Here is a 113,782-nt window from a genome sequence, read left to right as displayed (position 1 = left end):
ATGCGCATCTTGAAGCCGATCCGCTGCGCAAGGCGTCCAACGCGATAGGCAAGCGCATTGCCGAAGCGATGGGCGATGCAGAGCCACCATCGGCGGAAAATGTTGTGAAACTCAGAGGATGAAAAATTCTCAAATGCCCCAGAACCGGAACACTCAAAAGGTTCAAAAGGTCTGACAGACCCGCAGGGATAGGAGGCATCCGACAAGCCGGTTAGCACCACCGGCTTCCCTGCGGCCCTCAGGTGCATCGCGCGAAAGGTGCAGCGATGAACGTACGCGTTCCGTTTTGGAGTAACCAGGGGCGGTGGCCTGTCCAGATTCCCGGCTATGTGTTTGCAGCTCGGGCTGTCTTGGAAGTGGGCCCGGTGGCTTTTGGCGATCTATGGACAGGCACAGAGCCTCTCGCGGCCGAGCCGTTCAACTTTCGCAGAATCCCCTTGCTTGGTGGAAAGGTCTTACGCCAGTCGCAATCGCAAGTGACGCCATCGGACAAAGAGCGGATTAACATGCTGCTGCGGCAGCACAGGCCAGAGATGGGCCGCCCCCTGCGCGAGTATGGCCCTTACGGTCCTAAGCCTCTGATTTTCTCTGATGACGAGTGGGAGGCCGGCTTGGATCTGGCCGAAGATGTGGACATGGACCTGACGGCCATGCATCGGCACTTCAATACCGTGGTTTCCATCATAGTGGAAGCATGCGCGAACGGTTCTCTCCTTGCTGCTTTGCGCCCCAGGCCCGGCGGCAGGATGAGCGACCCGCTGCCCGTTGATGCATGGCATACTGAGAAGGCGGCGGCGGTTCGTGAGGGGCGAAATGCACCCTGACCCGCAAAAGGCGTTTTCAAACTCCGTTGGCGGGGACGCCTTTCATTACCTCTATTTCGGCAGGAAAAGTTTCGACGCCCTTTTGCGTTCGCTGGAGAATGCGGCAAAGCCAGATGTCGATAGAACAACAAAGAAGGATGTTAACCCGGAAAAATTGATGGAATGGGCTAAGCCGCTGTTCGATTCAGTGGAAAACAATCAACAGCCAGTATTCACCCAGAAGAAATTTGAAGCCATGGCACGAGCGGAGTTCCCCGACCTCTCGATTCCACAACTCAGAAAAAAAATTTGGGCCAAGAGGCCGCCCGTGTTCCCGCGCAGGGCGCGAAAGGGTTCATAGCACTTTTTCCGCCAGGCTCCCGCCAATCATCCGCCACTCATCCGCCAGCCTTACGCCATCTTACTCCACCTGCCGCCACCAAGTTGGCGGCGTAAATAGACGGCAATAATACCGACCGGCATGCTCTCCCCGTGTCCAGCAATTGCGCTGGCGCCCTTGCAAAGTCGCAGGGCAATACTGAGAGAGACAAACAACGCCATGCTAGACACCCCCACGCATCGCCCGAAAATGCGAACCAAGGAAGCCGCCAGCTATTGCGGTTCCACCGAATCGACGTTCAACAAGCTGCGTCTTTATGGCAGCGGTCCGATCTACATATCTATCGGCAGAACAGTCGTCTATGACCCGGACGACCTCGACAGATGGCTGAATGCCAATCGCCGCAAATCCACGTCTGTAGCGGCGTGAGGTGCGATCATGAACAGTCACGACAAAGCCGCCGGCCTGGCAGGGCTCGGCGGCTCGGTAGATAGGAATGCTGTTGCGGCCTCTTTCTACCAAATTCACTCCGAAACGGCAATTGCAATTGATGATGGTTCATACGCCATCGCCGTGATTGCAGCACGCTTTCGGGTTCCGCCAGCAACCGCATTCGAAGTCTGCCGATTGGCAGGATTGGGGGTGCGTTAATGGCGCCTCGCCCTCAACTCCCAGCCCTAACAGCAGAGCGCGCAAGGGCCCTGCTGATCTACAATCCGGAAACCGGCGCGCTGAATTGGCGGGTCGCCCGCCCCGGTACTTTCAGCGGTGCGCTAGACGGCACGCGGACGAGTGAAGGCTATACCCAGGTCGAGATCGACTATCGCCTCTACAAAGCTCACCGCGTTATCTGGCTGATCATGACTGGTAAGTGGCCGACCCATCAGGTCGACCATAAGAACGGTATGCGTGCCGATAACCGATGGAAGAATCTGCGAGAGGCGACGCCGCTCCAGAACGCTCGCAACCGCCGTCCAGGTAAGCGAAACAGCAGTGGCAGGGTCGGCGTTACGCAGACGGCTAGTGGTCGCTGGCAAGCCTTCATCGGTCTTGACTTACAAAACCGCGTACTAGGGACCTTTGGCAGCTTTGACGAAGCGGCAGCTGCACGAACCGCGACAGAACAACACCATTACGGTGAGTTTTCGGCAGAGAGGAGCGGCGCGACATGAGCCGCGAATTCTCAAAAATCAGCCCGAAGGTGTGGCGCTCAAAACGGTTTCGCGCACTACCCTCTGATGATGCTCGCTTTCTGTTGCTGTTCTTCCTGACCAGTGAACATCAGACCAGCGCGGGCTGCTTCAGAATGCCGGACGCGTATGCGGCGGCGGATCTGGGTTGGCCGATTGAACGCATGCAGACGGCTCGTCAAGATCTTATCGAGGGCGACTTGCTCGCCTTCGACCCCGATACAGACGAGTACTTCGTCATTGGCTGGTTTGGCCACAACAAGCCAATGAACGTCAGCCATCAGAAATCCATCGTTCGCGTAGTCTCTGACATCGAAAGTGATGCCGTGCGCGAAATAGCCGAAGCCGAACTGCAACCGGCCCTGATCCCAAGCACCGTGGAAACCATCAACGGTTCAAGGCTTGGGAACTCGTCCTACATGACCAGGAGAGCCTCATGACCCCACACAGTCCCGACACTGTGTCGAGACCCTGTCGACATAAGGAGACTGAGACGGAGACAGTTACACGAGACGGAGAAGAGACTGGAACCGAGAATTCTACAGAAAAGAAGACTTTTACTGAGACCGTCAAAACCGCGAACGAAGGCGTTCCCTCATCGTCGGCAAGAGGCTTTGGAGGGAAAGGACGAAAGCCATCGAGGGCAGCGTGGGCCAAGGCGGAAACCGCTGTAGTAACGCCATACAAGCCGACGCAACGGGAACTTGCATCACAGGCCGCCTACGCTAAGCGCCGCGAGAGCAAGCGTCCGGTTCCGCAAATAAAAGTCTCGATGAGCGAAGATGGCGGCAGCCGCATCGCATCGCTCGCGGTAGACCACCCTGACCCGGCACTAGGCTATGAGCTTTTGGCCGAAGCCGTAGGGGCCGATAACGGCACCTTCCTTGCCGGCACTCTCGATTCACTGGCCAAGGTTGCTCAGGTCGGCTCCGTACGTGAGGGTGAAATGAACTATGCACTCTCCATGGTATGCGGGCTCCGACCGAAGGACCAGATCGAAGCGACTCTTGGTGTCCAGATGGCCGCCATTCACATGGCCACGATGAATGCCGCTATGTGCATGGGACAAGCCAAGACGTGGGAATTGAAGGATCGCAAGAACGGGCATTAAACCGCCTCGCCCGTACATATGTGGCCCAGGTTGAGGCTCTGAAGCGCTATCGCAGCAAGGGAGAGCAGCGCGTGATTGTCGAGCGCGTGAACGTTGAAAAGGGCGGACAAGCCATCGTCGGCAACGTCGCCCATGGGGGCGGGGTAGGTGAAGAAAAATGATCGATAACCCCATGAACCGCGCACCGCGTTGTCAGGCTCGCAGCAAGCGCAGCGGGGTTGGCTGCAAAGCGCCTGCAAAGCGGGGGCACCGGGTTTGCCGATTTCATGGTGCTGGCGGCGGAGCACCCAAAGCGCCGGCCACGGCCAATATCGACACGGACGATTCACTTGCGAGGCTATCGCACAGCGCAAAGAGATTGCGGCTCTGATTGCGGATGCGCGGCGAGCTGCGGCCGCGGTGATATAAGCATGAACCGACTTCGCCAATCCGCCAGTGAGGTTATCGCCTTGCCTTCCGCCATCCTGCCGCCTGAGCATCGGCCTCAGAACAAAACCAGCGCTCCCCACTCACTTGGCTGATACGGGTTTGCGAATAGTATTTCTGCCCGGGTACGTGATAGATGCGCTCGCCTTTGGCCGAGATGTTGCCCTTGATGCTGCAGCCACCAAGAAGGCCGAAGCCGGTCGATTGCTCGCTGACGCTCTCGACCTTGCCGGCGTTGGCATCCCGCCAGTCCCATGGTTGATCGAAGTGGCCCTGCCAAACTCCGCGATGCGCGGCCTTGGCGGCCCGTTGTTCGGCGGCAAATGCGCCGTTCGAATAGCGAGGCCAATCTAGAGCGAGGCCTTGTTCGACGAGCCATTTCTGAACGCTTCGGCCGTCGGCGCGATTGCAGTTCCCGACGAGACGCCCGTACTGATCACGATCGACAAAGCTGCAATGCAGCGGTCGCGAAGCTGCCAGGAACTTGTCTAAGGGCTTGCGCAGCGCGGCGTCCGCATGGGTAGTCAAAGCCCTTGGCGTCGTCGTAGTGCTGACGGCTCTCGGGCGCGTCGATGCCATTGAAACGAATCCTTTGGCCTGCAATCTCTACTGTGTCGCCATCGATCACGGAGGCGCGGCCTTTCATGGGGCCGGGCAATGGTTCTGTCCAGTTTGTTATCGTGCTTTGGAGGCCAGAGGTGCTCTGTTGGCCGGCGGTGCTCTGGATCGCGAATTGGGTGACTGCGGCGGCAAGCGTGCCGACGCCGAGGAAGATCAGCCCCAAGAGCGGTCGCGGCAGCCGCCGTGACGCTCTGCCGGCGCGCCTTCGCCAGCGGTTAGCCTGATTGGCGCCTTGATAACGGTGGCCTTTGCCCACGCCCGCTCTCCCCGAAGAGAGAATGCCGCCATTCTGTGCGAGAGTCCAGAAGCTGCCCTAGTGGTGAAAGTCTGACACTTGGTACCGGTGGACGGCAAGAATCGTCCCTTCCATGCCCTTCCTTCTGGGCAGCGCTACGACAATCCGTGACCCTTCTGCGACGTTCTCATTGGGGCCGACGGACGACCGGATCAAGCGGGAAATCGGCCATTGGCTCACCCGACTTGGATGCTTGGCAAACCCGTTTTCTAAGTCCAGCCTGATAGACTTTTGAAATGGGCGTCAATACAATCCGTTGCCCTGCTTTCTGTGAAAGCAAATGCAAATGCCCGAAGTACGCGCCCAACGCCGTCTTGCAGCCATCTTGGCTGCCGACGTGGTGGGCTACAGTCGACTTCTGGACATGGACGAGCAAGGAACGTTGGCCGCATTAAGGGGGCGGCGGAAGGAGATCCTCGAGCCACTGGTCCGCGACCGCCAAGGCCGTGTCGTAAAAGTGATGGGTGATGGCGTTCTTGTCGAGTTCGCAAGCGCGGTAAACGCCGTGTCATGCGCCGTCGACCTCCAGAGGCGGATGGCGGCCGCGAACGAAGGTTTGGCTGTCGACCGGCAAATCAACCTGCATATCGGCATCAATCTGGGCGATGTCGTTGTCGAGGACGGCGATCTGTTCGGCGACGGCGTCGTTGTCGCCGTGCGACTTCAGGCAATGGCCGGGGCAGGAGATATCTGTATCTCCGGCAGCGTTTATGACCAAGTCAAGCGGAAGCTTGATTGCGGCTTCGACGAACTTGGTCCGCAAGCGATAAAGAACGTCGCCGAACCGGTGTCCGTCTACCGGATTCGGTTGTCGGCCGCGTCGGAAGATGGCGGGCCGGCGGAGAAAGCGCCGCTCCCGCTTCCCGCCAAGCCCTCCATAGCCGTCCTTCCCTTTACGAACATGAGCAACGATCCGGAGCAGGAAGCTTTTGTCGACGGCCTCACCGAAGACCTGATCACGGACCTCTCGAGGACGAGCGAGCTGTTCGTCATCGCCAGCAACTCGGCATTTGCATACAAGGGCAGGCACGTGGATGTGCGTCGCATCGCGCGCGAACTGGGAGTGCGCCATCTCCTTGAAGGTAGTGCACGGCGGGCCGCCGGACGGGTGCGTATCAACGCTCAACTGATCGACGCGATCGCGGGCGACCACCTTTGGGCCGAAAGATTCGACCGGAGCCTTGAAGACATATTCGCCGTCCAGGACGAGGTGACCGGCAAGATTGTCGAGGCCCTGGTGGGCCGCCTGATCGCCGCGCCAGTGCGCAACAGACCGAGCAATCTGGAGGCCTATGATCTCTGTGTGCGTGCGCGTGGCCTGGGCCTGCAAACGGCGATCACCGCGAAAGAAGCCATTTTCCTGCTGAATCGGGCAATCGCGCTCGATCCGGAATATGCGGAGGCGCACCGGTGGCTGGCACTCAATCTCTGGCTGGGCTGGGAGTTCTGGGACGAACCGATGGATCCCAACCGGGCGAGGGCGCTTGCCGAAGCACAGCAGGCGGTCGAACTCGACCCGAACGACGCCGGAAACCGATGGGTATTGGGCGTCATATTGGGCCATGAGGGTCGCTGGGCGGAATCAGATGCCGAATTCGACGCTGCCCACAAGCTGGATCCCAATCACGCCGACGCCTGGGCGATGCAGGCTGAACTGACGACAGAAAAGGGCCGGCCAGCCGAGGCCATAGAGCAGGTGCGCAGGGCGCTCCGGCTCAACCCTCACCCGCCCGGTTGGTATTACTGGATGCTGGGCCAGGCCCAATATGCCATCGGCGACTACGAATCCGCGGTTCAAACGCTGCGCAGGCCTGAAACTTATCGCACGACTTCACGACGCCTGCTTGCGGCAAGCCTTGCGCAACTTGGCCGATTGGAGGAAGCGCGCTGGGAAGCAAAAATGTTCATGATAAGCAATCCGCACTTCACAATCCGGCATTGGTCGGCTTCGCAGCCTTTCCCGGCCGAGGACGTGCGGCGGCATATCGTGGAGGGCTATCGCCTGGCGGGGCTTCCGGAATGACTCGCGTTGGATATACCCCAGGCCTGCTGTCGACAGGCGCCCCAAGGCTGCCGCAGCGGCAAAATTTGGTCTTCTGCCGGAACGAAATTCGCCATATCGTGCGTTTGTTCCCATCGCTGTGTGCTTGACATGGCCAACGGAGACTTGCGGCATCGGATCGCGCGACGCGAGGATCTCGCGGCCATCACTGCGCTTATGGATGCGGCGATCGCCGAACTCCAAAAGCCCTTTCTTGACGACGCCCAGATCCGATCCAGCCGTGCAATCATGGGGCTGGACACGCAGCTTGTCGATGACGGCACCTATTTCGTCGTGGAACACGACGGCGTCCTGGCAGGTTGTGGGGGCTGGAGCCGGCGCGCGACCATGTATGGTGGGGATCAGTCGCCCGGGCGTAATTCGGCGCTGCTTGACCCCGCCAACGACGCGGCGCGGGTCAGAGCCATGTATACCCATCCGGCCTTTGTCAGACGCGGTGTCGGTCGTCTGATCCTTTCGCTTTGTGAAAACGCAGCCAAGGCCGAGGGCTTTGCTCGTGTCGAGTTGGCAGCCACAATGGCAGGTGAGCCACTGTATCGAGCCTGCGGCTATCATCCCGCCGAGAAATTCGTCGATGACCGTGGCGGCGCTCCGGTGCCGATCCTGATGATGAGCAAGACGCTCTGAGCAGAGCTCAAAGGGGTCGCCCGCTGCTGGTAATTGCTCTCGTCCAGGTCAGAAGACGCTGGAGATTCAACCAAGCCATTTCGAACTACAACAACAACTCCAAAGTTCGCCTGAACTTCCGCTCCCCGTCGAGTCGGACCTTCGTGGCGGTATTCGCGGTCGTCCGGAGATGGCGCTAGCTTCACATTCCGGTAGTCAGCTCAGACGGCAAGATTCCACCCAACCTTGCCGTTCCGAGGGGTGCTAAGCGTCAGGCTTTCACCACTAGCCGGTCGGCAACGGATCAACGCTAGGCAACGGGTCAGCCTCTCGACGGTCTCAATGATGGCTTTGGCCAGCGCTTCACCCTCATGAATCGGCTCGGGACCATAGAGCAGCAGGACAGCTTCTTCGCTCGGCAGCACGCCGGCGGGGCAGGTCTGTTCGATAGCCATGCGCACCAGCTTGAGGGCTGCCCACGCGTTGCAGATGTTATCTTGGCCGTTCATCCTTCCTCGCTGGGATCGACTGTCTCAGCGTCAACTGTGAAGGCGACTGTTCCATCAAAGTTTAACGACGGAGAAAGCGCACTGGAAAGCACGTGCGGTAACAGTTGATTCAACCATTGCTGGTATTTAGAGGAGTGTGGAAGCGGCTCCGACAGTGAGGCGGGGGAGCTGATTGCCGGAGCCGCCTGCGCAATCCCGGTTGGGTTTGACCGCGCTGTCCTATTCTGGGACAGCGCGGTCAACGATCCGTTAATATCGGAACTAATCAATGAAGCGAGCCGACGGCTTCCAGACAGCTGCTTGGCCGGTGAGCTAGTGATGACTGTGGGTCTCGCGATCGAGGGCGCGGCGGGCTTCGGCCAAATTCTCGATCAGAACCTCTAGCAGGATTTCGCTTTCCGGGAGGATATGTCCGCACCGGCGCTCATGCTCTACAACTCTGTCTTGGAATGACACCGCCTTCTCATAGCGAGTGACGAGGTTGGAATAAAGCTGGTGCATCGTGCTTCTCCCTGATTAGGCGAAAGCACGTTGCTCGCTCTCAAGCGCTCAATTGCCGGAAGGTATGGGCGACCGGGAAACCTTACTCTCTTTAACGGCAAAGCGCCAGAATAAGCCCGCTGTGGCGCGAGGTGCCAACCGCCGGTTGCTAGACCTCACGCAGCCGGCGCGCGTAGGATTTCTGCGCACTGGGCACACCACCCCCGCCCACCCCCTCGTGCCTGGTGAACGACTAGGACCCTCGCCCGCCGTGCCGAAAGGTGCGGCGGGCTTTTTGTTTCCCGTATGGAACAACGCCGCGCATCTAATCGCACCAAACCAAGTGTCCGGATCTGGTCAAAGACGGGCCAAAAATCTGCCGTCGGTGGCGGAACGCGACACATGACCAAAGCAGACGTATCAAAACCAACAGCCGCCACCATCAGCTTTACGTCAGGCTCTCAGTCCTTCTTGAACTCGAATATCTCGATGACGTTGCCCGACGGGTCTTCGAGCAAGATGGCGCGTCCGGCACCACCGTCGCTGATTTCGCCGCGGAATCTTGCATCAGCCCGGCGCAACCGCTCAATGAGGACATCGATCTCGTTCGTAACGATCATAAATCGATTCCACCCGCCCGGCTTCGGATCGCCGCCCGCCTGACCACCGCTCCCCGCACCGGGGGCGCTGAGATACAGCGTCAAGTCGCCGCGCAGCAGCGCGGCGAACTTGCCCGGATTGTGCTTGTCGATCTTGAAAGCGAGATTGTCTCGATAGAACGCGACCGCCTCGTTAACGTCCGCAACGATGTATCGGACGGATGCCATTCAACCTTCTCCTCTGTCTTGTGGCCACAACGGTCAACTCGTGCAAAAGGTTTCCTGTCGGTGGCGAAGGATTGAGGGTTTTTGGACGTTTATGACACCCCTATACGACCGAGATTGGGTCGTTAGCTGAATGGCTACTTTTGCCAACTGGATGCTCGAAAGCTTCCGATCTGCTTACGGCCCCAACTGGAACAGCCGAATCGACAGGGGATGATGGCGCAGAATGCTCGGAGAAGCCGGCCAGAATAGCCGGGAGAGACGACTCGCCCGTCCAGTGAGCAGCTTTCCAGCCCGCATTTTCTGCCGCGGCGACGTTCGCAAGAGTATCATCAACGAGCAAGATTTCGTTCGGAACGCGGCCCATGCGCAGGCCGATCTTCTGGAAGAAATGCCCTTCGGGTTTTCGGCAGCCCATCTCTGCGGGTTAGAAGATCCCGTCAACGTGCTCGGCGAGCCCAAGAACCTGCAATCAGGTAGATGGCTCTCATATGCTCCTGGTTCGTCGCCAGGGTCGACGTCGCGTTCTGCGGGACAAGACCGCGCACGCTGGGGCGCGGTATCGGATGGTCTGAATTCATCCCAACCGTTACTGGAGACGCCCAGCGGTCCGGGTGACGGAATTTTTTGATCGCCTGCAACGTTTATATTCATTCGGCTGCATTCCGTTTCGCGCGGTCAGAACCCGCGAACCCGAGATGACCGCCGACTGGCAATCGTCTTTGGGAGGGACGTGACATGCCCTTGCGTTTCAACAGTACAGCAACAATTTTCGCTCTTTTCCTATCTTCAACCTTGATCCCCGCCGCGGCTCAAATGAGCGCGAAAGGAAAAACAAGCGGGAAGGATTTCGACAACGCTGCCGCCGAGCAGGCCAAGCGATATCTCGAGGAAGGCCGCGAGACATTCCGCTTCGACACCTTCGGCAGCGAGGATTTTTGGGGCGGCAAGCTTAAGCTGCATGAAGCGGTCGCGGGCGAAAAGCTGGGCGGTAAGGGGCCTGGCCTCAGCCCCGAGAAGGCTCTTGAGCTCGGCCTGAAGGTCGATGTGAACGCCATTCCCACGGATGTGGCCGAGGCGCTCAACAAAGGCGAGGTCGATCTCGCGGACCCGGCCAGCACGCTCGTCCTACTCAGGGCCAACGCCGTTGTCGGTGTGACCGGCTTTTTTGCCGAGGATGGAAAGACGCTGACCTCGGTCGGCATACAATGTGCCGTGTGCCATTCGACGGTCGACGATGCATATGCGCCGGGCATCGGGCATAGGCTGGACGGCTGGCCCAACCGCGACCTCAATATCGGAGCGATCGTCGCGTTGGCGCCTGATCTCACAGCGTTCACCGAAATGCTGCAAATATCCGAAGCCGAGGTGAAGAAGGCGGTGGAAGCATGGGGCCCTGGCAAATTCGATGCCGAACTGAACCTCGACGGCAAGGCATTCCGGCCGGACGGCAAGACGGCCGCCACGCTCAATCCGCCGGCATTCGGATTGGCCGGCGTGAACAACCACACATGGACCGGAGCCTGGGGCACGGTGAGCTACTGGAACGCGTATGTCGGCAATCTCGAAATGCACGGGAAAGGCGTGTTTTACGATCCGCGCCTTGATGACGCCGAGAAGTATCCGGTCGCAGCACGAACGAAGCAGGGCCACAAGCAGGACAAGCAGGACCGGATTACAGCCAAGTTGCCAGCGCTCCATTTCTATCAGCTCTCGCTGCCGACACCGAAACCGCCGGAGGGCGCCTTCGACAGCGCGGCCGCGGAAAAAGGTGAGGCACTTTTCAACGATAAGGCCAAATGCGGCACTTGCCACGTCCCGCCGCTCTTCACGGAACCGGGCTGGAACCTGCATACGGCCGACGAGATAGGGATTGACGACTTCCAGGCGATGCGGTCCCCAGACGAGCGTTACCGGACGGCATCGCTGCGAGCCCTTTGGGACATCGAGAAGATCCACAAAGGCGGCTTTTACCACGACGGGCGGTTCGCCACCCTCAATGATGTTGTCAAGCATTATGACGGCCATCTTCGCCTTGATCTGACCGATCAGGAAAAGAGTGATCTGATCGAGTACCTCAAATCGATCTGATCCGGCATTCGACGGCGCCAGCGCTTCTTTTGAGTTTGGATAGGGAGGAAAGGTCATGAAAGAAGATCGAAGTGCGCCAAATTGCGGGTCGGCACAAGGTGAGCCAAGCCAAGCGCTGTCTCGCCGGAATTTTCTGAGGGTGTCGATAACCGGCGCGGCGATTGCCGGTGCAGGTGGACTCGCTTCCTGTATGACGGGCCAGCCTACGCCTCGAGGCGCGGGAACGACGCCGAAGCCTGTTGCGCTTTATCAGGATTCTCCAAACAAGGGTCGCCGCTGCGGCGGCTGCAAGCATTTCCTTAAGCCGAACGCATGCGAGATTGTCGCTGGTGAGATCAGCCCGGACGGCTGGTGCCGTTTCTACGAACCGCTGCCAGCCTGAACCTTGCTTGGACACATTCGGTGCCGGTATTGCGACTACTCGGTATCAGCACCGGCCGGACTGCAGCGGGCTTGCGGGGGATAGGCCCAGTCAACAGTTAGTGGCTGCTAATGTTCCAGACAACCGTTGGGACGGTAAGCGACTGGCATGACCGGAAATGATGCTGGTCAGAGAAATCGGTCGAGCCGCCAGCGTAATCCCGCCTCTACCAAACATGTGAGCATCCCCTAATTTACTCCTCATGAGTCTCCTTTGGTCTCCCCCGGTCTACGTGAAGGCGAAACGTCCGGGCATTCGCCATGGGGTCAGCCACGTCGAGGGAGCCGCCGAGGAACTCATGGCGTGGGACACAAAGGGGCCGAGGTGGACGAAAGCGGTCCAATCATGCGTTGACGCGTTCGAGGGCAGAGTGTCCCCCCAAGAGGTCCGTGAAGCCTTTGAGGCGGCGGCCAAGGAGGCGAGCGTGTATCTCTCGCCTGAGTAGGAGGTGCCATGGCAACTCTTTGGTTCGTCCCTCCGGTGTTCGTGAAGTCTGAAACGAACGGTGTCAGGCATGGCTGCAACAATGCGAGGGCAGCCCTTAAGCAGCTCAAAAGGTGGACCCGGAGAGGGCCTTGCTGGCACAAGGCGTGGACCCTCTGCCTCGGCATGAAGCAACTTCTCAGCGAAATGGCCGCTTTGGCAGATCCAGGCTTTTGGGTCGCGTTGGCGGTTGTTCTGATTCCCTACGCCATCGGCGTCGCACTGCTTGTCTGGGTGGCTGGTTGAGGGTTGGTTGTGTTGTTCCCCGACAGCCGCGCTTTCCCTTCCCGGCGCCGTTGGACCGGCTCTTGGTCAAAATTTTACATTAGAAACTTGGAACATAAGTGAGGCAGAGAACATTGTTGGCGCCATGGACAAGAACGATGGCGACAATCTTCCTGAGGGGTTTCGGGGCAACCTGCCCGAGGATCCAGTGATCCTAGCCGATATCAAGAAAAGAATTTCAAGAGAGATCGACGGTAAAATTGGGCCGGACGGTTTGGCGGTCACGAAGGCCGGGCGGGATCGCAATCTGGTTGAGGAATAAGAAGCTGACGCCGCCCTCGACAGCCAACCGTCCGTGGTTCCGTTTTTCCTGGTTCTGTATGTGCTCTCAATGTTGGGCTTGGTAGGGTACGCCATCGCACGTTGGTACTTTCTATGGCGTGCTTGAGTTTCCTTCTCTCATTTAACTTACAGGCAGCAGCGCCCTGAGGGAGCTGATTTCCTTCATGGTCGACCTCGCCATGGAACAAGCCACGCTGCCTCACGGTGGCGGGCTATCTACCTTGCAGGTCGCTAGTCAGAACTCTAACGCGGCCCATCTCGTCCAACTGCCCTGCATCGTTTTTTTTAGATGCCATTTCACGGACGGCATCCAAGCCGAAGTCTTCGATCGCTTCGGTCGATGTCACGACGAGGACACGCTCTGTTCCATCAAAGGCTTCAAGCAACAACTCGAACCGCTCAGTGATTCCCTCTTCGCCAGTAAAAACCAGACCCATATGCCCTCTCCCTGACCAAATAGGAGGGTCTACTGTTCTACCGGCAGCGGCTGGTGCTCCGGCTCGGCATGATGAAGCACCTGGCCAAGATCGCGCTTGTCGAAGTCCTGTCCATAAACGGGGCAATGCTCGAAATGCTCCGCCTCGGGCTTGATTGGCTGGTCGTGGTCCTCGCCTCGAAATCCCGTGCCTTCGTTGTTGGTCCGATATCTCATTTCCGCTCCCGCAATACCCTCGCGGCTTCTATCAGGGCTTCACGATCGTTGCCGTTGGCTTCGATGAGTTCGCGGACCTGCTCGTCGTCACGCCATTCTCGCGAGCGAAATATTCCAATTCGTAATCTTCGTCGGCGGACACGCGATTGGGATCGCGAAAGTCTCGCTTGCTCTTATCGTCGGCCATGTCGCCGCTCTCCCGATGAGTTTCGAATCGGTGGCAACGTCGGAAACGGGATTTTGTTGCTGCAGCCCTGCGGAATCACGTTCCGTTCACTGGCTGATGTAAGCCGGCCGCCTAGAATCGAACGGGTGCGTAAAATTGTAAGTACCGGCGCCGGCCGGCTCGAATTCATTCCGCCGATGATGCCTACCTTGGTTGCCAAGCCGCCCCAGGGCGACGCGTGGTCCCACGAGGTCAAGTTCGACGGCTACCGCTCGCAAATTATCATCGAGGACGGTGGCGTTCGCATTTTGGAGATGACGCGCCGACATTTGCCGTCGAGCGTTCGTAGTAATGGGTCCAGTCGCCATAACGGCGTCCGACGCCGGCCGCGCTAACCGCGCGTCCTAGCTTTCGGTTCGGCCGGCAGGTGGAACTTCGAAATATTGAAGGCGCCGACTGCATCGATCCGATGAATCGCACCCCGCTGCTCGTTACGTTACAAACCGCGCCGCGAAGGTATGAGACGGTCTGCAAAGACTGGGTGAACCACCCCGGAACGGCCGCCAAACCAACCAGCAATCGCGCCAAGCACAAGGGAGACGAATGCCAGAAGCGCGCCGGTCGATGCGACCGAAGCAGCGGTATCTGCGGCTTCCGCCGCTTGTTGCTTCGCCTGCTCGACGGCTTGGTGATATTGTTGTTCCATCTGCGCCACCTGCTGCGTGGCTTGTTCGAGAGGGATGCCGCGCGCCGTCGCCAGTGCTTGTGCCGCGTTTTGACGCGCTGCGTTCGCATCCCCCTCGTTGCCCATGATGAGAGCGCGCATCGCGTTAATGGCCGCATTGTTAAGGGCTTCCGGATCTGTTCCGGTCGAGCGCACCTGAGCTTCAATAGCTTGGAGAGGATTGGCCTCTGCGACAATCGGGGCCGCAGTCTGCGCTGCAGTCTCGCTCAAGCCGCCGACGGCACTTGCGATGCCACTGAAAGCTCCGCCAACAATCATGCCGACGGTGCTGGTGAGGAAATATAAGACCAGCAAGGTTGTGAGTGCCCACGTTGTCAGACCATGGAAGGCGCCCGTGGTCGGGAGCGTCTTGCCGGACATCCGAGCAGCGATGTAGCCGCCAACAAACGCAGCAACAATGCCGGACAGGACATACCAGATACCAGCTACAATCGAGAAGGTCGATGCCTCGGGATTGTCACCGGTCCCGGGATCGAGCGTGGCGATGCCGATACCCGCACCCAGCAAAGTCAGCAGGACTTGGACCACGAGAGCGACGACCACCCCGGCGAAAATGGCGCCCCAGCTAACTTTGTTCAGCAAGATCGTGTGAGCGTCATCACTGGCGGTCGAGGATGCCAAATTTTCCCCTTGGTCGGAGTTGGAAATTGCGGCGCTCATCATTGTTCTCCTTGAATGTCGCGGCGAGTTACTGGGGGACCAGCGCTTCGAATGATTTGCCTCGGCTTGCTGGTGACTGCATCGAAAGGGTCACTCCTAAACGCGCGCCTCGTCGAACTGGAGGGCGGCGGCGGAGATGGCCGAGGTGGTTACGGCATCGCCCAAACCCTTTTCGCCAAACGTTGCTAGGAGCCGGTGGCGCGCGCGGCTCAAGCGGCTCTTGATCGTTCCGATGGCGCAGCCGCATATGCTTGCCGCATCGTCGTAACTGGTCCCGAGAACGCCTATCAAAACAATAACCTGGCGCTGATCGTCGGGCAAAGCTTCGATGGCCCGCGCCATCTCCTGGCTGCGTAGCGACCATTCCTGGCTCGCCGCGATCGCTGGCCGGCTCGAAGCGCAATCGAGCAGACCGGGTCCCTCGCGATTCGCCATTTTGATGCGCGTATAGAAAGTGTTGCGCATTATGGTGAAAAGCCAGGATTTCATATTGGTCCCGGGCTGGAAGCGGTTGATGTTTGCGATACCTTTCATCAGCGTCTCCTGGACCAGGTCGTCGGCATCGTAGGCATCCCTAGAGAGCGTGCGGGCGAAGGCCCGCAAGGCAGGGATGAGGGTCACAAACTCGCTCCGCTCTGTTGGCATGTTTATCTCCGAGTTCGAATAAGCTTGGTCGGTCTGATAAGCCCACGCTAACCCGTCGAAAGAAGGTCGGTTCCACATTGGCGTCGCGGTTTTGGAATTACTTACGTGCAGACTAACAAATGCTAATTTTCCGGCATCGTGCGGGTCGGGACGACAGCTTCGAATCTTATTGGCGGTCGTCTTCGCGAGCGAGACGACACGCCCTCATCAAGCATTTAGCTGTCCGTTGAGGGTTACCTCCGTTCCGCACATTCGGACCTGATGGGCGCGGCGCGTGGGACGAAACGGAGCCCCGGACCGACAAAGGGGATTGGCCAGCAAACCGCAATCGCTTAAAAAGGGGTTGGTCTGATCATCGGTGTTTCCTCGCCCGATGAGCGACCATAAGCACCAGAAGGAGAAGGCTGTGCCACAACGCGACCAACCACCTCCCTGGGGCGTCGGTGCCCCCGGCATATTGTGACTGGCACTTTCACAGCGCTGATCCTGGCTCTCGAGCGCCGAGACCACATCAGCGAGGAAGAGAAGAGGTTATTGGAGCAGCTGCCGTTCCGAATCCGGACGTTTGCTGCTGGCGAGAAACTTGTGATGGAGAGCTCCCGTCCAACCGAAAGCTGTCTTGTCCTGAACGGCTTTGCGGCCCGCCAGCAATACGTCTCGGAGGGCAAGCGCCAACTTACGGCAGTTCATATAGCGGGCGACTTCGTTGACCTGCACTCGATGCTGCTAAAGGTCATGGACCACAGCGTCGTGTCGCTTGGGGATTGCATCGCTGCGTTCGTGCCCCATACCAGTCTCCAAGCCATAATCGCTGCGTCGCCACATCTCGGTCGTCTGCTGTGGCTCTCTACTGTGATAGATGCCGCCATAGAGCGGAACTGGGTCACCTGCCTCGGCCGCCGGCCGTCCAATACTCACCTTGCTCACTTGATCTGCGAGCTCTACGCACGTCTGGAAACTGTGGGGCTTGTCCGTGGCCAAAGCTTCCAACTACCCGTTACGCAGTCCGACATTGCCGATATCGTTGGTTTATCAGTCGTACACGTTAACCGGATGATCCAGGAGTTGCGCGCATCTGGGCTGATCAGATGGGATCGCAAAATGGTGACCGTTCTCGATATCGATCGCCTTCGCGAGTTGGCGGATTTTGACCCGACTTACTTGAACTTGATACGAGAGCCTCGGTAATGGTGAGAGCAGTTTTCGCCACGACCACTAGATCGATTGCTTTTAGCTTCGCATAGCTGAACAGCGGCTTCCGCAACATGTGACCAGGCGCTGCCGATCGCCGAGAAGCCGATGGGCCGACGCACCAGTGGTTGCGGACACACGCTTGGGAGACCCCGGAGGAACTGTCTGATGGGCAGGCCCGCTTGCGTTTCACATAGATCTCAGGAATATAATCCTCTCCGTTGCGGCGAGCCCTTTAACGGAGATCGCCATGCCTCCGCTGCACCCTTGGCAGGAGGCCCTTGGTTCCCGGCTCGCTTTGCCAGCGTCCCTTGGTCCCATGTCGGCCAAGGCGCGAGCTGCGCGAAGCTGACCGACGATTTCTAAATTTCAAACTGAGACACCGCCCGTTGCTATAGCGTGGTAATCGCGGCCATTACCCCCTATTGGGGAGGGTAATTCCGGGACTGGTGAGCGCCATGCTATAGAGGTCAATGCGTAGTGTCTCAGTGGACGCGCGGGTAGCCGCGCTTTTGATCAGCGACTTTACCGGGAGCGATGACGTCGATCCTGACTTGCTGGAATGGATCGTGCGCAAGTAGCTCGTGGTCGTGTCAACTCGCTCACCAGATGAGCCATTTCAGTCTCCCGCTTAGATAAGCGGTAGCACCTGAGTTGATGAACATTAGTGAGTCATTTCGCGACGGAACTATAGCCGGATGGTTGCGTTACCCCCCGCTAGTGTGGACTCTGCAAGTGACTGACGAGCAGGACAGAACACCCAGCGCATCTGACAACGCTGTCGTCCGGCGCTTGGTCAGAGAGGCGAATATAACCGAAGAGCAGGCTCGCGACCTTATCGCTCTTCTGGGGTCCGACTGGCCGTCACTTATGCGGGAAGCCCGATTCCTAACTCGAAAACGCTAGTCTGGTCTGTCAAACACATAATAACCTAGAGATATGCCTCGCCAACATTTGCGGTCGACGTTCGGAACAGGCGCCTATCCAAGTTTGCAAGAATGGCCGGCGCCGCTTTGGAGGGCGGGGTAGATTGTTTGAATAGGGCGCCAGCCGGGCGGGTTGGGGTCCGCCGCCTTTGGATAGTACCGAGCTTGTGTCAGCAGGCGGTCGACAACGCTCCGGCCTTTGCATCGTCACCGTCTTGCACAGAGCCATCGTTTTCATCTGCCGGGCTTTCTAACCCGGACGTTCCAATCTCTGAACGACGCGAAGATGACGGTGACGGCGCACTGCCATCATGCGCCGTGTCACCACCGTGACACGCTCGATCTGGTAAAGCTGCGCGATCGGTTCGGCCCTGATGCGCCATCGCGAGGCAAAGGACGGGCGCTAGAATGAAGGCCCTAATAAACTTGGAACATAAGGCGGCAGAAAACATTGTTGGCGCCATGGACAAGAACGATGGCGACAATCTTCCTGAATGGTTTGCGAGCCGCCTGCCCGAGGATCCGGTGATCCGTGCAGATATTCGGACAAGGATTTCGAGAGAGACCGATGGGAAAAATGGGCTCTCCGGTATGGTGCTCACTAAAGGCGGGCGGGACGACAATCTGGTCGAAAAAAAGGAAGAAGCCAACGCCGCCCTCGACAACCAACCGTCCGGGGTTCCTTGGCTCCTAGTCCTGTGTCTGCTCTCAATGTTGGCCTGGGCAGGGTACGCGCTGGCCGGTTCGTATTTTCTATAGCGCCCGCTCACCGACCCCTTCGCCTACCATGTACCGGATCGCCCGTTCGGTTCCCGGAACTAGGTTGCCTGAGGGGGCACGGGGCTTTTGCGCGCGAGCCAGTTATCCGATCAGGCGCTCACAAATTTCTACCAAACATTCCGGCCCTGCTGAGGAACCTCCAGGCACCACGAGAGTTCGTTTCTCTGCCACTCACGCAGGCCTGTGCCATGGAAGAACTCGACAAAGCGCGGCAGCAGGCCATGGCCCGCCTTATCCGTCAGTGGATCACAACGGATACGAACCGCCACCACCTTCGCCACTTGCTGAACATGCCGGTAGACCAGGACATCCCCCGGAGCATCGATCATTGCTCGACGAGTTGGACCGCAAACTAAACGAGTGGATCGAGGCTGAAGCGATCCTGGTGCGCTCGATCGTGCTGGCCGCACCTGCCTCCGCAGGGCGGGTGGCGCGGCTTTGCAAAGCGCACATGATTTCGTCACGAGAGATGCCGATGTCGCCAAGGACGCCATCGGGTAAACGGCTCAACTGGTCCGTTGCCGATAACAGAGCCTTTCGCTCGGCGTGGAGGCGTAACCACCTGCGAAATGGACCAACCGCGACAGCATGAATTGCAACCATGATCAGATCGTCCCTTCACTGATCTGAATTGACCGGTACGGAACGGCGCGGCTGGCACTCCGGGCAAGAGCGCCAGCCGTCCGCGAAGCAGGTTACGCGTAGTGGTCGATGGACCGGTTTTGCTGTGGCGTGCCCGCACGGCGGGCGGTGGCTGGCCCCGGGCCACGCATATAATAAAGCTCCGGCCGGTAGCGCCGCGCGGCGAATTTGCGAAACGCCGCAGCAAGTTTTGTGAAGGGAGCCAAGAATTTCATGACCGTTCCCTTTCCCTTCGCCTGCTTGAACACGAGCCGGCGGGCCTGGATGTTGCAAACAAGCATATGCCAGTCGGACCAGGCTCGGCTGTGGGAATTCCCACACCGGGGAAAACATTGGAAAAATCCGCTCCCAGTTTTGCTTTCCGGAAAGCGGGGCCTGCGGCCATCAAATTTCCTTGGATAGGGAGTAAGATGAAGTACACCTGATTGAACAAGAGGCTGTTGTGACAGGCTCTCCGGCCTTCATCTCAAGACTTTGCGATGCCGACCTCGCCGCGCTGACCAAACGGTGGCACGAGCGCAGCTATCGACACAACGAGCTGATCATTTCCCACGGCGACACTGGTCGCGAAGTCTACTTCCTGCTGGAAGGACGGGCTCGCGTGACACTGGTTTCAGCGGACGGCAGGGAGATAGCGTATCGCGATGTCGAACCGGGTGACATTTTCGGGGAGCTCGGAGGCATTGACGGGATTGCACGCTCTGCTAGCGTCGTCGCGCTGGAGGCAACCCGCGCTGCACGGCTGTCCGGCACAGCATTCCGGGATATCGTGATGACCCATCCGACTTTCGCCTGGATGCTGCTTGAGCATCTGTCTGCCCAGCTCCGGCGCATGACCGAGCGGGTATTCGAATACAGCACTCTGGTCGTGCGAAAACGGCTGATCGTCGAACTCCTGCATCGGGCGGAGAAAGCCGCACCCGTGGACGGCGAGGTGTCCATAAGCCCGGCACCGACGCACTCCGAGCTGGCGGGAACGATGAGCACGCACAGGGAGGCGGTCTCGCGCGAAATGAGCGACCTCGCCAAGAGAGGGCTGATCGAAAAGCACGGCAGCCGGTTGTTGCTGCATGACGTCTCGGCACTACGGGCGCTGGTCGACAAGAAGGAATAACGGAAGGCTGTCGCTGCGGCGGGGGGGGCGATACCGCACATTTCATGCGACAGGCCTGACGCGTACCCGCGGACCTGCTGTGCCAACCAAAAACAGACCGCAACCCGTTCCGGGGATGAATCGGTGAGCGACTTGCGAAGCTCAAATTTCAAGACCTTTGCCTTAAACCACTCGGCCACCGGGCAAAGCATTTTTTTAGGTCGAGAAAGCGTCTGGCGGTGCCCCGGCGGTGCCCAGAGAGCCTGCAAGGGAAGATGGCCCCGAAGGGCTGGAGGTTAACTAGTTAAAAACACTGTGGAACATTTGGTGGAGCCAATCGGAATCGAACCGACGACCTCTTGAATGCCATTCAAGCGCTCTCCCAACTGAGCTATGGCCCCACTCCGGCAGTCAACCGGCGCCGTTGCCGGCGAAGAGATCCGGCGCGGGTTGAGACCGCGCCGTTAGTGCAGGCGGCTTCTAACCCCGCCTTCCGTCAATATCAAGCCTTTAAGAGCCGCTTTTTATCAAGAACCCGCGAAAGTCGGCGGGCGCTGTGCGAGAGGCCGGATCAGACTTCGTCGTCGTCGTCGCCGACGCCGATCATGTCGGCGACATCGTCGTCCTCTTCCTCTTCGTCGGCGAGGAAGGTATCGTCGTCGTCGCCGAGGTCCACATCGTCCTCGTCATCGCCGAGATCGGGAAGATCGTCGGGCTTCGCATCCTCGTCCGCCTCTTCGAGCGAGACGACCTCGACGCCCTCTTCCTCCTCGGCGTCGACTTCCTTCTCGGCAACTTCCTCTTCCTCCTCAAGGGCGGCAATCTTGCCTTCCTCGAAATAAGAGCGGGGATAGTTCTTGCCGGTATAGGGCGAGACGATCGGATCCTTGTTCAGATCGTAGAATTTTTGACCCGTCTCGGGGTCGATGCGTTTGGTGCCAAGTTCGGGTTTTGCCACAGCAAGCCTCGTCGATGAAAGTTTGGTCCCCATAACCACAGTTTACGGCGCTGTCAAAGCCTAAAGCCAGCGTCACAAATCCCCGCGTTGAGCGACCTCTTGCAAGGGGATGACCATTTCCGCCCGCCGTGATACGAGACCGCGCAAACCAGAAGAAAAAGGCCGGCCACCGGCGTTTTTCACCCAAGGAAAACCCATGTCGCATACTGCCGCCCCGAAACCGGCCACCGCCCGCAAATCGCCAGCGCTTTCAGGCACAGCACGGGTGCCCGGCGACAAGTCGATCTCGCACCGCTCGTTGATGTTCGGCGGCCTCGCCTCCGGCGAAACCCGCATCACCGGCCTGCTGGAAGGCGAGGACGTGATGCGCACGGGCGCCGCTATGAAGGCAATGGGCGCGCATATAGAGAAGCGCGGCGCTGAATGGGTGATCCGCGGCACCGGCAACGGCGCGCTGCTGCAGCCGGAAGGCCCGCTCGATTTCGGCAACGCCGGCACCGGTTCGCGCCTCACCATGGGCCTGGTCGGCACCTACGATATGGAGACGACCTTCATCGGCGACGCCTCGCTGTCCGGCCGGCCGATGGGCCGCGTGCTCGAGCCGCTGCGCCAGATGGGCGTGCAGGTGCTGAAGGCGACGCCCGGCGACCGCATGCCGATCACGCTGCGCGGCCCCAAACACGCCGCGCCGATCACCTACCGCGTGCCGATGGCCTCGGCCCAGGTGAAGTCGGCGGTGCTGCTCGCCGGGCTGAACACGCCCGGCATCACCACCGTCATCGAGCCGGTGATGACGCGCGACCATACCGAAAAGATGCTGCAGGGATTCGGCGCCAATCTGTCGGTCGAGACCGACGAGCGCGGCGTGCGCCACATCTTCATCGAGGGCCAGGGCAAGCTCACCGGCCAGACAATCGCTGTGCCGGGCGACCCGTCATCGGCCGGATTCCCGCTGGTGGCGGCGCTGATCGTGCCGGGCTCGGACATTACAATCGAAAACGTGCTGATGAACCCGACCCGCACCGGTCTTTTGTTGACGCTACAGGAAATGGGCGCCCGGATCGACGTTCTCGAGCCGCGCAATGAAGGCGGCGAGGATGTCGCCGATCTGCGCGTGCGCTATTCCGAGCTGAAGGGCGTCACCGTGCCGCCCGAACGGGCGCCGACGATGATCGATGAATATCCGGTGCTTGCTGTCGCGGCGAGCTTTGCCGAGGGCGAGACGCTGATGCAGGGACTGGAAGAGCTGCGGGTGAAGGAATCGGACCGGCTGTCGGCGGTCGCCGAAGGGCTGAAGCTCAACGGCGTCGACTGTACCGAGGGCGAAGCCACACTGGCCGTGCGTGGAAAACCCGGCGGCAAGGGGCTTGGCCAACATCCGAACGGAAAGAGCACCATCGTCCAGACCCATCTCGACCACCGCATTGCCATGAGCTTTCTGGTCATGGGACTGGCAACGGAAAAGCCTGTCACCATCGACGACCAGGCGATGATCGCGACCAGCTTTCCGGAGTTCATGGGGCTTATGAAGGGGCTGGGGGCGGAGATCGAGTGACAGTTGATGGCAATCAATAGCCTTGGAGCGTGGGACCAAATTGGAACGGCGGCGGGACAGCGCCCCCCTCTGTCCTGCCGGACATCTCCCCCACAAGGGGGGAGATTGGCGACTTGGCCGCTCCGCTCAATCCTGCAACTTAGACAATTGGCGAAAGCCGCGATGACGGCCGATCTCCCCCCAAGTGGGGGAGATGTCCGGCAGGACAGAGGGGGGCGAGAAGGATCGCCACGCCTGTCTGGATCATTGCAATTTTCGGTTACGGTGGGCGGCGAATGACTTCGACCTTCACCATCGCCATCGACGGGCCGGCAGGCGCCGGCAAGGGAACACTTGCCCGGCGTCTGGCCGACCATTACCGGCTGAACCTGCTCGACACCGGCCTCACCTATCGCGCGGTGGCCCATGCGCTGCTTCGGCTCGGCCTGCCGCTCGACAATGTCTCGGCCGCCGAGACCGCTGCCCGGCAGGTCGACCTGGCCAAGCTCGACCGGTCGGTGCTGACGGCGCATGCGGTCGGCGAAGCGGCTTCGAAAGTGGCTGTCATCCCTTCGGTGCGGCGCATACTGGTCGAAAAGCAGCGCGAATTCGCCAAGGCGCCGCCGGGCGCCGTGCTCGACGGCCGCGACATTGGCACCGTGGTCTGTCCCGACGCCGACATAAAACTCTATGTGACGGCGAGCGCCGAGGTGCGGGCACAACGCAGGCTGGCCGAGATCGAGAGCATCGGCGGCACCGCCGATTTCGACGATATCCTCGCCGATATCCTGCGCCGCGACGAGCGCGACATGGGTCGCGCCGACTCGCCGCTGAAGCCGGCCGCCGACGCGCACTTGCTCGACACGTCGGAAATGGCTATAGAAGCCGCGTTCCTGGCGGCCAAGGCGATCATCGACGACGTTCTGGCCAAGAGAAACAAAGCCTGAGCCGGGTTTCCTGCCGTTGCCGATTGCCGGCGGCGAAAAGATACCCATATCGGGCACGAACCAGCCTGCCAGCATTCTTCATGCGCCGGAATTGCCGCTTAGGCGGCCAAGGGCTTTTTTGAGGCCCGGAACGCCGGCAGGCCAACGCAACGCTAACCCACGGCGCCCGCCCCGCTTGAGATGCGGGGCATTCCAGGAGAAACTATGTCAGTTGCAAATCCCACTCGCGATGATTTCGCGAGCCTGCTCGAAGAATCTTTTTCCGCCGGCCATTCCGGCGAAGGCCAAGTCGTCAAGGGCACGATCACTGCGATCGAAAAGGACATGGCAATCATCGACGTCGGCCTCAAGGTCGAAGGTCGCGTGCCGCTGAAGGAATTCGGCGTCAAGGGCAAGGATTCGACGCTTAAGGTCGGCGACACGGTCGAGGTCTATGTCGAGCGCATCGAGAACGCGCTTGGCGAAGCGATGCTTTCGCGTGAGAAGGCCCGCCGCGAAGAGAGCTGGGTCCGTCTCGAAGAGAAGTTCACCAAGGGCGAGCGCGTCGAAGGCGTCATCTTCAACCAGGTCAAGGGCGGCTTCACCGTCGATCTCGACGGCGCCGTGGCCTTCCTGCCGCGCAGCCAGGTCGACATCCGTCCGATCCGCGACGTCTCGCCGCTGATGCACAATCCGCAGCCTTTCGAGATCCTCAAGATGGATCGCCGCCGCGGCAACATCGTGGTGTCGCGCCGCACCGTGCTCGAGGAGAGCCGCGCCGAACAGCGTTCGGAAATCGTGCAGAACCTCGAAGAGGGCCAGGTGGTCGAAGGCGTCGTCAAGAACATCACCGACTATGGTGCGTTCGTCGACCTCGGCGGCATCGACGGCCTGTTGCATGTCACCGATATGGCATGGCGCCGCGTCAACCATCCGACCGAAATCCTCAACATCGGCCAGACGGTCAAGGTGCAGATCATCCGCATCAACCAGGAAACCCACCGCATCTCGCTCGGCATGAAGCAGCTCGAGAGCGATCCGTGGTCCGAGATCGGAACGAAATTCCCGATCGGCAAGAAGATCAAGGGCACCGTCACCAACATCACCGACTACGGCGCGTTCGTCGAGCTGGAGCCGGGTATCGAGGGTCTTATCCACGTTTCGGAAATGTCGTGGACGAAGAAGAACGTGCATCCCGGCAAGATCCTGTCGACGACGCAGGAAGTCGACGTGGTGGTGCTCGAGGTCGATCCGGCCAAGCGCCGCATCTCGCTCGGCCTCAAGCAGACGCTCGAGAACCCGTGGCAGGCTTTCGCCAGCAGCCATCCGGTCGGCAGCCAGGTCGAGGGCGAGGTCAAGAACAAGACCGAGTTCGGCCTGTTCATCGGCCTCGAAGGCGATGTCGACGGCATGGTCCATCTTTCCGACCTCGACTGGACCCGTCCGGGCGAGCAGGTGATCGAGGAGTACAATCGCGGCGACATCGTCAAGGCGCAGGTGCTCGACGTCGACATCGACAAGGAGCGCATCTCGCTCGGCATCAAGCAGCTGGCCAAGGACACGGCCGGCGAGGCGGCGACTTCGGGCGAACTGCGCAAGAACGCGGTCGTCACCTGCGAGGTCACCGGCGTCAAGGATGGCGGCCTGGAAGTGCGGCTGGTCGACAGCGGCATCGAGACCTTCATCAAGCGCTCCGACCTCAGCCGTGACCGCGACGAGCAGCGCCCCGAGCGCTTCACGGTCGGCCAGAAGGTCGACGCCCGCGTCATCGCCTTCGACAAGAAGACCCGCAAGTTGCAGGTCTCAATCAAGGCGCTGGAGATCGCCGAAGAGAAGGAAGCGGTTGCCCAATACGGCTCGACCGACTCCGGCGCTTCGCTGGGCGACATCCTGGGTGCCGCGCTGAAGAAGCAGGGCAGCTAACTCTACAACGCCACGCCTCGCGCGCGGCCTGTAAACAAACCCCGCCGGATCGCTCCGGCGGGGTTTTTGTTTTGACCGTGGTCATAGTCATAGGGATCGGACCCAAAAACCTGTCCTCGGGCCTGACCCATGAGTGGGAACCGATTGTGGGTCCGCTCTAAAACAAAGAGATAAATCAGGCCCTGCCGTAAAGCGGCACCAGCGTGCCGCTCATCGCCAGATTGGCCGGCGAAGCGAGGTAGGCAATGGCCTCCGCCGCCGCTTCGAGGCTAACCCATTTGCCGAAATCGGCGGCCGGCATGTCAGCCCGGGTGGCCGGCGTGTCGAGGGTCGAAGGCGCGACCGCGTTGACCAGAATGCCTTTGCCCTTGAGTTCTTCCGCCATCGCCACCGTCATTGCCGCGACCGCCGCCTTGCTGGCGGCATAGGCGACCATGCCGGAACCGCGCCGCAGGTCGAGCCCGGCGCGCGCCGTGACATTGACGATGCGGCCCGACACGGAAGATTCCAGCATCGAGCGGATCGCCGCGCGGCAGCACAGGAAGGTGGTGCGGGCGTTGGTGTCCATCATTTCGGCAAAGGACGCGGGCTCGATCTTCTCGACCGGCGCGGCGGTGAAGCCGCCGGCCAGATGGATCGATGCCCACAAATCGGTAACGCTGGCGTAGAACGCATCGACCTTGGCGGGGTCGGCGAGATCGACATTGTGCGCCAGCCTGACGCGCTCATGTGCCGGGAAAGGAAAATGCGCGGGCGCGGCGGCATGGGCGTTCGGCACATGGCAGATCGCGCCCTGCTCCAGCAGTTTGCCGACAACCGCGCCACCGAGCGCTCCGGTGCCGCCGGTCACCACAACATGCCTGCCGTCCAGTGTATCCGTCATCTTCGCTCCAGTCACTCTTATGCCACGCACCGCCGCCGAAGGTCGCGCCTTTCGCGCGATCACTCAACAGAAATCTCGATGACGCAGCGTCGTTTGCGAGCGTCAAGCCGGCGGCCATCCGACGCGGATCGCATCCCCAGGCAGACGCTGGCCACAGCACTCAATCGACGGTGATCTCGATGACATACGGCAGTCCGGTCGCCCGCGCGCGCTTGAGTGCGTCTGCCAGATGACCGATGCCGGCGAGCCGCTCGGCGGCGATGCCATAGGCTTCGGCCAGCTTGCAGAAATCCGGCGGTGCCGGCGAGACGCCGACTGGCTCCACGCCGACATCAAGCATCGAGGTTTCGATTTCGCGATAGCCGAGATTGTTCCAGACGACGAAGATCACCGGCGCCGCAGCGTCGAGCGCGGCGCCAAGCTCCGGCAGCGTGAACTGGAAACCACCGTCACCGGTGAGACAGACGACCGGCCCATCAGGCACGGCAAGGGCCGCGCCGATCGCCGCCGGCGGACCATAGCCCAGCGCGCCGAAGCCGGTGGCGGCGTTGAACCAGCCGCCCGGACGGTCGTGATCGTAATAGAGGTTGGCGGCATAGACCGGCTGGGTCGAATCGCCGACGATGATCGAGCCTGGCAATGCATCGCGGATCTTCTCGACGGCGCGGGTTTGCGCCTGGAGGGCCGGGGCCATTTCGGCAAAGGCTGATTGCCTTGTCGCAGCGGCGCGAGTCTGACCGTCGCCCGCTGGCGGCTGGCCCGTACCAATCGCGACAAGCAGCGCCTCGAGTGCCGCGCCGCAATCGGCCTGGATCGAAATCCGGGCGGGCCGGCGGGCAAGCTGGTCGGCGCCGATGTCGATGCGGATCAGATTGGACGGCAGGACAAAGCCACCGTCGCCATATCCGTCGTAGTCGGTCGGGCCGAATTCGGTGCCGGCGGCAATGACCAGATCGGCCTCGGCCATCAATGCACGCACCGCCTTCAGACTGGGGCTGGCCGGCACGCCGAGCGGATGGCGGTGCAGCAGGCCGCGGGCATTGGCCGTCTGGACAACCGGCGCTCCCAGGCTTTCGGCAAGGCGCTGTAACGGCGCTTCGGCTCTCTTGGCGCCGCCGCCGGCAAGGATCAGCGGGCGGCGGGCAGCCGCGCAAAGTTTTGCCGCCTCTGCTATCGCCGCCGGATCCGGCTCGGGCGGCGCGACATTCGTCAGCAAGGCGGCGATGCCGTTGGCCGGCTTGACCATGACATCGGTCGGGATCTCGATATGGACCGGGCCCGGACGCGACGACGAAAACAGGGCGAAAGCGCGGGCAAGAACGCCCGGCAGTTCGTCGGCGTCGGTGACACGGTGCGAAAACAGCGCGACCTTTTCCATCATGCCGCGCTGGTCGGGCAGTTCGTGCAGATGGCCAAGGCCCTTGCCCAGTGTCGGCGTGGCGTTGACGCCCGAGATCACCAACATCGGAACCGAATCGGCACGCGCCTGGCCCATGGCGGTGATGGTGTTTGTCAGCCCCGGCCCGGTGATGACGAAGGCGATGCCGGGCCTGCCGCCGGCGCGCGCATAGCCGTCGGCCATGAACCCGGCGCCCTGTTCATGACGCGGGGTGACGTGGCGAATCTTCGAGCGCGCCAAGCCGCGATAGAGTTCGACTGTATGCACACCCGGAATGCCGAAGACCGTGTCGACATCATGGGCTTCGAGCAAAGTGATGAGCGCTTCGCCGACTGTCGTCATTGCCTGAGCACCGGACGTGTGAGGCAGGTCGGTCCGCCCTCGCAGGCGATGCACAGCGCGTCCGCCTCGAAGGTTGAAACCCTGCAGCCGGCGGCCGCCATGGCCGCCGCCGTCTTCGGGAAGCCGGCAACGGCGATCACCTCGCGCGGCGCGGTCGGCAGCACATTGAGGCTGAGGCCGTTGGAGGCGAAGAATTCCCCGGCGTCGCCTTCGACCAGGCGAATGCCTCGCGCCCGCAGCATCTGGTAGAAGGCAGCCGGCAAAAGCGGCGCATAGACCAGCGCCAGATCGTCGGCGAGCGGACTGATCACCGACATCAGATGCAGGCAGGCGTCCTCGCCATGCCAGAGCGGCAGGTCGTAGCCATAGACCTGGATACCCTTGGGGGTGAGCAGGTTGGCGAGTTGCTGGATGCCGTCCTGATTGGTGCGCACGGCGCGGCCGACGGCCAGGGTCCGTGAATCCACCCAGACGCAATCGCCGCCCTCGACCTGTCCGGGAGGCTCGATGCGGCCGAGGATAGGCACGCCCATGCGCTTGTAGGCAGCCTCGTGCAGGCCGGGCTCGGCCCGGCGCAGCGCCTTGCCCATGGCAAGGATGATGGCGCCGTGGTCGGTCATCAACGAAGGATCATGCGTGAAGACCGAATCGGCAAGCCCGTCATCGGCGTCGGTCAGCCATTCGATCCCGGCGCCGGATGCCAGAACCAGCGTCGTCAGCGCCTCATGCTGGGCGGCGGCCTTTTGCGGATCGAACCCCGCGCCATAGTGCCATTCCGATGCTTTGGCGCGGGCCATGGCGCTTGCGGCGGACCGCATCAGCACGCGCTGCAGGGGCCCGGCCATGGACTGCGACCCGTATGCTTTACCCACCAAGTGCTCCTGAACCATCCCATCCAGCCAATAGCCACTCAGCGAGCAGTGATCAATGGTCCAAAAAGCATGGTTGACGGAGGCAAGCGGAACGGTACATCTTGAGAATGAGAAGTCTGTCCAGTGATGGTAATGGGTAAAAAATTCCAGCAGCGACGGGTCCGGCCACTTCGTGAGGCACCGCAAAGGTGATAGCACAAGGCACCGCCCCCGCCCTGAAGTACACGGCGCAGAACGACGCCGCCGAAGCCATCCATGTCGAGAACCTGCATAAACGATTCGGCGAACTGCATGTGCTGAAAGGCGTTTCGCTGTCGGCGCGCGACGGCGAGGTCATCGCCATCATTGGCGGCAGCGGCTCGGGAAAATCGACCCTGCTGCGCTGCATCAATTGCCTAGAGAACCCGACCAGCGGGATCGTTCGCGTCAATGGCGAGGAGATCCGGATGAAGGCCGACAGTCACGGCCACACCGTTCCCGCCGACCGCAAGCAGATCGAGCGCATCCGCTCCAAGCTCGGCATGGTCTTCCAGAATTTCAATCTGTGGAGCCACATGACGCTGATCGAGAACGTCATCGAGGTTCCGGTGCATGTTCTGGGCGTCAAGCGCGATGTGGCCATCGCCGAGGCGGAAAAGCTGCTTGCCCGCGTCGGCCTGGCCGAAAAGCGCGATGTCTATCCGGCCTATCTGTCAGGCGGCCAGCAGCAGCGTGCGGCCATCGCCCGGGCGCTGGCCATCAATCCGCGCGTCATGCTGTTCGACGAGCCGACCTCGGCGCTCGACCCGGAACTGATCGGCGAGGTGCTGAAGGTGATCGGCGACCTGGCGCGCGAAGGCCGCACCATGGTGCTGGTCACCCATGAGATGAAGTTCGCCCGCGAGGTCGCGACGCATGTCGTCTACCTCTACAACGGGCTGGTCGAGGAAGAAGGGCCGCCGGAGCAGATCTTCGGCGCACCGAAATCCGAAAGGCTGAAGCAATTCATCCGCAACATCGGTTAAGCCGAGGCGGACGAAAAACGGGAACAACAACAAACTGGGAGTTTTTGGCATGAAGACCGTTCTGAAAACATTTGCCGCAGCACTTCTGCTCGGCGTCGCCGCGATGAGCATGGCAAAGGCCGAGCCGGTCAAGATCGGCGTCGCTGCCGAACCCTATCCGCCGTTCACCTCGCCGGATGCTTCCGGCAAATGGGTTGGCTGGGAGATCGAATTCATCGACGCGGTCTGCGCCGAGCAGAAACTCGATTGCGTCATCACCCCCGTCGCCTGGGACGGAATCATCCCGGCGCTGACGACCAAGAAGATCGACGTCATCGCCAGTTCCATGTCGATCACCGACGAGCGCAAGAAGACGATCGACTTCTCCGACAAATATTACAACACCCCGACAGCCATTATCGGACCGAAGGACCAGAAGTTCGGCGCTGCCCCGGAAGATCTCAAGGGCAAGATCATCGGCGTGCAAGTTTCGACCGTGCATGCCGACTACGTCAAGAAGCACTTCACCGAAGCCGCGGAAATCAAGGAATATCAGACCCAGGACGAAGCCAATCAGGATCTTGCCGCCGGCCGTGTCGATGCCGTGCAGGCCGATTCCATCGCGCTCGATGCCTTCCTGAAATCGGATCAGGGCAAGCAATGCTGCGATCTGAAGGGCACGGTCGCGCCGGATCTGGCGATCCTCGGGCCCGGCGTCGGCGCCGGTGTCCGCAAGGAGGACACCGAGTTGAAGGAGAAGATCAACGCCGGCATCAAGGCGATCCGCGCCAACGGCAAATATGACGAGATTTCGAAGAAATACTTCGATTTCGACATCTATGGCGCCGACCCACAGTCGAACTGACGGCGTGCATCCCCGAGCGAACAACCACGCGGCGCAGACAGCGCGCCGTGTGGCTTCGTCGAACTCTACCTATGCAAGCTTTCCGCTGACGGCATCGCCGGTGGTTTTGGCGCCAGCAATTCGGGGGCGACGCTGATCGACGCATTTCTTCCGGCCTCTGTGGCCCGCATCATCGAACTGCTTTCGCCGACGCCACCCGGCTGGGGCGGAACGCTTCTGGTCGGACTGCTCCACTCGGTCGAGATCGCTGCCGGTGCGTTCGGTCTCGGCCTCGTCATCGGCATTTGCGGTGCGTATGGCAAGCTCTATAGCGGGCCTGTGGTGCGCGATCTGCTGGCAGTCTATACGACGATCGTCCGCGCCGTGCCGGAGTTGGTGCTGATCCTGCTGCTCTATTATGCCGGCACCGATTTGATCAACCAGTTGCTGACGGCAATGGGATATCAGCGCATCGATATCAGCGGGCTGGTGGCCGGCATTGCCGTGCTCGGCTTCGTCCAGGGCGCTTATTCGACCGAGGTGATGCGCGGCGCGATCCTTGCCATCCCGCAGGGACAGATCGAAGCCGCGCGCGCCTATGGCATGTCTCCCAGCCTGCTGCTGCGACGCATCACGCTGCCGGCGATGCTGCCTTTCGCCATACCGGGCCTTGCCAATCTCTGGCTGATCGCCACCAAGGACACCGCCCTGCTGGCGGTCGTCGGCTTCTTCGAACTGACATTGGCGACGCGGCAAGCGGCGGGCGTGACCAAAGCCTATCTTACCTTCTTCCTCGCAGCGGGCGTGATCTATCTTCTGTTGACGCTGGTCTCCAATCTGATCATCGGCCGCATCGAGGTCTGGGCTCGGCGCGGCATGCGCTCGCTCAAGGAGGCGCGTTGATGGCTGTCGAAGCGACCATCGTCAACGTAGCCGCCCGCGCGTCGCTGTGGTTGCAGCCGCACCGAATCGTGCTGATTGTAACTGGACTGGCGCTGGTTTTCGCGGCCGCTTTTTTCATGCGCTGGGACTGGCTGCCGCAATATTACGAAATGGCGCTTGTCGGCCTCTGGCGTACGCTCTGGATCCTCGCCGTCACCTGCACACTGGGCTTCCTGCTCGCCGTGCCGCTCGGGCTGGCGCAGGCTGCCGGCCCGTTCTGGCTCGCGGCGCCTGCAAGGGCCTTCTGCACCGTCATCAGAGGAACGCCGCTGCTGCTGCAGCTCTGGCTGCTCTATTATGGGCTCGGCTCGCTGTTTCCGCAGTACCCATGGGTACGCGAGTCCTGGATGTGGCCGTATCTCAGGCAGGCCTGGCCCTACGGCGTCCTGGCGCTGACCTTGTCCTTCGCCGGTTACGAGGGGGAAGTCATGCGGGGTGCCTTTGCCGGGGTGCCGAAAGGGCAGTTGGAAGCGGCGCGCGCCTTCGGCATGAGCCGCTGGAAGATCCTGCGGCGGGTCTGGCTGCCACAAGCCTTCTACCGGGCGCTGCCGACGCTGACCGGCGAAACCGTGCTGCAACTGAAATCGACGCCGCTGGTGGCGACCATCAGCGTGATCGACATATTCGCCGTCTCGTCAAAGGTGCGGCAGAGCACTTTCCTCACCTATGAACCCTTGCTGCTCCTGGCGTTGATCTATATGGCGATCACCGGCATCCTGGTCTTCGCACTCGGCAAGATCGAGGCGCGGATCCCGAACAAGATTGGTTAGTGAGGCGCGAATAGGAGTAGCGAATAGCGAATAGTTCGCTGGTTTCCTCTACTCCCTATTCGCTACTCGCTAGAGCTTCATGGCAGCTAAAGATGCAACTCAGTCTCGACCAGGCGACAGGGCTGTGCCGGATGGCGGCGCTCGGCGCCGGCGCCAATGAGGAAGCGGCGCAGTCGCTTGCAGCCTCCGTCGTGGCGGCCGAGGCAGAAGGTCTGTCGACGGTCGGACTGTCGCATTTCATCGACTATCTCGAAGCGCTGGAGGCCGGCCGCATCGATGGCAAGGCCGAGCCGGTCATCACCAGGCCGGCTTTGGCGATCTATCTCTCCGACGCGCGCGGCGGTCTGGCGCATACCGGCTTCGACCGCACCATCGACGATCTCGCCAAGGCGGCGCGCCTGTTCGGCGTTGCCATCTTTTCGCAGAAGAACGCCTATACATGCGGCGCGCTCGGCTATTTCACCGGACGGCTGGCCGCGCAGGGGCTGGTGTCCTTCGCCGCGACCAATGGACCGGCCGTGCTTGCCGGCTCCGGCTCGGTCAAGCCGGTCTATTGCACCAACCCGATGTCCTTCGCCGCGCCCGCCGCCGACGGAGCGCCGCTGGTGATCGACCAGTCGTCGAGCGCCACCGCCTTTGTCAACATCCGCAAGGCGGCCGAGGACGGCAAGAGAATTCCAGAAGGCTGGGCACTGGACGCGAGCGGCAACCCGACCACCGATCCCGCCGCCGCCATGAAAGGCGCGATGCTTGCCTTCGGCGGCCAGCGCGGCGCCAACATCGCACTGATGGTCGAAGTGCTGGCGGCGGGCCTGTCGGGCGCCAACTGGTCGCTCGATGCGCCATGGTTCAGTGGCGGACCGGACAGTCCCGGAACCGGCCTCTTCGTGCTGGCCGTGGAACCCAAGCTGCTCGATCCAAATTTCGAGAAGCGCATGAAAGATCAACTCGACCGGTTGCGCCGCCGCTACGGCGTGCATGTCCCCGGCCGTGCCCGGGCCGAAGCGGCGGAGAAGGCAGCGGCACGGGGCATAACGGCTCCGAAAGCCGTGGTGCAGCGCATCTCCCAATTCGCCGCCCGGTATTCTTCCTGAAGACGGCCACACCTTTCGGATCGTCGACAGCGGGCGTACTTGCCGTTACGCCCAGGCTGCCTCGTCGAACCACGTTTCGGAAACAGCCGGAAACCCTCGCGTCGGCTGGGTTTTTCCGCGCTCTCCCGCATCTGACCAGTAACATGCATTTCCCGGTCAACTTTTGTTCATTTGACTTTGGCTGGGGTGGCGGCTGTTTGCGCGGAGCAGCAGAAGAGGAACCCCAATGGCCGCAAGCACCCACAATCCCAGCACCAATCTTGTCGTTCCGGCCCTTGGCAGCCTCTATGCGGCGCTGAACACTACCTCTGAAACCATCCTGCGCGCCGTGGCCGGCATCTTCCTCACCATCCATGGCTCTGGCAAGATCATCGACCCGCTTGGCGCCGCCGAGATGGTCGAAGGCCTCGGCTTCTATCCTGGCGCGTTCTGGTCGGTGCTGCTGGCCTGCACCGAGTTCTTCGGCGGCATTTTCATCGCCATCGGTCTCTTGACCCGCCCGGCCGCGTTCGCCGGAATGTTCGTGCTTCTGGTCACCGTCTGGTTCCACTGGGTCACCCTGGGCGAGGGCTTTTCGGGTGCCGAAAAATCGCTGCTGTGGGGGGCGATCCTGTTCTTCTTCGTGATCCGCGGCGGCAACCGCCAATCGGTCGACGCGCGTATCGGCAAGGCGTTCTGAACCAGCCGACACCGCGGCAAACGGCGACAAAGGATCGCCCTTTGCCTTCGGCGCGAAACGGATTATGAACGGCTTCAGCCAAGCCCAGTAGATCTGGAAAGCGCGCCGGAGCCAGCCATGACCGAAATCCTGCAGACCCCAAAGCTCGTCGTCGTGTTCGGCGGCTCCGGCTTTGTCGGCCGCCATGTGGTGCGGGCGCTGGCCCGGCGCGGCTATCGCATCAGGGTCGCCTGCCGCCGGCCCGATCTCGCCGGCCATCTGCAACCGCTCGGCAATGTCGGCCAGATCCAGCCGGTGCAGGCCAATATTCGCGTGCGCTGGTCGGTCGCCCGCGCCGTGCAGGGCGCCGACCATGTCGTCAATTTGGTAGCCATCCTGCATGAAAGCGGCCGGCAGAAGTTCACGCCCGTCCACGAGTTCGGCGCACGCGCGATCGCCGAAGCGGCGCGCGCCGTCGGCGCCGGGCTCACCCATATCTCAGCGCTGGGCGCCGATCTGAACGCGCAATCCGAGTATGCGCGCACCAAGGCGCTCGGTGAAAAAGCGGTCCTGGAGACGATCGAGGATGCGGTCATCTTGCGGCCCTCGATCAATTTCGGCCCGGAGGACAGCTTCTTCAACCGCTTCGCCAGCATGGCGCGCTATTCGCCGGTCCTGCCTCTGATCGGCGGCGGGCGGACCAAATTCCAGCCGGTCTATGTCGGCGATGTCGCCGAAGCGGTGGCGCGCTCGGTCGACGGCAAAGTCCAGGGTGGCCGGATCTATGAACTTGGCGGACCGCAGGTGCTCACCTTCAAGCAATGCATGCAGGAAATGCTTGCCATGATCGATCGCAAGCGGTTCCTGGTGTCGGTGCCGTGGTGGGTGGCGAACATGCAGGCATCGATCCTCGGGCTTTTGCCCAATCCGCTGCTGACCAAGGATCAGGTCCTGCAGCTGCGCGGGGACAACATCGTCTCGGAAGCGGCCATCAGGGAAAACCGGACGCTCGCCGGTCTCGATATCCAGCCACAGTCGATCGGCAGCATCCTGCCGAGCTATCTCTGGCGCTACCGGCCCGCCGGCCAGTTCCAGCGCAAGACGGCGGAATAGCCAATCAGGCAGTTCAAAGGCGCCGCGTGACCTGCATCGGCAAGCCGCCCTGCGGTTGCGTCGTCAGTTTCTGCACCGGCCATGGTTTGGTCTCGGCGGTGGTATCGAAGCGGAAGCGCGACAGCATGATCGCAAGAGCGATGATCGCCTCCTGCATGGCAAAGCTGGCGCCGATGCAGACGCGAGGACCGGCGCCGAACGGCAAATACTGAAAACGGTCGATCTTCTCGCGATTTCCCGGATGGAAACGTTCGGGCATGAAGGCGTCGGGCCGGTCCCATAGCTTGCGATGGCGGTGGACGACCCAGGGCATGACCAGCACCGCAGCACGCCTCGGTATGTAGAGGCCGTTCCAGGTTTCAGGCTCGATCGGCTCGCGGTTGATCGACGGCGCCGGCGGATAAAGCCTGAGCCCCTCCTCGAAGGCGGCGCGGGTGAACGGCATGGCGTCGAGCCACTTTGTCGGGTCGGGCTCGCGCGCCAGCACCGCGTCGATCTCGCGCTCGACCTTTTCGCGCTCCCAAGGCGCTTCAGCCAGGCAATAGAGTGTCCAGCCAAGCGCACGCGCCGTGGTCTCGTGACCGGCGCCGATGAAGGTGATGATGTTGTCCTCGACCTCGGCGCGCGTCAGCCCGTCCGGTCCCTCCGCCTTGAGCAAAAGCGTGAGGAAATCCTGCGGCACCTTGTCCGGATCGTGCTTGACCCGCTCTTCGCGCATCTTGACAGTGTCGGTGACGATCTTGCGGAAATAGGCCATGGTTTTGCGGCCGCGGATGCGGGTCAGGCGCGGCAGCCAGTCTGGCGCCCGCAACAGGTCGAGCGGATCGACGCGGCCCATGGTTTCGAACAGCCGGTCGATCTCCTTGGCGAAGCTGCCCGGCTCACCCGATATCTCACCGGAAAACAGTGTCTCGGCCAGGATGTCAAAGGTAAGCAGCGTCATGTCGTGGGCGATGTCCGACGTGCCGCCGCCCTCGTAGCGGGTGACGAACTCCCGCGTACGCCTCAGCATCGGCTCGGCAAAACCGAAGATGTGGCGCGGCGTGAACACCGGCGCCATCGCCTTGCGTGAACGCCGCCAGACCTCACCCTCGGCGGTCAGCAGGCCGTCGCGCAGGATCGGCCGCAGGATCATCTGGCGCACCGTCGCCATCTTGTAGTTTTTGGCATTGTCGACCAGCACGTGGCGAATGAGGCCGGGATCGTTGGCGATGACCAGCGGCCCGCCGATGCCGGTCACCGAAATCCAAGGCTGGTTGTAGGTCGGCTCGCCCCACAGTTCGAGCGGATTGCGATAGACGATGCGGATCATCTCCAGCGTCGAAGGCGGCGACGTGCGCGGCTTCGGCGCCGGCGGGACAAAGGGGGCGGGCTGACTGTCCATGGCGTGCTCCGCTGGTGAACTCAATGTAGTGGCTGGCAAGCCAAGCGTCCATGTTGCTGAACGGCAAGGGCGAAGCTCCCGCTCTCCGGAAATGTCACCGGGGCACGGCAGAGTAGATGATCGTCGGGAACAGGTCGGCCCGCTCTTGTGCGGCCGCTCTGTTCCCAAAACCGGTTCCACTTTTTGGGTCCGATGCCGTGGTCCGCCAGGCGTGCTCTTCTTCCATTCGGAAATGCTTGCAAACCTTGGAAAAACCGCCTTTTGCACCTATATCTGGGCCATCAAGGACGCGCGATTCGGAGCCGATTTTTTGCGCTGGATGTGCGGCATCAATCAGACAGGTTTTCATGAGCGATCAGATCGACAACGCCAACGGCGCTGAGGCCGAGTACGGCGCCGATTCTATCAAGGTTTTGAAGGGCTTGGACGCCGTCCGCAAGCGGCCCGGCATGTATATCGGCGATACCGACGACGGCTCGGGCCTGCATCACATGGTCTATGAGGTCGTCGACAACGCCATCGACGAGGCGCTGGCCGGCCATGCCGACCTGGTCACGGTGACGCTCAACCCCGACGGTTCGGTGACGGTCATCGACAATGGCCGCGGCATTCCGACCGATATCCACACGGGCGAAGGCATTTCGGCGGCCGAAGTGATCATGACGCAGCTGCATGCCGGCGGCAAGTTCGACCAGAACTCCTACAAGGTGTCTGGTGGCCTCCACGGCGTCGGCGTCTCCGTCGTCAACGCGCTGTCGGCCTGGCTGAAGCTGAAAATCCGCCGCAACGGCCAGATCTACGAGATGAGCTTCTCGCATGGCAATGCCGACGGACCGCTGAGGGTCACCGGCAGCTATGAGCAGCGCAAGGTTGCCGGCACCTATGAGGGGCGCAGCGGCAGCGAGATCACCTTCTTTCCGTCGACCGAGACCTTCACCATGGTCGAGTTCGACCTCGGCACGCTGGAGCACCGGCTGCGCGAACTCGCCTTCCTGAATTCCGGCGTGCGCATCATTTTGACAGATGCCCGCCATGCCGACGTCGTGCGCCATGAGCTGCACTACGATGGCGGACTCGAGGAGTTCGTCAGATATCTCGACCGCGTCAAGAAGCCACTGATCGACAAGCCGATTGCCATCAAGGCCGAGCGCGACGGTATCACCGTCGAAGTCGCCATGTGGTGGAACGACAGCTACCACGAGAACGTGCTGGCCTTCACCAACAACATTCCGCAGCGGGACGGCGGCACGCATCTTGCCGGTTTCCGCGGCGCGCTGACGCGCCAGATTACCGGCTATGGCGAATCCACGGGCCTCACCAAAAAGGAGAAGGTGGCGCTGATCGGCGACGATTGCCGCGAAGGGCTGACGGCCGTGCTGTCGGTCAAGGTTCCCGACCCGAAATTCTCCTCGCAGACCAAGGACAAGCTGGTCTCGTCCGAAGTCCGCCCGGTGGTGGAAGGGCTCGTCAACGAGGCCCTCGGCACCTGGCTCGAAGAGCACCCGACCGAGGGCAAGGTGGTCATCGAGAAGGTCATCCAGGCGGCAGCGGCGCGCGAAGCCGCGCGCAAGGCGCGCGACATCACCCGCAAGAGCTCGCTCGGCGTCACTTCGCTGCCCGGCAAGCTGGCCGACTGCCAGGAACGCGACCCGGCGAAGTCCGAAATCTTCATCGTCGAGGGCGACAGCGCCGGCGGCTCGGCCAAGGGCGGCCGTTCGCGCCAGAACCAGGCCATTCTTCCGCTGCGCGGCAAGATCCTCAACGTCGAGCGGGCCCGATTCGACCGTATGCTCGGCTCCGACATGATCGGCACGCTGATCACCGCGCTCGGCACCTCGATCGGCAAGGACGAGTTCAACGCAGACAAATTGCGCTACCACAAGATCATCCTGATGACCGACGCCGACGTCGACGGCGCCCACATCCGCACCTTGCTGCTGACCTTCTTCTTCCGGCAGATGCCGGAGCTGATCGAGCGCGGGCATCTCTACATCGCCCAGCCGCCGCTCTACAAAGTGACGCGCGGCAAGAGCTCGCAATACATCAAGGACGAAAGCGCCTTCGAGGAATTCCTGATCGGCTCAGGACTGGAAGAGGCGTCGCTTGCGCTCAGCACCGGCGAGGTGCGGGCCGGGCAGGACCTGCGCAGCGCCATCGACGATGCGCTGGCAGTGCGCCAGCTCATCAACGGGCTGCACACCCGCTATAACAGAGGCGTGGTCGAGCAGGCGGCGATCGCCGGCGCGCTCAATCCGGACGTCTTCGTCGATCTCGGCCGGGCCAACGCTATGGCCGAGCGTGTCGCCCGGCGCCTCGACATCATCGCCGAGGACACCGAACGCGGCTGGACCGGCCGCATGTCGACCTCAAACGAAGGGGTTGGCGGCTATGTGTTCGAGCGCACGGTGCGCAGCGTCAAGGAGTTCGCGCATCTCGATCTCGCGCTGATCAATTCGGCCGACGCCCGCCAACTCGACCGCTATGCGCCGCGCCTCGCAGAAGTCTATGGCGAGCCGCCGGTGCTGCGCCGCAAGGATGTATCCGAAACCATCTCGGGACCGCTGGCGCTGCTCAATGCCGTGTTTGCCACCGGCCGCAAGGGCCTGACCATGCAGCGCTACAAGGGCCTCGGCGAAATGAACGCCGAGCAGCTCTGGGAGACCACGCTCGACCCGAATGTGCGCTCGCTTTTACAAGTCAAGGTCAATGACGCCACCGATGCGGACAGTCTGTTCTCGCGGCTGATGGGCGACGAAGTCGAGCCCAGGCGCGAGTTCATCCAAGAAAACGCGCTGTCGGTCGCCAACCTGGATATTTAAAGCCCAAGCAGCTGCTCAGCTTCGGACACTTAAGGTATTGGTAGGCCCAGGCCCATCAACGATCCCTGCTGCGTCGCAACAAAGGATCATGAGGGCCGGTCGGAACGGAAGAGCATCCAAGGCATTGTAATCGATCACAATCGCCGCAGGAGGCACTCATGGGACGTGGCATTTTGCTCTGGCTTCTCGGAGTCCCGATTCCGATCATTATTCTCATCATGCTTTTCGCACGTTAGGGGGCCGACATGCAGTCAACCCTAACGACTGTCGACGTTTCCGCACCGACGGAATCCTCTTCTACCGCTGTCAGCTGGGGGCCAATCGTGGCCGGCGCCTTTGCTGCCTCGACGCTAACATTGATCCTGATGCTGCTCGGCTCCGGGCTCGGGCTGACGATGGTTTCGCCGTGGTCCGGCTTGAGCACCTCAGTCACAACTTTCGCGGCCTCCACGGCTGCGTGGCTGATCATCGTGCAGTGGCTGTCGTCGGCCGTAGGCGGTTATCTTGCCGGGCGCCTACGCACCAAATGGGTCGGCGTCCACACCGATGAGGTCTTTTTCCGCGATACCGCACACGGCTTCCTCGCCTGGGCGCTTGCAACGTTGCTCGTCGCCGGTGTGCTCGGCTCGGCGCTCTCCGCAGCTGTCGGAACCGGCGTCCACGCCGCTTCGACAGTCGCGTCGGGCGCGGCAATGGGCGCTTCGGCAGGTGCTACTGCAAACGCCGGAGGCGCCGCGACCGACAACGCAACGTCGTACTTCGTCGATGCGTTGTTCCGCCCGGCCGATGCGGCCAGGCTTGCTGCCGCCAACCCGGAGAGCGATGCAGCGGCGACGGCGCAGGCCTCGCGCATTTTGATCGCGAGCGCAGCAGCAGGCGAAGTGTCAGCCGACGACAAGACCTATCTGTCGCAGTTGGTAGCCGCCCGCACCGGGCTGTCGGAACCCGATGCCAGGGCCCGTGTCGATGCAGTGCTTGCCAGGGTCGAAGAGGCGAAGGTCCAGGCCCAGCAGGCTGCCGATACGGCCAGGAAAGCCGGTGCTACCTTCGCGCTGCTTGGCGCGCTGTCCCTGGTCGTCGGCGCTTTCATCGCAAGCGCCGCGGCAGCACTTGGGGGCCGGCAGCGCGACGACGAGGAGGCGGTCTTCCTGACCAACCGTTGATCGGTGCTTGAGGGGCTCTATCGACGCCGAGACTTTCCCCGGCATCGACCGGTTTTGACGACGTCATCGCCATGAACTGCACGCCGGTTCGCCCAAACGAGCGTGCCCTATCTTCCGGCAGAAGTCGTCGGTGCCGGCTGGCTTGGCTCCAGTTTGCGGCCGAGATCGACGGCGTCACGCAACACGCCGATATGCGAGCGCGGCGGGGTACCGGCGGCAGGCTGCTGGTCCTCCACACCGAATCCAGGATTTTTTGCCCAGGTGCGGGTGTCACACCGTTACCGTTACCTGTCTTTGGCTCAACCTATTCAGGTTGGGCTGAGCGTCCCCCGATACGCCACGATCAGGCCGATCAACGGCATCGAAATTTCCACATCGAAGCAGAATTGCCCGTCCCGTTCCGTTTCGAAGCTCGATCCTTTGGGAAGGAGGAAGCCGGGCATTGGAATACCCAGCAGCGACCATCGTCTCGGAACCAAGGTCAGACGATCGCCGTCCACCACCAGAGCCAACGCGAAGGACGCGATCCCAAACCGTTCCACCAGAAGATGCTGGTCCCTCCCAGTGCCGGCCGACTGAATCGAAGAAAAACACTTGCCGTCGAAACTACGGATCCAGTGTTCAGAGCGGTTCTCGGGCGAAAGTGTCACCGTGACCGGCACCCGTGGCGCAGCTTTCGGGAAGCCGACAAGCGCCGCCACGAAAGCGGCCGCCGGGCGGCGACCGCGTCGTACCTCCGCGAAGCCCGTCCATTGGCGGGTGGCGGTGCTGCCATGCAGATCCTGAAGGCGCGGAGCAAGTGAGAAGAAGGCGGATCCGAGAATCCCGCAGTACAGGGGCGCAACGATCTCGTGTTCCCGAAACCCGGTGAATATCTTCCGGCTTTGGAACAGCGCCTCATAGTCTGCAAGCTCAAGGGCGCGAACCCCGGACCGTGCTCCGGCCTCCGGACGAGTGCCCGCCAGCAATTTACGGAGGATCGCTTCGATGGCCATCGATGGGATGTATGGCCCGTCATCCCCTTCGGCCAAAAGATGCCAGCTCCGTTCGGCGTCCTGCCCATCCGTGGTGCCGTACGCGCTGACGAACATACCGCCGCGATGCTCGCCAAAACGCATTCGGTTGAGCACCGCGTAGAAGAGACGCGAGAAGGGTTCCAGCGACGAGAGCCTGAACCTCGCGCGCGCCTTCGCCAGGAGGTTGAGTGTCCGGTGCAAGATTTCCGGGACTGGCCCGGCTCCCATCCAGATATCGGTCATTGAGGGATGCTCGGGCGGGATGACCTGCAAGTCCGGCACGTCCACCAGCGAGAAACGGATGTTCCGGAGCGGCAGCCGGCCCGGCACCGCGATGGTGAAGCGCATGCTTTCAGCCAGAGCGATGCCATGCGATTGCACCCCATGTCGTCGCAGCTTCACCGGAGCGCCGGCATAGCCCACCACCGCACGCATGACGTTGAGGCCGATTCCGGCATAGGGCGAAGGGGCGATGCCGCCTTTCACAGAGACGATGTCCATCGTCTTCGCCATCTCGCGCAGGACGGCGGCGGTCAGCACAGGAAAGCTGCTGATGCCCGATAGAATGAATATGCCTGCGTCCTTTGCTTGCGCGTCGAACTGAGGCACGCCGAACACAAAGTCGGCGGCGTCGGCAAAGTCGAGATAGTCGATGCTAGCGTCGATGCAGGCCGAAATCACACGATAGCGATTGGTCCCATAATCTTGGAACGGCCCGGACGCGTCGACGACCAGATTGGGCCGTTGCGCGCGCAGGCCGGCCACAATTTCTACGCGATCAAGCGCAAGCGACCGAACCCGGGCCTGCCCTCTGTAACGCGCGCAGAACGCGTCGGCACGAGAGAAGTCGCGGCCGCAGATGATGAGTTCAATCTCCGGTATGTCGGATAGAAGTTCCGCCAGGCGCCCGCCGAAAACGCCGTATCCGCCCAGGATCAGGATTCGCATGCGTGCTGCCAAACGTTTCCGCTTTTCAGCGACAGAACCGTCGCAATTTTCGATTTGCGGTGAGGCAATTTTCGAAAGCCGCTTGACATTGATCGCACCAACTTATCGAGGTTATTGAGAACTCTTTTCGGTTTTTTGTGAGACTGCGCACCGGATATTTGCGGTATTGGCATGCTCCGGCGCGCTATCCGCTTTATACTTCGGGTCGTTCCAGTTTGCGGCGGAGATCGACGGCGTCACGCAGCACGCCGATATGCGAGCGCGGCGGGGTGCCGGCGGCTGCCGCGACCTCGACGCCGGTCGCCTTCAGCGACCAGTAGAGCCTGTGCGTGAAGATGCGGCCAAGCGAACTGCGCAGTTCGACCTGAATGTTCTCCACGCCGGGGCCGAAATTTTCCGCCATCGGTCCTGAGATCGGGTCGCCGGTCAGCCAGCCATTGCCCCTGTCGAAGATATTGGTCCAGCGCGTCGCGGCAAACACCGCACCGTGATGCACCGCCCGCTGCGGCTTGCCCGAACGGCTGCGCCCTTCCTGATAGAGGACGGTTCCACCGGCCGCCGTCTCGGCGATCGGCGGACATGCCGAGAACAGCCGCTCAGCGACGCCGCGCCTGAATTCGGCGAGATTGAAGGTCACCAGAAATTCGCTGTGGGTCAGCGGACTGCCGAGCGTGACGAAATCGCTGATCTTCCAAGGCAATGGATGATCGGCGTCGCCGGCGCGGAGGTGGCGGTAGAGCTCCCATTGGGCGCGCCGGAATCCGGCAAAATCATCCAATTTGTCGGGCCACGCAGAACCATCTGACTTGAGCGTAGCCTTGTCGACGGCGCGGATCGCTTTCAGTCTCGCCTTGTCGCGGGCGGCTTCCAGCTTTCGGGGCCTGAAATCGGCCCATAATATCTGCAGCAGATCGTAGGCGATAATCGATCCCAAGCTGTGCGAGACCAGCACGATGCGGTCGTAGCCGTCGTCCAGCATGAGGCGCCTCAACAGTGTCAGGCCACGGTCGCGGACAAGCGCGCGCTTCTCGACCGTTGCCGCTTCAGCCCGCACATAGGCGGCCACATCACCGAAATAAGGAAGACCAAACCGGTCCACCGCCCAGACGACGAACGAGGCCAGGATCGTGGCGAGCATGCCCGTGATCCAGGAAATATACCCTTGCAGGGCCGACGTCGCGAGCACGAACGCCGCGACCAAGACTGTTATGACTGCCAGAAGCGTAACGACATAGAGCCCGCGGGCGTCGCGCGGAATGTCGGCGGGCTTGCGCCAGAGCAGATTTGTCACCCAGGCCGCAAGCCGGCCCCGCGTCGTGCCTTGCGTGATGTCGGCCCAGTAAAGCTCGTAGAAATCAGTGCGGCGGCCATCGACATCGTAAGGGGTGGTGATCCGGCGAAGCTCGTGCGAATTCGTCCGGCTGTCGGGCGTGATCCAGCTCCGGTTGATCTTCGAGCCGGCGGGACCGCCCGGATCGGCGACTTGGGCATAAAACGGCGCGCGGGCGGGGTCATGACTCCAAACAGCCTGAACAAATTCCCTCAGCGTGCCCATCGGCCGTTGTTCTCCCATGCCATGCACGATCACCACTGCCTGGCTGAGCTTGCGCGGCGCCTTTCCGGGGGCCGGCAGGCTGGCCTTCGTGGGCGAGCCGGTCTTGGTCGGCGAAGCGACAGGCTGGGGGCCAGACACCGGTGCCTCCGTTGGTGACAAATCCGTCCATCGGAACAGAACTTGCCCATCGTAGTGCTGAATCCAAAGCAAGTACAAAAAGCGTCGCAGATATCTGTCGCAAATCGGCGACTTTTTGCGCGTGGGTTTTGCGACAGGAATTTGTTGAAGAGTTCAACGCTGGCGATTTTGTCGCGAAACCCAGGACTGTGACTTCCGACCCCGTTTGTCGCGCCGCCATGAAGCATCGGCAAGCCGGCGTTGCCGACAGCCGCCTGATCCGCTACTCCGTCCTCCCGGGCGGCACGTCGTTCAATCCCGCAAGTCAGGCATAGCGCCTGCTTCACAGCCACTACGAAAGAGAACACATATGCCTCATAACCCCACCCCAGCCAGCCACGCGGCTTCAAGCGCGCCGCGCATCCGCGACTGGTCGCTGTCCTGGCAGATCGGGGCGGTCGGCCTGGGAACCGTATTTCTGGCATTGGCGTCTTACATCGAAGTGCCTATGGTTCCGGTGCCCGTGACCATGCAGACCTTTGCGGTCACCCTGATCGGCGCGGTCTATGGCTGGAGACTCGGCGCGGCCACGATCGTTGCATGGTTGGTCGAAGGCGCGATCGGGTTGCCGGTTCTATCTGGGGGCGCTGCCGGTGCGCATCACTTTGTCGGCCCGACCGCCGGATACCTCTTTGCCTTCCCCGTGGTCGGCGCGCTCACGGGATGGTTGGCGGAGCGCGGCTGGAACGGCAACCGCCCCTGGCTGGCGTTCGTCTCCATGCTCCTGGGCAACGCGCTTTGCCTCGTGCTGGGCGCAGCATGGCTTTCCGTCGCCATTGGCATCGAACAGGCAGTTGTCCACGGCGTCACGCCGTTCCTGATCGGCGGGGCGCTCAAGTCGGCATTGGCCGCGGTGACGCTCAAGCTCATGACCCGCGCGCAAAAATGACCGTCCGGCTGCGGCCGCACCATCTCCTTTGCCTGCTGACTTACGGAGGCAAGGGTTACAGCGCTGCGTTCGTCGCCAATTTCGACGCGATCGCGGCTCGGCTCTCCGCAGGCGAACACATCCGGATCGTCTCCGGGCCTGACGATATTTGCGCGCCCCTGCTCGGTGAGGCGGAGCCGCACTGCCTTCGCGACAGCGTGACGGAGCGCGACCGTCAGGCGGCGGCCAGTGTTGGTACGCTTCTGGGGTACTCGATTGCCGAGGACATGGAACTTCAGCTCCATCCCTCGCTTCTGCGAACTATGCGCGATGCGTTCTCTTCGGGCCGTACCCGGGGTGCTTGCGGCGGGTGCGAGTGGTTTGACCTTTGCAGTTCAATCGCCGATTCAGACTATGGAACGGTGGCGCTCCGGTGAAAGGCAACGCTCGCAGTTGGACGATTCCGGAAGCTCACGCCGTCTGCCAGACGGCTTTGGCCGCCTGCCGGTCGGTAGACGGTCGGGCGTGAAATCGAAAACAGCTCTGCAAGATCGCTGATTGTTGCCGCTCGGAAAGCTTCGGCCTCTTGGGCGGAACCGGGTTTCTGTTTCGAGCAACTAGCGATGTATCGGGGTCGCCAACCCGGATCAGTGATCCATGGCCTTGACGATCTCTTCGGTCATCTTCTTGGCGTCGCCGAGCAGCATCATGGTGCCGTCCTTGTAGAACAGCGTGTTGTCAATGCCGGCATAGCCGGAGCCGAGCGAGCGCTTGACGAACAGGCAGGTGCGGGCCTTGTCGACGTCGAGGATCGGCATGCCGTAGATCGGTGAACTCTTGTCGTCGCGGGCGGACGGATTGGTGACGTCGTTGGCGCCGATGACATAGGCGACATCGGCCTGCGCGAATTCGGAGTTGATGTCCTCGAGTTCGAACACCTCGTCATAGGGCACGTTGGCTTCGGCCAGGAGCACGTTCATGTGGCCGGGCATGCGGCCGGCGACCGGATGAATGGCGTACTTCACGTCGACGCCATTGGCCTTGAGCTTGTCGGCCATCTCGCGCAGCGCGTGCTGCGCCTGGGCGACCGCCATGCCGTAACCAGGCACGATGATGACCTTCTGCGCGTTCATCATCAGATAGGCGGCATCGTCGGCCGAGCCCTGCTTGACCGTGCGCTCGATGCCGTCGTCGGCAGTGGCGGACGTCTCGCCGCCGAAGCCGCCGAGGATGACCGAGATGAACGACCGGTTCATGCCCTTGCACATGATGTAGGACAGGATCGCGCCGGACGAGCCGACCAGCGCGCCGGTGATGATCAGCGCCAGATTGCCAAGCGTGAAGCCGAGTGCCGCAGCCGCCCAGCCCGAATAGGAATTCAGCATCGAGACGACCACCGGCATGTCGGCGCCGCCGATCGGGATGATAAGCAGGACGCCAAGGACAAGCGATGCCGCCACGATCAACCAGAACACCAACTTGGACTCGGTGGTGACGAGCAGCACGATCAGCACGATCAGTCCGATGCCGAGGGCGGCGTTGATGAAATGACGGCCGCCGATCATGATCGGCTTGCCCGACATGCGGCCGTCGAGCTTGAGGAAGGCGATGACCGAGCCGGTGAAGGTGATGGCGCCGATGGCGACGCCGAGGCTCATCTCGATCAGCGCCTGGGCGTGGATGTCGGCGACCGTGCCGATGTCAAAACTTTCCGGCGCATAGACGGCGGCAGCCGCCACCATGACGGCGGCAAGGCCAACCAGCGAATGGAAGGCGGCGACCAGCTGCGGCATCGAGGTCATGGCGATGCGCCGTGCGGTGACCGCGCCGACCGAGCCGCCGATCAAAAGACCGAGCACGATGAGGCCGAAGCCTCCCGCCGAAGGGGTCGCCAGCGCCAGCGTGGTGGCAATGGCGATGCCCATGCCGATCATGCCGTACATGTTTCCCTGGCGGCTCGTGGTCGGGTGCGACAGGCCGCGCAATGCCAGGATGAACAGGATGCCGGAGACCAGATAGAGGAAGGAGGCGAAGTTGGCGTTCATGGCGCTCTACTTGTCCTTCTTCTTGTACATCGCCAGCATGCGCTGGGTGACGAGAAAGCCGCCGAAGATGTTGACCGAGACCAGCATCAGCGCGACGAAACCGAAGCCGGTGGCGATGCCGGACGCCGAGATGCCGACGGCAAGCAGCGCGCCGACGACGATGACCGAGGAAATGGCGTTGGTGACGGCCATCAGCGGCGTGTGCAGCGCCGGCGTCACCGACCAGACGACGTAATAGCCGACAAAGATCGCCAGCACGAAAATGGCGAAGCGGAAGACGAACGGATCGATTGCCCCGCCGGACAGCGCGTGCGCGGCGTCGCCTGGAGCTGTGGCCAGATCCTGCACAGCGAGCCGGACGGCGGCGGTAGCCTGGTCGAGCTGGTCGAGGGCTTTCTGCAAGGTCTGGTCCATCACGCGATCCCTTTCGACTTATTAGCGGGCGATTTGGGTGCGGCAGCTTTCTTGGATGCGGCAGCTTTCTTTGGCAGGGCTGGATTTTTTGCAGCGGCGGGCTTCGCAGGCTCAGCCGAGGCGATCATCACCGCCGGCTTGCCGGCGAAGCCCGGATGCACGACCTGGCCACCATCGGTCAGCATCGTCGCCTTGACCAATTCGTCGTCGCGGTTGATGGCAAGCGTCTTCGCGGTCTTGTCGACCAGCGTCTCGAGGAACGCAAAGAGGTTCCTGGCATAGAGCAGCGAGGCGGAGGCAGCGACGCGGCCCGGCACGTTGAGATGGCCGACGATTTTCACGCCGTTGGCCGTGGTCACCACCTGCCCGGGCACGGCGCCCTCGACATTGCCGCCGCGCTCGACCGCCAAGTCGACGATCACCGAGCCCGGCTTCATCGAGGCGACCATCGCGGCCGAAACGAGCTTCGGCGCCGGACGGCCGGGAATCAGCGCCGTGGTGATGACGATGTCCTGCTTGGCGATGTGCTCGGCAGTCAGCGCGGCTTGCTTGGCCTGGTATTCCCTAGACATTTCCTTGGCGTAGCCGCCAGCCGTTTCGGCCGCCTTGAACTCCTCATCCTCGACCGCCAAGAACTTTGCGCCGAGCGAGGCGACCTGTTCCTTGGCGGCGGGACGCACGTCGGTGGCGGTGACCACGGCACCGAGACGACGCGCAGTAGCGATCGCCTGCAGGCCGGCGACGCCGACGCCCATGACGAAAGCTTTCGCCGCCGGCACCGTGCCCGCCGCCGTCATCATCATCGGCAGCGCCCGGTCATATTCGGCAGCCGCGTCGATCACCGCCTGGTAGCCGGCGAGGTTGGCCTGGCTGGACAGGACGTCCATCGATTGGGCGCGCGTGATGCGCGGCATGAACTCCATCGAGAAGGCGGTGACGCCGGCCCTTGCCAGAGCATCGACCGCAGCATCGTTGCCATAGGGATCGATGATGGCGATAACGGCGGTGCCCGGGCGATAGGCCTTCAGCTCCGTCTCATCAGGCCGGCGCACCTTCAGCACCACATCGGCTTTGGCGACATCGCCGGCCTTACCGATCACAGCGCCGGCCTTGGCGAACTCCTCGTCGGGAATGCGCGATGCCGTGCCGGCGCCGCTTTCCACGATGACGTCGAAGCCCAGCCCCGCCAGCCGCTTCACAGTGTCGGGCGAGGCAGCAACACGCGGCTCGTTCGCATCGAGCTCACGAGGGATGAAAACCGTCTGTCCCACCGCATGATCCTTTCGGCTGGAACCTGTCTGCGCAGGACGCCGGCCGAACTTCCGGCGATGTCGCGGGCAAGGGATTTTGAAGAATTTACCGGAGAATGAAAGCGCCGACGGCGAGGATCAGAACGAACAGGACAAAGGCAGAGAAGAAGCCGCCCGCAAAGAAGCCGAAAGCCATTGCCAGAAGCACGGCGGCGCAAAACAGCGATCCGTATTTGGCGAGCATGAGAAAACCGGCATAGGTGCGGTCGTGCTCGGTATAGTCCATCTTCGCGCCTAGTTCGACAGGACCGGTCGGCGAGTGATCAGCCATAGGAATACCCCTTCGAAGACATCTTTCAGGCACATAGCGAAAAGCCAGGGCAAGGGCAATGGCGCTATTGCCGCATCGCTGGAGACAACAGCCTCAAAAGAAAATTGGAGCCGCCAGATGCAGGATGTCGTTTCGGAGGCGCTCGCGGCTGCCGCCTCGCACTTGCTTTCCGGCTAACGCGCCGCCGCGCCTGCCGGCATTTTCAGCCGGCGAGCTGCGGAAACAGCCCAAGCAGGCCGACGACGATCAGGTAGAGCGCGACGATGTAGTTGAGGAGTCGCGGCATCACCAGGATCAGCACGCCGGCAATCAGCGAGATCAACGGAGTGAGTGCGAGCGTGGGAATGGTCATGTCGGGTTCCTTCGGTAGAATTTCCGCCGAAGCGACGCAGATTGACGTCGTCCGCGCACCACCGGCGCGCCTCCCAGAACGCCGAAGCGGCCTGAAAGCTCCAGCCGCGCTCTAAATTTGCCAATTGTCAGGCGGCTTCGCGGTAGTATTTGGCGGTCGGCAGAATGGTCAGCGGCGCGAGTTCACCGGCACCAGGTGTCTCAAACAGCATGCGCTGCTCCATCGGCGTCGACCGAAAGAATGGGAAACGCTGGAGTACCCGCTCCAAATTGATCTCGTAGTTCGCGTCATAGAGCACCACGGGAACGGTGAATGGAGGATAGTCTCTCGGTTGCCCCACTTGCACGGCACCGAAAGTCCGCTGGTAGAAAGCCGTGTGTTCCTTGCGGATCACGCCGAGACAGGCCGTCACCTGGAAGTGGACGCTGGCAATTAGTGCTAGCCGCAACGTAACGTAAGGCAGGGCACGATGCATCGATATGAAGTCCGGGTCGGCTGCCAGAAGCGTCGGATTGACGAAGGATTCGCCGCGAAGCAGCCGCGGATGAAGCAGATCGCCAAATCTGGTCATTGCGGGCGCGTAAGGTTCGCTCGGTGTCAGATGATGAAGACGGAGCGTACACACGAGGGAATTGTCGACGAAGACACCAAAGCGATAACAGTTCGGCGTGTCGTCGAGCGCATCCATCATCATCTGGTCGCTGGATTCAGGCAGAAAGCCGTTCAGCCGGTAAGCCTTGTAGCGAAGCCGGTAAATCGCCTCCATGTCTTCACCGCTTTCGCAGCGCCTGTATTCCACGCGCTCAAGAAGGGTCGAAACATTGCGCGAGAAGGAAGACATCCCGCTGAGGTCGGTCGGTCGGTCATCCACATGAACAACCCCATCGGATACCGCCACAATACAATTCCCTTCTGCCATCTTCCCTGAAAACCTATCGTGTGCGGTCGTGGCATAAAAGATGGAAATCCAATCGAAGTCGTTTACCTAATATTAACCTTAACTTGCCGCCGCGGCACGTCTGGTCAAGTTGGTCGAAAATGAAGCGCGGAAATCAGCTAAGCGCACGTTTGCCCGCCGGCTTTTTATCGATGGCGAATGGCCAGACCGTGGTAGCCATCGTTCCGATGCCGGACGCTGTCAGCGCTGAACCAAACAAAAAGCCCTGGACCATATCCGGTTTGATAGAATGCGTCAGAATGTTGAGCTGCTCGTATGTCTCAACGCCCTCGATAGTCACGTTGAGACCGAGAACCCTGATCAGTTCGACTACGCCCTTCAACAGCGCGAGCGAACTCGGGTTGTGGGTGACGTCCATCAGGAACGAGCGGTCAATCTTGACCTTGTCGAGCGGCAGCTTGTGGAGATAGCTCAAGCTCGAATAGCCTGTGCCGAAGTCGTCTAGCGCAATGCGCACGCCAAGCCGTTTCAGCTCCTCGATATACTGACGCGTCAGCGATTTGTCGTCGAGAAGCGCGGTCTCGGTGACCTCGATTTCCAAGCGGCCAGCGGAGAGGCCGGAGTTGGCGAGCGCATCACGGACTTTCTGGACGATGCCACTGCTGCGGAAATCCTTGGCCGAAAGGTTGACCGAGACGCTGGTCGGGTCGGGCCATTTGACGCATTCGGCACATGCCGCCTGCAGGACAAATGTGCTGATCTCGGAAATGATGCCCATTTCTTCGGCCAGCGGAATGAAGATGCTGGGCGAGATCGGTCCGAGATCGGGGTGATCCCAACGACACAGCGCCTCGCAACTGGCTATGCGCATCGTGCTCATCGCGACGATCGGCTGATAGACCACCCGCAGCGCCTTGCTTTCCACTGCGGTGCGCAGATCCGCCTTCATCAGCTGACGATCGCGAAATGCCGCATCCATCGAGGCCTGGAACAACCGCCAAGTGTTCTTGCCGAGTTCCTTGGCCTTGTAGAGCGCGAGGTCCGCCTTGACGATCATGGCGTCGACATCGGTGTCCCTGACCCGCGAAAGCACCGCGCCACCGCTGGCCTGGATGCGCAGCCCATGGCCGGCGACGTCGACCTCGCCCTGCAGTTCATCGAAAATCCCGTCGATTTGGCTGGTCAGGTGGCTCTCATCCTCAACGCGATCGAAAAAGATCATGAACTCGTCGCCGCCGAAACGGCTGACGGTGACGCCTGGTCCGGCGATCGCTGCCAGCCGCTCCGCGACGGCGTAGATCAATCCGTCGCCGACCGGGTGGCCAAGCGTGTCGTTGACGTTCTTGAAGTCGTCGAGGTCGAGCACGGCGAGCCCGCAGAGACGCTCGAGATCGCCGGATGCCATCGCCTCTCCGATCAACTCCTGGAAATAGGCGCGGTTGGGCAGGCCGGTGAGGCTGTCGTAGCGCGCCATGAAGCGGATCTTGCTTTCTGCCTCGACGCGGGCCGTCACATCCTCGAATGTGATGACGCCCAGTTGCTGGCTGCCCTCACGCGCCGAGAACTCATAGTGCTGCCCATTCGCTAGCGAGACGAGAACCTTGCGGTCGCGGCCCTCGCGCAGGGCGCGCGTAAGCTGGGCTTCGATGTAGCGGCAGTCCTTCGGCGCCAACATGCCGCCGGCAACGCCGCGCATCAGCAGGCCGTGGATCGATCGCCCGAGCAGCGCGTCGGGCGACTTGAGCGACATCAGGTGCGCCGCTTCGGCATTGGCCACCACCACCCGGCCATCAGGGCCGAGCATGACAAGCCCGTGCGACATGGTGTTCAGCGCCCGATTGAAGCGCTGGGCGAGGCGGTTCGCCTTCTTCTCTTCGCTGATTGCTGTAAACAGCACCTTTCGCACAAGATGCGCCATCTTGTTGATGGTGAACATGAAGGGGATGACGAAGAGGCCCAAAATGACATTGTACACGTCGCCCTTCAGCATCAGGCCGACCGCAATCGGCGCGACCACGGACACGGACAGGATGGCGACCATCTTTCGGGAGCCGAAATTGCGGCCGGCGATGGTGATGGTGCTTGCCAACACCAGCGACACCGCCGCAATCTCGCCAAACAGGTCCGGAACCACGTAGAGGCATACGAACGCGAAAAGTCCGACCGCGGACCCATGAATCGTCCCGGCAACAATGTAGTAGCGTTCCCAGGCAAGCGCGGATTCGTAGGTGACGATGGTGTCGGGACTGACCCTCCGGATCGCAAGATAACGGCCGATACTAGCGGCAACCATCAGGATGGCGAGCGCGAGATAGATTGCCGCAGACGTTTTCCAATACACGAGCAGGGCCATAGCGCCTTGCGTGAAGGCGCCAACGAGCAAGATGCCCGCGTCGCGAAACAGCGAGCGAACGAAGCCAACGTATACGTCCTCGGATATGTCGTCGGGTCGATCTATGTTCATGACCTTGCGGTGTCGCGCGAACCGCAGTCATGTCATAACCGCATTAAGAAAGGTTTAGAGGGGCCATCTCGGGGCCTGCGTCAAGCCTGTTGAGCTTCTTCAGATAAGGCATTCACTCGGCGGCCTGGAGTTTCGGCCGAGCCGGTGTCTTCGCCAGGCGATCGAGCAGCCTCAGGCGCTCGCCGGCCGCCTTTTCGGCGCTGGCCCGCCTGACGTGACCATAGCCGCGAATGAGTGCCGGCACCGAGGCAAGCGCTGCCGCGGCCTCGACCTTGCCTGGCGCCAGCGCGCCGGCGACAAGCTCCAGGTCGGCCTCGTACTGCACAAGAAGCTGCCGTTCCATACGCCTTTCGGAGCTGTAGCCGAACACATCAAACACCGTGCCGCGCAAGCCTTTCATCGCTGCCAGCAGGCGGAACCCCTTCATCATCCAGGGACCGAAGCTCGACTTCCTCGGCTTGCCGTCCTTGCCGCGCCTGGCCAAGATCGGCGGGGCGAGATGGAATTCGAGTTTGTCGTAGCTCTGGAACTGCTTGCCCAGTTCAGCGGCAAAGGAGCCATCGGTGTAGAGCCTTGCCACCTCGTATTCGTCCTTGATCGCCATCAGCTTGAACAGGTTCCTCGCGGCGGCCTCGGTCACATCAGTCGAACCGGGCGCCACGCTGGCTTCGGCCTTGCGCAGCGCAGCCACTCTGTCGGCATAGCGCTTGCCATAGGCGGCGTTCTGATAGGCGGTGAGGAAGGCGACGCGGCGGGTGATGACGTCATCGAGCGTTTCGGCGACAGCGGTGTTCTGTGCAGCCGTGCCCGGCTGGACGACGAGGGCGCGCACGAAATCCGGCTGGTGGGCGGCGCGGCGGCCCCAGCGGAAGGCTGAGACGTTCATCGCCACCGACTGCCCGTTGAGCTCGATCGCCTTTTCGACTGCCTCGGCAGACAGCGGCAAGCCGCCGTGCTGAAAGGCGAAGCCGAGCATGAACATGTTGGCGCCGAGCGAGCTGCCGAACAGCGCGGTGGCGGTGCGGGTGGCATCGAAAAAATGCGCCTTGTCGTCGCCGGCGGCAGTGCGGATCGCCTTTTTCAGCCGCTCAACCGGCAGCGAGAAATCGGCCGACCGGGTAAACTCGCCGGGCATGATCTCCGCGGTGTTGGCGAGGAAGATCGTGTGGCCTTCGCGCACCGCGGCGAGCACCTTTTGGGCGCCCGACACGACGAGGTCGCAGCCAAGCACAAGGTCTGCCTTGCCGGCCGAAACGCGGATGGCATGGATATCGCGCGGGCTGCGCGCGATGCGGACGTGGGTGAACACCGAGCCGCCCTTCTGGGCAAGCCCGGCCATGTCGATCATGCCGCAGCCCTTGTCTTCGAGATGAGCCGCCATGCCAAGCACCGCGCCGATGGTGACGACGCCGGTGCCGCCGACGCCGTTGATGATCGCCGCCCAGCCTTGGTCACCGAGCGGGAATTCCGCGGGCGTGGGCACGCCGTCGAGCGGATCGGTGGTGCCGGCCATACCCTCGGCCTTCCTGATCTTGGCGCCATGCACGGTGACGAAGGACGGACAGAAGCCGTTGATGCAGGAGAAATCCTTGTTGCAGCTCGACTGATCGATCTTGCGCTTGCGGCCGAATTCGGTCTCGACCGGCTGGATCGACACACAGTTCGACTGCACCCCACAATCGCCGCAGCCTTCGCAGACCAGTTCGTTGATGAAGACGCGCTTGTCGGGATCGGGGAAGGTGCCGCGCTTGCGGCGGCGGCGCTTTTCGGCGGCGCAGGTCTGGTCGTAGATCAGCACGGATGTGCCCCTGACCGCGCGCAATTCGCGCTGCACGAGGTCGAGGTCGTCGCGGTGATGGATGCTGGCGCCGGCGGGGAATTCGACCTTGCCGGTATATTTGGCCGGTTCGTCGGTGACGATGGCGATCCGCCCGACGCCCTCGGCCCGCACCTGCCTGGCAATCATGTCCACGGTCAGGCCACCCTCGTGCGGCTGGCCGCCGGTCATGGCGACGGCGTCGTTGTAGAGGATCTTGTAGGTGATGTTGGCGTCGGTCGACAGCGCGAAGCGGATCGCCAGCGCGCCGGAGTGGTTGTAGGTGCCGTCGCCGAGATTCTGGAAGATGTGGTCGCGCTTCGAGAACGGCGCCTGGCCGACCCATTGCGCGCCCTCACCGCCCATGGCGGTGAAACCAACGGTATTGCGATCCATCCACAGCGCCATGAAATGGCAGCCGATGCCAGCGGCGGCGAGCGAGCCGTCTGGCACCTTGGTCGAGGAATTGTGCGGGCAGCCGGAGCAGAAGAAGGGCGTGCGCGAGGCGATGTCTGTTGTGTCGGCGAGCATCGCCTGGAACTGGCGAAGTTTCGCCACCCGCGCGGCGATCTCGTCCGACGGACCGATCGTCCGCAAGATTCTCTCGCCGAGCGCGATGGCGATGTCGTTGGGATCGAGCGCGCCCTTGGCCGGGAACAGCCCGTCGCCGCGCTCGTCCCTCTTGCCGACGATGACCGGCTGCATGGCAGTGCCGTAAAGGTTCTCGCGCAGTTGCACCTCGATCAGCGAGCGTTTCTCCTCGACGACGACAATGGTGTCGAGGCCGCGAGCGAAGTCGGCGATGTGCTGCAGGTCGAGCGGCCACGGGCAGCCAACCTTGAACAGCCTGATACCGATGCGGTTGGCGGCGGCTTCGTCGACACCGATGTCTTCCAGCGCCTGGCGAACGTCGAGATAACTCTTGCCGATGGTGACGATGCCAAGCTTCGGGCCACTGCCGCCGGAATAGACGATCCGGTTCAGCCCGTTGGCGTGGATAAAGGCCGAAGCGGCGGCGCGTTTGTATTCATGCAGTCGCTCCTCCTGGCCGAGCATGTCGATCTCGTTGCGGATGTTGAGGCCGCCGGGCGGCATGTCGAAGTCCGGGTTGACGATATCAAGCCGTTCGAGCGCGGCATCGACCGAAGCCGTCGATTCGATGTTGTCCTTGACGCATTTGATCGCCGCCCAAGTGCCGGCGAAGCGCGACATGGCAATGCCATAGAGCCCATAGTCGATGATCTCCTGGACCCCGGCCGGATTGAGGATCGGCACCATGGTGTCGACAAACAGGAACTCGGTCGCGTGCGCGTTGGTCGAGGATTCGGCCATGTGGTCGTCGCCCATCAGGGCGAGCACGCCGCCATGTCTTGACGAGCCGGCGAGATTGGCATGGCGGAAGACGTCGCCGGAGCGGTCGACGCCCGGTCCCTTGCCGTACCAGACCGAAAAGACGCCGTCATGCGTGCCCTCGCCCAGCAATTCGGCCTGCTGCGATCCCCAGCAGGCGGTGGCCGCGAGTTCCTCGTTGAGGCCGGGCTGGAAGACGATGTCCGACTGGGCGAGCTGCTTCCTGGCCTTCCAAAGCTGCATGTCGAGGCCGCCGAGCGGCGAGCCGCGATAGCCGGAGACGAAGCCAGCGGTGTTCAGGCCAGCCCGGCGGTCGCGCTCGCGCTGCATCAAAAGCATGCGGATGACCGCCTGCGCGCCGGAAAGGAAGATGCGCTCCTTTCGCAGGTCGAACTTGTCGTCGAGCGCGACATCATGCAGCGTCATCAGGCATTTCCTCTGCGGAGGCCGCAGTTCGAGCGCAGCCAACGTCGGAGTTGGAGGCTGCAGTGTTTCTCCCCTTGCCGGGCAGGTCAAACAAAATCGAAGATGCCAGGCGAGGCGCAACAAACGATCCGGTCCACGCCCGATTCTGTAAGAAACGCGCACCAATTGGTCCGTCAGCGCCAAGAAAATTCCGGCCGCGACCGATACCGGCGATGTCGCGTCAGCCGGCCTTCGAACAGTCGGGCTTGGGCGCGCCCGGCAGCTTGCCGTCCGGATGGCCGGCAAGCTCTGGATTGGGCGTATAGAGCTGATCGATTACCAGCGGCCGGTCGGGCAGGACCGATTGGTCCTGCGTCGACATCAGCGTGGTGTCGATCTTCTGGAGGATTGCACCGTTGGCATCCTTGATGCTGATCGAGATCGCATAGGGCTTGTCCTTGACGATGCAGGAAAGCGCCGGGCTCTCCAGCGACACCTTGCCGAGCTTCGGCCAGATTTTCTGTTCGACGATCAGCGGCTCGCCGCCTGCTGGGTTCTGGAAGCTGGCGACCGCCGCCTGTCCTTCTCCCATCGGCTGCAGCGGTCTCAGCGTGACGACAAAGGTTGCCCTTGCGAAGCGATAATTGAAGACGACCAGCCTGCCGGAAATCTCGAACAATCTGCCTTCGCCGTCCTTGCCGGTATCGCGGCAGGCGCCGAGCGTTGCCGCGGCCACGAGCATGGCGCCGACAACGATCAGGCGCAAGATTTTCCTAGACATTGGCGGTCCCTCTGGCTGCCGTTCGGCGGCGATAGTGGCGACTTGCCTTCTGGCGGTTGCCGCACACCGCCATGTCGCACCAACGACGGCTGGAATTGCGGCTTCGGTCGAGAAACAACCAGCTGCAATTGGGGCAGATCCTCAGCCTTGCGACGGTGTCAGCCTGCAGCAGCGACAGTGCGGAAACCGCCAGTGCCGCCTCGAAGGCGATGGGCGTCGCCGGCTCGCCGAACGGCCGTCCCGGCGCACCGATCTCGGTGCGGCCGTCCGTGAGACCCTCGGCGCAGGCCTTCAGGAAGCCAGACAGATCGCCTGTGGTGACCGCGCCCTTCGAGACCGCACGACGAAACAGCCGGTCGGTCGTCTCGCGGATCGCCAGCACGACCGGCGCGATCTTGTCCGGGAACGGCGCTTCGAGCCGCCTGCCGCCAAGCTCGGCGGCGCGAAAGACGCTCGCCGCGTCGGCGAAACGGGCGATCTCCGCCGAATCTTTGAACCGGTCGAAGGTTTCCCGGGGATCGCCGCGCAGCACGACGGTGTTCGCCGTGTCGAGCGCAAGAAGGCCGCCAGTGAAGCGGTGCGGGGTCCAGGAAACCGTCATGGGCGCCATTTCTAACCGATAAGCTGCATTTGACAAGTTAGATTGCCGATGCAAATCTGCTCCGCACGGACGCGGTTCTCCGCGATCCAAGGACATTCGCATGCTCTATTTCTTCCAGCAGGTGCTGAACGGGCTGCATTCCGGCGCGCTCTATGCCCTGCTCGCCTTCGGCTATGTGCTGACCAACGGCATCCTGCACCGGACGAACCTCGCCTATGGGGCGCTGTTCGCCTTTTGCGGACAGACGATGATCCTCACCGCGGCCTTCGGCTATCAGGCCCTGTGGCTGACCCTGTTTGCGGCCGTCGCGCTCGGAATTGTCGCGGCGTTCCTGTATGCGGGGCTGATCAGCCATGTCCTGTCGCGCAGCATCTTCGAGCCGCTGGCCGACCGCACGCCCAATGCGATCGTGGTGACGACGCTGGGCATATTGCTGCTGCTGTCGGAGGCCAGCCGCATCGCCGCTGACACGCATGATCTGTGGCTGCCGCCAATGCTGGCCCAGCCCATCATTTTTGCGAACGGGGCCAACTTCAATGCCACCCTGACGCTTATCCAATTGCTCGACTGCGGGATCGTCGTGGCAACCATAGTGCTCGCCTCCTGGGCGTTCGCCCGCTCGAGTTTCGGCCGGCGCTGGCGCGCCGTGTCCGACGACCCCAAAGCCGCCGCCATGTGCGGCGTCGACGTGCGCGCGGTGTTTCGGCACGCGGTGCTCGCCGGCGGCCTTTGCGCGGCGCTGGCCGGTGTCCTCGCCGGCCTCTACTATGGCAACATCAGCTTCGGCTCCGGCCTGGTCTACGGGCTGAAAATCCTGTTCGTGACGGCGGTGGGCGGCTATCTCTCGCCGTTGCGGGCAGCACTTGGCGCTGCCGCTTTCGGCATGGCCGAATCGCTGTGGGCCGGCTATTTTCCGGTCGAGTGGCGCGACGCCTGGATGTATCTGTTCCTCGTCGCCATGCTGGTGCTGATCGGCGCCGGGCGAGAGCAGAGCAAGATCGTCTGACTGCGCCAACCTGGGTAGCGTTGGCTGCAGACGTCACTTTGATTTTTGCGCATGATCCCTTCCGCGGCTGTTTCGCCCCTTCCCCATCCCACAAGATTGTTTTACTCGGTCTGCCCTGTGTTGACCCGCCGGGCCACGCACGGCATACCGTTGGGCCACATCGAAGCGGCGGAAAACAAGCGGGAATCGGCGCGCCGCTAATTCTTTGAGGCACGCACCATGCTTTCCGAAAATCGACACCGATTTTCGGGCTGATGCGTAAAGGGAGGAATGTATGGCAGGGCTTCTCACTCTATCCAGAACCATTGACCGTGTGAACGAGTTCATCGGCAAATGGGTGTCGTGGCTGATCCTGCTGGCAGTCCTGGTCAGTGCCGCCAATGCGGTCATCCGAAAGACGTTCGACATGTCGTCGAACGCCTGGCTGGAACTGCAGTGGTATTTGTTCGGCGCCGCCTTCATGCTGGCGGCCGCCTACACGCTGAAGCAGAACGACCATATCCGCATCGACGTCGTCTACGGCATGTTCTCGCGCCGCGTGCAGCACTGGATCGACCTTCTCGGTCACCTGTTTTTCCTGATGCCGTTCGTCACGCTGATGGTGATCTATTTCGTTCCCTATGTGTCGCTGTCGTTTCGCAGCGGGGAAATGTCGAACAATTCCGGCGGGCTGATCATCTGGCCGGCGAAGGCGATCCTGCTGGCCGGCTTTTTCCTGCTAGCGCTTCAGGGCATTTCCGAGATCATCAAGAAGGTCGCCATCATGCGCGGCGACATGGACGATCCCACCCCGTTCATATCGGTGCATGAGCAGGCCGAACTCGAAGCGAAGGCGCTCGCCGAAGAGGTGCGCTCGTGATCGAGTTCATCGCCCAGAACATGGCGCCGATCATGTTCGCCTCGCTGGTCATCTTCCTGCTGATCGGCTATCCGGTGGCATTTTCGCTCGCCGCCAACGGCCTGCTGTTCTTCTTCATCGGTGTTGTGCTGTCACCCTATTCGGGCGGCTCGATCAATCTCGCCTGGCCGCTTCTGCACGCGCTGCCGGATAATTTCTACGGCAGCAGGGTGATGTCGAACGACACGCTGCTGGCCATCCCGTTCTTCACTTTCATGGGCATCGTGCTCGAACGATCGGGCATGGCCGAGGACCTTCTCGACACGATCGGCCAATTGTTCGGGCCGATCCGCGGCGGCCTCGCCTATGCCGTGATCTTCGTCGGCGCGCTGCTTGCCGCAACCACGGGTGTGGTGGCTGCCTCCGTCATCGCCATGGGCCTGATCTCGCTGCCGATCATGCTGCGCAACGGCTATGACCGCCGTGTGGCGTCCGGCGTCATTGCCGCGTCGGGTACCCTCGCCCAGATCATCCCGCCCTCGCTGGTGCTGATCGTTCTGGCCGACCAGCTCGGCCGCTCGGTTGGAGATATGTATGCGGGTGCGCTGATCCCGGGGCTGGTTCTGACCGGCCTTTACACGTCGTATATCGTGATCATGTCGATCGTCAGGCCGAAGTCGATGCCGGCCCTGCCGCTTGAGGCCCGCACCCTCGGCCACGGTGTCCTGTCGCTGCTGGTCGCGGTGCTGGCGGCCGTCGTGGTTTCCTACGCGGCGTATCGCTATCTGGCGCCCACGCAGGGCCAAAACGCCGACATCCTCGGCGCCACCATCGGCGTGATCCTCATCTATGTCGTGGCAATCGCCGATCAGCGCCTGAAGATCAACATGATGTCGCGGCTGGCGCAGCAGGTGATCATCGTGCTGATCCCGCCACTGGCGCTGATCTTCCTGGTGCTGGGCACCATCTTCCTCGGCATCGCCACGCCGACCGAAGGCGGCGCCATGGGCGCTGTCGGCGCGCTGATCATGGCGGCGATGAAGGGGCGGCTGTCGCTGGACGTGATCAAGCAGGCGCTGGCGTCGACGACGCGGCTGTCGTCGTTCGTGCTGTTCATCCTGATCGGCGCGCGAGTGTTCTCGCTCACTTTTTATGGTGTCAATGGCCATATCTGGGTCGAACACCTCCTGACATCGCTGCCGGGCGGCGAGATCGGCTTCCTGATCGGCGTCAACATCCTCGTCTTCCTGCTCGCCTTCTTCCTCGATTTCTTCGAGCTCGCCTTCATCATCGTGCCGCTTTTGGCGCCGGCCGCCGACAAGCTCGGTATCGACCTGATCTGGTTCGGCGTACTGCTCGGCGTCAACATGCAGACCAGCTTCATGCATCCACCCTTCGGCTTCGCGCTGTTCTACCTGCGTTCGGTCGCCGCCCGGGTGCCCTATCTGGATCGCCTTACCGGCAAACAGATCGCGCCGGTAACCACCGGCCAGATCTATTGGGGGGCGGTGCCCTTCGTTTGCATCCAGGTCATTATGATCGGCTTGACCATCGCCTTCCCGCAAATGGTGATGCACTACAAGGGCACGGCAGCGGACCCGGGCACGATCGACTACCAGGTGCCGGAAACGCCGAGCCTGTCGCCGCTTGGCGTTCCGCCAGCGGATGGCGGCACGGCACCGACTGCGCCTGCACCGGATCTGTCGCAGCCGCCGAATTTCGGTGAAACGCCGGCTGCCAAGCCGGCAGCGCCAGCGCCCGATCTGTCCCAACCACCGAGTTTCAATTGACGCCGGAGGCTCCACAGACATGAGAGCGGTGCGGCTGGAGGGCGTCGGCAGCATCGTCCTTCGGGACGTCAACAAGCCGGTGGCCGGGCCGGACGATCTACTAGTGCGGATCGAGGCATGCGGCGTCTGCGGCACAGACCGGCATCTTTTCCATGGCGAATTTCCCTGTACGCCGCCGGTGACGCTCGGACATGAATTCTCCGGGATCGTCGAGGCGATTGGAACCGCCGTGTCCGGCTTTTCTGTCGGCGATCGCGTAACCGGCGATCCCAACATCGCCTGCGGGCGCTGTCCGCACTGCCACGCCGGTCGCACCAATCTCTGTCATAATCTGGTTGCCATCGGCATCCGCCGCGATGGCGGCTTCGCCGAATATGTCGTGCTGCCTCACAAGCAGGCCTTCCTCCTCCCGAACGACCTGAAGCCGACGCATGGCGCGTTCTGCGAGCCGCTTGGCTGCTGCTTGCATGGCTTGGACCTGGCGCAGGTCAGACCCGGCTCCTCGGTCGCCGTGCTTGGCGGCGGCGTGATCGGCCTGCTCACCGTGCAACTGGCGAGGCTTGCCGGCGCGACGACAATCATCCTGTCGACGCGCCAGACCTCGCGGCGTGCCCTTGCCAAAGAATTGGGCGCGACGGTAACGGTCGATCCAATCGCTTGCGATATCATCGACACGGTCGTCGGTCCGTCGGGCCTCATGCCGGGCGGCGTCGATGTGGTGTTCGAATGTGCTGGCGTAAGAGAGACGGTCGAGCAATCGATGCGGCTTGCCAGGGCCGGCGGCACGGTTGTCGTTGTCGGCGTGATGCCTCAAGGCATGAAAGCAGAATTCGAACCTTTCGACCTGTTGTTCCGGGAATTGAGGGTATTGGGCTCTTTCCTCAATCCGTTTACGCATCGCCGGGCTGCCGATCTCATCGCCTCGGGTGCGATCGAGATCGACAAGCTCATCTCCCGGCAGGTGACGCTTGAGGAGGCGGCTGCGGTGATCGCCAATCCGCCTGCGCCAGGCGAGGTCAAGGTGCTGGTGCTGCCCCTCTGATCGGCAAATCAAAGCGTTTCGGCGCCACGCGTCCGAAGAACGCGTGGTGCCGAAACTAGACTATTGTCAGAGTTTGCCGGAGCGCTGCTGGACCATCATGAAGGTGTCGTAGTTGTATTCGGCCACCTGCGCCCAGAGATAGTGCTCCTTGCGGAACGCCTTGATCGAGTCCCATATCTTCTTGAACGGCGCGTTCGAGGCTTCCATCTCGCCATAGACCTCGTTTGCCTTTTCGAAGCAGGCTGCCAAGATCTCCTGGCTGAACGGTCGCAATTTGGCGCCCCCCGACACCAGCCGCCTCACGGCCGCCGGATTCAGAAAGTCGTATTTCTGCAGCATGTTGGCGTCGGCGGCGTGCGCGGCGGTGTGCACCAGCGCCTTGTAGGCCGGCGAAAGCTCCTCGTATTTCGCCTTGTTGAACATCAGATGGACGGTCGGCCCGCCTTCCCACCAGCCAGGATAATAATAATTGGGCGCGACCTTGTAGAAGCCGAGTTTCTCATCGTCATAAGGGCCGACCCATTCGGCGGCGTCGATGGTGCCTTTTTCCAGCGCTGGATAGATATCGCCGCCGGCGATCTGCTGCGGCACGACGCCGAGCCTTTGCACCACTTTGCCGGCAAAGCCACCGATGCGCATCTTGAGGCCGGAAAGGTCGGCGACGGTGTTGATTTCCTTGCGGAACCAGCCGCCCATCTGCACGCCGGTATTGCCACCCGGCAAGCCAAAAAGGCCCTGCGTGGCCAGAAACTCGTTGAACAGATCGATGCCGCCGCCGTGGTAATGCCAGGCATTGATGCCGCGCGCGTTGAGCGAGAACGGAACCGCGGCACCCAAAGCCCATGTCGGGTCCTTGCCCCAATAATAATATGCCACCGTATGGCAGGCCTCGACGGTGCCGGCGGTGGTGGCATCCGCGACCTGCAGGCCGGGCACCAGTTCACCGGCAGCGAAGACCTGCACCTGGAAGTTGCCGTCGGTCGCCTCCGAGAGCATCCTGGAAAAGACCTCGGCGCCGCCATAGATCGTATCGAGGGACTTCGGGAAGGACGACGCCAGGCGCCATGTCACTTTCGGGTTGGTTTGGGCGATAGCCGGCGCGGCAAGCGCCGCCGTAGCCGCCGCAGCGCCGACACCGGTCACACCGGCCTTGCGGATGAATGATCGACGATCCATGCAGTCCTCCCTATTGGATCAACAGACCGACGTTCGGGAGATGCTCTGTGCCCCGGATCGGCTTCGCGGCAAACAATACACGGGCAAGAAGTCGAGTCCAGCCATTGGAGCCGGTTTTGCCGGCGGCGTTTTCGCGAAAAACGTGACGCAAACGCACCTCCTGCAACTTAAGTCTAACGCCCCTTCCGTGGCCCATGCGACATGCCGAACTTGTCATGGCAAAGCGCCGTCGGATCGCCTATTTTAAAGGCAGAACATATCCTTGCACTGAATGGACCCGGATTAAAAATGCAGCAGCCGCTAGTCGCCATATCGACCGACGTCCGCCAGTTCGACAACTACACCTGGCATGCCGCTCCGCAGCAATATCTGGAGGCGGCGCTTTCGGCCGCCGGCGTGTTCCCGGTGCTGGTGCCGTCCTTCGGCGACCGGCTCGATTTCGATGAACTCCTGTCATCGGTCGACGGCGTCATGATCACCGGCTCGAAGTCCAATGTTCATCCCACGATCTATGGCGGCGATGCCAGCGAGGCCAACGGCCCCTACGATCCGGCCCGCGACGCCACGACGCTGCCGCTGATCCGCAAGGCAGTGGAGCGCGGCGTGCCGCTGCTCGCCATCTGCCGCGGCATCCAGGAGATGAATGTGGCGCTGGGCGGCACGCTAGCCACAGAAATCCAGGAGCGCGAGGGATCGCTGGACCATCGGGCACCGGCGAGCGACAATCAGGACGAACGCTTCGCCATCCGCCAGACCATTTCGATCAAGCCCGGAAGCTGCCTCGCCGGCGTGTTCGGGGCAGGCGACATCATGGTCAATTCGGTGCACCGCCAGGCCATCGACCGGCTCGGCCCGAAGCTGCAGATAGAGGCGGTCGCCACTGACGGCACGGTCGAGGCGGTTTCGGTGCGCGACGCCCGCGCTTTCGCCGTCGGCGTCCAGTGGCATCCCGAATACTGGGTCAAGTCGGACAGCGTCTCAGCAAGGATATTCCGCGCCTTCGGCGACGCGGTGCGCCTGCACGCCGCGGCGAAATCCGGCGCGCGGGCCGCCGCGGAATAGTTCGTCGGACGTCAGCGTCAATCGCTGCTGGCCGCCAGCGACAGCAGCGGCAGGGCTGGTGCGTAGGATTCATAACCGTCGCCGTCGGCGACGCCGAAAGTGACGATCGGGTCGATGCCGTTCGCGCTGAAGGTGACCGTGCCATCATCCTGCTCGCGCCAGAATTTCGCGCGCTCGATGCCGGGCAAGACCCGGTGGCAATTCGCAGTGACTGTCAACAGCGACAGGCCATGCGCAACCTCAGTGCCGCGCTTGACCGCGCAGGACGCTTCGTCGCCATTGGCCACCAGCCGGTAGTCGCCGGGCGACTGCGCTGACTCATCGGCTGTGCGGCCTTCGCCTCCGCCGCTGTGAAACAGCTGAACGCTGCCGAACAGCGCGACCACCGCTATCAATGCAGCAAGTGCTTTCATCTGCGTTCTCCGGGTGTTTGGCGATAGATAAAGATGATTTCAAAGCGTTAAACCGTGGTTAACAAATACGAAAGCGTGCCGCTCAGCTGCGCGCCTTGAGCTTTTCCGTTTCCGGCACCGGCGTCAACGCCCTCCCTTTCGAAAACCAGGAAATCAGATTGTCGACGCACAGATCGGCCATGGCGCGGCGGGTATGTTCCGAAGCCGAGCCGACATGCGGCAAAAGTGAAGTGTTGGGGGCGGCGAGCAGCGCCGGCGGCACGTTCGGCTCGTCGGCGAAGACATCGAGCCCGGCAGCGGCGATGGTGTCGCCGGCAAGCGCCGCGGCAAGTGCTGCCTCGTCGACCGTGCTGCCGCGACCGATGTTGACGAAGACGCCATTCGGGCCGAGCGCCGACAGGATCTCGGCGTTGACCGCCTTTTCCGTCGAGGCGCCGCCGGGCGCCACCGAGATCAGCGTATCGACCGCCTCGGCAAGGCCTTTCAGCGTGCCGTGGTATTCGTAGGGCAAGCCTTCGACCTGGCGCCGGTTGTGATAGGCGATCGGCAGCCCAAAGGCCTCCAGCCGGCGCGCAATGGCGAGACCGATGCGGCCCATGCCGAAAATACCGACACGACGGCCGCGCAAGGTCAGCCGACTTAGCGGATAGTTGCCATTGCGTGCCCAACTGCCGTCGCGCAGCCAGGTCTCGGCGCGCGGCAGCTCTCGGACGGTGTTGATCAAAAGCCCGATCGCCGTATCGGCGACCTCCTCGGTCAGAACATCCGGCGTGTTGGTGACCATGACGCCGCGCTGCGCTGCGTGACGGGCATCGACCGAATCATAGCCGACGCCGAAATTGGCGATGATCTCGAGATTCGGCAGCGCGTCGATGAGGGCTGCGTTGATCCCGCCAAAGGCGGCAACGCCGCGCACCGTCCGGCGCATCTCGTCGGTGACCAGCGACGCATCCGGCCGTTCGATCCAGGCGCGGCTGAACGTCCGGTCGATGCGGCCTACCGCGTGGTCGTTGAATTGGCCCGGCACCAGAATGGCGACTGCTTGCTGCTGTTCGGCTTTTGTCATGCACGTTCCACTGGTTTGCCGGTCGACTGGCGCACATGCAGTTCCGGCTTGATCAGTTCCTGCGACGGCCGCACCATCTGCCCATTGAGCTTGTCGAGCAGCGCGCTGGCGGCGCGGCGGCCGACTTCACGCTGGCCATTCCACACGGTGGTCAGCGCCGGCGTCGCGATCGCCGCTTCCTCGAGATCGTCATAGCCGGTCACGGATATGTCAATGCCCGGCACCAGCCCGGCGCGTGCAATGCCGTTCATCAGGCCGATGGCGACGAGGTCGTTCCAGCAGCAGGCCGCGGTCGGCTTGTCCTTCAGCGCCAGGAACTGCCCGGCGGCCTCGAAGCCAGCTTGTTTGGTGCGCGGGCCGGGGATGCGCCAGGACGGCCTGACCTCCAGCCCTGCCGCCTCCATGGCGTTGAGATAGCCTTGGTAGCGGTCGCGGCCGGTCGAGGTCTGGTCGGTGCCGCCGATCATGGCGATGCGTTTATGGCCGAGCGAGATCAGATGGTTGGTGGCTAGCCCGGTGCCATAGGCATCGTCGCCACGAAACACCGGCACGTCAGCGCCTTCGACGGTGCGTGCGATCAGCACCGCCGGCAGGCCGTTTTCCTCGGCCATGAAGATGTCTTCGGGCGGCGTGCCGATGGCCGGCGACATGATGACGCCGTCGGCGCCAAGCTGCAAAAGCGTGTCTATGAAGGTGCGCTGCTTTTCGAGCTGGTCGTAATGGTTCGACAGGATGAAGGTCTGCCGGCTGCGGTCGAGCTCGCTTTCGATCGAGCGCAGGATCTCGGCGAAGAAAGGATTCATGATGTCGTGGACGACGACGCCGACGATGCCCGAACGCGAGGTGCGCAGGCTGGCGGCGCGGCGATTGTAGATATAGCCGATGGCGCGGGCATGTTCCTTGATGCGGTCGCGGGTGTTTCCAGCAACCAGCGGGCTGTCGCGCAGGGCCAGCGAGACCGTGGCCGTGGACACACCGAGCGCATCCGCGATCGTCGAAAGCTTGATCTTCTGTGCCAGCGCCTTGCGCTCCCCCGACGATCCAGAGCTGATCCATGATCTCCAGCGAAACCGGATGCCCGTTTCGGGATCATGGTCTAAACAGTTTAAACGCGGCCTTATGCCACCCTTCCGAAACAAATCAAAGTTTTTTTCCCAGCGCATCCACCTCGACGTCGAGGGTAGCGCGGTTGCGCACGCGAAGCCGGTGCTCGCGATGAACGATACAAAAGCCGCTGGCGACGATGACGAGCGCCGAGGACACTGAGCGTCAACAGGATGAACCAGTGTCGATATGCGTCAGGGATGCATGCGGGCACCTTTGGTGATCTTGTCGACAAGCTTCTTTTCGGCGCGCAGCGCGATTCCGACGACCTTGGCATCGTCGGGTGCGAATTTGGCAAAGACGGCGCGGTTCGCCGCGTCGTGGCCGGTCGAAAACATTTCGTCGACGTAGAGCGAGGTCGTCACACCGCGCTCCAGCGCCCGCCGGTGGATCGCACTTAGCGTCGAGCGATCGGCCGAAAGCACGATGATCGGCTGGATCGAGAGCGGATTGTAGATATTGCCGGCGCGGTCGCGATAGGGTTCGCCGATGATGTCGCTATACTGCGCGACGATGCCGCTGGTCAGGAACGCGGTTACGTTGAGCTTTTGCCAGACGGGAAGGTTATCCTGCAGCACGATTGCAAATTTCGTGTCGAACATGAGACATTTGCCATTCGAGGTTTGTGAATGAAGCGATGTCACACGGTCTAGATGGCGAGGCCTTTCAGGGTCTTGGACGTTTGTGCGTTGACGCGGCTGAGAATTGCGTCATCTCGGCGCCCGATTGCGTCGGAATGGAGCGTATCGAGGCCCGGTTCCACGGCAGCGCCTTCGATCTCCATCGTCACGATACCTACGCCATCGGCGTGACGCTGCATGGCGTCCAGACTTTCCGGTATCGCGGCGCGACGCATCACAGCCTGCCCGGCCAGATTATCGTGCTCCATCCCGACGAATTGCACGATGGCGGCGCCGGCACTGAAGACGGTTTGCGTTACAGGATACTTTATCTGGAGCCGTCCATCGTGCTGGACTGCCTCGATCAGACAGGCGCATCGCTGCCTTTCGTCAGGAATGCCGTGGTGACGGATCCTGTTTTCCGCACGCGGCTGCTTTCGGCGCTGGGGCCGTTGGACCAGAAGCTGGACGATCTGTTTGTCGCCGACTTCGTTGCGCAATTGATGCAAAGCCTGGCACGGCATTCAGGCCTGCCGGCGAAACCGATCCCAAGGACAGCGTGGCGGGCTGTCAGCCTGGCACGCAACTATCTGGAAGAAAATGTTTTCCGTACCGTCCGTTCCGAGGAACTGGAGGCGATCACCGGGCTCGATCGCTATGCCCTGTCGCGGCATTTCCGTGCCGCTTTCTCCACCAGTCCGCACCGCTTTCTCTTGATGCGCCGGCTTCAGCGAGCACGCCGCATGATCGAGGCGAGCGAGTCATTGGCGCAGATCGCAATAGCGGCCGGTTTCAACGACCAAAGTCATTTCAGCAGGCACTTCAAGAAGGCGTTCGGTGTCACGCCGGGCCGCTGGTCGGCATTGGTGCATGGATCGTCAGCAGCCGCTGCCTAATGGCGTCAGCCGCGGATCATTCGTCGGCGTCGATCTCGTCATCGACGAGAACCATCTCTCCATTCGAGAGGTTCGCCTCAACGCGGGCGAGCAGCTTGAACAGCGCCTTCTGGTCCTTTTTATCGAGCCCCTTCAGCGCCTGCTTCTCGGTCTTCTTCACCGATTTCTCGATGGCATGAATGATTTCGCGGCCAGTGTCGGTCAGAAAGATATGGGCCTGGCGAGCATCGGCGGAAGAAGCGCGTTTTTCCAGAAAGCCTTGCGCCTGCAGCCGGTTGATGGTCTTGGTGATGGTCGGCGGGCGAACACCGAGGCGACCGGCAAGATTGCCGGGCGTCTGCCCGTCCTCACGGTCGAGCGCCAGCATGATCTGGTCCTGGCCGGCATAGAAGCCGTGCGCCAAAAGCCGCGCTGCGAGTGCCGTACGCGCCAGCCGCGCCGCCGAATGCAGCCGGCTCATTGTCGCAGTCTTGTCCGCCTTGGCCATGGCTATCCCTCTTCGGCCGAACCGGTGTGGACAGCATAGAGGCAGCCGCCCGGTTGGCAATGGACGATCAAAAAAGATCCAGCTTGCAAAACAGCTTTGCCGGCAAGCAATGCGGTGTCCGCCGTGGCTAATGCCAGATGTTTATTTCAGTTAGATGACAAACGACTTTTCAGCGCAGGTGGTCGCGTTCGGCAGGAACGCCACACACCCGATGCGGGACTCAATCAGCCCTCACCGCGACGATCATCAGGGCCTGGTAAGCGTCCGCCACCTCGCGCAGCGCCGCCTGCGAAAGCAACCCGGCGCGCCGCGCGATACCGTCCCTGGCGTTCGACGTATCCCGCTTGCCGGACCGGTCGGTGTAGGGCGCGACAGTGGTGAATATCTGTTCGCTCAGGCCGTCGGGGAAAAACAGCTGGCCGGTCATCACCGAATTGTCGTTGGGGAAGACTTTGAAATGGATGTGGGTGGTGCGGCCGCGATACCAGCCGGGATAGATGGTGGCGAACGAGACGATGCCGCTGTCATCGGTCTTTTGCCAACCGCGCAGAAAACTCTGGCCTGACGTATCGACATCCTGGCCGTCGCCTTGTCCCGGATAGCCTGAATAATGGCCTTGCGCGTCGCAATGCCAGATATCGACCCGCGCGCCGGCAAGCGGCCGGCAGCCTGCGTCGATGACCTGCAGCCGCAGATTGAGGGCAATGCCCGCTTTGCCTTCGGTGATATCGGCGCGTTCGAGCTTCGGGTCGAAATAGAACGGGCCCTCAGTCGCTTCCGGTGTGATGGCGCAGACGCCGGCGCCGCTATCGAACAGGGCAAGCCCGGCATAGGGCGAGGCCTGCTGCGCCGGCGCGATGCCCGGCAGAAAGACACCGCCGCCCGCACTAACGGCAATGAGGCCAAGCGCCTGGCGCCGGCTCAATGGCAAGGAGGACGGGTTATCGGACATCCGGCGCCTCTTTTTGGTTTCTGTCGAGCAAGCTGGCTTGGTCTTATCTAGTCGGTGAGACCAGCCAACGCCAATGAAAACCCGGCAATGTTGGGAAAGCCCGGCAATGTTGGCGACCTGTTTGGCCCATCGGTTGCCACGTGCAAAAGCGCGGCGTGCATCCTATATGGAGCCAACAATCCTTTTCGAGGCCCAACATGAGCGATGTGCAGACGATACAAATCCCCGTAACCGTTCTCACCGGCTATCTTGGCGCCGGCAAGACGACGCTGCTAAACCGCATCCTTTCGGAAAGCCACGGCAAGCGCTACGCCGTCATCGTCAATGAGTTCGGTGAGATCGGCATCGACAACGAGTTGATCGTGGAATCCGACGAGGAAATCTATGAGATGAACAATGGTTGCGTCTGCTGCACGGTACGCGGCGACCTGATCCGCGTCGTCGAGGGCTTGATGCGCCGGCCAGGCCGCTTCGACGCCATCGTGATCGAGACGACCGGCCTCGCCGATCCGGTGCCGGTGGCGCAGACCTTCTTCATGGACGACGACGTGCGCTCCAAGACCAGGCTCGACGCGGTGGTGGCGCTGGTGGACGCCAAGCACCTGCCGTTGCGGCTGAAGGATTCTCGCGAAGCCGAGGACCAGATCGCCTTTGCCGATGTCGTCGTGCTCAACAAGACCGATCTCGTCACGCCGGAGGAACTGAGCAAGGTCGAGGCGACGATCCGCGCGATCAACCCGGCGGCCCGGATCCATCGCACCACGCGCGCCGGCGTGGCGCTGTCCGAGGTGCTCGACCGCGGCGCCTTCGACCTTTCCCGGGCGCTGGAGAACGATCCGCATTTCCTCGAGGCGCGTGACGACCACGACCATCATGATCACGACGGCCATGACCACCATCATCACCATGACGGGGAGGACCACCATCATCACGCGCACCCGTCCGATATCCATGACGTGACGGTGCAGTCGGTGTCTCTGCGGGGCGGCGAGATGGACCCGAAAAAATTCTTCCCCTGGATCGAGAAGATCACCCAGATGGAAGGCCCTAACATCCTGCGTCTGAAAGGGATCATCGCGCTTAAAGGCGATGACGAGCGCTACGTCATTCAGGGCGTGCACATGATCATCGAGGGCGACCACCAGCGCGCCTGGAAGGACGGCGAGAAGCACGAGAGCCGGCTGGTGTTCATCGGCCGCGAACTCGACCCCGAGCGGCTGAAGAAGAGTTTTGATGCCTGCCAGGCGTAACGGACCGAATAAGGATTGATTATTGCCTTGTGTACACATATCATGTGTACGTGAGTGGTACAAAAGAGGACAGGTCATGTCCAGATCCGCCGACAATAAAACCGAACGTTATCAGATGCGCATTCCACCGGCGCAGAAGGCGATCATCGCCCGCGCTGCGGCGCTGTCGCACAAGGACATGGCCGATTTCATCCTCGACAAGATCGTACCCGAAGCGCAGGCCGTGATCGAAGCTGCCGAGCTGATGAGGGTTTCCAACCGCGACTTCACACGCATCCTTGACCTACTTGAGAACCCGCCGAAACCCAATGCCAGGCTGCGAGCGGCGATTGCCGCCTTGCCGGATACTCTGTGACGCTTCCGTTCTGGCACGAGGAGCCGATTGCGAAACGGCACGATCGGGCTTCTTTCGATTGCGGTGATGCGCAGATGAACGATTTTCTGCGGCGGTTCGCACGGCAGAGCCACGATCAGAACGCGGCCAAGACCTTCTGTGCGATCGACAACGTGGATTCGGACCGGGTCCTCGGTTTCTATACAATTGCCCCTTCCGCGGTAGCTCATGAAGCAATGCCCGACGCCATGACGAGAGGCTTGGCGCGACACGAGGTTTCCGGCTTCAAGCTTGCCCGGCTTGCAACCGACCGGGCCGTCGCCGGGCAAGGGCTCGGAGGTCAGTTGCTAGCCGCCGCCGCGTTGCGCTGCCTGCGGCTTGCAGGTGACGGCGGCGGCATCCTGCTCATCATCGACGCCAATAACGAGCGGGCAGCACTGTGGTATGCCAGGTATGGTGCCGAGAGCCTCCAAGCCCAGGATTTGACCTTGGTGATGCCATTGGCCACCTTCGCAACTGGTCTGCGGGCCAAGGGACTGCTTTGACGATCGCCTGTCGCCACAATTGTGGTTTCGATGCAGATCCTCATGGTTGCCGGAACCGCAAACGTCGAGTAAGCCGCCTAAGCCGCCCCTGCAATCTTGTCCAGCCGTGAACCACGATAGCCATGCCCACAGTCGCCCCGCTTGATCTCCAGGGACATTGCATCGCCGCCGTTTTCCTTGGCGACGTGCCGCATTTCGCACTGGCCGACGGCACAATCCATCGGCTGGACCATGGCCACAAGACGGCGCAGGCCAATGACGGGCTGCTCGCCGCCTTCCACGATGCGGCCAACGACCGGCTGATCACCAGCGGCGAGGACGGCAAGATTTTTTCCGTTACCGCCGGCGGCAATGCGGCAGAATTGGCAAGCGCCGGGAAGAAATGGATCACCAGCGTTGCCGCCGGACCACAAGGCGCCGTCGCCTATGCCTCGGGCAAGATCGCCTTCGTGCGTTTCTCCGACGGCAAGACCAAGGAATTCCCGCATCCGCGTTCGGTCGAGGGGCTGGCGTTCTCGCCCAAGGGCATGCGCTTCGGCGTCGCCCGCTACAATGGCGCGACGCTGCATTTCCCGGCGGCAAACGGCAAGCCGGTCGAGCTGGAATGGGCCGGCGCCCATACCGGCATCACCTTCTCGCCGGATGGCGCCTTCCTCGTCACCACCATGCAGGAGAACGCGCTGCATGGCTGGAAGCTCGCCGATGGCAAGCACATGCGGATGAGCGGCTATCCCGGCAAAGTCAAAAGCCTGTCATGGGCGCCCAAGGGAAAATGGCTGGCCAGTTCCGGTGCCCCGGCGGCGATCGTCTGGCCGTTTTCGGGCAAGGACGGGCCAATGGGCAAGGCGCCGCTGGAACTCGGCACGCGCGGCAACGCCATGGTGACCTCGGTCGCCTGCCATCCAAGCCAGGATGTCGTCGCCGTCGGCTATGACGACGGCATGGTGATGGCGGTGCGTTTCGCCGACGCCAAGGAGGTGCTTCTGCGCCGACCGGGCAAGGGCGCCATTACCTCGATGATGTGGGACAAGGAGGAACGCCGCGTCGCCTTCGGCAGCGCCGCCGGCGACTGCGGCGTCATCGATATTTCGGCATAGGGCCGTAGGGGAGTAGGGCAGTAAGGGAGTAGGAACACATTCCCCTATTGCCCTATTCCCCTATTCCCCTATTCCCCTATTCCCCTATTCCCCTATTCCCCTATTCCCCTATTCCCCTATGACGCATGAGAGGGGCATTCATGCATATAATCGACCATTCGAGGATGGCCATCGGTGGCATCAGCACTGCTCGCATCGCCGATCTGCGCGAGATCGAGGCCGAAGCCTTCCGCAAGGCAAGGCCGAAATCGGCAGCCAAGGTCGGCAACGGCCTGCCGGGCTTCTTCGGCGGCGTGCCGATGCACTGGATGAATGACTGGCCGACGCCGTTCCCGATACTGGTCGACAGCGCCAGAGGCGCCACTATCACTGACATCGACGGCAATCGGCTCGACGATTTCTGCCTCGGCGACACCGGCTCGATGTCGGCCACTCGCCGCCGCCTGTCGCCAGCGCGATCCGTAGGCAGGTCGGACGCGGCCTGACCTACATGCTGCCTTCGGAAGATGCACTCGCCATCGGCCCGCTGCTGCAACAGCGCTTCGGCCTGCCGTTCTGGCAGATTGCGACAACGGCGACCGATGCCAACCGCTTCGCGCTGCGCGTCGCCCGCGCCATCACCGGCCGGGGCAAGATCCTGGTCTTCAACGGCTGCTATCACGGCTCGGTCGACGAGACGATGGTGCGCCTGGTCGACGGCAGACCGGCCAACCGGCCAGGACTGGCCGGCGAATTCCGCGACCTGACCGGGGCGACCGATGTCGTCGAGTTCAACGATGTGCCGGCGCTTGAGACAGCACTCCGGGACCAGCAAATCGCCTGTGTCGTCACCGAGCCGGTGCTGACCAATTCCTGCATGGTGCTGCCCGATCCCGGCTTCCACAACGCGCTGCGGCGTCTCACCCGCGCCGCTGGCACCCTGCTTCTGATCGACGAGACGCACACGATCTCGACCGGTCCCGGCGGCTACACCAGGAAACACGGCCTGGAGCCGGACCTGTTCGTGCTCGGCAAGCCGATCGCCGCGGCGTGCCGGCCAGCGTCTGGGGCATGAGCGATGGCGTCGCCACCCGCTATGCCGACTATGTCAGGACCAAGGAACCAGGCTATTCCGGCATGGGCACGACGCTCTCGGCCAATCCGCTGCAGTTCGCAGCGATGCGCGCCACGCTCGAAGAGGTGATGACCGACGAGAACTATAGCCATATGGACCATCTGGCGCGGCGGCTCGACGCCGGGCTGACCGCCGTCATCGACCGTTACCGCCTGCCTTGGCATGTTGCCCGAGTCGGCGCCCGTGTCGAGTTCATCTGCGCACCCGGCCCGCTGAGGAATGGCGGCGAGGCGGAAGCAGCGCACGCACCGGCGCTCGAAGCGGCTATCCATGTCGCGCTGGTCAATCGCGGCGTGCTGATCGCGCCGTTCCACAACATGATGCTGATCTCGCCGGCGACCAGCGCTGCCCAGGTGAACCGCCTGATCACCGCCTTCGGCGCGGTTGCGGCAAGGCTCGCGGCATGAGACAAGCTTGCACATGAGAGAAGCGCACAAGCAAACTTTGAACGCCATCATCGCCTCGCCTTCGGGCTCGACACCCGCCGAGGCGCAAACCTTTCTCGACGCCCATCCCGAGATCGAAGCGTTCGACATCGTGCTGACCGACGCCAATGGCGTTGGGCGTGGCAAGATCGTGCGTCGGCACGAGTTGATGAGCATCTTCGAGGGCGGCAGGCATATGCCGATCTCGATCCTCGGCCTCGACATCACCGGCGAGGACGTGCACGAGACCGGACTGATCTGGACGACGGGCGACGGCGACCTGCGGGCATGGCCGATCCCCGGCACGCTGGTGCCGCTGTTCGGCACACAGCCGCCGCGCGGCCAGGTGCTGATGGCGATGTACCATCTCGATGGCCAGCCGATGTCCTCCGACCCGCGCCTGGCGTTGGGCCGTCAGGTAGAGATACTGGCGGCCAAGGGCCTGCATCCGGCCGGCGCCTTCGAGCTCGAATTCTTCCTGCTTGCCAACGAGCGCGACGCCGACGGCAAGGTGCAGCCGGCGCACGCGGTGCTCGACGGCCGCCGCTCGGCCAAGACAGAGGTCTATTCCGTCGACCATCTGCACGGCATGGAGCCGCTGTTTTCCGATATCTATGCCGCGGCCAGGGTGCAAGGCATCCCGGCCGAGACGGTCATTTCCGAATATGCGCCAGGCCAGTACGAACTGACGCTTAACTATCGCAAGGACGTGATGCGGGCCGCCGACGACCTCGTCATGCTGAAGCGGCTGGTGCGGGCGCAGGCGCGCCGCCACGGCGTCACTGCCTGCTTCATGGCCAAGCCGATCGAGAAATACGCCGGCTCCGGCATGCATTTCCATGTCTCGCTGCAGGACAAGGCCGGCAACAACGTCTTTGCCGAAGCCAGCGGCGAGACCTGGTCCTTGCCGCTGCTGCGCGGACTGGGCGGCCTCATCCAGACCATGGCCGAATCGATGCTGGTGTTTGCACCGCACGCCAATTCATGGCGGCGTTTCGTTTCGCAATCCTATGCGCCGGTGGCGCCGACCTGGGGCGTCAACAACCGCTCGGTGGCATTGCGCGTGCCGGCTGGCGACGCGAAAAACCGGCGCATCGAGCACCGGCCGTCGGGCGTCGACGCCAACCCCTATCTGGTGGCGGCAACCGTGCTGGCCGGCATCGTCAAGGGTCTCGATGAGGGCCTCGATCCAGGCCCCGAAACCACCGGCAATGGCTACGAATCAGCAATCACGCGCACCACCATGCCGGTGGACTGGCGCGCCGCGATCGAGGCGGCAAGGGCCTCGACATTCCTCAAAGCGGCGCTGGGGGAAGACCTGCACCGAACATTCGTGGCGATCAAGCAATCCGAATATCTGCGGGTGGCGCGCACGGTCAGCGAACTGGATTATCATCTCTATCTGCACGAGGTGTGAGGCATCGCATCGCCGGTCATTCGCCCAGCGAAAGCCGGGTCCCGCCTATTTGAAGGAACCTTTCGGGGGCTTCGCTCATTCCGCATCTGATCGCAGCAGCGGGCAAGGCCGCATCAGCCATGATCGCCAGGATGCAGACAAATTCTCCACACCACGCCAAGGTGCAGGCAAGACGCTGGCCCAAGCCTGAATTGCCTGAGACGGCGGAAGACGATGGCGCAAGCACCATTCCCGAACTCAGCGAAGTGGCGAAGGCCTGTCGTCGCTGCCCGCTGTGGCGCAACGCAACGCAGACCGTGTTCGGCGAAGGGCCTGACAGGGCCAAGGTGGTTTTCGTCGGTGAACAGCCAGGCGACCAGGAGGATCTGGCCGGTAAACCTTTCGTCGGTCCGGCGGGAAAGGTGTTCGACACCATTCTCGACGATGCCGGCGTCGACCGGCTGAAAGTCTATGTCACCAATGCGGTCAAGCATTTCAAGTTCGAGCCGCGCGGCAAGCGGCGCATCCACTCGAAGCCGAATGCCGGCGAGGTACAGGCCTGCCGCTGGTGGCTCGACAGGGAGCTCGATTTGATCAAGCCCAATCTGGCGGTGGCGCTCGGCGCAACGGCGGCGCAGTCGCTGCTCGGCAAGGTCGTGCCAATCATGAAGATGCGCGGCGCGGTCGTAGAGCGGGACGATGGCTTGCCTGTGTTCGTCACCATCCACCCGTCCTTCATCCTGCGTATTCGCGAACCGGCGGACAAACAGGCCGAACGCGAGCGGTTCCTGCAGGACATGAAGGCGGTGAAAAAACTGATGGCCGCCTGACCCCTAACTGATCAGGATTGCCCTCAAATCATTGACGTTCGTCCCGGTCGGGCCGGGCACGAAGAGATCGCCGACGGCCTTGAATGCCGTCCAGGCGTTGTTGCCGGCAAGCATCGCCTTGGCATCGATGCCCACGGCCCGCATCCGCGAAACCGTCGAACCGTCGGCAAAGGCGCCGGCATTGTCCTGCGAACCGTCGATGCCATCGGTGTCAGCGGCCAGGGCATGGACGCCCCCAATACCGCTGATGCCGATGGCGAAGGCGAGCAGGAATTCCGAGTTACGGCCGCCCTTGCCCTTCGCCCGCACGGTCACCGTCGTCTCGCCACCCGACAAGACCAACACGGGCTTTCGGAAAGGCCGGTTGCGCGTCGCGACTTCACGGGCGATTGCCGCATGAACACCGCCGACCTCGCGTGCCTCGCCCTCGATGGAATCGGAGAGGATGACCGCCTCGACGCCATGGCGCCTGGCTTCGGCCGCAGCCGCTTCCAGCGATACGCCGGCCGAGGCGATCAGATGCACTTCGTTGCGCGAAAAACGCGGATCGTCGGCGCGCGGCGCATCGGCGGCCGGCGAATTGATATGCGCCATCACGGCAGCCGGCAGTTTCATGCCATAGGCGGCGATCGATGCCAGCGCCTCTTGGCGGTTGCCGGAATCGGGAACGGTCGGGCCGGAAGCGACAAGCGCCGGATTGTCGCCGGGAATGTCGGAGACCACCAAAGATACCAGCTTTGCCGGATAGGCAGCTGCCGCCAGCCTGCCGCCCTTGATGGTGGAAACATGCTTGCGGATGGTGTTCATGGCGGCGATCGGCGCGCCGGAGGCGAGCAGCGCCTCGTTGACGGCGATCTCGTCAGCCAGCGTCAGACCTTCGGCGGGCGCCGGCAGCAGCGCCGAGCCGCCGCCGGAGATGAGCGCCACGACTAGATCGTCCGCGGTCAGCCCCTGCACCTTTTCGAGCAGCCGGCGCGACGCTTCGAGCCCGGCGGCGTCCGGCACCGGATGCGCCGCCTCGATGATCTCGATGCGCTGGCAGCTCGCGCCATAGCCGTAACGGGTGACGACCAGCCCTTCGATCGGCCCGTCCCACACTTTTTCGAAAGCCGCCGCCATCTGCGCCGAGCCTTTTCCTGCACCAATGACGATTGTGCGCCCCTTCGGCGTTGCCGGCAGATGATCCCTGATCGTCCTCTGCGGATCAGCGGCGGCAACGGCGGCGTTGAAGATGGCGGCGAGGAAGGATTTGGGATCGAGCGCGGTCATTTTGCTTCCGGCGGCAGTGCCAGCTCGCGCCCGTCGACGCCGAGGTAGCTGCACAGCGCATCGACGACGACGCCGTGATCCTCACGCTCCGGCAGGCCCGAGACCGCGATCACACCGATGACGCCGGCACCTTTGACCGTTATGGGAAAGCCACCACCGGCCAGCACATAGTCCGATATGTCGAGCCCCTCGCCCGGCTTGAAGCTGCGGTCGGGACGCTGCTGCTCCAGCACCATGCGGTAGGTGCTTTTCAGGAAACGCTGCACCACGTTGATCTTGCGCCGCGCCCAATCCGGATTGGAGGCGTTCGAGCCCGGCATTGCCGCGTAGAACAGCGGCCGGTCGAAGGTCCTGATGTCGACGATGATCGGCAAGCCCTGGGCCAGTGCCCGGTCGCGGATCGTCGAGCCGATCTTGAAGGCGACAGCTTCATCGAAGACCGAGAAGACAAGCTCGGCTTCCTGTTTCTGGATCAGAGCGATATCGTCTGCAACGGCCATGTCGTTCCCCTATCAACGTCGCGGCACGCTTTGACCGATGGCTGCCGCCGGGTCAAGCGGGACGTGTGGGATAGCTAAACCGCCATATCGGTCTTCATCGCCCGCCCGGCGACGTAGACCTCGCGCACGGCGCGGTCGTCGCCCAGCGTCTGCAGCAGAAACAGCTCCTCCGGCAGCGTGTCCGCCGTCTCCATCCGCAGCCGCATGGCCGGCGTGGCGCGGGCATCGAGGACGACGATGTCGGCATCGCTGCCTTGGTCGAGCGTGCCGATCTTTTCCACGATCGACAGCGCCTCGGCATTGCCGCGGGTGAGCTGCCAGAACGACTGGAACGGATTGAGCTTCTCGCCGTTCAGCGCGATCACCTTGTAGCCCTCATCCATGGTGCGCAGCATCGAATAGTTAGTGCCGCCGCCGACATCGGTGGCGGTGGCGATACGGAGTGGTTTTTCGCGGCGGCGGTAACGCTGATAGTCGAACAGGCCCGAGCCGAGGAACAGGTTCGAGGTCGGACAGAACACGGCGACCGAGCCCGTTTCCGAAAGCGCATCCGCCTCGCGTTCCGAAAGATGGATGCAGTGGCCGAACAGACTTTTGCGCCCGAGCAGCCCATGGTGCTCGTAGACATCGGTATAGTCGCGTGCCCGCGGGTAGAGTTGCAGCGTAAAGGCAATCTCGGCGTGGTTTTCCGACAGATGCGTCTGCATGTGCAGATCAGGATGTTCGCGGCAGAGCGCGCCCGCCATCTCCAATTGCTCGGGTGAGGAGGTGATGGCGAAGCGCGGTGTGATGGCATAGTGCTGGCGCCCCTTGCCGTGCCACTCGGCGATCAGCGCCTTGCTGTCGTCATAGGCCGATTGCGGCGTGTCGAGCACGCCCTCCGGCGCGTTGCGATCCATCATCACCTTGCCGGCGATGTTGAGCATGTTGCGGTCATGCGACTCGGCGAAGAACGCTTCGGCCGATTCCCTGTGCACCGAGCAATAGGCGGCGACGGTCGTCGTGCCATGGCGCAGCATCTCGTCGAGGAACAGCCTGGCGATGCGGCGGCCATGCTGGGCGTTCTGGAATTTGGTTTCCTCGGGAAAGGTGTAAGTGTTCAGCCAATCGAGCAACTCGGCGCCGTAGGAGGCGATGACCTGCATCTGCGGAAAATGCGCATGCGCGTCGATGAAACCAGGCAGCAGCAAATGCGGACGGTGGTCGATCTTTTTTACGCCTTCATCAGCCTTTTTCTCGACCTCGGCATAGGCGCCCGCGGCAACGATCCTGCCGTCGCGGAGCAGCAGACCGCCGTCGTCCTCGTAGCGCCAGGCGGAATGGTCGTCGACGGTCTCAGGCCAGCGCAGGAAGGACAGCGTGCGGCCGCGCAAGAGTGTGCTGGTCATGCCTATTTCCCTGCCTCCTCGAACCATGCCACCAGCAGCGCCCGCTCCTTGTCGGTGATATGGGTGACGTTGGCGGGCGGCATCGCGTGGCTGCGGCCGGCCTGCAGGTAGATCTCGCGGGCCTGCCCGGCGATACCGGCGTCCGTGTCGAGCATCACACCTTTCGGCGCGTGATAAATGCCCTCGTAGGACGGCTCCTGCGCATGGCACATCGAGCAACGGCCAAGCACCGTATCGCGCACTGCGGGAAAATGCGCCGAGGCGATATAGACCTGTGCCGTCGATGACGCCTTGACTTCGCCGGTCAGCACTTTCGGGGCGGTTGACAGCCAGATAATGACGACGAACAGGACGGCGGCAGCCAGCCAGATCCAGGTCGGGTTGCCCTTGCGCGCATGCATGGTGTTGAAATAGTGCCGGATCAGCACGCCGATGATGAAAACCAACGAGGCGATCACCCAGTTGAACTGGGTAGCAAACGCCAGCGGGTAGTGGTTCGACAGCATCAGGAATAGGACGGGCAGCGTCAGGTAATTGTTGTGCAGCGAGCGCTGCTTGGCGATCTTGCCGTATTTCGGGTCGGGCTTGCGGCCGGCGATCAGGTCGGCGACGACGATCTTCTGGTTCGGAATGATGACCATGAAGACATTGGCCGACATGATCGTCGCGGTGATGGCGCCAAGATGCAGGAAAGCGGCGCGGCCGGTGAACAGATGGGTAAGACCCCAGGCGATGAACACCAGCACGCCATAGAGCACCAGCATCAGGCCGGTGTCGCTCCTGCCAAGCTGCGAACGGCATAAGAGATCGTAGACCACCCAGCCGACGCCGATCGTCGCCAGCGACAGCAAGATGCCTGTAGGCACCGACATGGCAAGCACGTTGGGATCGATCAGGAAGAGGTCCGCCCCGGCATAGTAGACGACGCACAGCATGGCAAAGCCCGACAGCCAGGTAGCGTAGGATTCCCATTTGAACCAGGTCAGGTGCTCAGGCATTTCGGCCGGCGCCACCAGATATTTCTGGATGTGGTAGAAGCCGCCGCCATGCACCTGCCATTCCTCGCCGAAGGCGCCGACAGGCATGCCCGGGCGCTGGCGCAAGCCGAGATCAAGTGCGACGAAATAGAAGGACGAACCGATCCAGGCGATGCTGGTGACGACATGCAGCCAGCGCACGGCGAAACTCAGCCAGTCCCAGAAAATCGCGAAATCCAACATTGAAAAGTCGTCCCTGCCGATCGGGTGACTTTACGGACTGGAGCGCAAACGGAAAGGGCCGAGCTGCACGATGACTTTCAAAAAAAAATGGAAAATACTACAGCGCCGCGCGTCCCTTGGACGCGCAAAGGACGCTGTAGAACTTTTATCTGGTGCATGATCCTTTCCGAAAATCGATTCCGATTTTTTGGGGTCATGCACTAGGTTATTCCTGCGCAGCCGCATGAGAGTCCCGAAACCTGCATGGCCTATCTCGACAACATCGCCGTTTTCGTCCGCGTCGTCGAGCTTGGCAATCTGTCGGCAGCGGGTCGTGACATGCGCATTTCACCGGCGGTCGCGTCCAACCGCATCAAGGAGCTCGAAAAGCACCTTGGTGTCAGGCTGTTCAATCGCACGACGCGGCAATTGATGCCGACCGAGCACGGCACCGTGTTCTACTCCGGCGCCAAGCAGGTGCTTGAGGCGGTCACCGAGGCGGAAGCGGCTGTCAGCGCTTTGTCCGGCCAGCCGCGTGGCACCATCAAGGTGACAGCGCCGCTTGGCCTCGGCCGGCGGCTGGTGGCGTCGGGAATCCCCGATTTCCACGACAAATATCCTGACATCGAGGTGCGGCTGAGGCTTTCGGACCACAATGTCGACATCATGAAGGAAGGTATCGACGTCGCGTTCAGACTGGGTATCATCGAGGATTCCAGCCTGAGAATGCGCGGCATCATGGAGTGCGAGCGGGTGCTGGTGGCGGCGCCGAAATATCTGGAGACGCGCGGCGAACCGACCGAGCCGCAGGAACTGATCGCCAGCAAACACGACTGCCTGATGCTGCGCTACGCCGGCGCGCGCGAATATGTGTGGACGCTGCAGACGGCCGACGGTCCGCGGAAATTCGAGGTGCACGGACCCTATGACACCGACGATGGCGACGTGCTGACCGGCTGGGCGCTGTCGGGCCGCGGCATCATCAACAAGCCGCGCTTCGAGGTCGAGCCGTTCATCCGCGACCGGCGGCTGAAGGTGATCCTGCCCGACACACCACCGACGCCGGTCCAGTTCGCCGCCGTCTACCCGCACAAGAAGCTGCAGGACCCGAAGGTGCGGCTGCTGCTCGACTTCATGGCCGAGCGCTGCCAACGGCTGATCAAGGAAATTCTGGCCGGCAAATGAGCGTTGCTCGAATTCTGGCCGTCAGCCGGCCATTGCCTTGCCACGAGAGACGGGGTGCGGCGCGGCTCGTGCGCCGGCATGGGTGGCCAGCGCCGTCATGATCTCGGCCGCCGCCAAGGCCGCGATCACTTGAGGACGCTTGTCCTTGACCGCATCGCCGCCGATCGGCGAGACGAGGTCGGCAAATTGCGCCTCGCTGCCGTCCGCCGCCTTCAGGAACCAGTTCCTGAATGTCGCCTTCTTGGTCTTCGAGCCGATCATGCCGACATAGGCGGCATCCCGGCGTTTCAGTGCCTCGGCGACGATCAGGAAATCCAGTGCGTGGTCGTGAGTGAGGACGACGAATGCGGCGCCAGCCGAAGCCTTGCGCACCATCGCCTCGGGCATTGGCGTCAGGCTGGTTTCGACCGTGTCCGGCATGCCCTCCAGCGCCTCGGCCCGCGTCTCGACAACGACGACACGGACCGGCAGCAAGGCCACCGCCGAGGCCAGCGCCTGGCCGACATGGCCGCCGCCGAAGATGTAGACATGCGGCAGCTGCGCCTGCTCGGCGTCCGCCGCCGCGACCAGATCGGCTTCGAGAGCTTTATCGACCAGCCGGATCAGCACCTCGACCCTGCCGCCGCAGCATTGGCCGATCTCCGGCCCGAGCGCGATATCGAGGGTAGCGCGGATATCCCTCCCCCTTGAGGGGAGGGTGGCGGCGAAGCCGTCGGGTGGGGTCGCCGCGCCAGTGCTCGACATTTTCTTAGGTCGCGTGCTTCCTCTACCGACCCCCTCTGGCCGCTCCGCGGCCATCTCCCCCTCAAGGGGGGAGAAAAGCAGCTGCCGTGCCTTGTCGATCGCCATATATTCGAGCTGGCCGCCGCCGATCGTGCCAAAAATCGCCGCGCCCGAGACGAGCATGTAGGCGCCCGTCTCGCGGGGCGTCGAGCCTTTGGTCCCGGCCACTTCGACTAGGGCAACCCGGCCGGCGCCGCCAAGAAAGGCTTTCAGGCTTTGCACTTTCGAGGTCATGTTTTTGCTTTCCCTGTCGGGAAACATAGGGTTTTTCGGCCCGGATTGCACGCCTTGTACGAACCCGGGACCGAGTTCAAGCACCGGTCTTGGCCTCCTCCTTCAGTCGTTCGATCGCCATCAGCACCCGCTCCGGTGTCGCCGGTGGGTCGAGGCGCGGGCAGATCCGGTGGTCGGCAACGCTTGCCACCGCATCCGACAGCGCATGCAGCACCGAGATGCCGAGCGGCAGCGGCGGCTCGCCGACCGCCTTCGAGCGGTGCACCGTCGGCTCGCTTGCTTCCGGCCAATCGGCCAGCGTCACATTGAAGATCTTCGGTCGGTCCGAGGCGAGCGGAATCTTGTAGGTCGACGGCGCATGGGTGCGCAGCCGGCCCTTTTCGTCCCACCAAAGCTCCTCCGTCGTCAGCCATCCCATGCCCTGGATGAAGCCGCCTTCGACCTGGCCAAGGTCGATGGCGCGGTTCAGCGAGCGTCCGGTCTCGTGCAGGATGTCGGTGCGCTCGACGACATACTCGCCGGTTAGCGTGTCGACCGAGACTTCCGAGCACGCGGCGCCATAGGCGAAATAATAGAAGGGACGACCCTCGCCCTTGTCGCGATCCCAATGGATTCTCGGCGTCTTGTAGAAGCCCGCCGCCGAAAGCTGGATGCGCGCCATATAGGCCTGCCTGATGAGATCGGCGAAGGCGATCTCCTGGTTGCCGATGCGCACCCGGTTGGGCAGGAACAGCACCTGGTCGCGCGGCACCTGGTATTTTTCGGCTGCGAAGTTGGTCAACCGCTCCTTGATCTGCCGGGCCGCGTTCTGCGCCGCCATACCGTTGAGGTCGGAACCGGACGATGCGGCCGTCGCCGAGGTGTTCGGGACCTTGCCGGTCGTGGTCGCGGTGATCTTTACCTGGTTGAGGTCGATCTGGAATTCTTCCGCCACCACCTGCGCCACCTTGACGTAGAGACCCTGCCCCATCTCGGTGCCGCCATGGTTCAGATGCACCGAACCGTCGGTGTAGACATGCACCAGCGCGCCGGCCTGATTGTAGTGGGTGGCGGTAAACGAGATGCCGAACTTGACCGGCGTCAGCGCCAATCCACGCTTGATGAAGCGGCTGTTGACGTTGAAAGCTTCAATGGTGCGGCGACGCCTCGCATAGTCGCAACTCGCCTCCAGCTCGGCGACGATGCGGTGGATGATGTTGTCCTCGACCGTCTGGTGATAGGGCGTGACGTTGCGGTCGCTGGTGCCATAAAAATTCTTCTTGCGAATCTCGAGCGGGTCCTTGCCAACGGCAAAGGCGACCTCTTCGATGACACGCTCGGCGCCGACCATGCCTTGCGGCCCGCCGAAGCCGCGGAAGGCGGTGTTCGACACCGTGTTGGTGTAGAGCGGCGCCGATTGCGCATGAACCGCCGGCCAGAAATAGGTGTTGTCGCAGTGGAACAGCGCGCGATCGGTGACCGGGCCCGACAGGTCCGCCGAGAAGCCGCAGCGCGCCGCAAACATGAAATCGACGCCGAGGATATTGCCCTCGTCGTCGAAGCCGACCTCGTAATCGACGAGGAAGTCATGGCGCTTGCCGGTGGCGATCATGTCGTCGTCACGGTCGGGCCGGATTTTCACCGCGCGATGGTGTTTTTTCGCAGCAATCGCCGCGAGCGCGGCAAACTGGTTGCCTTGCGTTTCCTTGCCGCCAAAGCCGCCGCCCATGCGGCGGATCTCGACCGTGACGGCATGGCTCGGCACGCCGAGCGCATGGCTGACCATGTGCTGGATTTCGCTCGGATGCTGGGTTGAGGAATAAATCGTGACGTCCTGATCCTCGCCGGGAATGGCCATGGCGATCTGGCCTTCGAGATAAAAATGGTCCTGGCCGCCGATGCGCATTTTTCCCTTCAGCCGGCGCGGCGCCGCATTGATCGCAGCCCCGGCATCGCCGCGCCTCAGGGTCAGCGGCGGCGTGACCAGCTTGTCCTTCCTGGGATCGAGAACGCCGATGTCGGTGACGAAAGGCAATTCCTTGTATTCGACCTTGGCCAGCCTTGTGGCGCGGCGCGCCTGCTCGCGGGTTTCGGCGATGACACAAAAGATCGGTTGGCCGAAGAACTGCACCTTGCCGTCGGCCAGCACCGGTTCGTCGTGGCGGCCGGTCGGCGAAATGTCGTTTTCGCCCGGCACGTCGCTCGCCGTCAGCACGTCGACGACGCCGGGTGCTGCGCGCACCGCCGACAGGTCCATGCTGCTGATGGCGGCATGCGTGGCCGTCGAAAGCCCGAGGCAGCCATGCAGCGTGCCGGATGATTCCGGCATGTCATCGATATAGACGGCCGTGCCGCGGACATGCTTGTGCGCGGAATCATGACGCTGGTCGGTGGCAACGCCACCAGCGATTTTCTGCGCCTTGAGGTTTGGAGCGTGCTTGGTCATCACGCCGCCTCGTGGCGCGATATCTGGATCGGCGCTTTGGTGCCGCTGGTCTCGGCGAAGAACCGCAACAGCAGGTTACGCGCCGCCAGCGCCCGGTATTCGGCGCTCGCCCGCATGTCGGTCAGCGGGGTAAAGTCTTTGGCGTACTCGGCCATCGCGGTCTGGACCGTCGCCTCCGTCCAAGGCCTGCCGAGCAGCGCCTTTTCCACGCCGAAAGCCCGCTTCGGCGTTGCCGCCATGCCGCCATAGGCGATACGCACCTCCACCACCGTGCCGTCCTTGCCCACGGCCAGCAGGAATGCGCCAAGTGCTGCGGTGATGTCCTCGTCACGGCGCTTGGTGATCTTGTAGACGGCGAATTTGGTATCCCTGACCGGCACTGGGACATGCACGGCCTCGACGAATTCGCCCGGCTGCCGGTCCTGCTTGCCATAGGCGATGAAGAAGTCTTCAAGCGAGATCGTCCGCCGCTTGTTGCCGCGGCGCAGCGTCAGCCGCGCGCCGAGCGCGATCAACGGCGGCGGCGTGTCGCCGATCGGCGAGCCGTTGGCGATGTTGCCGCCGATCGTGCCCATATTGCGCACCTGATCGCCGCCGATGCGATCGAACAGCGGCCCGAGCGGCGGGATGCGTTTCGCCAATATTGAGAAAGCTTCGGTATAGGTGACACCAGCGCCGATCGAGATGATGCCCTTATCCTCGGAAACCGCACAGAGCCCGTCGAGATTGCCGATGAAGATCGCCGGCGAAATCTCGCGCATATGCTTGGTCACCCATAGGCCGACGTCGGTCGAACCGGCGACGATGGTGGCGCCCGGCTCCTTGTCGAACACCGCGGCGAGATCGTCGGCATCGGCCGGCACAACCAGACGCTGCTTGCCGGCGCCGATCTCGATGCGCGAACCGTCTTTCATCGCTTCGAGCTTGCTCGTGATCGCCTTGCGCTCCGCTGCGAGCGGATCCTTTGCCGCCTTGCCGTAGCTGGAGATGGCACGTGCCGCCCGCATGATCGCCTCGTAGCCGGTGCAGCGGCAGAGATTGCCCTGAAGCGCCTTTTCGATGGCTGCATCCGGCAGCTCCGGTGACCGCATCCACAGGGCATAAAGCGACATGACGAAGCCCGGCGTGCAGAAGCCGCATTGCGAGCCGTGGAAATCGACCATCGCCTGCTGCACCGGATGCAGTTTTTCGCCGTCGCCGCGCAGATGCTCGATGGTCACGACATGCGTGCCATCGAGCGAGCCAAGGAAGCGGATGCAGGCATTGACGCTTTCATAGACCAGCCGGCCGCCTGAGAGCCTTCCGACCAGCACGGTGCAAGCGCCGCAATCGCCCTCGGCGCAGCCTTCCTTGGTGCCGCGCAGCGAGCGCTCGAGCCGCAGCCAGTCGAGCAAGGTCTCGTCGGGCGCTACCGTGGTCAAAACAATTTGCTCGCCATTGAGGAGGAAGCGTATCTCATTGCGTATGTTGAGCGTGGCCATGCCTCAGCTCCCGCGATAGGTCGAATAGCCGTAGGGCGATATCAGCAGCGGCACATGATAGTGCATCGGCTCGGCCATGCCGAAGCGGATCGGCACGCTGTCGAGGAAGGCCGGTTCCGGCAGTCTCAACCCCTGCCGGCGCAGATAGTCGCCGGCAGCGAAGACTAGCTCGTATTCGCCGGTGCGGAATTCCGCGTCGGCAAGCAGCGGCGCGTCACAGCGGCCGTCGGCATTGGTGACCGCAGTCTTCAGATGCGTCCGCATGTCGTCGTTGATGCGGTAAAGCTCGATCGACAGGCCGGCCGCCGGCCTGCCGGTCGCGGTGTCGAGGACATGGGTCGTCAGGCGTCCGCCTTCGGCTATCGACGTTTCCGCCACTGGCTGCTCCCATTCCGGTACGGTCGAACATGCCCGGTACAGTCGAACACGTTTGACGAATTGTGCGCCAATTAAAGGCGATGCATAAGTCCCGGTCGAGTGAAGTGCTGCAAAAACACTTTCAAAAATTTTCGGGGGAATGCGCAAGCAATCCTTCGACTATCCTGATCACACTATCCGGCAGGAGCGACAATGCGTTACGAACGAGACATGCGCGGCTACGGCGCCAATCCGCCGGATCCGAAATGGCCCGGCAGGGCGCATGTCGCGGTTCAGTTCGTCGTCAATTACGAAGAAGGCGGCGAGAACTGCGTCCTGCATGGCGACAAGGCTTCGGAAGCCTTCCTGTCCGAGATTGTCGGCGCTGCACCCTGGCCCGGGCAGCGCCACCGGAACATGGAATCGATCTACGAATATGGCGCGCGCGCCGGCTTTTGGCGATTGCTGCGCCTGTTCACCGAAGCTGAGGTGCCGGTCACCTGCTACGGCGTCGCCACAGCGCTGGCGCGTTCGCCCGACCAGGTCGTGGCGATGCAGGAGGCCGGCTGGGAGATCGCCTCGCACGGGCTGAGATGGACCGACTATCGCGACCATGCGCCGGAGGACGAGCGCCGCGACATGGACGAGGCAATCCGGCTGCACTACGAGGTGACCGGGGCACGGCCGACCGGCTGGTACACCGGCCGCACGTCGATCAACACCGTGCGGCTGGCGGCGGAAGAGGGCGGCTTCGACTATGTGTCGGACACCTATGACGACGAGCTGCCGTACTGGTTCGAGCATGGTGGGCCGGACGGGTCGGCAAAGCCGCAGCTCATCATCCCCTATACGCTCGACGCCAACGACATGCGTTTCGCCACGCCGCAGGGCTTCAACTCGGGCGACCAGTTCTTCGCCTATCTTAGGGATAGTTTCGACACGCTCTATGCCGAGGGCAAGGCAGGGCGGCCGCGCTTGATGAATATCGGCCTGCACTGCCGCCTCGTCGGCAGGCCGGGCCGGGTCGCGGCGCTGAAGCGCTTCGTCGACTACGTCAAATCGCACGACAGGGTCTGGCTGGCGCGACGCATCGACATTGCAAGGCACTGGCAAGAGAACCATCCGTTCCGGCCGCCGACGCTGCGCCCGTCGAAGATGGAATTTGAGGCTTTCGTCCAGGCATTCGGCGGCGTATTCGAGCATTCGCTGTGGATCGCCGAGCGCGCCTATGAGCTGGAGCTCGGTCCGGCGCATGACAGTGCCGGCGGCCTGCACAATGCGCTGTGCCGTGTCTTTCGCGGCGCCAGCGAGACCGAGCGGCTCTCCGTGCTCAACGCCCATCCCGACCTTGCCGGAAAACTGGCTCAGGCCAAGCGGCTGACAACGGAATCGGCCAGGGAACAGGCTTCCGCCGGGCTCGAGGCGCTGACCGATAAAGAGCGCGAGCTGTTCTCCAAGCTCAATGCCGCCTACGTCACCAGTTTCGGCTTCCCCTTCATCATCGCGGTGAAAGGCAAGACCAAGGAAGAAATCCTGGCGGAGTTCGAGGCGCGCATCGGCAACAGCCGCGCCGTTGAATTCGAAACCGCCTGCAAACAGGTCGAGCGTATCGCACTGCTCCGCCTCAAGGACATGCTTCCGCAATAGGCCTAGCTTCCGCAACAGGCTCTGAACTGATGGATACGATGAAAATGGCCGACCGAACCTATTACGCGCCGCAGGGCGGCCACCCCGGCCAGAGTGAGCTGCTGACCGGCCGCGCCGTCTTCACCGAGGCCTATGCCGTCATTCCACGGGGCGTGATGCAGGACATCGTCACCAGCGCCTTGCCGTTCTGGGACAAGACCCGCGTCTGGGTGCTGTCGCGCCCGCTCTCGGGTTTTGCCGAGACGTTCTCGCAATATATCGTCGAGGTGGCGCCCGGCGGCGGCAGCGACCGGCCGGAACCGTATGCCGGCGCCGAGGGCGCCCTGTTCGTGGTCGAGGGCGAGCTGACCGTTTTGCTGGCTGGCGAGAAACATGTCCTGCAGCCGGGCGGCTTTGCTTTCCTGCCGCCGGCCAGCGGATGGACCGTTCGCAACGAGGGCGGCGCACCCGTTCGTTTCCACTGGATCCGAAAAGCCTACGAAGCCGTGGAGGGCATCGATACGCCGCAAGCCCTTTTTGCAAACGAACAGGACATCGCGCCCACGCCCATGCCCGGCACCGAAGGCAGATGGGCGACGACGCGTTTCGTCGATCCTGAAGACATGCGCCACGACATGCACATCACCCTCGTCACACTCGAGCCGGGCGCGGTCATCCCCTTCGCCGAGACCCATGTCATGGAGCACGGCCTCTATGTGCTGGAGGGCAAGGCGGTCTACCGCCTTAACCAGGACTGGGTCGAGGTCGAGGCCGGCGACTATATGTGGCTGCGCGCCTTCTGCCCGCAGGCCTGCTATGCCGGCGGTCCGAGCCAGTTCCGATATCTGCTCTACAAGGACGTCAACCGGCATGCCAAGCTTGGCGGCGCCGGCGTCGCGAGGCGCGCGCCATGAGCCGCATTGTGGCGCGCCCGCTGACCCGCGAGAACTTCGCTGAATTCGGCGACGTCATCGATATGGGCGGCGACAATCACTACCCGATCAATGGCGGCAAGGCGGAACGCTACCACGACCTCGCCACCGCCGAGGCGCAGGGACCGAATGCGCGCGTGCTGATCTCTATGGTGCGCGGCACGCCTTACGATTTTCCGCTGAAGCTCACCATGGTCGAGCGTCACCCGTTCGGCAGCCAGGCTTTCATCCCGCTGTCGCCACGGCCGTTCCTGGTCGTCGTCTGCCATGACAGCGACGAAGGCCCAGGAGAGCCGCACGCCTTCATCACCGCGCCCGGGCAAGGCGTCAATTACCCACGCAATCGGTGGCACGGCGTGCTGACGCCGATCGGTGAGGCCCAGGATTTTCTCGTCGTCGACCGCGGTGGCGACGGCTCCAACCTCGAAGAGTGCCATTTCTCGCACGGTTACGAGATCGATCTGCCGGACAGGAGCCAATAATGGCCGATACTTCGCTGATCGACCGCCTGCTCGACGTCATCGAGCATGACATCGTGCCGAAGACGGCCGAAGGCGTCGCCCATGGCAACAAGCTGTTCGGCGCGGCGATCTTGAGAAAGGATAACCGCTCGCTGGTGCTCGCCGAAACCAACAACGAGGCGGAAAATCCGCTCTGGCATGGCGAGGTGCACTGCCTGAAGCGGTTCTACGAAATGCCGAAGGCCGAGCGCGTCGACACCAAGGACGCGATCTTCCTCGCCACGCACGAACCCTGCTCGCTCTGCCTGTCGGCGATCACCTGGACCGGCTTCGACAATTTCTACTATCTGTTTTCGCACGAGGATTCGCGCGACAGCTTCGCCATCCCACACGACCTGAAGATCCTGAAGGAGGTCTTCACCCTCAACCCTGGCGGCTACAATGCCGAGAACGCCTATTGGAAGAGCTTTTCGATCCGAAGACTGGTGCGGTCGCTGCCCGAGGCCGAGCGCAAGCGGCTGGAAGCACGGATCGGCAAGATCTCGGCGCGCTACGACGAACTGTCCAGCGCTTACCAGGCGAGCAAGGACGAAAACGACATTCCGTTGAGTTGACGCGGATTGACCAGCCGAATTCGTTGGCTGGCCCACGACGACGTCCCACGGGCTCCATCATTTGGCGGTCCTGGAGTCGCCCGCATGAAAACCGTCACTGAATTTCCCCGCAAGGTCGTCGAGTTTCCGGACATGGGCATCGTCATGCCGGATGGCTGCCGGCTGTCGGCGCGGGTGTGGATGCCGGCCGATGCCGCCGACGATCCGGTGCCGGCGATCCTTGAGCACCTGCCCTACCGCAAGCGCGACGGCACGATCTTTCGCGATCAGCTGACGCATCCCTATTTCGCCGGCTGTGGCTACGCATCGATCCGCGTCGACATGCGCGGCAATGGCGATTCCGAAGGGCTGATGGACGACGAATATTCCGAGCAGGAATTGCAGGACGCCTGCGATGTGATCGCCTGGGCGGCCGCCCAGCCCTGGTGCAACGGCAATGTCGGCATGATGGGCATCTCCTGGGGCGGCTTCAACTGCCTGCAGGTTGCAGCCAAGCAGCCGCCGGCGTTGAAGGCAGTCATCAGCCTGTGCTCGACCGTCGACCGCTATGCCGACGACATCCACTACAAGGGCGGCTGCCTGCTGATCGAGAATTTCGGCTGGGCCTCGACCATGCTCTCCTATTCGTCGCGGCCACCGGACCCGCTGCTGGCCGGCGACAACAGATGGCGCGACCTATGGCTGACCCGGCTGGAGAACCAGCCCTTCCTGGCGCCGCTGTGGCTGAGACACCAGCACCGCGACGCCTATTGGAAGCGCGGTTCGATCTGCGAGGACTATTCCGCCATCCAAGCCGCCGTGCTGTCGATCGGCGGCTGGCATGACGGCTATCGCAATACGATTTCCCACCTCGCGGCCAATATCGAGGCGCCGGTCAAGGGCATCGTCGGCCCGTGGATCCACAAGTACCCGCATTACGCCGCACCGAAACCAGCGATCGGCTTCCTGCAGGAGGCCTTGCGCTGGTGGGACCGCTGGTTGAAAGGCATCGACACCGGCGTCGAGGCCGACCCGGCCTACCGCGCCTATGTGATGGACAGCGTGCGCCCCGCGCGTTGGCATCCCGAGCGGCCCGGCCGCTGGGTTGCCGAAGCAGACTGGCCATCGCCCAACATCAAGGCTGAGGCGATCGAACTGATCCCGGAAGGCGCCAGGCCTGCAATCGTGGCTTCGCCACAAAGCTGCGGCCTCGCCGGCGGCGAATATTTCCCCTTCACCTTCGGGCCGGAACTGCCCGGCGACCAGCGCCCCGACGATGCGCTGTCGGTGTGTTTCGACCAGCCCCCGCTCGGCGAGGCGATCGACATTGTCGGCGCGCCGGAGGTTTTGATCCAGGTCGCCTCGGATCGACCGCAGGCGAACATCGCGGTGCGGCTGTGCGACGTGCATCCTGACGGCGCATCCGAATTGATCTCCTACGGCGTGCTCAACCTGACGCACCGCAACTCGCATGAATTCCCCGAGGCGCTGGTGCCGGAAGAGACCGTTTTGGCGCGGGTGGTGCTCGACCAATGCGCCTATCGCGTGCCATCAGGCCATCGCCTGCGTATTGCCGTTTCGAACGCCTACTGGCCGATGATCTGGCCATCGCCGGAACCGGTTCGGCTCGACCTGTCGGCGGCTACGCTGAAGCTGCCGCTGCGTTCGCCGGCGCAAGGCGACGAAGGCACGTTCCCTACGCCCGAGGCAGCCGTGCCCTGGGCAACCGAAACGGTCCGTGCCCCCAATTCCGAGCGTCATGTTGATCGCGACGAGAAGACCGGAATCGTCACGCTTTCCATTGTCGACGATTTCGGCGAGGTGCGCGACCTGGAGCATGGCCTCGCCAATGGCAGCGTCGCCCGCGAGACATGGGCGATCCATCCTGACAATCCGCTGTCAGCGTCGGGCAAGACGCACTGGACGCAGACGCTGTCGCGAAATGGATGGTCGGTGCGCACCGAAACGTCAGCCGAAATGCGGTCCGACGCGCAAAGCTTCATGGTTAGCGCCAGAATCGAAGCCTATGAAGGCGAGAAACTGGTTTTCGAGCGCAATTTCGAAGAGAAAATCCCGCGCGCGCTGCTTTGAGCGCTTACGCGGGTTGGTCCAATTGCGACGTACGATTTACGCCACGGCATGTCGCATTCGGTCTTGCTTACGGCGTTCCCTTGCGGTCATTATTCTCCTCACAAGAAATGATAAAAAACGACCACAAGGTCGAACCAACAGAGTGAGGAACTCAACATGTCAAACGAACTGGAATTTCTCAGCCGGCGCGTCGCGTCCGGCAAACTGAGCCGTCGTGATTTTCTCGGCCGGGCGGCAGCGCTCGGCGTCACCGCGACCTTCGCCAACTCGCTGCTTTCAAGTGCGGCGCGCGCCGCGGGTCCGGTCAAGGGGGGCACGCTGAAGGCCGGCCTGGTCGGCGGCGAGTCCACCAACAGCCTCGATCCGGCCCTGTTCATGACGCAGGTGCCGTTCGCCTTCGGCAAGATGTGGGGCGAACTGATCGTCGAGCTTTCCCCGGAAGGCACGCTCGAGAACCGCATCGCCGAGGAGATCGGCTCGTCTGACGACGCCAAGGTCTGGACGCTGAAGATTCGCGACGGCGTCGAATTCCATAACGGCAAGACGGTAACCGCCGAGGACGTCGCCGCCACACTCGAACGCCATTCGGACGAGAAGTCGAAGTCGGGCGCGCTCGGCTACATGAAAGGCATCGAGAGCATCAAGGCCAGCGGCAAGGAAGTCGTGCTGACGCTGAAGGAAGCCAATGCCGACCTGCCCTATCTGCTTAGCGATTACCATTTGATCATCCAGCCCAATGGCGGCAAGGACAAGGCCGACGCCGGCATCTCGGCCGGACCCTACAAGATCACCACCAACGAGCCCGGCGTGCGCCATGGCGGCGAGCGGTTCGCCAATTACTGGCAGGCCGACAAGATGGGCCATGCCGACCAGATCGAGATCATCGTCATCAACGACGCCACGGCGCGCACTTCGGCCTTGCAGGGCGGCCAGGTCAACATGATCAACCGCGTCGAGCCGAAGATCGTCGACCTGATCAAGCGGCTGCCCGGCGTCACCATCCGCAACCATGCGGGTCCTGGCCACTACGTCTTCATCATGCATTGCAACACGGCGCCGTTCGACAACAACGATTTGCGCATGGCGCTGAAGCTGGCGATCGACCGCGAGGAGATGCTCGACAAGATCCTCAGAGGCTATGGCTCGCTCGGCAACGACTTCCCGATCAACTCGGCCTATCCGCTGTTTTCCGAGGACATCGAGCAGCGCAAATACGATCCCGACAAGGCCAAGTTTCATTTCAAGAAGTCGGGCCATGACGGCGCCGTCCTGCTCAGGACATCGGACGTCGCCTTCCCCGGCGCCGTCGATGCCGCGCAGCTGTTCCAGCAAAGCGCGGCCAAGGCCGGCATCACGCTGGAGATCAAGCGCGAGCCGGGCGACGGCTACTGGTCGGAAGTATGGAACAAGCAGCCCTTCTGCGCCTCCTACTGGGGCGGACGCTCGACGCAGGACCAGATGTACTCGACTGCGTACCTGTCGACGGCCGACTGGAACGACACGCGTTTCAAGCGTCCCGAGTTCGACAAGATGGTGCTGGCGGCGCGTGCCGAGCTCGACGAAGCCAAGCGCAAGGCGATGTATCGCGACATGGCGATGCTCGTCCGCGACGAAGGTGGCCTGATCCTGCCGATGTTCAACCAGTTCATCGACGCGACGGGCGCCAAGGTCGCCGGCTGGGTCGACGATCCGCATCAGGAGCTGATGAACGGGTACGCTCTGGCAAAGTGCTGGCTCGAAGCCTGAGCCCGGCCTTGCGGATATGTCCTCACCCATCGTGAAACTGGTGGCCCAGCGCATTGCGCTGGGCATCCTCCTGCTGTTGGCCGTATCGGTCCTGATCTTCGCCGGCACCCAGATCCTGCCCGGCGACGTCGCGCAAGCCATCCTCGGACAGTCGGCGACACCGGAGTCGCTCGCCAATCTGCGCGAGCAGCTCGGCCTCAACGATCCGGCCTTTATCCGCTATTTCCGCTGGCTCGGCGGCGTCGTGACCGGTGATCTCGGCACCGCCATGTCCAGCGGGCAGGATATTGCGACGTCGATCAAGGGGCGGTTGTGGAACACGCTGTTCCTCGCCTTCTGGGCGGCGGTCGTTGCCGTGCCGCTGGCGATCATCCTCGGCCTGATTGCGGTGCGTTACCGCAATGGCTGGGTCGACAAGCTGATCTCCGGACTGGCGCTTGCCTCGACCTCGTTTCCCGAATTCTTCATCGGCTATGTGCTCGTCTATTTCTTTGCCGTGAAATACCAGATCTTCCCCGGCATCTCGACGGTCTATGACGGGATGCCGTTCGGCGAGCGCATGCAGGCGATCATGCTGCCGGCGGCGGCACTGACGCTGGTGGTGCTCGCCCACATGATGCGCATGACGCGCGCCGCGATCCTCAATGTCATGCAATCGGCTTATGTCGAGACGGCGGAGCTCAAGGGGCTTTCGGCATTCGCCGTCATTCGCAGGCATGCCTTCCCCAATGCGATTGCGCCGATCATCAACGTCGTCATGCTCAACCTCGCCTACCTGATCGTCGGCGTCGTCGTTGTCGAAGTGATCTTCGTCTATCCGGGCATGGGGCAGTATCTCGTCGACCACGTCACCAAGCGTGACGTACCGGTGGTGCAGGCGGTCGGCCTGATCTTCGCCGCGGTTTATATCAGCCTGAACATCATTGCGGATATAGCGGCGATCGTCGCCAATCCGCGTCTCAGACATCCGAAGTGAGGGGCGGCGCTGTGCTCGACATAAAACGCATCCCCATCCCTGCGCTGATCGGCCTGGTGCTGACGGCATTGTTCGTGCTGGCGGCGATCTTCGCGCCCTGGATCGCGCCTTACGGCAATGGCGAGATCGTCGGCGACGTCTGGGCACCGATGTCGGCGACACATTTGCTGGGCACCGACAATCTCGGCCGCGACCTTCTTTCGCGCATGATCTACGGCGCCCGCGTCACGCTGTTCATCGCGGTGCTGGCCACCGCGCTGTCCTTCTCGCTCGGCGCCATCCTTGGCTTCTCGGCGGCGGTTTTCGGCGGCTGGTTCGACACGCTTATGTCGCGCCTTGTCGATCTCCTGATGTCTATCCCGACGCTGATCATGGGCCTCGTCGTGCTCTCCGTGCTGCCAACCAATCTGGTGACGCTGATCCTGGTCATGGGCATCCTCGACTCGACCCGCGTCTACCGCCTCTCGCGGGCGGTCGCCGTTGACATCAATGTCATGGATTTCGTCGAGGCGGCCAAGCTGCGCGGCGAAGGCAGCGTGTGGATCATCTTCCGCGAGATCCTGCCCAATGCGTTGTCGCCGCTGGTTTCGGAACTCGGCCTGCGCTTCATCTATGCCGTGCTGTTCCTGTCGACGCTGTCCTTCCTCGGCCTTGGCGTGCAGCCGCCTAGCGCCGACTGGGGCGGCATGGTCAAGGAAAACAAGGACGGCATCGTCTTCGGTATAGCGGCGGCGCTCATCCCGGCGGCGGCGATCGCCGCACTGGCGATTTCCGTCAATCTGGTCGCCGACTGGGTGCTCAACCGCACGACAAGCCTGAAGGGAGGGCGCGGGTGATGGCTGACCAGCGAGCAAAGTCCGTGCTGCTCGATATCCGCAATCTGCGCATCGAGGCCACGGTGTTCCCGCCGGGCGAGCCGCCCAAGAACATCGTGCTTGTCCACGACGTTTCGCTGACGCTCGAGAAGGGCAAGGTGCTCGGGCTGATCGGCGAGTCCGGCGCCGGAAAGTCGACCATCGGCCTGTCCTCGATGGGCTATGGTCGCGGCGGCGTCCGCATCACCGGCGGCGAGGTCATCCTCAACGGTCGCGATATCCTCAAAGGCGGCAAGGAGGGCTTTCGGAAGTTGCGCGGGCGCGAGGTCTGCTATGTCGCGCAATCGGCGGCGGCGGCCTTCAACCCGGCGCACAGGCTGATGGACCAAGTGGTCGAAGCGACGCTGCTGCACGGCACGGCGACACGGGCCGCGGCCGAAAAACGCGCCGTCGCGCTGTTCAAGAAGCTCAGCCTGCCGAACCCCGAAAGCATCGGCGAGCGGTTTCCGCACCAGGTGTCGGGCGGTCAGCTGCAGCGTGTAATGACGGCGATGGCGCTGTGCTCAGAGCCCGACCTGATCGTCTTCGACGAGCCGACCACGGCGCTCGACGTGACGACGCAGATCGACGTGCTGGCGGCGATCAAGGACGCCATCCGCGACACACATGTCGCAGCGCTCTACATCACCCACGACTTGGCCGTCGTCGCCCAGGTGTCGGACGAGATCATGGTGCTGCGCCACGGCCGGCTGGTCGAATGGGGCGGCACCCGCCAGATCATCAAGGCACCGCGCCAGGAATACACCAATGCGCTGGTCTCGGTGCATGAGATCGAGCACCAGGAACAGAAGCCCGGCACGACGCCGTTCCTGTCGGTCAAGAACATCACCGCCGCCTATGGCCGCAGCCACATCAAGGTGCTGAAGAACGTCTCGGTCGACATCTATCCAGGCCAGACGCTGGCGGTGGTCGGCGAGTCCGGCTCGGGCAAGTCGACGCTGGCGCGAGCCGTCACCGGCCTGTTGCCGCCCGAACACGGTACAGTCACCTTCGATGGACGTCCGCTCGCCAACCGGCTTGCCGACCGGCCCAAGGAGGATCTGCGGCAATTGCAGATGATCTACCAGATGGCCGACGTGGCGATGAACCCGCGTCAGACCGTCGGCACCATCATCGGCCGGCCACTCGAATTCTATTTCGGTCTGCGTGGAAGGCAACGTGACGCCCGCGTCGCCGAGCTGCTCGACAAGATCGAGATGGGCAAGGGTTTCATCGACCGCTACCCGGCCGAGCTTTCCGGCGGCCAGAAGCAGCGTGTCTGCATCGCTCGCTCGCTCGCCGCCAAGCCGAAGCTGATCATCTGCGACGAGGTGACCTCGGCGCTCGACCCGCTGGTGGCCCACGGCATCCTGAAGCTGTTGCTCGAGCTGCAGAAGGAGGAAAACGTCGCCTATCTGTTCATCACCCACGACCTCGCCACGGTGAAGTCGATCGCCGATTCGATCGCAGTGATGTATCGCGGCGAGGTGGTGCGCTACGGCGCGAAGAGCCAGGTGCTGGCGCCGCCTTTCGACGCCTATACCGACCTTTTGTTGTCCTCCGTTCCCGAGATGGAGATCGGCTGGCTGGAAAAGGCGATCAAGGGACGGCGCATGGCCAGCGCGGGGAATTAGCGCGCGGCATCACGATTCGGAAAGAACGCTGCTTCCGTCATCCGGATGAAACGCTGAGCGAAGAGGATCAAACGCGAACGGGCGCCGCTCGTGCAAAGCTGTTCTTCGTGAAAGGGGATCTGGAAAAATGACGACTGAACTCGACCATCTCGCGACCCTCGCCGGCCAGGGTCGGATATCGCGCCGCGACTTCCTCGGCCGCGCCGCAGCCCTTGGCGTATCGGCAGCACTGGCGACGACGCTGGCCGGCAAAGCCTTCGCCCAGACGCCTGTAAAAGGCGGAACGATCAAGGCCGGCCTGCAAGGCGGAGAATCGACCAACAGTCTCGATCCGGCACTCAACCTCAGCCAGGTCACCTACAGTTTCGGCAAGCAGTGGGGCGAATACCTGGTCCGGCTGACCCCCGACAACAAACTGGAAAATCTCATCGCCGAAGAGATCGGTGCATCCTCGGATGCCAAGACGTGGACGATCAAGGTGCGCGACGGCATCGAGTTCCACAATGGCAAGACCGTCACGGCGGAGGATATTGCGGCCACCATCGAACGCCACGCCGACGAGAAATCGAAGTCGGGCGCGCTCGGCGTCCTGAAGAATATCAAGACGGTCAAGGCAAGCGGCAAGGAGGTCATCGTCACGCTCGGCGATGCGGATCCCGACTTCCCCTATCTGATGGCAGACTACCATCTTCCCATCCAGCCGAACGGCGGCAAGGACGATCCGAGTGCCGGCATCAGCGCCGGCCCCTATAAAGTCACCGTCAACCAGCCCGGCGTGCGCCACGGCGGCGAGCGCTTCGCCAATTACTGGCGCGGCGACAAGGCCGGCCATGCCGACCAGATCGAGATCATCGTCATCAACGACGCAACCGCGCGGCTGGCCGCCCTGCAGGGCGGCCAGGTCCACATGATCAACCGCGTCGAGCCGAAGGTGGTGGATCTGGTCAAGCGCATACCCGGAGTCTCCATCGAGAACGTCTCGGGCAAGGGCTACTATCCGTTCAATATGTTCTGCGACACCGCACCTTTCGACAACAACGACCTCAGGATGGCGCTGAAGCTCGCCATCGACCGCAATGAGATGCTGGAGAAAATCCTGCGCGGCTACGGCTCGGTCGGCAACGACTTCCCGATCAACGAAGCCTATCCATTGTTTTCGGCCGACATCGAGCAGCGCAAGTTCGATCCGGAAAAGGCGGCAGCGCTCTACAAGAAATCGGGTCATAGCGGCTCGATCGTGTTGCGCACCTCCGATGTCGCTTTCCCGGGCGCCGTCGACGCAGCCCAGCTTTATCAGCAGTCCTGCGCCAAAGCCGGCATCAAGATCGAGATCAAGCGCGAGCCCGGTGACGGCTACTGGTCAGAGGTCTGGAACAAGCAGCCCTTTTCGCTTTCCTATTGGGGCGGGCGCGCCACGCAGGACCAGATGTATTCCACCGGCTATGTCTCGACCGCCGACTGGAACGACACGCGGTTCAAGCGGCCGGAATTCGACAAGATGCTGTTTGTGGCGCGCGGCGAGCTCGACCAGGCCAAGCGCAAGGCGATCTATCATGATATGGCAGTGCTGATGCGCGACGAGGGCGGGCTAATCGTGCCTTTCTTCAACCAGTTCATCGATGCGGCGGCGACCAACAAGATCGGCGGTTTTGCCAAGAGCCCGATCGGCGAAATGATGGACGGCTATGCCCTGAACGAGTGCTGGCTGGCGGCCTAGCCAAATCCTGCCCGTTGATCCATATACAAAAGCGCCGTGTGCCCAGTCGGCGCTCCAATCTCAACTGCCAATCGCATGGAGCGGCCCGTGGCGCTCGAGACAAAACTTCTGCTGATCATCCTCGACGGCGTGCCTTATCGCAATTGGCGCCGGCTGATGGGCAATCTCGAAGGCTGGGTGCAATCGGGCGAAGCGCGCGTCTGGAAGATGCGCTCCGTTCTGCCGTCGACCTCGGCCTGCTGCTATGCGTCGATCCATACTGGCGTGGCGCCGCAAGTGCACGGCATCCTGACCAACGAGAACCGGTTCCGCGTTGAGCAACCCGACATATTCTCCGAGGTCAGCAAGGCCGGCGGCAAGACCGGCGCGGTCACTCATTCCTACTGGTCCGAATTCTTCCGGGCCTATCCGTTCGATCTGGTCGAGGACATGGAGTTCGACGAGCCCGGCGGGCCGATCACGCATGGCCGGTTCCACACCATGACCGGCTACAACGCCCGCAATCAGATGACGCCGAGCGACGTCGACCTGTTCGCGACGCTGACGATGCTGACCAGGCGCCACGGCATCGACTACGGCATACTGCATACCTGCACGCTTGACTCGATGGGCCACCGCTTCGGCCATGACTGCCATGAGATGGACCACGCCGTCTATGCGATGGACGGCATGCTCTCAGCCTTCCTGCCGCGCTGGCGGGAAGCCGGCTACGAGGTGATCGTCACAGCCGATCACGGCCAGACCGATCGCGGCCATCATGGCGGTCATGACGACGAGATGCAGGATTTCGCGCTTTACTACTTCGGGCCCGGCATGGGGCCGGAGGCCGACGCTCTGTTAGACCAGTTGCAGCTTGCGCCTACGGTGCTTGCGCGCCTCGGCGTGCCGGTGCCCGCGACGATGAAGGCCAGGCCGTTCCTGGACTGAACACGCGTCTTCCCTTCTCCCCCTGTGGGAGAAGGTGGATTGGCGCGAAGCGACAAGACGGATGAGGGGTGTTGTAAGAAACTCGCCGTGAAAATATTGAGGGATTTGAAGCGCTTATTTCTTCGGTGTAGCGATCCGTTCAGCACCCGTCATCCGACCGAGCTTCGCTCGGCCAGCTTCTCCCACAGGGGGGAGAAGGGAAGAAGCTCCCTCTGGCAACGCTGCCGCTCTTCGGCTAGCTTTCAGGATAATCCGGGCGATAGCGGTGAACCTTTTTGGGCCGATCAGCGACAGAGCAGAAAGGAGCCAGGCGGCTCGACCGGCCATGACGGCAGCCGCGGAAACCGATCGCGCGCTTGTCGGCCGGGTCGCCAAAGGCGACCGTGCCGCCGTGCGGCTCCTGTTCATGCGCCACCACGCGCGGGTCTACCGCTTCGTGGTGCGCCAGACGGGATCGGAAATGATGGCCGACGATATCGCCAACGAGGTGTTTCTCGAACTCTGGCGCCAGGCGCCCGGCTTCGAGGGGCGCTCGGAAGTCTCGACATGGCTGCTCGGCATCGCCCGCTTCAAGGCGCTGTCGTCGCTGCGCAAGAAAAAGGAAGACTGGATAGACGACGATGACGCGGCCCAGGTCGCCGACGGCGCCGACTCTCCGGAAGTCGTCACCATGAAGGAAGACAAGGGCGCCGCGTTGCGGCGCTTCATCGATGCCTTGCCGGAAGAACACCGCACGGTGATCGACCTTGCCTACTACCACGGACAGTCGGTGAGCGAGATCGGCGAGGTGCTCGGTATCCCGGTCGCCACCGTCAAGACCAGAATGTTCTATGCCCGCAAGAAACTCGGCGAGGCCCTCAAGGCCGCCGGTTACGACAGGGGGTGGCCATGAGCGCCGCTGAAAAGATGTCGCGCCGCGATGAAATGGAAACGCTGCTGCCGTTCTATCTGAATGGCTCGCTGGAAGGTGCAGAGCTCGAAGCCGTCGAGGAATGGCTGGCGACCGACCCGGCAGCGCTTGCCGCACTCGGCGAGGCCGAAGCCGAATTCTCCGGCACCGCTGCATCCAATGAGGCGATCCGTCCGCCTGCCGATGCGCTCAGCCGCTTCGCCCGGGCGCTCGACGCCGAGGCCGGCCCAGCGCGCGCGCCGGTAGCGTCGTCCCGGCTGACGCAAGCGTGGGGCCGCTTCACGGCGGTGCCCGCCGGCGTCGCCTGGGCTGCGGTCGCGGCTCTGCTGGCACTTGTTGTGATGCAGTCGTTTGAGCGGCCCGGCGGCATCGACAGCGATTTCGAAATTGCCGGCCAGCAAGGCGATCTTGCGAAAATGCCGTTCGCGCTGGTCACGTTCAAGCCGGATGCGAAGATGGCCGACATTGTCGCTTTTCTTGGCGAGCACCAGCTGAAGATTGCCGGCGGCCCGACCGCCGAAGGTGTCTTCCGTCTTGGCATCCCGGCCGCGACCGTAGCCGACTATGAAAAAGTGCTCGGCCTGATCGCCGCCCAGCCGTTTGCAGAGGCTGTGGTCGAGGGAAGGAAACCGGTCGATGGCGGCTAGGGCGGTCATCCGATTTGCGGCGCTGCTTGTGGCGGCGATGATAATCGGCGCTGCACCTGCCCTGGCGCAGACCAATGATCCGAACCTTACGCAGACTGAAATCGACTGCCTCAACCGAGGGGCGACGGCGGCCGACTGCATCAAACGCGACACAGAGGATGGCAGCGGCGAAAGGCCCGGTGCAGGTTCCGCCGCGACAAATGCAGTGTTTCTTCCCGCGCTGATCGTCGACCTGTTCCCAAATCCTGTCGGCGGCGGCCAAGCGCCGCTGCCGACGCCCGATCCGCGCCGCGATCCGGCCAGCGGTGCGTTGCCGCCGCCGGTCCCGCCTGCCGGTGCGACAGCGATACAACAAGCCGCTGCTGCAGGCGGGCCGATCGTTTCGCCCAGCGATCTGGTCGCGGCCGAGCCGCCGCGCGCCGTCGTCGGTGATTTCGTGCCGGACGAGGTGCTGGTGACGGTGGAGGGCGACGCCGTCCAGCAGATCGCCGCCTCCTTTGGCCTCGAGGTGCGCTCGCAGCGCCAGTCTCAGTTGCTCGGCGCCACGCTGGTACGCTTCGGCATTCCCGATGGCCGCCCGGTCGGCGTCGTGCTGGCGCAGCTTGCCGCCGACGGCCGCACCTTGTGGCGCGAGCCCAACCATGTCTACGCGCTGCAGCAGGCAGCCACCATCGTCAACTATGCCTTCGAGCGCATCGCGCTCGATGCGAAAGGGGCGAGCGGCGAGAATGTACGCATCGCCGTCATCGACACCGCCATCGACGATACCAATCCAGCACTCTCGGGCGTCATCGCCGATCAGTTCGACGCCATGCCCGACGTGCCGATCGAGGCGCGCGATCACGGCACCTCGATCGACGGCCTGATCGCCGGCGTCGGCGCGCTCAAAGGCATGGCGCCGGGCGCCAGGATCTACCACGCCCGCGCCTTCGAGGGCGGCAAGTCGACCATGGACGTCATCCTTGCGGCGCTGGACTGGGCGGCGGAGCAAGACGTCCGCATCATCAATATGAGCTTCGTCGGCCCGAAGAACGACCTGCTCGGCGTCGCCTGCCGCAATGCTCGCGCCTTGGGCATAGTGCTGGTCGCCGCCGCCGGCAACAACGGACCGAAGGCGCCCTACGGCTACCCGGCCGCCTTCGACGGCGTCATCGCGGTGACTGCCACCGATGCCAAGGACGGGCTGATGCAGCAGGCCAATCGCGGCGCCTACGTCTTCCTCTCCGCTCCCGGCGTCGAGATGGTGGCGCCGAGCGGCGCCGGTTCGGATGTCGTCACCGGCACCTCGTTTGCAGCAGCCATCGTCACCGGCGCGATCGCCAATCTGCTGCATGCCGCACCCGACCGTTCCGCCGACTGGGTCGAGAAAGCGCTGGCCGCCACGGCCAGGGATCTCGGCCCCAAGGGGAGGGACAATGATTTCGGCTATGGACTGCTCAACATCGAGGCGGCCGAGGCGGCGAAAGAATAGGTCTGGCGCCTGAACGCTTCTGCCGTTTGTGACTTTTGGCTTTCCCGAAGCCACCGATCATATTCAGGCGGCACATAGTGGGTCGGTCCCCGAAATGGAGATCGGGCTGGAAAAGGCGATCAAGGGACGGCGCATGCACAGCGCGGGGAATTAAACACCTTGGTGGCGCTGCCGTTCTCAAAACCACCACGACATGAATCGCCTGAGCTACTTTCGAAACAATCGATCAGAAAGCGTGCAGCAGCGCGACGACCGCCATGTAAACGATGATGAGAGAGCCGACGGTCCAAAAGGTGGCGCGCACTTCGTGGATTTGCGCTGTGAAGTACGCTGCGAAATGCAGCAGACGCGAAACGGCGTAGCCATAATACAGCGATTGGGCTTGGACCAGCGGCGGATCGGTCAGCACATAAAGAGCGCCGGCCATGAAAAAGAACGGCAGGTTTTCCAGATCGTTGAGTTGTATACGGCGAATCCGCTCCACGCGCTCGTCCGGCTGTAACTGTTTAGGGTCAGGCGAGGGATTGAACGGTGTCCGCTTGAGATCTTCCGGCGAGCGGAAGCCACTGCTGAACCTCATCATCTGAATGACGGTCAGCCAGGACATTGCCACAGCCTTCAGCCCCATTATCGCTGCTGATATGGCAAACGCCGCAAACACCGGATTTTCGAAACTGAGCTGCTGCATGTCCTCCTCCTCAGTACGGTTCAAAAGCCATGCGACGACTAGGCCGGTGCGCCGGCGACCGATCCCCTGATCACCAGGTCGACCGGCCAGACTTCGCCGCGGGCGCCCTCTTCCAATCCGGAAATCCGCGCTGCCAGCCGCTCGGCGACGCGCGCGCCGGCCAGGCGGATCGACGAACGCGTCGTCGACAACGGCACCGAAAAATTCTCCGGCTTCAGCCAGGGGAAGACGTCGTCATGGGCGATCAGCGACAGGTCGCCCGGAATGGTCAGGCCGAGATCGCGCACCGCGCGCACGACGCCGAGCGCCATGATCAGGCTGGAGCAGGCGATCGCGGTCGGCGCATCGCTGCGCTCAAGCAACCGTCTGGCAGCGCGGTAGCCATTCTCCTCGGTCATGGCGAGGGAACAGACATCGCCTTCGTCAAGCACCAAGCCGCTCGCCGCCAGCGCCCGGCGCACGCCACGCTCGCGATGAATTGCGAAGGTCTCGCGGCCGTCGCCGTTGATCAGCGCCAGCCGCCGGTGACCGAGCTGGACGAGCAGCCGTGCCGCCTCGTGGAAGGCGCCCTCATTGTCGATGTCGGTGAAAGGGTAGTCGAAATCGAGCCCTTCGCTGCGGCCATGGACGATGAAGGGAATGCCGAGCGTGTTGACCAGCGCCACCCGCCGGTCGGCCGGCCTCGGCGAGGAGATGTAGACGGCGTCGACCTGCCGGTTGGCGACGATACGCCGATAGGTCGTCTCCTGGTCGTCGGCATCGGCCGGGGACAACACCAGGTCGAATTCGTGCGAACGGGCGTAGTCGCCGAGACCGGAGAGGAATTCGACGAAATGCGGGTCGATGTCAACGGCCGCCCCGGTCGGCAAGACATAACCGATCATCCCGGTCCTGCCGGTAGCCAGCCGACGCGCGCTCGGGTTGGGACGGTACCCGTGGCGCTTGGCGGCGTCGATCACCCGCCGGCGCGTTTCCTCGTTGACTTCCGGGTAGCCGTTCAGCGCGCGGCTTACCGTCGTCTGCGAAAGCGCCAGCATATGGGAAAGCTGTTTGAGGTTCACCGGAGGCCTCCAAGCCTCAAAGCGCTTTAACTATGGGTCGCTCGCGCCACGGCGGCGAGCGCTACCGATGCGACGATCATAAGCACCCTTTCTAACCGGTTTGAAGCAAAATTTGCTGTTGCAGCACCCAAAATGGTGCTGCAGCGCACTTTGTTTGCTCTTGCGGCCGTGAAATTAAATCGATTAGTTTACCAGCCCCTTGACTTCTGATTAATTCAGTGGCGTGATTGCGAAGACCAAAGCGCTTTGGAAGACTCTCCGAAAGGTTGCGGTTCCTTTCCGAGTGAGTCACAGTCCTGCAGCGTCGGCGGACGGATGGAGGTTCCGTCCGGTGTCTGTCACCACTGGGAGGGAATACCAATGAGGAAAATGCTTCTGCTGAGCGCCGCCTTTGTCGCGCTCGCCCTGGGCGCACCGGCGCAAGCCGAACTGAAGTTCAAGCCGGGCGAAGACCCCCGCTTCAACTGGGCGAATTACGAAGAGCTCAAGAAAGTCGACCTCAAGGGCGAGACGCTGTCGATCTTCGGGCCATGGCGCGGCGAGGACGAGGGCCTCATCCGCACCGTTCTCGACTATTTCTCGGAAGCCACCGGCGCCGAGGTCAAGTACTCCTCGTCGGAAAATTACGAACAGCAGATCGTCATCGACACGCAGGCCGGCAGCCCGCCCAACATCGCCGTGCTGCCGCAGCCGGGCCTGATCCAGGACCTGGCGTCCAAGGGCCTGCTGACGCCGCTCGGCGACGACACCGCCAACTGGATCAAGGACAATTATGGCGCCGGCCAGTCATGGGTCGATCTCGGCACCTTCAACGACAAAGATGGCAAGCCGGGCTTTTTCGCCTTTCCCTACAAGGCCGACGTGAAATCGCTGGTCTGGTACTCGCCGGACAATTTCGAGGAAGCCGACTACGAGGTGCCGAAGACGCAGGAAGAGCTCGCCGAGCTCGAGAAGCAGATCATCGCCGACGGCGGCACGCCCTGGTGCATCGGGCTCGGTTCGGGCGGCGCCACCGGCTGGCCGGCGACCGACTGGGTCGAGGACATCATGCTGCGCACCCAGACGCCCGAGACCTACGACAAGTGGGTGAAGAACGAGATTCCATTCAACGACCCGGCGGTGGTCAACGCCATCGACATTTTCGGCAAGATCGCGACCGACGACAAGATGGTCGACGGCGGCGCCAAGGCGGTGGCGGCGACCGATTTTCGCGATAGCCCGAAAGGCCTGTTCGCGGTGCCGCCGAAATGCTATTTGCACCATCAGGCGTCGTTCATCCCGACCTTCTTCCCGGAAGGCACCGAGATCGGCCAGGACGCCGACTTCTTCTACTTCCCACCTTACGCTGCCAAGCCCGACCTCGGCACCCCGGTGCTCGGCGCCGGCACGCTGGCCATGATCACCAAGGATAGCAAGAGTGCCCGCGCGTTCATCGAATTCCTGAAGATGCCGCTCGCCCATGAGATCTGGATGGCCCAGGGCGGCTTCGTGACGCCGTTCAAGTCGGTCAACAAGGACGCCTATGCCAGCGACGCGCTGAAGAAGCAGGGCGAAATCCTCGCCGAAGCCTCGACCTTCCGCTTCGACGGGTCCGACCTGATGCCGGGCAAGATCGGCGCCGGCGCCTTCTGGACCGGTATGATCGATCTCGTCGGTGGCAAGTCCGCCCAGGATGTCGCCACCGATATCCAGAAGAGCTGGGACGCGATCAAGTAGGCGGTCCCGGCTGAACGTTCGGACTGCCGATCCCGCATGGATCCGGGCCTCGGTGGCCCGGATCCGACCGGCGGCCCGCACCGCAGCAATTTTTATGAGCACATTCCGGCATGACGCGCGACCAGCAAGAGCAAAAACCTGCCTTGCACCCGGTCGCGTTCCAAATAACTGAATCGGCCTGTGATCACGTCGCCAAAGTCATTCCCGACTGGCGGATCATGCGCAGAGGGAGGGACCCGTGGCGGCTCAGATTTTCTCGGCCATATTTGTCATCGTCGTCGGCGTCGGCGGTTGCGTCGCCTATTTCTGGGGCGCCAACAAGCTGGTGGACATCATCTTCCCGTCGCGCGGCGTTGCAGGTGCGGCGGCCATCGACAATCTGCGCCGGCAGGGGATGATCCGGCCGTGGCTGTTCGTCGGCCCGGCCATGATCATCCTCACCATCTACCTGATCTACCCGGTCGTGGAGACGCTGAGGCTGTCGTTCCTCGATCGCGGTGGCGCCAATTTCGTCGGCTTCGCCAATTATGAATGGGCGTTCGGCGACCGCGAATTCCGCACCTCCATCCTCAACAACATCATCTGGCTGGCGGTCGTGCCTGCCGCCTGCACCTTCCTCGGGCTGATCATCGCCGTCCTCACCGACAAGATCTGGTGGGGCACCATCGCCAAGAGCCTCATCTTCCTGCCGCTGGCCATCTCGTTCGTCGGCGCCAGCGTCATCTGGAAATTCATCTACGAGTATCGTGGTGCTGGCCAGACGCAGATCGGCCTGCTCAACGCCATCATCCAATATTTCGGCGGCCAGCCGCAGGTCTGGATATCGCTGCCGTTCTGGAACAATTTCTTCCTGATGATCATCCTGATCTGGATCCAGACCGGCTTTGCGATGGTCATCCTGTCCTCTGCCTTGCGGGGCATTCCCGAGGAGACGCTGGAGGCGGCCGTCATCGACGGCGCCAATCCGTTCCAGATCTTCTGGAAGATCATGGTGCCGCAGATCTGGGGAACGATTGCCGTCGTCTGGACCACCATCACCATCCTGGTGCTGAAGGTGTTCGACATCGTGCTGACGATGACCAACGGCCAATGGAACAGCCAGGTGCTGGCCAATCTGATGTTCGACTGGATGTTCCGCGGCGGCGGCGATTTCGGCCGTGGCGCCACCATCGCCATCATCATCATGATCGCGGTCATTCCGATCATGATCTGGAACATCCGCCAGGCCAACAAAGAGACGGGAGGACATTGAGATGGCCGTCTCGACCGGAAAGTCCTTTGCCAGCCGTTTCGGCGTCCATATCGCGGTCTTCCTCTTCGTCGCGATCTGGACGATCCCGACGCTCGGCATTCTCGTCTCGTCGCTGCGCGACAAGGACCAGATCATCGCCTCGGGCTGGTGGAACTCGTTCGCCAGTTCCACGCAGACGGAAGCGGGGCGGCTGCCACCCGCCTCGGCGCAAGTCGAGAAGGACGGCAAGTTCGTCCTCGAGGGCAACATCTTCGGCGATGATCCGGCCCGCGACATCAGCGCCTTTGGCGTCAAGTCGTCGGCGCCGACGCAATATCCCGCCGGCACGACAGCCGATCTCGGCGACGGCGAGACCTTGCAGCTCAACCCCGACGGCAGTTTCGTCATGACCTCGACCAAGCCGTTCGAGGGCGAGCGTGGCCAGCGCGTCTACTACGCCTCGTCGGCGCCACCGAAATTCACCACCGACAATTACAATACGGTGCTGTTTTCGGAGGGCATCGGCCGCTCCTTCATGAATTCCCTGACCGTCACCATTCCGGCGACGGTCATCCCGATCCTGATCGCGGCGTTCGCGGCCTATGCGCTGGCCTGGATGCGCTTTCCCGGCCGGGCGTTGCTCATCGCGGTGATCATCGGGCTCCTGGTCGTGCCGCTGCAGATGTCGCTGATCCCGCTGCTGAAGCTTTACAACGGCGTCGGCAGCTTCTTCGGCGTGCCGTCGAAAACCTATCTCGGCATCTGGCTGGCGCATACCGGCTTCGGCCTGCCCTTCGCCATCTATCTCTTGAGAAGCTACATTGCCGGCCTGCCGCGCGAAATCATGGAATCGGCGCGCATCGACGGCGCCAGCGATTTCGAGATCTTCGTCAAGATCGTGCTGCCGCTGTCGTTCCCGGTGCTGGCCTCCTTCGCCATCTTCCAGTTCCTGTGGGTGTGGAACGACCTGCTGGTCGCGATGGTTTTCCTCGGCACCGAGGGCGACCAGATCGTGCTGACCGCCAAGCTCAACGCGCTGCTCGGCTCGCGCGGCGGCGATTGGGAGATCCTGACGACATCGGCCTTCATCACCATTGTCGTGCCGCTGATCGTGTTCTTCTCGCTGCAGCGCTATTTCGTCCGCGGGCTGCTCGCCGGCTCGGTGAAGGGAGGTTGAGATCATGCAATCCGCTGTGAAAGCGACGTTGAGCCCCGACCTCGCCGTCGACTGGTGGCGAGGTGCCGTGATCTACCAAATCTATCCGCGCAGCTATCAGGACTCGAACGGCGACGGCATCGGCGACCTCAGGGGCATCATCGGCAGGCTGCCCTATATCGCGGCGCTCGGCGTCGATGCCATCTGGATCTCGCCGTTCTTCAAGTCGCCGATGAAGGATTTCGGCTACGACGTGTCCGACTATTGCGACGTCGATCCGATGTTCGGCACGCTGGCCGATTTCGACGCCCTGACCGCCGAGGCGCACAGGCTCGGGCTCAAGGTGATGATCGACGAGGTGCTGTCGCACACGGCCGACATCCATCCATGGTTCAAGGAAAGCCGCTCGAGCCGCACTAACCCGAAGGCGGACTGGTATGTCTGGGCCGACGCCAGGCCCGACGGCACGCCACCCAACAACTGGCTGTCGATCTTCGGCGGTTCGGCCTGGCAGTGGGACACCAGCCGCCAGCAATATTACCTGCATAATTTCCTGGCCGAGCAGCCCGATCTCAACTTCCACAGCCGCGCAGTCCAGGACGCGCTGCTCGATGTCACCCGCTTCTGGCTGGAGCGCGGCGTCGACGGTTTCCGCCTCGACACCATCAATTTCTACTTCCACAGCCAGGGCCTGGAGGACAATCCGCCGCTGCCGCCCGAACAGCGCAACGACCAGACCGCTCCTTCCGTCAACCCCTACAACTACCAGGACCATCTCTACGATAAGAGCCGCCCCGAAAACCTTGGCTTCCTCGAACGCTTCCGCGCCCTGCTCGACGAATATCCGGCGACGGCGGCGGTTGGCGAAGTCGGCGATTCGCAGCGCGGACTGGAGGTGGTGGCAGCCTATACCGCCGGCAGCAAGCGCGTGCACATGTGCTATTCGTTCGACTTCCTGGCGCCCGAGAAGATCAGCGCGACAAAGGTGCGTTCGGTGCTGGAAGCCTTTGGCGAGGTCGCCAGCGACGGCTGGTCGTGTTGGGCCTTCTCCAACCACGACGTGATGCGCACTGCCTCGCGCTGGGCGGCCGGCGAGGCCGACCAGACCGCTTATCTCAAGGTGATCTCGGCGCTGCTGATGTCGCTGCGCGGCTCGGCCTGCATCTATCAGGGCGAGGAACTCGGTCTTGGCGAGGCGGAATTGCAATTCGAGGATCTGCAGGACCCCTACGGCATCCGGTTCTGGCCGGAATTCAAGGGCCGCGACGGCTGCCGCACGCCGATGGTCTGGAATGGCGCCGACGGCAATGGCGGCTTCTCCACAGCAAAGCCCTGGCTGCCCGTGCCTGCCAAGCACCTTTCGCAGGCGGTCGATGTGCAGCAGGGCGACGACAGTTCGCTGCTCGAACACTACCGGCGCTTTCTCGCTTTCCGCCGTCTGCATCCGGCGCTGGCCAAGGGCGACATCGAGTTCATCGAAAGCCAGGGCGATACGGTCGCCTTCACGCGCCGCGAGGGCAATGAGCAGATCGTCTGCGCCTTCAATCTCGGCAGCCGACCGGCCGAAGTCAATCTCGGCGGACGCTCGCTGCAGCCCTTGCCGGGCCACGGGTTTTCGGAACAGACTGACGCCGGCTTTATCCGCCTCGGCGGCTACGGCGCCTGGTTCGGGCGTATCGATTGAATTTGCAGTTCACTGGAGGGAACCCATGGCCGATGTCACGCTAAGGCAAGTGAAGAAATCATACGGCAATCTCAACATTCTCCACGGCATCGACCTCGACATAAAGTCGGGCGAGTTCATCGTCTTCGTCGGCCCTTCGGGCTGTGGCAAGTCGACCTTGCTGCGGTCGATCGCCGGGCTTGAGGAAATCACCTCCGGCGAGCTCAAGATCGCCGGCGAGGTGGTGAACGACGTGCCGCCGTCGAAGCGCGGCATCGCCATGGTGTTCCAGTCCTATGCGCTCTATCCGCACATGACCGTCTACGACAACATGGCGTTCTCGATGAAGATCGGCAAGGAGAGCAAGGCCGAGATCGACAAGCGAGTGCGCCAGGCGGCGGAAATCCTGCAGCTGACCAAATATCTCGACCGCCTGCCCAAGGCGATGTCGGGCGGCCAGCGCCAGCGCGTCGCCATCGGCCGCGCGATCGTGCGCAACCCCAAGGTCTTCCTGTTCGACGAGCCGCTGTCGAACCTCGACGCGGCCCTGCGCGTCGCCACCCGCATCGAGATCGCCAAGCTCAAGGAATCGATGCCTGCTACAACGATGATCTACGTCACCCACGACCAGGTCGAGGCGATGACGCTGGCCGACCGCATCGTGGTGCTCAAGGAGGGCCATATCGAGCAGGTCGGCACGCCGATGGAGCTCTACAAGAGACCCGGCAATCTGTTCGTCGCCCAGTTCATCGGCTCGCCGGCCATGAACATCCTGCCGGCCACGATCGACAAATCAGGCAACCCGACCATCGTCAGCCATGTCGGCGGCCGCAAGGCGACGGTGCCGATCGCCACGCCGGCCTCGGCGACGGGCGCTTCGGTGAGCTTCGGCGTGCGGCCGGAGGATCTGACGATCGCCACCGGCGCCGATTATCTTTTCGAGGGAACAGTGGACTATGTCGAGCAGCTCGGCGAGGTCCAGCTCGTCTATGTCGACATCGGCCGCGCCGACCTGCCGCTGGTGACCAAGCTGCCAGGCAATGTCGAGGTCAAGCGCGGCGCTGCGCTGCGGTTGAATGCCGATGCCGGCGACCTGCATATTTTCGATGCCGACGGACATTCATTCACGCTCCACAAAGCGGAAGCAAAGGCAGCCTGAGAGCGGCAGCCGAACTGATGGAGTTTGGTGACCCAAAAACGAGAGCGGCGGG

Annotated in this window: 109 protein-coding genes, 1 tRNA gene and 2 pseudogenes (1 of these 112 cut by a window edge); 67 read left to right on the top strand and 45 right to left on the bottom strand. The window is 62.5% G+C overall.

Translation table 11 applies throughout. The features are described 5' to 3' along the window. The 9 genes from M727_RS0103680 to M727_RS41350 form a co-directional block, all read left to right on the top strand. A protein-coding gene (locus M727_RS0103680; RefSeq protein WP_036261472.1) for a site-specific integrase crosses the window boundary here: on the top strand, nt 1-122 show its end. Its footprint begins 1,213 nt before the window's first position; 122 of the gene's 1,335 nt are visible here — the last part of the coding sequence; its start codon lies beyond the left edge, outside the window; its stop codon occupies nt 120-122. Nucleotides 123-266: 144 nt separating this feature from the next. After that, nucleotides 267-824, top strand: a complete 558-nt coding sequence (locus tag M727_RS0103675) for a hypothetical protein (protein ID WP_027151526.1) — start codon at nt 267-269, stop codon at nt 822-824. Beyond that, on the top strand, nt 814-1,164 hold the full coding sequence (locus M727_RS0103670) for a hypothetical protein (RefSeq protein ID WP_027151525.1): 351 nt from the start codon (nt 814-816) through the stop codon (nt 1,162-1,164). Before M727_RS0103675 ends, M727_RS0103670 begins: the two co-directional genes overlap by 11 nt. Nucleotides 1,165-1,362: 198 nt before the next feature. Further along, the gene (locus M727_RS0103660; RefSeq protein ID WP_027151524.1) at nt 1,363-1,572 is read left to right on the top strand and encodes a helix-turn-helix domain-containing protein; all 210 of its coding nucleotides are present in this window, start codon (nt 1,363-1,365) and stop codon (nt 1,570-1,572) included. A 9-nt stretch (nt 1,573-1,581) separates the two neighbouring features. Further along, nucleotides 1,582-1,794 carry a hypothetical protein gene (locus M727_RS41355; RefSeq protein ID WP_156941478.1) on the top strand — a complete coding sequence of 71 codons (213 nt, stop codon included), beginning with the start codon at nt 1,582-1,584 and terminating at the stop codon, nt 1,792-1,794. Continuing rightward, nucleotides 1,794-2,315: an HNH endonuclease signature motif containing protein gene (locus M727_RS35785; RefSeq protein WP_051505512.1), complete on the top strand. Its 522-nt coding sequence runs from the start codon at nt 1,794-1,796 to the stop codon at nt 2,313-2,315. The genes M727_RS41355 and M727_RS35785 overlap by 1 nt, the downstream gene beginning before the upstream one ends. Continuing rightward, the gene (locus M727_RS0103650) at nt 2,312-2,773 is read left to right on the top strand and encodes a hypothetical protein (protein WP_027151523.1); all 462 of its coding nucleotides are present in this window, start codon (nt 2,312-2,314) and stop codon (nt 2,771-2,773) included. The genes M727_RS35785 and M727_RS0103650 overlap by 4 nt, the downstream gene beginning before the upstream one ends. 332 nt (nt 2,774-3,105) lie before the next feature. Beyond that, entirely contained in the window at nt 3,106-3,444 is a 339-nt protein-coding gene (locus tag M727_RS35780) for a hypothetical protein (protein WP_051505511.1), read from the top strand. Then, entirely contained in the window at nt 3,411-3,605 is a 195-nt protein-coding gene (locus M727_RS41350) for a hypothetical protein (RefSeq protein WP_156941477.1), read from the top strand. Before M727_RS35780 ends, M727_RS41350 begins: the two co-directional genes overlap by 34 nt. A 280-nt stretch (nt 3,606-3,885) precedes the next feature. Here the strand turns inward: M727_RS41350 and M727_RS35775 are convergent, their stop codons facing one another. Beyond that, entirely contained in the window at nt 3,886-4,449 is a 564-nt protein-coding gene (locus M727_RS35775; protein ID WP_245268436.1) for a thermonuclease family protein, read from the bottom strand. A gap of 623 nt (nt 4,450-5,072) precedes the next feature. On the opposite strand from M727_RS35775, the gene M727_RS0103635 reads away from it, so the two are divergent. Together M727_RS0103635 and M727_RS0103630 are read left to right on the top strand one after the other, a co-directional pair. Beyond that, nucleotides 5,073-6,809 (top strand): adenylate/guanylate cyclase domain-containing protein, encoded by a 1,737-nt coding sequence (locus M727_RS0103635; RefSeq protein WP_027151522.1) that lies wholly within the window; start codon nt 5,073-5,075, stop codon nt 6,807-6,809. A 195-nt stretch (nt 6,810-7,004) separates the two neighbouring features. Then, entirely contained in the window at nt 7,005-7,475 is a 471-nt protein-coding gene (locus tag M727_RS0103630; RefSeq protein ID WP_245268434.1) for a GNAT family N-acetyltransferase, read from the top strand. A 200-nt stretch (nt 7,476-7,675) separates the two neighbouring features. On the opposite strand, the gene M727_RS35770 is transcribed toward M727_RS0103630, so the two are convergent. The 3 genes from M727_RS35770 to M727_RS0103615 form a co-directional block, all read right to left on the bottom strand. After that, complete coding sequence (locus M727_RS35770; protein WP_245268432.1) at nt 7,676-7,963, bottom strand: PAC2 family protein; 288 nt, start codon at nt 7,961-7,963, stop codon at nt 7,676-7,678. 312 nt (nt 7,964-8,275) lie between these two features. Beyond that, entirely contained in the window at nt 8,276-8,464 is a 189-nt protein-coding gene (locus tag M727_RS0103620) for a hypothetical protein (RefSeq protein WP_027151520.1), read from the bottom strand. 440 nt (nt 8,465-8,904) lie between these two features. Then, a complete protein-coding gene (locus tag M727_RS0103615) occupies nt 8,905-9,270 on the bottom strand; it encodes a VOC family protein (protein WP_027151519.1) in 366 nt (121 codons plus the stop codon). 735 nt (nt 9,271-10,005) lie between these two features. Here M727_RS0103615 and M727_RS0103610 point away from each other — a divergent pair. The 4 genes from M727_RS0103610 to M727_RS41335 all read left to right on the top strand — a co-directional run bounded on the left by M727_RS0103610 (nt 10,006) and on the right by M727_RS41335 (nt 12,809). Beyond that, nucleotides 10,006-11,358, top strand: coding sequence for a c-type cytochrome (locus M727_RS0103610; RefSeq protein ID WP_027151518.1), 1,353 nt, complete (start codon nt 10,006-10,008; stop codon nt 11,356-11,358). A gap of 623 nt (nt 11,359-11,981) precedes the next feature. Further along, the gene (locus tag M727_RS0103605) at nt 11,982-12,224 is read left to right on the top strand and encodes a DUF982 domain-containing protein (protein ID WP_027151517.1); all 243 of its coding nucleotides are present in this window, start codon (nt 11,982-11,984) and stop codon (nt 12,222-12,224) included. A gap of 8 nt (nt 12,225-12,232) precedes the next feature. Next, entirely contained in the window at nt 12,233-12,508 is a 276-nt protein-coding gene (locus tag M727_RS0103600) for a hypothetical protein (protein WP_027151516.1), read from the top strand. 124 nt (nt 12,509-12,632) lie between these two features. After that, nucleotides 12,633-12,809 carry a hypothetical protein gene (locus M727_RS41335; RefSeq protein ID WP_156941475.1) on the top strand — a complete coding sequence of 59 codons (177 nt, stop codon included), beginning with the start codon at nt 12,633-12,635 and terminating at the stop codon, nt 12,807-12,809. Between the two features lie 232 nt (nt 12,810-13,041). Here M727_RS41335 and M727_RS0103590 read toward each other — a convergent pair whose 3' ends face one another. From M727_RS0103590 to M727_RS35750, 5 genes are all read right to left on the bottom strand, one after another. Then, nucleotides 13,042-13,266 (bottom strand): hypothetical protein, encoded by a 225-nt coding sequence (locus M727_RS0103590; protein WP_027151515.1) that lies wholly within the window; start codon nt 13,264-13,266, stop codon nt 13,042-13,044. Nucleotides 13,267-13,295: 29 nt separating this feature from the next. Then, entirely contained in the window at nt 13,296-13,481 is a 186-nt protein-coding gene (locus M727_RS35765; protein ID WP_036261381.1) for a hypothetical protein, read from the bottom strand. A 31-nt stretch (nt 13,482-13,512) separates the two neighbouring features. Continuing rightward, complete coding sequence (locus tag M727_RS35760) at nt 13,513-13,668, bottom strand: DUF3606 domain-containing protein (RefSeq protein ID WP_348627147.1); 156 nt, start codon at nt 13,666-13,668, stop codon at nt 13,513-13,515. 475 nt (nt 13,669-14,143) lie between these two features. Continuing rightward, nucleotides 14,144-15,052, bottom strand: a complete 909-nt coding sequence (locus M727_RS35755; protein WP_036261465.1) for a hypothetical protein — start codon at nt 15,050-15,052, stop codon at nt 14,144-14,146. Between the two features lie 96 nt (nt 15,053-15,148). Next, nucleotides 15,149-15,697, bottom strand: coding sequence for a sigma-70 family RNA polymerase sigma factor (locus tag M727_RS35750; protein ID WP_036261461.1), 549 nt, complete (start codon nt 15,695-15,697; stop codon nt 15,149-15,151). A gap of 534 nt (nt 15,698-16,231) precedes the next feature. On the opposite strand from M727_RS35750, the gene M727_RS0103560 reads away from it, so the two are divergent. The 3 genes from M727_RS0103560 (at nt 16,232) to M727_RS0103535 (ending at nt 20,350) form a co-directional block, all read left to right on the top strand. Continuing rightward, nucleotides 16,232-16,885 carry a Crp/Fnr family transcriptional regulator gene (locus tag M727_RS0103560; RefSeq protein ID WP_236393467.1) on the top strand — a complete coding sequence of 218 codons (654 nt, stop codon included), beginning with the start codon at nt 16,232-16,234 and terminating at the stop codon, nt 16,883-16,885. 1,337 nt (nt 16,886-18,222) lie between these two features. Continuing rightward, nucleotides 18,223-18,573: a hypothetical protein gene (locus tag M727_RS0103550; protein ID WP_027151512.1), complete on the top strand. Its 351-nt coding sequence runs from the start codon at nt 18,223-18,225 to the stop codon at nt 18,571-18,573. Nucleotides 18,574-19,678: 1,105 nt separating this feature from the next. Further along, nucleotides 19,679-20,350, top strand: coding sequence for a Crp/Fnr family transcriptional regulator (locus M727_RS0103535; RefSeq protein ID WP_027151511.1), 672 nt, complete (start codon nt 19,679-19,681; stop codon nt 20,348-20,350). Between the two features lie 304 nt (nt 20,351-20,654). On the opposite strand, the gene M727_RS0103530 is transcribed toward M727_RS0103535, so the two are convergent. Together M727_RS0103530 and M727_RS0103525 are read right to left on the bottom strand one after the other, a co-directional pair. Further along, nucleotides 20,655-20,730: transfer RNA gene (locus M727_RS0103530), tRNA-Ala, on the bottom strand. A 170-nt stretch (nt 20,731-20,900) separates the two neighbouring features. Next, on the bottom strand, nt 20,901-21,287 hold the full coding sequence (locus tag M727_RS0103525; protein WP_027151510.1) for a TIGR02300 family protein: 387 nt from the start codon (nt 21,285-21,287) through the stop codon (nt 20,901-20,903). A 196-nt stretch (nt 21,288-21,483) separates the two neighbouring features. Here M727_RS0103525 and aroA point away from each other — a divergent pair, with 196 nt between their 5' ends. The 3 genes from aroA to rpsA all read left to right on the top strand — a co-directional run bounded on the left by aroA (nt 21,484) and on the right by rpsA (nt 25,670). Then, nucleotides 21,484-22,842 (top strand): 3-phosphoshikimate 1-carboxyvinyltransferase, encoded by a 1,359-nt coding sequence (gene aroA, locus M727_RS0103520; RefSeq protein WP_027151509.1) that lies wholly within the window; start codon nt 21,484-21,486, stop codon nt 22,840-22,842. A 275-nt stretch (nt 22,843-23,117) separates the two neighbouring features. Next, on the top strand, nt 23,118-23,768 hold the full coding sequence (gene cmk / locus M727_RS0103515; protein ID WP_027151508.1) for a (d)CMP kinase: 651 nt from the start codon (nt 23,118-23,120) through the stop codon (nt 23,766-23,768). Nucleotides 23,769-23,972: 204 nt separating this feature from the next. Beyond that, nucleotides 23,973-25,670 (top strand): 30S ribosomal protein S1, encoded by a 1,698-nt coding sequence (gene rpsA, locus M727_RS0103510; RefSeq protein ID WP_027151507.1) that lies wholly within the window; start codon nt 23,973-23,975, stop codon nt 25,668-25,670. 175 nt (nt 25,671-25,845) lie between these two features. Here rpsA and M727_RS0103505 read toward each other — a convergent pair whose 3' ends face one another. From M727_RS0103505 to M727_RS0103495, 3 genes are all read right to left on the bottom strand, one after another. Continuing rightward, nucleotides 25,846-26,553 (bottom strand): SDR family NAD(P)-dependent oxidoreductase, encoded by a 708-nt coding sequence (locus tag M727_RS0103505; protein ID WP_027151506.1) that lies wholly within the window; start codon nt 26,551-26,553, stop codon nt 25,846-25,848. Between the two features lie 160 nt (nt 26,554-26,713). Next, nucleotides 26,714-28,294, bottom strand: a complete 1,581-nt coding sequence (locus M727_RS0103500) for a 5-guanidino-2-oxopentanoate decarboxylase (protein ID WP_027151505.1) — start codon at nt 28,292-28,294, stop codon at nt 26,714-26,716. Next, nucleotides 28,291-29,139: an arginine deiminase family protein gene (locus tag M727_RS0103495; RefSeq protein WP_027151504.1), complete on the bottom strand. Its 849-nt coding sequence runs from the start codon at nt 29,137-29,139 to the stop codon at nt 28,291-28,293. Before M727_RS0103495 ends, M727_RS0103500 begins: the two co-directional genes overlap by 4 nt. Nucleotides 29,140-29,357: 218 nt before the next feature. On the opposite strand from M727_RS0103495, the gene M727_RS0103490 reads away from it, so the two are divergent. The 7 genes from M727_RS0103490 (at nt 29,358) to M727_RS0103460 (ending at nt 35,570) form a co-directional block, all read left to right on the top strand. Then, nucleotides 29,358-30,170, top strand: coding sequence for an ABC transporter ATP-binding protein (locus M727_RS0103490; RefSeq protein ID WP_036261459.1), 813 nt, complete (start codon nt 29,358-29,360; stop codon nt 30,168-30,170). A 49-nt stretch (nt 30,171-30,219) separates the two neighbouring features. Next, nucleotides 30,220-31,014, top strand: a complete 795-nt coding sequence (locus tag M727_RS0103485) for a transporter substrate-binding domain-containing protein (RefSeq protein ID WP_027151502.1) — start codon at nt 30,220-30,222, stop codon at nt 31,012-31,014. 159 nt (nt 31,015-31,173) lie between these two features. Continuing rightward, on the top strand, nt 31,174-31,896 hold the full coding sequence (locus tag M727_RS0103480) for an ABC transporter permease (protein WP_245268430.1): 723 nt from the start codon (nt 31,174-31,176) through the stop codon (nt 31,894-31,896). Beyond that, on the top strand, nt 31,896-32,705 hold the full coding sequence (locus M727_RS0103475) for an ABC transporter permease (RefSeq protein WP_027151500.1): 810 nt from the start codon (nt 31,896-31,898) through the stop codon (nt 32,703-32,705). Before M727_RS0103480 ends, M727_RS0103475 begins: the two co-directional genes overlap by 1 nt. A 92-nt stretch (nt 32,706-32,797) precedes the next feature. Further along, nucleotides 32,798-33,799, top strand: a complete 1,002-nt coding sequence (locus tag M727_RS0103470; RefSeq protein WP_027151499.1) for an Ldh family oxidoreductase — start codon at nt 32,798-32,800, stop codon at nt 33,797-33,799. Nucleotides 33,800-34,025: 226 nt separating this feature from the next. Continuing rightward, nucleotides 34,026-34,478 (top strand): DoxX family protein, encoded by a 453-nt coding sequence (locus M727_RS0103465; protein WP_027151498.1) that lies wholly within the window; start codon nt 34,026-34,028, stop codon nt 34,476-34,478. A gap of 117 nt (nt 34,479-34,595) precedes the next feature. Then, a complete protein-coding gene (locus M727_RS0103460) occupies nt 34,596-35,570 on the top strand; it encodes a complex I NDUFA9 subunit family protein (protein WP_027151497.1) in 975 nt (324 codons plus the stop codon). 13 nt (nt 35,571-35,583) lie between these two features. Here the strand turns inward: M727_RS0103460 and M727_RS0103455 are convergent, their stop codons facing one another. Continuing rightward, nucleotides 35,584-36,954, bottom strand: coding sequence for a cytochrome P450 (locus tag M727_RS0103455; RefSeq protein ID WP_027151496.1), 1,371 nt, complete (start codon nt 36,952-36,954; stop codon nt 35,584-35,586). Nucleotides 36,955-37,048: 94 nt separating this feature from the next. Beyond that, complete coding sequence (locus tag M727_RS41330) at nt 37,049-37,303, bottom strand: hypothetical protein (RefSeq protein ID WP_156941473.1); 255 nt, start codon at nt 37,301-37,303, stop codon at nt 37,049-37,051. Between M727_RS41330 and gyrB the strand changes: the two genes are divergently transcribed. Together gyrB and M727_RS0103445 are read left to right on the top strand one after the other, a co-directional pair. Beyond that, nucleotides 37,302-39,773, top strand: a complete 2,472-nt coding sequence (gene gyrB / locus M727_RS0103450) for a DNA topoisomerase (ATP-hydrolyzing) subunit B (RefSeq protein ID WP_027151495.1) — start codon at nt 37,302-37,304, stop codon at nt 39,771-39,773. The two genes, M727_RS41330 and gyrB, sit on opposite strands and share 2 nt — an antisense overlap. Nucleotides 39,774-40,018: 245 nt before the next feature. Beyond that, entirely contained in the window at nt 40,019-40,936 is a 918-nt protein-coding gene (locus tag M727_RS0103445; RefSeq protein ID WP_027151494.1) for a membrane protein, read from the top strand. Nucleotides 40,937-41,244: 308 nt separating this feature from the next. Here the strand turns inward: M727_RS0103445 and M727_RS0103440 are convergent, their stop codons facing one another. Continuing rightward, nucleotides 41,245-42,900 carry an SDR family oxidoreductase gene (locus M727_RS0103440; RefSeq protein WP_027151493.1) on the bottom strand — a complete coding sequence of 552 codons (1,656 nt, stop codon included), beginning with the start codon at nt 42,898-42,900 and terminating at the stop codon, nt 41,245-41,247. A 193-nt stretch (nt 42,901-43,093) separates the two neighbouring features. Beyond that, nucleotides 43,094-44,593, bottom strand: a complete 1,500-nt coding sequence (locus tag M727_RS0103435; protein WP_036261370.1) for a hypothetical protein — start codon at nt 44,591-44,593, stop codon at nt 43,094-43,096. A gap of 197 nt (nt 44,594-44,790) precedes the next feature. Between M727_RS0103435 and M727_RS42910 the strand changes: the two are divergent. The 3 genes and pseudogenes from M727_RS42910 to M727_RS0103420 all read left to right on the top strand — a co-directional run. Next, nucleotides 44,791-44,907, top strand: a pseudogene (locus tag M727_RS42910) (DUF1330 domain-containing protein); the annotation flags it as partial. 35 nt (nt 44,908-44,942) lie between these two features. Next, nucleotides 44,943-45,521 carry a biotin transporter BioY gene (locus M727_RS0103425; protein WP_027151491.1) on the top strand — a complete coding sequence of 193 codons (579 nt, stop codon included), beginning with the start codon at nt 44,943-44,945 and terminating at the stop codon, nt 45,519-45,521. Further along, nucleotides 45,518-45,937 (top strand): DUF1284 domain-containing protein, encoded by a 420-nt coding sequence (locus M727_RS0103420; RefSeq protein ID WP_027151490.1) that lies wholly within the window; start codon nt 45,518-45,520, stop codon nt 45,935-45,937. The genes M727_RS0103425 and M727_RS0103420 overlap by 4 nt, the downstream gene beginning before the upstream one ends. A 210-nt stretch (nt 45,938-46,147) precedes the next feature. On the opposite strand, the gene M727_RS0103415 is transcribed toward M727_RS0103420, so the two are convergent. From M727_RS0103415 to M727_RS0103370, 10 genes are all read right to left on the bottom strand, one after another. Beyond that, complete coding sequence (locus M727_RS0103415) at nt 46,148-47,545, bottom strand: NAD(P)(+) transhydrogenase (Re/Si-specific) subunit beta (RefSeq protein ID WP_027151489.1); 1,398 nt, start codon at nt 47,543-47,545, stop codon at nt 46,148-46,150. A gap of 6 nt (nt 47,546-47,551) precedes the next feature. Continuing rightward, nucleotides 47,552-47,959, bottom strand: a complete 408-nt coding sequence (locus M727_RS0103410; RefSeq protein WP_036261366.1) for an NAD(P) transhydrogenase subunit alpha — start codon at nt 47,957-47,959, stop codon at nt 47,552-47,554. Continuing rightward, entirely contained in the window at nt 47,959-49,230 is a 1,272-nt protein-coding gene (locus tag M727_RS0103405) for a Re/Si-specific NAD(P)(+) transhydrogenase subunit alpha (RefSeq protein ID WP_027151487.1), read from the bottom strand. The genes M727_RS0103410 and M727_RS0103405 overlap by 1 nt, the downstream gene beginning before the upstream one ends. Nucleotides 49,231-49,315: 85 nt before the next feature. Continuing rightward, nucleotides 49,316-49,540 (bottom strand): aa3-type cytochrome c oxidase subunit IV, encoded by a 225-nt coding sequence (locus M727_RS0103400; RefSeq protein WP_027151486.1) that lies wholly within the window; start codon nt 49,538-49,540, stop codon nt 49,316-49,318. Between the two features lie 202 nt (nt 49,541-49,742). Then, nucleotides 49,743-49,892 (bottom strand): DUF3096 domain-containing protein, encoded by a 150-nt coding sequence (locus M727_RS39635; protein ID WP_023796799.1) that lies wholly within the window; start codon nt 49,890-49,892, stop codon nt 49,743-49,745. Nucleotides 49,893-50,019: 127 nt separating this feature from the next. Continuing rightward, nucleotides 50,020-50,790: a hypothetical protein gene (locus M727_RS0103390; protein ID WP_236393447.1), complete on the bottom strand. Its 771-nt coding sequence runs from the start codon at nt 50,788-50,790 to the stop codon at nt 50,020-50,022. Between the two features lie 154 nt (nt 50,791-50,944). Then, entirely contained in the window at nt 50,945-53,254 is a 2,310-nt protein-coding gene (locus M727_RS0103385; RefSeq protein WP_027151484.1) for an EAL domain-containing protein, read from the bottom strand. A 112-nt stretch (nt 53,255-53,366) separates the two neighbouring features. Next, on the bottom strand, nt 53,367-56,846 hold the full coding sequence (locus tag M727_RS0103380; RefSeq protein ID WP_027151483.1) for an indolepyruvate ferredoxin oxidoreductase family protein: 3,480 nt from the start codon (nt 56,844-56,846) through the stop codon (nt 53,367-53,369). Between the two features lie 220 nt (nt 56,847-57,066). Then, a complete protein-coding gene (locus M727_RS0103375; RefSeq protein WP_027151482.1) occupies nt 57,067-57,606 on the bottom strand; it encodes a hypothetical protein in 540 nt (179 codons plus the stop codon). Next, the gene (locus M727_RS0103370; RefSeq protein WP_027151481.1) at nt 57,599-58,207 is read right to left on the bottom strand and encodes a CGNR zinc finger domain-containing protein; all 609 of its coding nucleotides are present in this window, start codon (nt 58,205-58,207) and stop codon (nt 57,599-57,601) included. Before M727_RS0103370 ends, M727_RS0103375 begins: the two co-directional genes overlap by 8 nt. Before the next feature lie 100 nt (nt 58,208-58,307). On the opposite strand from M727_RS0103370, the gene M727_RS0103365 reads away from it, so the two are divergent. From M727_RS0103365 to M727_RS0103350, 4 genes are all read left to right on the top strand, one after another. Beyond that, nucleotides 58,308-59,213 carry a branched-chain amino acid ABC transporter permease gene (locus M727_RS0103365; protein ID WP_027151480.1) on the top strand — a complete coding sequence of 302 codons (906 nt, stop codon included), beginning with the start codon at nt 58,308-58,310 and terminating at the stop codon, nt 59,211-59,213. A gap of 274 nt (nt 59,214-59,487) precedes the next feature. Beyond that, nucleotides 59,488-60,072, top strand: coding sequence for a TRAP transporter small permease subunit (locus tag M727_RS0103360; protein ID WP_027151479.1), 585 nt, complete (start codon nt 59,488-59,490; stop codon nt 60,070-60,072). Then, nucleotides 60,072-61,841: a TRAP transporter large permease subunit gene (locus M727_RS0103355; protein ID WP_027151478.1), complete on the top strand. Its 1,770-nt coding sequence runs from the start codon at nt 60,072-60,074 to the stop codon at nt 61,839-61,841. Before M727_RS0103360 ends, M727_RS0103355 begins: the two co-directional genes overlap by 1 nt. Before the next feature lie 19 nt (nt 61,842-61,860). Next, a complete protein-coding gene (locus M727_RS0103350; RefSeq protein ID WP_027151477.1) occupies nt 61,861-62,883 on the top strand; it encodes a zinc-dependent alcohol dehydrogenase family protein in 1,023 nt (340 codons plus the stop codon). Between the two features lie 66 nt (nt 62,884-62,949). Here M727_RS0103350 and M727_RS0103345 read toward each other — a convergent pair whose 3' ends face one another. Continuing rightward, nucleotides 62,950-64,059, bottom strand: a complete 1,110-nt coding sequence (locus tag M727_RS0103345) for a TRAP transporter substrate-binding protein (RefSeq protein WP_027151476.1) — start codon at nt 64,057-64,059, stop codon at nt 62,950-62,952. Between the two features lie 288 nt (nt 64,060-64,347). Here M727_RS0103345 and M727_RS0103340 point away from each other — a divergent pair, with 288 nt between their 5' ends. Then, entirely contained in the window at nt 64,348-65,121 is a 774-nt protein-coding gene (locus M727_RS0103340; RefSeq protein ID WP_027151475.1) for a gamma-glutamyl-gamma-aminobutyrate hydrolase family protein, read from the top strand. A 17-nt stretch (nt 65,122-65,138) separates the two neighbouring features. Here M727_RS0103340 and M727_RS0103335 read toward each other — a convergent pair whose 3' ends face one another. The 3 genes from M727_RS0103335 to M727_RS0103325 all read right to left on the bottom strand — a co-directional run bounded on the left by M727_RS0103335 (nt 65,139) and on the right by M727_RS0103325 (nt 67,619). Next, on the bottom strand, nt 65,139-65,534 hold the full coding sequence (locus M727_RS0103335; RefSeq protein WP_027151474.1) for a hypothetical protein: 396 nt from the start codon (nt 65,532-65,534) through the stop codon (nt 65,139-65,141). Between the two features lie 82 nt (nt 65,535-65,616). Further along, complete coding sequence (locus tag M727_RS0103330) at nt 65,617-66,600, bottom strand: 2-hydroxyacid dehydrogenase (protein WP_027151473.1); 984 nt, start codon at nt 66,598-66,600, stop codon at nt 65,617-65,619. Then, entirely contained in the window at nt 66,597-67,619 is a 1,023-nt protein-coding gene (locus M727_RS0103325) for a LacI family DNA-binding transcriptional regulator (RefSeq protein ID WP_023796812.1), read from the bottom strand. Before M727_RS0103325 ends, M727_RS0103330 begins: the two co-directional genes overlap by 4 nt. On the opposite strand from M727_RS0103325, the gene M727_RS42260 reads away from it, so the two are divergent. Beyond that, a complete protein-coding gene (locus M727_RS42260; protein ID WP_198032597.1) occupies nt 67,567-67,866 on the top strand; it encodes a hypothetical protein in 300 nt (99 codons plus the stop codon). The two genes, M727_RS0103325 and M727_RS42260, sit on opposite strands and share 53 nt — an antisense overlap. Before the next feature lie 32 nt (nt 67,867-67,898). On the opposite strand, the gene M727_RS0103315 is transcribed toward M727_RS42260, so the two are convergent. Continuing rightward, on the bottom strand, nt 67,899-68,306 hold the full coding sequence (locus tag M727_RS0103315; RefSeq protein ID WP_027151471.1) for a DUF2000 family protein: 408 nt from the start codon (nt 68,304-68,306) through the stop codon (nt 67,899-67,901). 35 nt (nt 68,307-68,341) lie between these two features. On the opposite strand from M727_RS0103315, the gene M727_RS0103310 reads away from it, so the two are divergent. Then, nucleotides 68,342-69,220 (top strand): AraC family transcriptional regulator, encoded by an 879-nt coding sequence (locus tag M727_RS0103310; RefSeq protein WP_027151470.1) that lies wholly within the window; start codon nt 68,342-68,344, stop codon nt 69,218-69,220. A gap of 16 nt (nt 69,221-69,236) precedes the next feature. Here M727_RS0103310 and M727_RS35740 read toward each other — a convergent pair whose 3' ends face one another. Then, entirely contained in the window at nt 69,237-69,707 is a 471-nt protein-coding gene (locus tag M727_RS35740; protein ID WP_023796815.1) for a MarR family winged helix-turn-helix transcriptional regulator, read from the bottom strand. 220 nt (nt 69,708-69,927) lie between these two features. Continuing rightward, entirely contained in the window at nt 69,928-70,659 is a 732-nt protein-coding gene (locus M727_RS0103300; RefSeq protein ID WP_027151469.1) for an intradiol ring-cleavage dioxygenase, read from the bottom strand. 197 nt (nt 70,660-70,856) lie between these two features. Between M727_RS0103300 and M727_RS0103295 the strand changes: the two genes are divergently transcribed. From M727_RS0103295 to M727_RS0103265, 7 genes and pseudogenes are all read left to right on the top strand, one after another. Continuing rightward, on the top strand, nt 70,857-71,909 hold the full coding sequence (locus M727_RS0103295) for a GTP-binding protein (RefSeq protein WP_027151468.1): 1,053 nt from the start codon (nt 70,857-70,859) through the stop codon (nt 71,907-71,909). Nucleotides 71,910-71,985: 76 nt separating this feature from the next. Next, a complete protein-coding gene (locus M727_RS0103290; protein ID WP_027151467.1) occupies nt 71,986-72,264 on the top strand; it encodes a DUF1778 domain-containing protein in 279 nt (92 codons plus the stop codon). Further along, entirely contained in the window at nt 72,261-72,788 is a 528-nt protein-coding gene (locus M727_RS0103285; RefSeq protein ID WP_027151466.1) for an acetyltransferase, read from the top strand. The genes M727_RS0103290 and M727_RS0103285 overlap by 4 nt, the downstream gene beginning before the upstream one ends. A 122-nt stretch (nt 72,789-72,910) precedes the next feature. Then, complete coding sequence (locus M727_RS0103280) at nt 72,911-73,885, top strand: WD40 repeat domain-containing protein (RefSeq protein ID WP_027151465.1); 975 nt, start codon at nt 72,911-72,913, stop codon at nt 73,883-73,885. 140 nt (nt 73,886-74,025) lie between these two features. Then, nucleotides 74,026-75,406 (top strand): annotated as a pseudogene (locus tag M727_RS35735) (aspartate aminotransferase family protein). Nucleotides 75,407-75,419: 13 nt separating this feature from the next. Then, nucleotides 75,420-76,841, top strand: a complete 1,422-nt coding sequence (locus M727_RS0103270) for a glutamine synthetase family protein (protein WP_051505510.1) — start codon at nt 75,420-75,422, stop codon at nt 76,839-76,841. An 86-nt stretch (nt 76,842-76,927) separates the two neighbouring features. Continuing rightward, nucleotides 76,928-77,650 carry a UdgX family uracil-DNA binding protein gene (locus M727_RS0103265; protein ID WP_268929826.1) on the top strand — a complete coding sequence of 241 codons (723 nt, stop codon included), beginning with the start codon at nt 76,928-76,930 and terminating at the stop codon, nt 77,648-77,650. Between the two features lie 3 nt (nt 77,651-77,653). Here the strand turns inward: M727_RS0103265 and M727_RS0103260 are convergent, their stop codons facing one another. The 4 genes from M727_RS0103260 to M727_RS0103245 form a co-directional block, all read right to left on the bottom strand. Then, nucleotides 77,654-78,919, bottom strand: a complete 1,266-nt coding sequence (locus M727_RS0103260; protein WP_027151462.1) for a glycerate kinase — start codon at nt 78,917-78,919, stop codon at nt 77,654-77,656. Continuing rightward, nucleotides 78,916-79,419: a heme-degrading domain-containing protein gene (locus M727_RS0103255; protein WP_027151461.1), complete on the bottom strand. Its 504-nt coding sequence runs from the start codon at nt 79,417-79,419 to the stop codon at nt 78,916-78,918. The genes M727_RS0103260 and M727_RS0103255 overlap by 4 nt, the downstream gene beginning before the upstream one ends. Nucleotides 79,420-79,493: 74 nt before the next feature. Next, the gene (gene guaD / locus M727_RS0103250; RefSeq protein ID WP_027151460.1) at nt 79,494-80,807 is read right to left on the bottom strand and encodes a guanine deaminase; all 1,314 of its coding nucleotides are present in this window, start codon (nt 80,805-80,807) and stop codon (nt 79,494-79,496) included. Nucleotides 80,808-80,809: 2 nt separating this feature from the next. Continuing rightward, entirely contained in the window at nt 80,810-82,027 is a 1,218-nt protein-coding gene (locus tag M727_RS0103245) for a urate hydroxylase PuuD (protein ID WP_027151459.1), read from the bottom strand. Nucleotides 82,028-82,270: 243 nt separating this feature from the next. Here M727_RS0103245 and M727_RS0103240 point away from each other — a divergent pair, with 243 nt between their 5' ends. After that, complete coding sequence (locus M727_RS0103240) at nt 82,271-83,191, top strand: LysR family transcriptional regulator (protein ID WP_027151458.1); 921 nt, start codon at nt 82,271-82,273, stop codon at nt 83,189-83,191. A 21-nt stretch (nt 83,192-83,212) separates the two neighbouring features. Here M727_RS0103240 and xdhC read toward each other — a convergent pair whose 3' ends face one another. The 4 genes from xdhC to uraH form a co-directional block, all read right to left on the bottom strand. Continuing rightward, the gene (gene xdhC / locus M727_RS0103235; protein ID WP_027151457.1) at nt 83,213-84,208 is read right to left on the bottom strand and encodes a xanthine dehydrogenase accessory protein XdhC; all 996 of its coding nucleotides are present in this window, start codon (nt 84,206-84,208) and stop codon (nt 83,213-83,215) included. 76 nt (nt 84,209-84,284) lie between these two features. Then, nucleotides 84,285-86,633 carry a xanthine dehydrogenase molybdopterin binding subunit gene (xdhB, locus tag M727_RS0103230; protein WP_027151456.1) on the bottom strand — a complete coding sequence of 783 codons (2,349 nt, stop codon included), beginning with the start codon at nt 86,631-86,633 and terminating at the stop codon, nt 84,285-84,287. Then, on the bottom strand, nt 86,633-88,114 hold the full coding sequence (xdhA, locus tag M727_RS0103225; protein ID WP_027151455.1) for a xanthine dehydrogenase small subunit: 1,482 nt from the start codon (nt 88,112-88,114) through the stop codon (nt 86,633-86,635). Before xdhA ends, xdhB begins: the two co-directional genes overlap by 1 nt. Before the next feature lie 3 nt (nt 88,115-88,117). Next, the gene (uraH, locus tag M727_RS0103220) at nt 88,118-88,492 is read right to left on the bottom strand and encodes a hydroxyisourate hydrolase (RefSeq protein ID WP_036261361.1); all 375 of its coding nucleotides are present in this window, start codon (nt 88,490-88,492) and stop codon (nt 88,118-88,120) included. Nucleotides 88,493-88,684: 192 nt separating this feature from the next. Between uraH and puuE the strand changes: the two genes are divergently transcribed. From puuE to M727_RS0103150, 14 genes are all read left to right on the top strand, one after another. Further along, nucleotides 88,685-90,118 carry an allantoinase PuuE gene (gene puuE, locus M727_RS0103215; RefSeq protein ID WP_027151453.1) on the top strand — a complete coding sequence of 478 codons (1,434 nt, stop codon included), beginning with the start codon at nt 88,685-88,687 and terminating at the stop codon, nt 90,116-90,118. Between the two features lie 29 nt (nt 90,119-90,147). Next, on the top strand, nt 90,148-91,011 hold the full coding sequence (locus M727_RS0103210; RefSeq protein WP_027151452.1) for a bifunctional allantoicase/(S)-ureidoglycine aminohydrolase: 864 nt from the start codon (nt 90,148-90,150) through the stop codon (nt 91,009-91,011). Then, nucleotides 91,008-91,511, top strand: a complete 504-nt coding sequence (locus M727_RS0103205) for an ureidoglycolate lyase (protein ID WP_027151451.1) — start codon at nt 91,008-91,010, stop codon at nt 91,509-91,511. The genes M727_RS0103210 and M727_RS0103205 overlap by 4 nt, the downstream gene beginning before the upstream one ends. After that, nucleotides 91,511-92,104 carry a nucleoside deaminase gene (locus M727_RS0103200; RefSeq protein WP_027151450.1) on the top strand — a complete coding sequence of 198 codons (594 nt, stop codon included), beginning with the start codon at nt 91,511-91,513 and terminating at the stop codon, nt 92,102-92,104. Before M727_RS0103205 ends, M727_RS0103200 begins: the two co-directional genes overlap by 1 nt. An 84-nt stretch (nt 92,105-92,188) precedes the next feature. Continuing rightward, entirely contained in the window at nt 92,189-94,174 is a 1,986-nt protein-coding gene (locus tag M727_RS0103195) for a CocE/NonD family hydrolase (protein ID WP_027151449.1), read from the top strand. A 156-nt stretch (nt 94,175-94,330) separates the two neighbouring features. Further along, entirely contained in the window at nt 94,331-95,920 is a 1,590-nt protein-coding gene (locus tag M727_RS0103190) for an ABC transporter substrate-binding protein (protein ID WP_023796835.1), read from the top strand. A 16-nt stretch (nt 95,921-95,936) separates the two neighbouring features. Next, nucleotides 95,937-96,896: an ABC transporter permease gene (locus M727_RS0103185; protein WP_023796836.1), complete on the top strand. Its 960-nt coding sequence runs from the start codon at nt 95,937-95,939 to the stop codon at nt 96,894-96,896. Nucleotides 96,897-96,907: 11 nt separating this feature from the next. Continuing rightward, nucleotides 96,908-97,732: an ABC transporter permease gene (locus M727_RS0103180; protein ID WP_027151448.1), complete on the top strand. Its 825-nt coding sequence runs from the start codon at nt 96,908-96,910 to the stop codon at nt 97,730-97,732. Continuing rightward, the gene (locus M727_RS0103175; RefSeq protein ID WP_027151447.1) at nt 97,732-99,384 is read left to right on the top strand and encodes an ABC transporter ATP-binding protein; all 1,653 of its coding nucleotides are present in this window, start codon (nt 97,732-97,734) and stop codon (nt 99,382-99,384) included. Before M727_RS0103180 ends, M727_RS0103175 begins: the two co-directional genes overlap by 1 nt. 127 nt (nt 99,385-99,511) lie before the next feature. Next, nucleotides 99,512-101,101 carry an ABC transporter substrate-binding protein gene (locus tag M727_RS0103170; RefSeq protein ID WP_027151446.1) on the top strand — a complete coding sequence of 530 codons (1,590 nt, stop codon included), beginning with the start codon at nt 99,512-99,514 and terminating at the stop codon, nt 101,099-101,101. An 87-nt stretch (nt 101,102-101,188) separates the two neighbouring features. Then, nucleotides 101,189-102,028 (top strand): alkaline phosphatase family protein, encoded by an 840-nt coding sequence (locus M727_RS0103165; RefSeq protein WP_027151445.1) that lies wholly within the window; start codon nt 101,189-101,191, stop codon nt 102,026-102,028. Nucleotides 102,029-102,353: 325 nt separating this feature from the next. Beyond that, a complete protein-coding gene (locus M727_RS0103160; RefSeq protein ID WP_027151444.1) occupies nt 102,354-102,920 on the top strand; it encodes a sigma-70 family RNA polymerase sigma factor in 567 nt (188 codons plus the stop codon). Next, on the top strand, nt 102,917-103,585 hold the full coding sequence (locus M727_RS0103155; protein ID WP_027151443.1) for a hypothetical protein: 669 nt from the start codon (nt 102,917-102,919) through the stop codon (nt 103,583-103,585). The genes M727_RS0103160 and M727_RS0103155 overlap by 4 nt, the downstream gene beginning before the upstream one ends. After that, nucleotides 103,575-105,056: a S8 family serine peptidase gene (locus tag M727_RS0103150; protein ID WP_027151442.1), complete on the top strand. Its 1,482-nt coding sequence runs from the start codon at nt 103,575-103,577 to the stop codon at nt 105,054-105,056. The genes M727_RS0103155 and M727_RS0103150 overlap by 11 nt, the downstream gene beginning before the upstream one ends. 226 nt (nt 105,057-105,282) lie before the next feature. Here M727_RS0103150 and M727_RS0103145 read toward each other — a convergent pair whose 3' ends face one another. Together M727_RS0103145 and M727_RS0103140 are read right to left on the bottom strand one after the other, a co-directional pair. Beyond that, on the bottom strand, nt 105,283-105,744 hold the full coding sequence (locus M727_RS0103145; RefSeq protein ID WP_027151441.1) for an MAPEG family protein: 462 nt from the start codon (nt 105,742-105,744) through the stop codon (nt 105,283-105,285). Between the two features lie 38 nt (nt 105,745-105,782). Continuing rightward, entirely contained in the window at nt 105,783-106,805 is a 1,023-nt protein-coding gene (locus M727_RS0103140) for a substrate-binding domain-containing protein (protein ID WP_027151440.1), read from the bottom strand. 360 nt (nt 106,806-107,165) lie between these two features. Here M727_RS0103140 and M727_RS0103135 point away from each other — a divergent pair, with 360 nt between their 5' ends. From M727_RS0103135 to ugpC, 5 genes are all read left to right on the top strand, one after another. Then, nucleotides 107,166-108,521, top strand: a complete 1,356-nt coding sequence (locus M727_RS0103135) for an ABC transporter substrate-binding protein (RefSeq protein WP_027151439.1) — start codon at nt 107,166-107,168, stop codon at nt 108,519-108,521. A gap of 238 nt (nt 108,522-108,759) precedes the next feature. Next, nucleotides 108,760-109,773, top strand: coding sequence for a sugar ABC transporter permease (locus tag M727_RS0103130; RefSeq protein WP_023796848.1), 1,014 nt, complete (start codon nt 108,760-108,762; stop codon nt 109,771-109,773). A gap of 1 nt (nt 109,774) precedes the next feature. Continuing rightward, the gene (locus M727_RS0103125; protein ID WP_027151438.1) at nt 109,775-110,929 is read left to right on the top strand and encodes a carbohydrate ABC transporter permease; all 1,155 of its coding nucleotides are present in this window, start codon (nt 109,775-109,777) and stop codon (nt 110,927-110,929) included. Between the two features lie 4 nt (nt 110,930-110,933). After that, nucleotides 110,934-112,592 carry an alpha-glucosidase gene (locus tag M727_RS0103120; RefSeq protein WP_027151437.1) on the top strand — a complete coding sequence of 553 codons (1,659 nt, stop codon included), beginning with the start codon at nt 110,934-110,936 and terminating at the stop codon, nt 112,590-112,592. 25 nt (nt 112,593-112,617) lie between these two features. Then, entirely contained in the window at nt 112,618-113,730 is a 1,113-nt protein-coding gene (gene ugpC / locus M727_RS0103115) for a sn-glycerol-3-phosphate ABC transporter ATP-binding protein UgpC (protein WP_027151436.1), read from the top strand. Nucleotides 113,731-113,782: the final 52 nt, after the last annotated feature.

It is taken from the genome of Mesorhizobium sp. WSM2561, assembly GCF_000513915.1.
GTDB lineage: Bacteria > Pseudomonadota > Alphaproteobacteria > Rhizobiales > Rhizobiaceae > Mesorhizobium > Mesorhizobium muleiense.
Note: the sequence above shows the minus strand (reverse complement) of the source record. Positions and strands in the feature narration are given on the sequence as shown.

Excerpts from the sequence above, each read along its gene's own strand:
- M727_RS0103675 (WP_027151526.1), top strand. The coding sequence starts at position 267 with ATGAACGTACGCGTTCCGTTTTGGAGTAACCAGGGGCGGTGGCCTGTC.
- M727_RS0103670 (WP_027151525.1), top strand. The coding sequence starts at position 814 with ATGCACCCTGACCCGCAAAAGGCGTTTTCAAACTCCGTTGGCGGGGAC.
- M727_RS0103660 (WP_027151524.1), top strand. The coding sequence starts at position 1,363 with ATGCTAGACACCCCCACGCATCGCCCGAAAATGCGAACCAAGGAAGCC.
- M727_RS41355 (WP_156941478.1), top strand. The coding sequence starts at position 1,582 with ATGAACAGTCACGACAAAGCCGCCGGCCTGGCAGGGCTCGGCGGCTCG.
- M727_RS35785 (WP_051505512.1), top strand. The coding sequence starts at position 1,794 with ATGGCGCCTCGCCCTCAACTCCCAGCCCTAACAGCAGAGCGCGCAAGG.
- M727_RS0103650 (WP_027151523.1), top strand. The coding sequence starts at position 2,312 with ATGAGCCGCGAATTCTCAAAAATCAGCCCGAAGGTGTGGCGCTCAAAA.
- M727_RS35780 (WP_051505511.1), top strand. The coding sequence starts at position 3,106 with ATGAGCGAAGATGGCGGCAGCCGCATCGCATCGCTCGCGGTAGACCAC.
- M727_RS35775 (WP_245268436.1), bottom strand. The coding sequence starts at position 4,449 with ATGGCATCGACGCGCCCGAGAGCCGTCAGCACTACGACGACGCCAAGG.
- M727_RS0103635 (WP_027151522.1), top strand. The coding sequence starts at position 5,073 with ATGCCCGAAGTACGCGCCCAACGCCGTCTTGCAGCCATCTTGGCTGCC.
- M727_RS0103630 (WP_245268434.1), top strand. The coding sequence starts at position 7,005 with ATGGATGCGGCGATCGCCGAACTCCAAAAGCCCTTTCTTGACGACGCC.
- M727_RS35770 (WP_245268432.1), bottom strand. The coding sequence starts at position 7,963 with ATGAACGGCCAAGATAACATCTGCAACGCGTGGGCAGCCCTCAAGCTG.
- M727_RS0103620 (WP_027151520.1), bottom strand. The coding sequence starts at position 8,464 with ATGCACCAGCTTTATTCCAACCTCGTCACTCGCTATGAGAAGGCGGTG.
- M727_RS0103615 (WP_027151519.1), bottom strand. The coding sequence starts at position 9,270 with ATGGCATCCGTCCGATACATCGTTGCGGACGTTAACGAGGCGGTCGCG.
- M727_RS0103610 (WP_027151518.1), top strand. The coding sequence starts at position 10,006 with ATGCCCTTGCGTTTCAACAGTACAGCAACAATTTTCGCTCTTTTCCTA.
- M727_RS0103605 (WP_027151517.1), top strand. The coding sequence starts at position 11,982 with ATGAGTCTCCTTTGGTCTCCCCCGGTCTACGTGAAGGCGAAACGTCCG.
- M727_RS0103600 (WP_027151516.1), top strand. The coding sequence starts at position 12,233 with ATGGCAACTCTTTGGTTCGTCCCTCCGGTGTTCGTGAAGTCTGAAACG.
- M727_RS41335 (WP_156941475.1), top strand. The coding sequence starts at position 12,633 with ATGGACAAGAACGATGGCGACAATCTTCCTGAGGGGTTTCGGGGCAAC.
- M727_RS0103590 (WP_027151515.1), bottom strand. The coding sequence starts at position 13,266 with ATGGGTCTGGTTTTTACTGGCGAAGAGGGAATCACTGAGCGGTTCGAG.
- M727_RS35765 (WP_036261381.1), bottom strand. The coding sequence starts at position 13,481 with ATGAGATATCGGACCAACAACGAAGGCACGGGATTTCGAGGCGAGGAC.
- M727_RS35760 (WP_348627147.1), bottom strand. The coding sequence starts at position 13,668 with ATGGCCGACGATAAGAGCAAGCGAGACTTTCGCGATCCCAATCGCGTG.
- M727_RS35755 (WP_036261465.1), bottom strand. The coding sequence starts at position 15,052 with ATGAGCGCCGCAATTTCCAACTCCGACCAAGGGGAAAATTTGGCATCC.
- M727_RS35750 (WP_036261461.1), bottom strand. The coding sequence starts at position 15,697 with ATGCCAACAGAGCGGAGCGAGTTTGTGACCCTCATCCCTGCCTTGCGG.
- M727_RS0103550 (WP_027151512.1), top strand. The coding sequence starts at position 18,223 with ATGAAGGCCCTAATAAACTTGGAACATAAGGCGGCAGAAAACATTGTT.
- aroA (WP_027151509.1), top strand. The coding sequence starts at position 21,484 with ATGTCGCATACTGCCGCCCCGAAACCGGCCACCGCCCGCAAATCGCCA.
- cmk (WP_027151508.1), top strand. The coding sequence starts at position 23,118 with ATGACTTCGACCTTCACCATCGCCATCGACGGGCCGGCAGGCGCCGGC.
- rpsA (WP_027151507.1), top strand. The coding sequence starts at position 23,973 with ATGTCAGTTGCAAATCCCACTCGCGATGATTTCGCGAGCCTGCTCGAA.
- M727_RS0103505 (WP_027151506.1), bottom strand. The coding sequence starts at position 26,553 with ATGACGGATACACTGGACGGCAGGCATGTTGTGGTGACCGGCGGCACC.
- M727_RS0103500 (WP_027151505.1), bottom strand. The coding sequence starts at position 28,294 with ATGACGACAGTCGGCGAAGCGCTCATCACTTTGCTCGAAGCCCATGAT.
- M727_RS0103495 (WP_027151504.1), bottom strand. The coding sequence starts at position 29,139 with ATGGCCGGGCCCCTGCAGCGCGTGCTGATGCGGTCCGCCGCAAGCGCC.
- M727_RS0103485 (WP_027151502.1), top strand. The coding sequence starts at position 30,220 with ATGAAGACCGTTCTGAAAACATTTGCCGCAGCACTTCTGCTCGGCGTC.
- M727_RS0103475 (WP_027151500.1), top strand. The coding sequence starts at position 31,896 with ATGGCTGTCGAAGCGACCATCGTCAACGTAGCCGCCCGCGCGTCGCTG.
- M727_RS0103470 (WP_027151499.1), top strand. The coding sequence starts at position 32,798 with ATGCAACTCAGTCTCGACCAGGCGACAGGGCTGTGCCGGATGGCGGCG.
- M727_RS0103465 (WP_027151498.1), top strand. The coding sequence starts at position 34,026 with ATGGCCGCAAGCACCCACAATCCCAGCACCAATCTTGTCGTTCCGGCC.
- M727_RS0103460 (WP_027151497.1), top strand. The coding sequence starts at position 34,596 with ATGACCGAAATCCTGCAGACCCCAAAGCTCGTCGTCGTGTTCGGCGGC.
- M727_RS0103455 (WP_027151496.1), bottom strand. The coding sequence starts at position 36,954 with ATGGACAGTCAGCCCGCCCCCTTTGTCCCGCCGGCGCCGAAGCCGCGC.
- gyrB (WP_027151495.1), top strand. The coding sequence starts at position 37,302 with ATGAGCGATCAGATCGACAACGCCAACGGCGCTGAGGCCGAGTACGGC.
- M727_RS41330 (WP_156941473.1), bottom strand. The coding sequence starts at position 37,303 with ATGAAAACCTGTCTGATTGATGCCGCACATCCAGCGCAAAAAATCGGC.
- M727_RS0103445 (WP_027151494.1), top strand. The coding sequence starts at position 40,019 with ATGCAGTCAACCCTAACGACTGTCGACGTTTCCGCACCGACGGAATCC.
- M727_RS0103440 (WP_027151493.1), bottom strand. The coding sequence starts at position 42,900 with ATGCGAATCCTGATCCTGGGCGGATACGGCGTTTTCGGCGGGCGCCTG.
- M727_RS0103425 (WP_027151491.1), top strand. The coding sequence starts at position 44,943 with ATGCCTCATAACCCCACCCCAGCCAGCCACGCGGCTTCAAGCGCGCCG.
- M727_RS0103420 (WP_027151490.1), top strand. The coding sequence starts at position 45,518 with ATGACCGTCCGGCTGCGGCCGCACCATCTCCTTTGCCTGCTGACTTAC.
- M727_RS0103415 (WP_027151489.1), bottom strand. The coding sequence starts at position 47,545 with ATGAACGCCAACTTCGCCTCCTTCCTCTATCTGGTCTCCGGCATCCTG.
- M727_RS0103410 (WP_036261366.1), bottom strand. The coding sequence starts at position 47,959 with ATGGACCAGACCTTGCAGAAAGCCCTCGACCAGCTCGACCAGGCTACC.
- M727_RS0103400 (WP_027151486.1), bottom strand. The coding sequence starts at position 49,540 with ATGGCTGATCACTCGCCGACCGGTCCTGTCGAACTAGGCGCGAAGATG.
- M727_RS39635 (WP_023796799.1), bottom strand. The coding sequence starts at position 49,892 with ATGACCATTCCCACGCTCGCACTCACTCCGTTGATCTCGCTGATTGCC.
- M727_RS0103385 (WP_027151484.1), bottom strand. The coding sequence starts at position 53,254 with ATGAACATAGATCGACCCGACGACATATCCGAGGACGTATACGTTGGC.
- M727_RS0103380 (WP_027151483.1), bottom strand. The coding sequence starts at position 56,846 with ATGACGCTGCATGATGTCGCGCTCGACGACAAGTTCGACCTGCGAAAG.
- M727_RS0103375 (WP_027151482.1), bottom strand. The coding sequence starts at position 57,606 with ATGTCTAGGAAAATCTTGCGCCTGATCGTTGTCGGCGCCATGCTCGTG.
- M727_RS0103370 (WP_027151481.1), bottom strand. The coding sequence starts at position 58,207 with ATGACGGTTTCCTGGACCCCGCACCGCTTCACTGGCGGCCTTCTTGCG.
- M727_RS0103365 (WP_027151480.1), top strand. The coding sequence starts at position 58,308 with ATGCTCTATTTCTTCCAGCAGGTGCTGAACGGGCTGCATTCCGGCGCG.
- M727_RS0103360 (WP_027151479.1), top strand. The coding sequence starts at position 59,488 with ATGGCAGGGCTTCTCACTCTATCCAGAACCATTGACCGTGTGAACGAG.
- M727_RS0103350 (WP_027151477.1), top strand. The coding sequence starts at position 61,861 with ATGAGAGCGGTGCGGCTGGAGGGCGTCGGCAGCATCGTCCTTCGGGAC.
- M727_RS0103345 (WP_027151476.1), bottom strand. The coding sequence starts at position 64,059 with ATGGATCGTCGATCATTCATCCGCAAGGCCGGTGTGACCGGTGTCGGC.
- M727_RS0103340 (WP_027151475.1), top strand. The coding sequence starts at position 64,348 with ATGCAGCAGCCGCTAGTCGCCATATCGACCGACGTCCGCCAGTTCGAC.
- M727_RS0103335 (WP_027151474.1), bottom strand. The coding sequence starts at position 65,534 with ATGAAAGCACTTGCTGCATTGATAGCGGTGGTCGCGCTGTTCGGCAGC.
- M727_RS0103330 (WP_027151473.1), bottom strand. The coding sequence starts at position 66,600 with ATGACAAAAGCCGAACAGCAGCAAGCAGTCGCCATTCTGGTGCCGGGC.
- M727_RS0103315 (WP_027151471.1), bottom strand. The coding sequence starts at position 68,306 with ATGTTCGACACGAAATTTGCAATCGTGCTGCAGGATAACCTTCCCGTC.
- M727_RS0103310 (WP_027151470.1), top strand. The coding sequence starts at position 68,342 with ATGTCACACGGTCTAGATGGCGAGGCCTTTCAGGGTCTTGGACGTTTG.
- M727_RS35740 (WP_023796815.1), bottom strand. The coding sequence starts at position 69,707 with ATGGCCAAGGCGGACAAGACTGCGACAATGAGCCGGCTGCATTCGGCG.
- M727_RS0103300 (WP_027151469.1), bottom strand. The coding sequence starts at position 70,659 with ATGTCCGATAACCCGTCCTCCTTGCCATTGAGCCGGCGCCAGGCGCTT.
- M727_RS0103295 (WP_027151468.1), top strand. The coding sequence starts at position 70,857 with ATGAGCGATGTGCAGACGATACAAATCCCCGTAACCGTTCTCACCGGC.
- M727_RS0103290 (WP_027151467.1), top strand. The coding sequence starts at position 71,986 with ATGTCCAGATCCGCCGACAATAAAACCGAACGTTATCAGATGCGCATT.
- M727_RS0103280 (WP_027151465.1), top strand. The coding sequence starts at position 72,911 with ATGCCCACAGTCGCCCCGCTTGATCTCCAGGGACATTGCATCGCCGCC.
- M727_RS0103270 (WP_051505510.1), top strand. The coding sequence starts at position 75,420 with ATGAGAGAAGCGCACAAGCAAACTTTGAACGCCATCATCGCCTCGCCT.
- M727_RS0103260 (WP_027151462.1), bottom strand. The coding sequence starts at position 78,919 with ATGACCGCGCTCGATCCCAAATCCTTCCTCGCCGCCATCTTCAACGCC.
- M727_RS0103255 (WP_027151461.1), bottom strand. The coding sequence starts at position 79,419 with ATGGCCGTTGCAGACGATATCGCTCTGATCCAGAAACAGGAAGCCGAG.
- guaD (WP_027151460.1), bottom strand. The coding sequence starts at position 80,807 with ATGACCAGCACACTCTTGCGCGGCCGCACGCTGTCCTTCCTGCGCTGG.
- M727_RS0103245 (WP_027151459.1), bottom strand. The coding sequence starts at position 82,027 with ATGTTGGATTTCGCGATTTTCTGGGACTGGCTGAGTTTCGCCGTGCGC.
- M727_RS0103240 (WP_027151458.1), top strand. The coding sequence starts at position 82,271 with ATGGCCTATCTCGACAACATCGCCGTTTTCGTCCGCGTCGTCGAGCTT.
- xdhC (WP_027151457.1), bottom strand. The coding sequence starts at position 84,208 with ATGACCTCGAAAGTGCAAAGCCTGAAAGCCTTTCTTGGCGGCGCCGGC.
- xdhB (WP_027151456.1), bottom strand. The coding sequence starts at position 86,633 with ATGACCAAGCACGCTCCAAACCTCAAGGCGCAGAAAATCGCTGGTGGC.
- xdhA (WP_027151455.1), bottom strand. The coding sequence starts at position 88,114 with ATGGCCACGCTCAACATACGCAATGAGATACGCTTCCTCCTCAATGGC.
- puuE (WP_027151453.1), top strand. The coding sequence starts at position 88,685 with ATGCGTTACGAACGAGACATGCGCGGCTACGGCGCCAATCCGCCGGAT.
- M727_RS0103210 (WP_027151452.1), top strand. The coding sequence starts at position 90,148 with ATGGATACGATGAAAATGGCCGACCGAACCTATTACGCGCCGCAGGGC.
- M727_RS0103205 (WP_027151451.1), top strand. The coding sequence starts at position 91,008 with ATGAGCCGCATTGTGGCGCGCCCGCTGACCCGCGAGAACTTCGCTGAA.
- M727_RS0103200 (WP_027151450.1), top strand. The coding sequence starts at position 91,511 with ATGGCCGATACTTCGCTGATCGACCGCCTGCTCGACGTCATCGAGCAT.
- M727_RS0103195 (WP_027151449.1), top strand. The coding sequence starts at position 92,189 with ATGAAAACCGTCACTGAATTTCCCCGCAAGGTCGTCGAGTTTCCGGAC.
- M727_RS0103190 (WP_023796835.1), top strand. The coding sequence starts at position 94,331 with ATGTCAAACGAACTGGAATTTCTCAGCCGGCGCGTCGCGTCCGGCAAA.
- M727_RS0103185 (WP_023796836.1), top strand. The coding sequence starts at position 95,937 with ATGTCCTCACCCATCGTGAAACTGGTGGCCCAGCGCATTGCGCTGGGC.
- M727_RS0103175 (WP_027151447.1), top strand. The coding sequence starts at position 97,732 with ATGGCTGACCAGCGAGCAAAGTCCGTGCTGCTCGATATCCGCAATCTG.
- M727_RS0103170 (WP_027151446.1), top strand. The coding sequence starts at position 99,512 with ATGACGACTGAACTCGACCATCTCGCGACCCTCGCCGGCCAGGGTCGG.
- M727_RS0103160 (WP_027151444.1), top strand. The coding sequence starts at position 102,354 with ATGACGGCAGCCGCGGAAACCGATCGCGCGCTTGTCGGCCGGGTCGCC.
- M727_RS0103155 (WP_027151443.1), top strand. The coding sequence starts at position 102,917 with ATGAGCGCCGCTGAAAAGATGTCGCGCCGCGATGAAATGGAAACGCTG.
- M727_RS0103150 (WP_027151442.1), top strand. The coding sequence starts at position 103,575 with ATGGCGGCTAGGGCGGTCATCCGATTTGCGGCGCTGCTTGTGGCGGCG.
- M727_RS0103145 (WP_027151441.1), bottom strand. The coding sequence starts at position 105,744 with ATGCAGCAGCTCAGTTTCGAAAATCCGGTGTTTGCGGCGTTTGCCATA.
- M727_RS0103135 (WP_027151439.1), top strand. The coding sequence starts at position 107,166 with ATGAGGAAAATGCTTCTGCTGAGCGCCGCCTTTGTCGCGCTCGCCCTG.
- M727_RS0103125 (WP_027151438.1), top strand. The coding sequence starts at position 109,775 with ATGGCCGTCTCGACCGGAAAGTCCTTTGCCAGCCGTTTCGGCGTCCAT.
- M727_RS0103120 (WP_027151437.1), top strand. The coding sequence starts at position 110,934 with ATGCAATCCGCTGTGAAAGCGACGTTGAGCCCCGACCTCGCCGTCGAC.
- ugpC (WP_027151436.1), top strand. The coding sequence starts at position 112,618 with ATGGCCGATGTCACGCTAAGGCAAGTGAAGAAATCATACGGCAATCTC.